General features: G+C 69.7%; 103 protein-coding genes and 1 pseudogene (1 of these 104 only partly in view). 41 read left to right on the top strand and 63 right to left on the bottom strand.

The window, feature by feature from the left end:
• From JIN95_RS00515 to JIN95_RS00505, 3 genes are all read right to left on the bottom strand, one after another.
• Nucleotides 1–642, bottom strand: the 5' portion of a protein-coding gene (locus JIN95_RS00515; RefSeq protein WP_095635478.1) for an NCS2 family permease. 738 nt of this gene lie to the left of the window's left edge; the window shows 642 of its 1,380 coding nt (coding positions 1–642); it begins with the start codon at nt 640–642; its stop codon lies off the left edge, out of view.
• 126 nt (nt 643–768) lie between these two features.
• Nucleotides 769–1,482 carry a phosphoribosyltransferase family protein gene (locus JIN95_RS00510; RefSeq protein ID WP_200530218.1) on the bottom strand — a complete coding sequence of 238 codons (714 nt, stop codon included), beginning with the start codon at nt 1,480–1,482 and terminating at the stop codon, nt 769–771.
• Between the two features lie 102 nt (nt 1,483–1,584).
• The gene (locus JIN95_RS00505; RefSeq protein WP_095635480.1) at nt 1,585–2,040 is read right to left on the bottom strand and encodes a hypothetical protein; all 456 of its coding nucleotides are present in this window, start codon (nt 2,038–2,040) and stop codon (nt 1,585–1,587) included.
• 152 nt (nt 2,041–2,192) lie between these two features.
• Between JIN95_RS00505 and JIN95_RS00500 the strand changes: the two genes are divergently transcribed.
• The 5 genes from JIN95_RS00500 (at nt 2,193) to JIN95_RS00480 (ending at nt 8,598) form a co-directional block, all read left to right on the top strand.
• Nucleotides 2,193–3,851, top strand: coding sequence for an ABC transporter substrate-binding protein (locus tag JIN95_RS00500; protein WP_095635481.1), 1,659 nt, complete (start codon nt 2,193–2,195; stop codon nt 3,849–3,851).
• Between the two features lie 6 nt (nt 3,852–3,857).
• The gene (locus JIN95_RS00495; protein WP_095635482.1) at nt 3,858–4,877 is read left to right on the top strand and encodes an ABC transporter permease; all 1,020 of its coding nucleotides are present in this window, start codon (nt 3,858–3,860) and stop codon (nt 4,875–4,877) included.
• A 118-nt stretch (nt 4,878–4,995) separates the two neighbouring features.
• A complete protein-coding gene (locus tag JIN95_RS00490; RefSeq protein ID WP_095635483.1) occupies nt 4,996–6,015 on the top strand; it encodes an ABC transporter permease in 1,020 nt (339 codons plus the stop codon).
• A complete protein-coding gene (locus tag JIN95_RS00485; RefSeq protein ID WP_200530217.1) occupies nt 6,012–7,274 on the top strand; it encodes an ABC transporter ATP-binding protein in 1,263 nt (420 codons plus the stop codon). The genes JIN95_RS00490 and JIN95_RS00485 overlap by 4 nt, the downstream gene beginning before the upstream one ends.
• Nucleotides 7,267–8,598 carry an ABC transporter ATP-binding protein gene (locus JIN95_RS00480; protein ID WP_200530216.1) on the top strand — a complete coding sequence of 444 codons (1,332 nt, stop codon included), beginning with the start codon at nt 7,267–7,269 and terminating at the stop codon, nt 8,596–8,598. Before JIN95_RS00485 ends, JIN95_RS00480 begins: the two co-directional genes overlap by 8 nt.
• A gap of 9 nt (nt 8,599–8,607) precedes the next feature.
• Here the strand turns inward: JIN95_RS00480 and JIN95_RS00475 are convergent, their stop codons facing one another.
• The 5 genes from JIN95_RS00475 to JIN95_RS00455 form a co-directional block, all read right to left on the bottom strand.
• On the bottom strand, nt 8,608–8,961 hold the full coding sequence (locus tag JIN95_RS00475; protein WP_095635485.1) for a hypothetical protein: 354 nt from the start codon (nt 8,959–8,961) through the stop codon (nt 8,608–8,610).
• A gap of 3 nt (nt 8,962–8,964) precedes the next feature.
• Complete coding sequence (locus tag JIN95_RS00470; protein WP_200530215.1) at nt 8,965–9,894, bottom strand: ABC transporter permease; 930 nt, start codon at nt 9,892–9,894, stop codon at nt 8,965–8,967.
• On the bottom strand, nt 9,891–10,910 hold the full coding sequence (locus JIN95_RS00465) for an ABC transporter permease (protein WP_095635487.1): 1,020 nt from the start codon (nt 10,908–10,910) through the stop codon (nt 9,891–9,893). The genes JIN95_RS00470 and JIN95_RS00465 overlap by 4 nt, the downstream gene beginning before the upstream one ends.
• Nucleotides 10,911–10,934: 24 nt before the next feature.
• Complete coding sequence (locus JIN95_RS00460) at nt 10,935–12,665, bottom strand: ABC transporter substrate-binding protein (RefSeq protein WP_095635488.1); 1,731 nt, start codon at nt 12,663–12,665, stop codon at nt 10,935–10,937.
• A 223-nt stretch (nt 12,666–12,888) separates the two neighbouring features.
• Nucleotides 12,889–15,600, bottom strand: coding sequence for an ABC transporter ATP-binding protein (locus tag JIN95_RS00455; RefSeq protein ID WP_200530214.1), 2,712 nt, complete (start codon nt 15,598–15,600; stop codon nt 12,889–12,891).
• Between the two features lie 107 nt (nt 15,601–15,707).
• Between JIN95_RS00455 and JIN95_RS00450 the strand changes: the two genes are divergently transcribed.
• Nucleotides 15,708–16,208 (top strand): hypothetical protein, encoded by a 501-nt coding sequence (locus tag JIN95_RS00450; protein WP_200530213.1) that lies wholly within the window; start codon nt 15,708–15,710, stop codon nt 16,206–16,208.
• Between the two features lie 15 nt (nt 16,209–16,223).
• On the opposite strand, the gene JIN95_RS00445 is transcribed toward JIN95_RS00450, so the two are convergent.
• Nucleotides 16,224–17,066, bottom strand: a complete 843-nt coding sequence (locus tag JIN95_RS00445) for a polyprenyl synthetase family protein (RefSeq protein WP_095635491.1) — start codon at nt 17,064–17,066, stop codon at nt 16,224–16,226.
• Nucleotides 17,067–17,124: 58 nt separating this feature from the next.
• Nucleotides 17,125–17,793, bottom strand: a complete 669-nt coding sequence (npdG, locus tag JIN95_RS00440; RefSeq protein WP_200530212.1) for an NADPH-dependent F420 reductase — start codon at nt 17,791–17,793, stop codon at nt 17,125–17,127.
• 101 nt (nt 17,794–17,894) lie between these two features.
• Here npdG and JIN95_RS00435 point away from each other — a divergent pair, with 101 nt between their 5' ends.
• Entirely contained in the window at nt 17,895–18,200 is a 306-nt protein-coding gene (locus JIN95_RS00435; protein ID WP_095635493.1) for a MazG-like family protein, read from the top strand.
• 73 nt (nt 18,201–18,273) lie between these two features.
• Here JIN95_RS00435 and JIN95_RS00430 read toward each other — a convergent pair whose 3' ends face one another.
• The 11 genes from JIN95_RS00430 to JIN95_RS00380 all read right to left on the bottom strand — a co-directional run bounded on the left by JIN95_RS00430 (nt 18,274) and on the right by JIN95_RS00380 (nt 28,437).
• A complete protein-coding gene (locus tag JIN95_RS00430; protein WP_095635494.1) occupies nt 18,274–18,462 on the bottom strand; it encodes a hypothetical protein in 189 nt (62 codons plus the stop codon).
• Between the two features lie 52 nt (nt 18,463–18,514).
• Nucleotides 18,515–20,122 carry a cobyric acid synthase gene (locus JIN95_RS00425; RefSeq protein ID WP_200530211.1) on the bottom strand — a complete coding sequence of 536 codons (1,608 nt, stop codon included), beginning with the start codon at nt 20,120–20,122 and terminating at the stop codon, nt 18,515–18,517.
• 4 nt (nt 20,123–20,126) lie between these two features.
• Nucleotides 20,127–20,885, bottom strand: coding sequence for a cob(I)yrinic acid a,c-diamide adenosyltransferase (locus tag JIN95_RS00420; protein WP_200530210.1), 759 nt, complete (start codon nt 20,883–20,885; stop codon nt 20,127–20,129).
• Nucleotides 20,882–21,643, bottom strand: coding sequence for an adenosylcobinamide amidohydrolase (locus JIN95_RS00415; protein ID WP_200530209.1), 762 nt, complete (start codon nt 21,641–21,643; stop codon nt 20,882–20,884). Before JIN95_RS00415 ends, JIN95_RS00420 begins: the two co-directional genes overlap by 4 nt.
• Nucleotides 21,636–22,679 (bottom strand): aminotransferase class I/II-fold pyridoxal phosphate-dependent enzyme, encoded by a 1,044-nt coding sequence (locus tag JIN95_RS00410; protein WP_200530208.1) that lies wholly within the window; start codon nt 22,677–22,679, stop codon nt 21,636–21,638. The genes JIN95_RS00415 and JIN95_RS00410 overlap by 8 nt, the downstream gene beginning before the upstream one ends.
• Nucleotides 22,676–23,347: an NTP transferase domain-containing protein gene (locus tag JIN95_RS00405; protein ID WP_200532089.1), complete on the bottom strand. Its 672-nt coding sequence runs from the start codon at nt 23,345–23,347 to the stop codon at nt 22,676–22,678. Before JIN95_RS00405 ends, JIN95_RS00410 begins: the two co-directional genes overlap by 4 nt.
• Nucleotides 23,347–24,132 (bottom strand): adenosylcobinamide-GDP ribazoletransferase, encoded by a 786-nt coding sequence (cobS, locus tag JIN95_RS00400; RefSeq protein WP_095635499.1) that lies wholly within the window; start codon nt 24,130–24,132, stop codon nt 23,347–23,349. The genes JIN95_RS00405 and cobS overlap by 1 nt, the downstream gene beginning before the upstream one ends.
• Nucleotides 24,123–25,190 (bottom strand): CobD/CbiB family cobalamin biosynthesis protein, encoded by a 1,068-nt coding sequence (locus JIN95_RS00395; RefSeq protein WP_200530207.1) that lies wholly within the window; start codon nt 25,188–25,190, stop codon nt 24,123–24,125. The genes cobS and JIN95_RS00395 overlap by 10 nt, the downstream gene beginning before the upstream one ends.
• A 5-nt stretch (nt 25,191–25,195) precedes the next feature.
• Complete coding sequence (locus JIN95_RS00390) at nt 25,196–26,512, bottom strand: cobyrinic acid a,c-diamide synthase (protein ID WP_200530206.1); 1,317 nt, start codon at nt 26,510–26,512, stop codon at nt 25,196–25,198.
• The gene (locus JIN95_RS00385; protein ID WP_200530205.1) at nt 26,509–27,588 is read right to left on the bottom strand and encodes a nicotinate-nucleotide--dimethylbenzimidazole phosphoribosyltransferase; all 1,080 of its coding nucleotides are present in this window, start codon (nt 27,586–27,588) and stop codon (nt 26,509–26,511) included. The genes JIN95_RS00390 and JIN95_RS00385 overlap by 4 nt, the downstream gene beginning before the upstream one ends.
• 201 nt (nt 27,589–27,789) lie before the next feature.
• Entirely contained in the window at nt 27,790–28,437 is a 648-nt protein-coding gene (locus JIN95_RS00380) for a riboflavin synthase (protein ID WP_200530204.1), read from the bottom strand.
• Between the two features lie 129 nt (nt 28,438–28,566).
• Here JIN95_RS00380 and JIN95_RS00375 point away from each other — a divergent pair, with 129 nt between their 5' ends.
• Nucleotides 28,567–28,896 (top strand): hypothetical protein, encoded by a 330-nt coding sequence (locus tag JIN95_RS00375; RefSeq protein ID WP_200530203.1) that lies wholly within the window; start codon nt 28,567–28,569, stop codon nt 28,894–28,896.
• A 30-nt stretch (nt 28,897–28,926) separates the two neighbouring features.
• Here JIN95_RS00375 and JIN95_RS00370 read toward each other — a convergent pair whose 3' ends face one another.
• From JIN95_RS00370 to JIN95_RS00355, 4 genes are all read right to left on the bottom strand, one after another.
• Nucleotides 28,927–30,411 (bottom strand): M24 family metallopeptidase, encoded by a 1,485-nt coding sequence (locus tag JIN95_RS00370; RefSeq protein WP_200530202.1) that lies wholly within the window; start codon nt 30,409–30,411, stop codon nt 28,927–28,929.
• Nucleotides 30,408–32,252, bottom strand: a complete 1,845-nt coding sequence (locus JIN95_RS00365) for an ATP-dependent helicase (RefSeq protein ID WP_095635506.1) — start codon at nt 32,250–32,252, stop codon at nt 30,408–30,410. Before JIN95_RS00365 ends, JIN95_RS00370 begins: the two co-directional genes overlap by 4 nt.
• A gap of 129 nt (nt 32,253–32,381) precedes the next feature.
• Nucleotides 32,382–32,540: a hypothetical protein gene (locus tag JIN95_RS00360; RefSeq protein WP_008002314.1), complete on the bottom strand. Its 159-nt coding sequence runs from the start codon at nt 32,538–32,540 to the stop codon at nt 32,382–32,384.
• An 88-nt stretch (nt 32,541–32,628) separates the two neighbouring features.
• Nucleotides 32,629–32,811, bottom strand: coding sequence for an HVO_0416 family zinc finger protein (locus JIN95_RS00355; RefSeq protein WP_095635507.1), 183 nt, complete (start codon nt 32,809–32,811; stop codon nt 32,629–32,631).
• 207 nt (nt 32,812–33,018) lie between these two features.
• Between JIN95_RS00355 and JIN95_RS00350 the strand changes: the two genes are divergently transcribed.
• A complete protein-coding gene (locus tag JIN95_RS00350; protein ID WP_200530201.1) occupies nt 33,019–33,468 on the top strand; it encodes an acyl-CoA thioesterase in 450 nt (149 codons plus the stop codon).
• A gap of 29 nt (nt 33,469–33,497) precedes the next feature.
• Here JIN95_RS00350 and JIN95_RS00345 read toward each other — a convergent pair whose 3' ends face one another.
• Entirely contained in the window at nt 33,498–34,361 is an 864-nt protein-coding gene (locus JIN95_RS00345; RefSeq protein WP_200530200.1) for an ABC transporter permease, read from the bottom strand.
• Nucleotides 34,358–35,452, bottom strand: coding sequence for an ABC transporter ATP-binding protein (locus tag JIN95_RS00340; RefSeq protein ID WP_200530199.1), 1,095 nt, complete (start codon nt 35,450–35,452; stop codon nt 34,358–34,360). Before JIN95_RS00340 ends, JIN95_RS00345 begins: the two co-directional genes overlap by 4 nt.
• 231 nt (nt 35,453–35,683) lie before the next feature.
• Here JIN95_RS00340 and JIN95_RS00335 point away from each other — a divergent pair, with 231 nt between their 5' ends.
• Nucleotides 35,684–37,450: an L-lactate permease gene (locus JIN95_RS00335; protein WP_095635511.1), complete on the top strand. Its 1,767-nt coding sequence runs from the start codon at nt 35,684–35,686 to the stop codon at nt 37,448–37,450.
• A gap of 141 nt (nt 37,451–37,591) precedes the next feature.
• Here JIN95_RS00335 and JIN95_RS16370 read toward each other — a convergent pair whose 3' ends face one another.
• The gene (locus JIN95_RS16370; protein ID WP_255521201.1) at nt 37,592–37,714 is read right to left on the bottom strand and encodes a hypothetical protein; all 123 of its coding nucleotides are present in this window, start codon (nt 37,712–37,714) and stop codon (nt 37,592–37,594) included.
• Nucleotides 37,715–37,925: 211 nt separating this feature from the next.
• Complete coding sequence (locus tag JIN95_RS00330) at nt 37,926–41,027, bottom strand: FAD-binding and (Fe-S)-binding domain-containing protein (protein WP_200530198.1); 3,102 nt, start codon at nt 41,025–41,027, stop codon at nt 37,926–37,928.
• Between the two features lie 107 nt (nt 41,028–41,134).
• On the opposite strand from JIN95_RS00330, the gene JIN95_RS00325 reads away from it, so the two are divergent.
• Entirely contained in the window at nt 41,135–41,503 is a 369-nt protein-coding gene (locus JIN95_RS00325; protein ID WP_200530197.1) for a VOC family protein, read from the top strand.
• A 535-nt stretch (nt 41,504–42,038) separates the two neighbouring features.
• Here JIN95_RS00325 and JIN95_RS00320 read toward each other — a convergent pair.
• The 5 genes from JIN95_RS00320 to JIN95_RS00300 all read right to left on the bottom strand — a co-directional run bounded on the left by JIN95_RS00320 (nt 42,039) and on the right by JIN95_RS00300 (nt 49,228).
• Nucleotides 42,039–42,950, bottom strand: coding sequence for a CoA ester lyase (locus JIN95_RS00320; RefSeq protein WP_095635514.1), 912 nt, complete (start codon nt 42,948–42,950; stop codon nt 42,039–42,041).
• A 114-nt stretch (nt 42,951–43,064) separates the two neighbouring features.
• Nucleotides 43,065–44,480 carry a PGF-pre-PGF domain-containing protein gene (locus tag JIN95_RS00315; RefSeq protein WP_200530196.1) on the bottom strand — a complete coding sequence of 472 codons (1,416 nt, stop codon included), beginning with the start codon at nt 44,478–44,480 and terminating at the stop codon, nt 43,065–43,067.
• 3 nt (nt 44,481–44,483) lie between these two features.
• Nucleotides 44,484–47,663: a surface glycoprotein gene (locus JIN95_RS00310; protein WP_200530195.1), complete on the bottom strand. Its 3,180-nt coding sequence runs from the start codon at nt 47,661–47,663 to the stop codon at nt 44,484–44,486.
• 272 nt (nt 47,664–47,935) lie between these two features.
• Nucleotides 47,936–48,112 (bottom strand): hypothetical protein, encoded by a 177-nt coding sequence (locus JIN95_RS00305; protein ID WP_200530194.1) that lies wholly within the window; start codon nt 48,110–48,112, stop codon nt 47,936–47,938.
• Between the two features lie 75 nt (nt 48,113–48,187).
• Complete coding sequence (locus JIN95_RS00300; protein ID WP_200530193.1) at nt 48,188–49,228, bottom strand: zinc-dependent alcohol dehydrogenase family protein; 1,041 nt, start codon at nt 49,226–49,228, stop codon at nt 48,188–48,190.
• A gap of 277 nt (nt 49,229–49,505) precedes the next feature.
• Between JIN95_RS00300 and JIN95_RS00295 the strand changes: the two genes are divergently transcribed.
• Nucleotides 49,506–50,609, top strand: coding sequence for a mechanosensitive ion channel family protein (locus JIN95_RS00295; RefSeq protein ID WP_200530192.1), 1,104 nt, complete (start codon nt 49,506–49,508; stop codon nt 50,607–50,609).
• An 83-nt stretch (nt 50,610–50,692) separates the two neighbouring features.
• On the opposite strand, the gene JIN95_RS00290 is transcribed toward JIN95_RS00295, so the two are convergent.
• Nucleotides 50,693–51,679, bottom strand: a complete 987-nt coding sequence (locus JIN95_RS00290; protein ID WP_200530191.1) for a bile acid:sodium symporter family protein — start codon at nt 51,677–51,679, stop codon at nt 50,693–50,695.
• Between the two features lie 65 nt (nt 51,680–51,744).
• Nucleotides 51,745–52,905, bottom strand: coding sequence for a HAMP domain-containing sensor histidine kinase (locus JIN95_RS00285; protein ID WP_200530190.1), 1,161 nt, complete (start codon nt 52,903–52,905; stop codon nt 51,745–51,747).
• Nucleotides 52,906–53,310: 405 nt separating this feature from the next.
• Between JIN95_RS00285 and JIN95_RS00280 the strand changes: the two genes are divergently transcribed.
• Nucleotides 53,311–54,576, top strand: coding sequence for a dicarboxylate/amino acid:cation symporter (locus JIN95_RS00280; RefSeq protein ID WP_200530189.1), 1,266 nt, complete (start codon nt 53,311–53,313; stop codon nt 54,574–54,576).
• Between the two features lie 212 nt (nt 54,577–54,788).
• Nucleotides 54,789–56,507 carry an ATPase, T2SS/T4P/T4SS family gene (locus tag JIN95_RS00275; RefSeq protein ID WP_321169247.1) on the top strand — a complete coding sequence of 573 codons (1,719 nt, stop codon included), beginning with the start codon at nt 54,789–54,791 and terminating at the stop codon, nt 56,505–56,507.
• Nucleotides 56,508–56,738: 231 nt separating this feature from the next.
• Here JIN95_RS00275 and JIN95_RS00270 read toward each other — a convergent pair whose 3' ends face one another.
• The 11 genes from JIN95_RS00270 to JIN95_RS00220 form a co-directional block, all read right to left on the bottom strand.
• Nucleotides 56,739–57,350, bottom strand: a complete 612-nt coding sequence (locus JIN95_RS00270) for a hypothetical protein (protein ID WP_200530188.1) — start codon at nt 57,348–57,350, stop codon at nt 56,739–56,741.
• A gap of 46 nt (nt 57,351–57,396) precedes the next feature.
• A complete protein-coding gene (locus JIN95_RS00265; RefSeq protein ID WP_200530187.1) occupies nt 57,397–58,047 on the bottom strand; it encodes a hypothetical protein in 651 nt (216 codons plus the stop codon).
• A gap of 55 nt (nt 58,048–58,102) precedes the next feature.
• Nucleotides 58,103–59,578 carry a hypothetical protein gene (locus JIN95_RS00260; protein ID WP_200530186.1) on the bottom strand — a complete coding sequence of 492 codons (1,476 nt, stop codon included), beginning with the start codon at nt 59,576–59,578 and terminating at the stop codon, nt 58,103–58,105.
• A 142-nt stretch (nt 59,579–59,720) separates the two neighbouring features.
• Nucleotides 59,721–60,014, bottom strand: a complete 294-nt coding sequence (locus JIN95_RS00255) for a hypothetical protein (protein WP_200530185.1) — start codon at nt 60,012–60,014, stop codon at nt 59,721–59,723.
• A 3-nt stretch (nt 60,015–60,017) separates the two neighbouring features.
• Nucleotides 60,018–61,442 (bottom strand): hypothetical protein, encoded by a 1,425-nt coding sequence (locus JIN95_RS00250; RefSeq protein ID WP_200530184.1) that lies wholly within the window; start codon nt 61,440–61,442, stop codon nt 60,018–60,020.
• On the bottom strand, nt 61,439–61,744 hold the full coding sequence (locus JIN95_RS00245; protein WP_200530183.1) for a hypothetical protein: 306 nt from the start codon (nt 61,742–61,744) through the stop codon (nt 61,439–61,441). The genes JIN95_RS00250 and JIN95_RS00245 overlap by 4 nt, the downstream gene beginning before the upstream one ends.
• Nucleotides 61,744–62,037: a hypothetical protein gene (locus JIN95_RS00240; RefSeq protein ID WP_234699142.1), complete on the bottom strand. Its 294-nt coding sequence runs from the start codon at nt 62,035–62,037 to the stop codon at nt 61,744–61,746. Before JIN95_RS00240 ends, JIN95_RS00245 begins: the two co-directional genes overlap by 1 nt.
• Nucleotides 62,034–62,471: a hypothetical protein gene (locus JIN95_RS00235; protein ID WP_200530182.1), complete on the bottom strand. Its 438-nt coding sequence runs from the start codon at nt 62,469–62,471 to the stop codon at nt 62,034–62,036. The genes JIN95_RS00240 and JIN95_RS00235 overlap by 4 nt, the downstream gene beginning before the upstream one ends.
• A gap of 83 nt (nt 62,472–62,554) precedes the next feature.
• The gene (locus JIN95_RS00230; protein WP_200530181.1) at nt 62,555–62,929 is read right to left on the bottom strand and encodes a hypothetical protein; all 375 of its coding nucleotides are present in this window, start codon (nt 62,927–62,929) and stop codon (nt 62,555–62,557) included.
• A gap of 415 nt (nt 62,930–63,344) precedes the next feature.
• Complete coding sequence (locus tag JIN95_RS00225; RefSeq protein WP_200530180.1) at nt 63,345–65,867, bottom strand: phage/plasmid primase, P4 family; 2,523 nt, start codon at nt 65,865–65,867, stop codon at nt 63,345–63,347.
• Nucleotides 65,860–66,018: a hypothetical protein gene (locus JIN95_RS00220; protein ID WP_200530179.1), complete on the bottom strand. Its 159-nt coding sequence runs from the start codon at nt 66,016–66,018 to the stop codon at nt 65,860–65,862. The genes JIN95_RS00225 and JIN95_RS00220 overlap by 8 nt, the downstream gene beginning before the upstream one ends.
• A gap of 451 nt (nt 66,019–66,469) precedes the next feature.
• Between JIN95_RS00220 and JIN95_RS00215 the strand changes: the two genes are divergently transcribed.
• Nucleotides 66,470–67,252: a hypothetical protein gene (locus JIN95_RS00215; RefSeq protein WP_200530178.1), complete on the top strand. Its 783-nt coding sequence runs from the start codon at nt 66,470–66,472 to the stop codon at nt 67,250–67,252.
• A gap of 13 nt (nt 67,253–67,265) precedes the next feature.
• Here the strand turns inward: JIN95_RS00215 and JIN95_RS00210 are convergent, their stop codons facing one another.
• From JIN95_RS00210 to JIN95_RS00200, 3 genes are read right to left on the bottom strand one after another with little or no spacing between them, the layout of a single operon-like run.
• A complete protein-coding gene (locus JIN95_RS00210; RefSeq protein ID WP_200530177.1) occupies nt 67,266–68,360 on the bottom strand; it encodes a tyrosine-type recombinase/integrase in 1,095 nt (364 codons plus the stop codon).
• Nucleotides 68,353–68,802: a hypothetical protein gene (locus JIN95_RS00205; protein WP_200530176.1), complete on the bottom strand. Its 450-nt coding sequence runs from the start codon at nt 68,800–68,802 to the stop codon at nt 68,353–68,355. Before JIN95_RS00205 ends, JIN95_RS00210 begins: the two co-directional genes overlap by 8 nt.
• Entirely contained in the window at nt 68,802–69,239 is a 438-nt protein-coding gene (locus JIN95_RS00200; RefSeq protein WP_200530175.1) for a hypothetical protein, read from the bottom strand. Before JIN95_RS00200 ends, JIN95_RS00205 begins: the two co-directional genes overlap by 1 nt.
• Nucleotides 69,240–69,288: 49 nt before the next feature.
• On the opposite strand from JIN95_RS00200, the pseudogene JIN95_RS00195 reads away from it, so the two are divergent.
• The 3 genes and pseudogenes from JIN95_RS00195 to JIN95_RS00185 form a co-directional block, all read left to right on the top strand.
• Nucleotides 69,289–69,876 (top strand): annotated as a pseudogene (locus JIN95_RS00195) (secretion system protein); the annotation flags it as partial.
• Nucleotides 69,873–71,834 (top strand): type II secretion system F family protein, encoded by a 1,962-nt coding sequence (locus JIN95_RS00190; RefSeq protein WP_200530174.1) that lies wholly within the window; start codon nt 69,873–69,875, stop codon nt 71,832–71,834. The pseudogene JIN95_RS00195 and the gene JIN95_RS00190, both read left to right, overlap by 4 nt.
• A 72-nt stretch (nt 71,835–71,906) precedes the next feature.
• Nucleotides 71,907–72,137, top strand: coding sequence for a hypothetical protein (locus tag JIN95_RS00185; protein ID WP_095635521.1), 231 nt, complete (start codon nt 71,907–71,909; stop codon nt 72,135–72,137).
• A 69-nt stretch (nt 72,138–72,206) separates the two neighbouring features.
• Here the strand turns inward: JIN95_RS00185 and JIN95_RS00180 are convergent, their stop codons facing one another.
• Nucleotides 72,207–72,905: a phosphoglycerol geranylgeranyltransferase gene (locus JIN95_RS00180; protein WP_095635522.1), complete on the bottom strand. Its 699-nt coding sequence runs from the start codon at nt 72,903–72,905 to the stop codon at nt 72,207–72,209.
• A 102-nt stretch (nt 72,906–73,007) separates the two neighbouring features.
• Nucleotides 73,008–74,087: a tubulin/FtsZ family protein gene (locus JIN95_RS00175; RefSeq protein ID WP_200530173.1), complete on the bottom strand. Its 1,080-nt coding sequence runs from the start codon at nt 74,085–74,087 to the stop codon at nt 73,008–73,010.
• A 76-nt stretch (nt 74,088–74,163) separates the two neighbouring features.
• Between JIN95_RS00175 and JIN95_RS00170 the strand changes: the two genes are divergently transcribed.
• The 12 genes from JIN95_RS00170 to JIN95_RS00115 all read left to right on the top strand — a co-directional run bounded on the left by JIN95_RS00170 (nt 74,164) and on the right by JIN95_RS00115 (nt 87,324).
• Complete coding sequence (locus JIN95_RS00170) at nt 74,164–75,027, top strand: hypothetical protein (protein ID WP_200530172.1); 864 nt, start codon at nt 74,164–74,166, stop codon at nt 75,025–75,027.
• A gap of 27 nt (nt 75,028–75,054) precedes the next feature.
• The gene (locus JIN95_RS00165) at nt 75,055–75,525 is read left to right on the top strand and encodes a hypothetical protein (protein WP_200530171.1); all 471 of its coding nucleotides are present in this window, start codon (nt 75,055–75,057) and stop codon (nt 75,523–75,525) included.
• A gap of 33 nt (nt 75,526–75,558) precedes the next feature.
• The gene (locus JIN95_RS00160; protein ID WP_200530170.1) at nt 75,559–77,529 is read left to right on the top strand and encodes an ATPase, T2SS/T4P/T4SS family; all 1,971 of its coding nucleotides are present in this window, start codon (nt 75,559–75,561) and stop codon (nt 77,527–77,529) included.
• Nucleotides 77,526–79,343: a type II secretion system protein gene (locus JIN95_RS00155; RefSeq protein WP_200530169.1), complete on the top strand. Its 1,818-nt coding sequence runs from the start codon at nt 77,526–77,528 to the stop codon at nt 79,341–79,343. The genes JIN95_RS00160 and JIN95_RS00155 overlap by 4 nt, the downstream gene beginning before the upstream one ends.
• Before the next feature lie 70 nt (nt 79,344–79,413).
• Nucleotides 79,414–79,902, top strand: a complete 489-nt coding sequence (locus tag JIN95_RS00150; protein WP_095635528.1) for a hypothetical protein — start codon at nt 79,414–79,416, stop codon at nt 79,900–79,902.
• The gene (locus tag JIN95_RS00145; RefSeq protein ID WP_200530168.1) at nt 79,883–80,317 is read left to right on the top strand and encodes a hypothetical protein; all 435 of its coding nucleotides are present in this window, start codon (nt 79,883–79,885) and stop codon (nt 80,315–80,317) included. The genes JIN95_RS00150 and JIN95_RS00145 overlap by 20 nt, the downstream gene beginning before the upstream one ends.
• Nucleotides 80,314–81,042 (top strand): hypothetical protein, encoded by a 729-nt coding sequence (locus JIN95_RS00140; RefSeq protein ID WP_200530167.1) that lies wholly within the window; start codon nt 80,314–80,316, stop codon nt 81,040–81,042. The genes JIN95_RS00145 and JIN95_RS00140 overlap by 4 nt, the downstream gene beginning before the upstream one ends.
• Complete coding sequence (locus tag JIN95_RS00135) at nt 81,036–84,392, top strand: hypothetical protein (protein ID WP_200530166.1); 3,357 nt, start codon at nt 81,036–81,038, stop codon at nt 84,390–84,392. The genes JIN95_RS00140 and JIN95_RS00135 overlap by 7 nt, the downstream gene beginning before the upstream one ends.
• Nucleotides 84,393–84,434: 42 nt before the next feature.
• Nucleotides 84,435–84,884, top strand: coding sequence for a DUF5791 family protein (locus JIN95_RS00130; protein WP_095635532.1), 450 nt, complete (start codon nt 84,435–84,437; stop codon nt 84,882–84,884).
• Nucleotides 84,881–85,798, top strand: a complete 918-nt coding sequence (locus tag JIN95_RS00125; protein ID WP_200530165.1) for an NAD-dependent epimerase/dehydratase family protein — start codon at nt 84,881–84,883, stop codon at nt 85,796–85,798. Before JIN95_RS00130 ends, JIN95_RS00125 begins: the two co-directional genes overlap by 4 nt.
• A gap of 105 nt (nt 85,799–85,903) precedes the next feature.
• Nucleotides 85,904–87,079 (top strand): DHHA1 domain-containing protein, encoded by a 1,176-nt coding sequence (locus JIN95_RS00120; RefSeq protein ID WP_200530164.1) that lies wholly within the window; start codon nt 85,904–85,906, stop codon nt 87,077–87,079.
• 98 nt (nt 87,080–87,177) lie between these two features.
• A complete protein-coding gene (locus tag JIN95_RS00115; protein ID WP_198951480.1) occupies nt 87,178–87,324 on the top strand; it encodes a hypothetical protein in 147 nt (48 codons plus the stop codon).
• A 90-nt stretch (nt 87,325–87,414) separates the two neighbouring features.
• On the opposite strand, the gene JIN95_RS00110 is transcribed toward JIN95_RS00115, so the two are convergent.
• On the bottom strand, nt 87,415–88,632 hold the full coding sequence (locus tag JIN95_RS00110) for a proteasome-activating nucleotidase (protein WP_095635535.1): 1,218 nt from the start codon (nt 88,630–88,632) through the stop codon (nt 87,415–87,417).
• A gap of 140 nt (nt 88,633–88,772) precedes the next feature.
• Here JIN95_RS00110 and JIN95_RS00105 point away from each other — a divergent pair, with 140 nt between their 5' ends.
• From JIN95_RS00105 to rad50, 4 genes are all read left to right on the top strand, one after another.
• Nucleotides 88,773–89,036: a helix-turn-helix domain-containing protein gene (locus JIN95_RS00105; RefSeq protein ID WP_200530163.1), complete on the top strand. Its 264-nt coding sequence runs from the start codon at nt 88,773–88,775 to the stop codon at nt 89,034–89,036.
• An 86-nt stretch (nt 89,037–89,122) separates the two neighbouring features.
• The gene (locus tag JIN95_RS00100; protein ID WP_200530162.1) at nt 89,123–89,452 is read left to right on the top strand and encodes a hypothetical protein; all 330 of its coding nucleotides are present in this window, start codon (nt 89,123–89,125) and stop codon (nt 89,450–89,452) included.
• Nucleotides 89,453–89,518: 66 nt separating this feature from the next.
• Nucleotides 89,519–90,853, top strand: coding sequence for a DNA double-strand break repair protein Mre11 (gene mre11, locus JIN95_RS00095; protein WP_200530161.1), 1,335 nt, complete (start codon nt 89,519–89,521; stop codon nt 90,851–90,853).
• A complete protein-coding gene (gene rad50, locus JIN95_RS00090) occupies nt 90,850–93,543 on the top strand; it encodes a DNA double-strand break repair ATPase Rad50 (protein ID WP_200530160.1) in 2,694 nt (897 codons plus the stop codon). Before mre11 ends, rad50 begins: the two co-directional genes overlap by 4 nt.
• A 241-nt stretch (nt 93,544–93,784) precedes the next feature.
• Here the strand turns inward: rad50 and JIN95_RS00085 are convergent, their stop codons facing one another.
• From JIN95_RS00085 to JIN95_RS00075, 3 genes are all read right to left on the bottom strand, one after another.
• Nucleotides 93,785–94,225, bottom strand: a complete 441-nt coding sequence (locus JIN95_RS00085) for a hypothetical protein (RefSeq protein ID WP_095635540.1) — start codon at nt 94,223–94,225, stop codon at nt 93,785–93,787.
• 27 nt (nt 94,226–94,252) lie between these two features.
• Nucleotides 94,253–94,711, bottom strand: a complete 459-nt coding sequence (locus JIN95_RS00080) for a hypothetical protein (RefSeq protein WP_095635541.1) — start codon at nt 94,709–94,711, stop codon at nt 94,253–94,255.
• 101 nt (nt 94,712–94,812) lie between these two features.
• Nucleotides 94,813–94,986, bottom strand: a complete 174-nt coding sequence (locus JIN95_RS00075; protein WP_198951481.1) for a hypothetical protein — start codon at nt 94,984–94,986, stop codon at nt 94,813–94,815.
• 101 nt (nt 94,987–95,087) lie between these two features.
• On the opposite strand from JIN95_RS00075, the gene JIN95_RS00070 reads away from it, so the two are divergent.
• The 4 genes from JIN95_RS00070 to sufD all read left to right on the top strand — a co-directional run bounded on the left by JIN95_RS00070 (nt 95,088) and on the right by sufD (nt 101,655).
• Nucleotides 95,088–97,886 carry a DNA-directed DNA polymerase gene (locus tag JIN95_RS00070; protein WP_200530159.1) on the top strand — a complete coding sequence of 933 codons (2,799 nt, stop codon included), beginning with the start codon at nt 95,088–95,090 and terminating at the stop codon, nt 97,884–97,886.
• Nucleotides 97,887–98,032: 146 nt separating this feature from the next.
• Nucleotides 98,033–98,956, top strand: coding sequence for an ABC transporter ATP-binding protein (locus JIN95_RS00065; RefSeq protein ID WP_095635543.1), 924 nt, complete (start codon nt 98,033–98,035; stop codon nt 98,954–98,956).
• A 52-nt stretch (nt 98,957–99,008) separates the two neighbouring features.
• Nucleotides 99,009–100,439, top strand: a complete 1,431-nt coding sequence (sufB, locus tag JIN95_RS00060; RefSeq protein WP_095635544.1) for a Fe-S cluster assembly protein SufB — start codon at nt 99,009–99,011, stop codon at nt 100,437–100,439.
• A gap of 1 nt (nt 100,440) precedes the next feature.
• Nucleotides 100,441–101,655: a Fe-S cluster assembly protein SufD gene (gene sufD / locus JIN95_RS00055; protein WP_200530158.1), complete on the top strand. Its 1,215-nt coding sequence runs from the start codon at nt 100,441–100,443 to the stop codon at nt 101,653–101,655.
• 134 nt (nt 101,656–101,789) lie between these two features.
• Here the strand turns inward: sufD and JIN95_RS00050 are convergent, their stop codons facing one another.
• A complete protein-coding gene (locus JIN95_RS00050; RefSeq protein WP_200530157.1) occupies nt 101,790–102,278 on the bottom strand; it encodes a hypothetical protein in 489 nt (162 codons plus the stop codon).
• Between the two features lie 291 nt (nt 102,279–102,569).
• Here JIN95_RS00050 and JIN95_RS00045 point away from each other — a divergent pair, with 291 nt between their 5' ends.
• Complete coding sequence (locus JIN95_RS00045; protein WP_095635721.1) at nt 102,570–103,055, top strand: rubrerythrin; 486 nt, start codon at nt 102,570–102,572, stop codon at nt 103,053–103,055.
• A 43-nt stretch (nt 103,056–103,098) separates the two neighbouring features.
• A complete protein-coding gene (locus JIN95_RS00040; RefSeq protein WP_095635547.1) occupies nt 103,099–103,539 on the top strand; it encodes a metal-dependent transcriptional regulator in 441 nt (146 codons plus the stop codon).
• A gap of 40 nt (nt 103,540–103,579) precedes the next feature.
• Here JIN95_RS00040 and prf1 read toward each other — a convergent pair whose 3' ends face one another.
• The 6 genes from prf1 to JIN95_RS00010 all read right to left on the bottom strand — a co-directional run bounded on the left by prf1 (nt 103,580) and on the right by JIN95_RS00010 (nt 113,134).
• Entirely contained in the window at nt 103,580–104,830 is a 1,251-nt protein-coding gene (gene prf1, locus JIN95_RS00035; RefSeq protein ID WP_095635548.1) for a peptide chain release factor aRF-1, read from the bottom strand.
• Between the two features lie 504 nt (nt 104,831–105,334).
• Nucleotides 105,335–107,116: an arginine--tRNA ligase gene (gene argS / locus JIN95_RS00030; protein ID WP_200530156.1), complete on the bottom strand. Its 1,782-nt coding sequence runs from the start codon at nt 107,114–107,116 to the stop codon at nt 105,335–105,337.
• Nucleotides 107,117–107,193: 77 nt separating this feature from the next.
• Entirely contained in the window at nt 107,194–109,509 is a 2,316-nt protein-coding gene (locus tag JIN95_RS00025) for a glycosyltransferase family 39 protein (protein ID WP_200530155.1), read from the bottom strand.
• 21 nt (nt 109,510–109,530) lie between these two features.
• Entirely contained in the window at nt 109,531–110,685 is a 1,155-nt protein-coding gene (locus JIN95_RS00020) for an extracellular solute-binding protein (protein WP_200530154.1), read from the bottom strand.
• A gap of 39 nt (nt 110,686–110,724) precedes the next feature.
• Nucleotides 110,725–111,906, bottom strand: a complete 1,182-nt coding sequence (locus JIN95_RS00015; protein WP_095635552.1) for an alpha-1 4-glucan-protein synthase — start codon at nt 111,904–111,906, stop codon at nt 110,725–110,727.
• 22 nt (nt 111,907–111,928) lie between these two features.
• Nucleotides 111,929–113,134 (bottom strand): lysylphosphatidylglycerol synthase transmembrane domain-containing protein, encoded by a 1,206-nt coding sequence (locus tag JIN95_RS00010; protein ID WP_200530153.1) that lies wholly within the window; start codon nt 113,132–113,134, stop codon nt 111,929–111,931.
• A 187-nt stretch (nt 113,135–113,321) separates the two neighbouring features.
• Between JIN95_RS00010 and JIN95_RS00005 the strand changes: the two genes are divergently transcribed.
• The coding region (locus JIN95_RS00005; RefSeq protein ID WP_200532087.1) for a hypothetical protein at nt 113,322–113,556 on the top strand (235 nt) is incomplete at its 3' end.

The raw sequence follows: 113,556 nt of genomic DNA, 5'->3' as shown, positions 1-113,556 counted from the left end.
GGTCACGATGCCGATCACGATCGAGCCCGTGATCCCGCGGGCCCAGAGGCCGAAGGTGAACGCGAGCCCGAGCAGGCCTAAGATCGCCCACGGGTTCCCGAAGACCCCGCCGAGCGTGACGAGCGTCGCCTCGTCGGGGACGACGATCTGGAGCTCCTGGAAGCCGATGAACAGCAGGAACAGCCCGATACCCGCTCCGACCGAGCGCTTCACCGGCTCGGGGAACAGCCGGATGACGTACTCGCGCGCGCCGACCGCGGTGAGGATCATGAACAGGACCCCTTCGACGAACACCGCGGCCAGCGCCGTCTGCCACGGGATTCCGAGCCCCAGCACGACCGTGTACGCGAAGAAGGCGTTGAGGCCGAGCCCCGGCGCGAGCCCGAACGGCCGGTTGGCGTACAGCGCCATCACCGCCGTCGCGATCGCCGCCGAGAGGATCGTGGCGATGGCGATCATCTGGAAGACCTCGTTCGGTCCGTACCCCTCGATCTGGATCGCTTCGGAGAGGATCGCGGGGTTCACCACGATGATGTACGACATCGCGAGGAACGTCGTGAGCCCCGCGACCAGCTCCGTCCGAGCGTCGGAGTCGTGCCCCTCCAAGTCGAACCGCGCAGCGAGCGTGTCTGTAAGCCCCATTGAACGGGTGAGTGTACCCCGGGATCGGGTGATAAGCTTTGCTGAACGCCAGCGTCTAGTGTACAAGATGCTGCATAAAAATCCGCCTCTAACCGTTGGATCTCCGAGGGAAATGCGCGAACGTGATTACTCGAACGTCGTCAGCGCGCCAACTGGGGCGTCGGTGATCGCCCGCGCGCGGTCCATCCCCTCGTCGCCGACGGCGATGAGCGTGAACACGCCGGTGACGTCGGCGTCGGCCTGCAGGGCGATGTCCAAGAGGAGCTCCTGGGTCTCCCCCGACCGGATCAGGTCGTCGACGACGAGGACCGTGTCGCCCGCGTCGATCGCGCTCGCCGGGAGGTAGTAGGTGAGCTCGATGCCGGAGGCGAGCCGCTGGCGTGACTCGATGAACTCCTCGACGGCGGTCTCCTTCGACTTCTTGGCGTACGCTAAGCGGGCGTCGAAGAAGGAGGCCATCGCCGCGCCGAGGGTGATCCCGTCGGTGGCGGCGGTGAGCACCACGTCGGGCGACTCGAACTCGAACGTCTCCGCGGCGACGGGCGCGACCAGGTCGAGGAACGACTGGTCGAAGACGACGCCGGAGTTGTCGACGTACCCCTCGTCGTCGAACTCGACGCGGGCGAGCAGCTCGTCCGCGAGCGCCTCACGGCCGACCGCCTCGACGACCTCGCTCGCGCGGTCGGTGCCGGGGAGCACGTGGCCGTTGACGTACCGGTTCAGGTCGCCCGCGGGCAGCCCCGTCACGTCGGACAGCTCCTCGTAGGTGCGCGTCTCCTTCAACATCCGCAACACGGCGACCGCCTGCAGCTGGAGGGCGGCCTTCTCTGCTCGGTTCATGCAGATGATCGTGATCGCACAAGTATGAATACGTCGAAGTCGTCGGGGGAGCCGATCGCCACGAACGTGGGTCCCACGGGAGGACGGGCGGCGCGGCCGGCGTTACTCCGGCGGATCCCGGAAGAAAATCTCCGGGTCGTCGACGGCGAACTCGACGCGGTCGCGGTCGTCGAGCGGGCGGAGTCGGATCGTCACGCGGCCCGCGTCGGCCGCGGCCGCTTCGAGCGCCTCCCCGTCCGAGTCGAGAACGAACGTCGGGACGCAGACGGCGATCTCGTCCGTCGCGTTCTCCGCGACCACCAGCCGGTAGATCGCCGTCTCGCCCGGCGCCGCGTACACGCGGACGGACTCGATCGTCGCCCCGGAGAGCAGGTCGTTGGCCTCGTCGAACTCCGATCCGGGCAACAGGACGTGGAGCCGCGCCTCGTCGACGATCGGGTTCACGTCGCCGGGGTGGAGCGCGAGCGCCTCCCACCCGCGGTCGCGGTACTCCGCCGCGGTCGCCTCGGTGTCGTCGAACACGCGCTGCCACCGCTCGCCGAGGTCGGCTCTGCTCATAGGGGGGAGCGACGCCGCGGGAAGGTAAACCTTCTCGCCTCTCCGTCGCGGATCGCCCGAGGCGAAAATCGGCCGCGAGCGCCGGTTTGACGCCGTCGACACTGTGCTATGTGACCACAGATCTTATAACCTCCGGTAGTATTGAACCGCCTATGCCACGCGATGACTCGGACGTGAACCGCCGGACGTACCTCAAGTACGTCGGAGGCACTGCGGCCGCCGTCGGGCTGGCCGGCTGTTCGGACGACGGCGGCGACGGAGGGGACGGAAGCGACGGGAGCGACGGCGACGACGGGTCGGACGGGATGGACGGCTCCGACGGGGAGGACGGAGACGACGAAGAGCAGCTCCCGGAGCCGGAGACCCGCGAGGAACACCTCCAGCGCGCGAACCTGCGGCTCAACGAGCGCGCCCCGTGGATCTTCCTCAACCGGCAGTACAGCGTGTACGGCATCGCGAGCCGGCTCGACTGGGACGCCCGCCGGGACGAGCGGATCGAGGCGCAGGCCATCTCGGTGACGGAGGGCGAGCCGTCTGTCACGATCACCCAGTCGTCGATGGACTCGGGGCTCGACCCCCACGACCACCGCGAGACGCCGACCGACAACATCGTGGTGCAGGCCCACGACGGCGTGCTCGGCCGCAACGCCGACGGCGACATCATCGATGCGCTCGCGACCGACTACGAGCGGCTCGAAGACGGGCGGGTCCGGTTCGAGATCCGCGACGGCGTCACCTTCCACAACGGCGACGAGCTCCAGCCCGCGGACGTCGCCTACAGCGTCAACCGCGTCGTCGACCCCGAGGTCGGGATCGAGAGCCCGCAGAGCGACCAGCTCGCCGGCGTCACGGGTGCCGAGGTCGTCGACGGCGGGGTCGAGGTGACCTCCGACGGGATCAACCCGATCGTGTTCTCGCTTTTCGCCTCGTACTGTAAGGTCGTCCAGCAGGACTGGATCGAGTCGCGCGAGTCCTCGGAGATCAACTCCGACATGAACGGGACCGGTCCGTTCCAGGTCGTCGAGTACGAGCAGGACGTGGAGATCGTCTACGAGCCCTACGAGGACTACTGGGGCGACGCGCCGGAGATCGATGAGCTGACGATCCGCGCCGCCAGCGAGTCGAGCACGCGGGTCTCGGAGCTGCTCGCCGGCGAGACGGACCTGGTCGTCAACGTGCCGCCGCAGGAAGTGAGCCGCGTCCGCGACGAGGACAGCACGGAGGTCGCGGCGGTGCCGAGCACCCGCGTCATCTTCAACGCCATGCGCTACGACGTGGAGCCGTTCTCCAGCCCGGAGTTCCGGCGGGCGCTGAACTACGCGATCGACCTGGACAGCATCATCGAGAACATCTTACAGGGGTTCGCCGACCCGACCGGCCAGCCCACCCTCGAGGGGTTCGTCGGCTACAACGAGGAGGTCGACCCGTACCCGCAGGACGTCGAGCAGGCCGAACAGCTCGTCGAGGACTCCGGCCACGCCGGCGCCGAGATCACCCTCGAAACGCCCGTGGGACGGTACCTCCGCGACGTGGAGATCGCGCAGGCGGTCGCCAGCCAGATCGACGAGCTCTCGAACGTCTCCTGCGAGGTCGAGCAGCGCGACTTCGGCTCGCTCGCGGGCGAGGTGACGAGCGGCAACATCGAGGACATGCCGCACTTCTACCTGCTCGGCTGGGGGAACACCACGTTCGACGCCAGCCAGACGATCATCCCGCTTCTCACCTCCGACGGGGCGCTCTCCAGCTACCGGGAAGACGAGGAAGTCGACGAGCTCATGGCGGACTCCCAGAGCCTGCCGGGCGGAAACTGAGGCCCGATGGCGCTGGGACGGTTCCTCCTGAAACGCGGGATCCAGGGCGTGCTGGTCGTGTGGGGGGTCGTGACCGCGGTGTTCCTGCTGCGGTTCATCACCCCCGGCGACCCGGTGACGTTCGTCGCGCCGCTGGACGCGAGCCCGGAGCTTCGCGCGCGGATAGCCGCGGAGCTGGGGCTCGATCAGCCGCTGTACGTCCAGTACGTCGACTACGTCGGCGGACTCCTGCAGGGGGACATGGGGTACTCGTACCTCCGCGGGACGGAGGCGAGCACCATCGTGTTCGCCCGCGTGCCCGCCACCGTCGAGCTCGCGGTCGCGGCGACGGTCGTCGCCGTCGTCATCGCGATCCCGCTCGGCGTCATCAGCGCGACGCGCCGGCGCGAGCCGGCGGACTACGGGGCCACCCTGTTCTCGCTGGTCGGCATCTCGACGCCGAACTTCTGGCTCGGGATCATGCTCATCCTGGTGTTGTCCGTGGAGTTCGGGCTGTTCCCGACCAGCCGGCGGCCGATCGGCTTCTTCGAGGCGTTCGCGTTCCTCGTCACGGTCGAGAACGGGCTCGCCGCGCCGATGGACGTCGGCGCCTTCCTCGACGGGCTGGGGACGTGGCTGTGGCACATCGCGCTGCCGGCGGTGACGCTCGGTACGTACTTCACCGCGCTCATCACTCGGCTCACCCGCAGCGGGATGATCGAGGAGCTCGGACAGCCGTACGTCCGGGCGGCGCGCGCGAAGGGACTCCCAGAGTCGCTGATCCAGTACAAACATGCGCTTCAGAACACCCTCATCCCGATCGTCACCGTGCTGGGGCTCCAGCTCGGGACCCTGATCGGCGGCGCGGTGATCACCGAGGCCGTGTTCTCGTGGCCCGGGCTCGGCACGCTCGTGATCGACTCGATCAACGTCCGCGACTGGCCGCTGATCCAGGGGTCGCTGATCGTGATCGGGACCGGCTTCGTGCTGATCAACATCTTCGTCGACGCGCTCTACGCGTACCTCAATCCGCGGGTGGTCCACTGATGACGAACCGATGTCTCCCCGTTCTCTCGGGCGGTGTCGAGCGTCGCACGGGCGACTCCCGAACGACCGAGGCGTCGCGCGGGGTCCCTCCCGTTACGATTCCGGGGGTGATCCTCGGGTGATCTCTCCGCGGACGCTCCGGAACCTCCGGAGCGAGCTCTCGCGGAGCCTCCTCGCGAAGCTCGGGATCGCGATCCTCGCGGTGATCCTCTTTACCGCGCTGTTCGCCCCGCTTCTGGCGCCGCACGACCCGACGGACCAGAACCTCGACAACGCGAACGTCCCGCCGCTCGGGTTCACGGCGACCGAGAACCAGACGACCTCGCAGATGGTCGACGGCGAGGTGCAGATCGTCGAGGAGGAGGTCGTCGTCAACACCACGGCCGAACACCCGCTGGGCACGGACTCGCTCGGCCGCGACGTGCTCTCCCGCACGATGTTCGGCGCGCGCACGTCGCTTCTGGTCGGCCTGCTCGGGACCTCGATCGCCGTCGTGCTCGGCGTCACCGTCGGGATCACCGCCGGCTACTACGGCGGTCGGATCGACGACGCGCTGATGCGCTTCGCCGACGTCATGCTCGCGTTCCCGTCGCTCGTGCTGGCGATCGCGCTGATCGGGCTGTGGGGGCAGGCGTCGTGGCGCATCCCCGATCCGCTGGTCGCCCTCGGGATCGCCTCCTCGGAAATGCCGGAACACGTCGTGTTACCGGGGACCGTGATCGTCGTCGTCGCGCTCGTGAACTGGGTGTGGTTCGCCCGCGTCGCGCGGGGGGAGGCGCTCTCCGTCCGCGATCAGGAGTACGTGAAGGCGGCGCGATCGATGGGCGGAAGCGATCTCCACGTGATACTCAAACACGTGCTCCCGAACAGCCTGACGCCGATCTTAGTGCTCGCGACGATCCAGATCGCCGCGATCATCCTGTTAGAGTCCTCGCTGTCGTTCCTCGGCTTCTCGGGGGCGCAGCTCTCGTGGGGCTTCGACATCGCGCAGGGCCGGCAGTACCTCTCGTCGTCGTGGTGGATCGCGACCGTCCCCGGACTGGCCATCGTCGCCGCCGTCATCGGGATCAACCTGATCGGCGACTGGCTCCGCGACGCCCTCGATCCGGGCATCGAGGGGCAGGGGGGTGCGCCGTGACCGACCTGCTGCGCGTCCGGGACCTCTCGACGCGCTTCTTCACCGAGGAGGGCCAGATCAACGCGGTCGAGAACGTCTCCTTCACGGTGGAGGCCGGCTCCGTCCTCGGCGTCGTCGGCGAGTCCGGCAGCGGGAAGTCCGTCACCGGGCTCTCGCTCATCGACCTCGTCGAGTCGCCGGGGCGGATTACGAGCGGCGAGATCTGGTACAACAACGCCGACCTCGCGGAGCGGGTCTCCGGCGACCGGCCCGAGGCGGTCGACGGCGACTTCGTCGACCTCCGCCGGCTCTCCGAGGCGGAGCGCCGGTCGCTCCGCGGCTCCGCGTTCAGCATGATCTTCCAAGACCCGATGAGCAGCTTCAACCCCTCGATCACCGTCGGCGAGCAGATCGCCGAGGCGGCCGAGGTGCAGCGCCGCGCGAGCGCGAACCCCCGCTCGACCCGATCGCGGACGCAGGGGTACGGGCTGGGGAAGCTGCTCCTCGACGGCGTCCTCCCCGACCGCTCGTACACCTCCGCGGAGAGCTGGGACCGCGCGGTCGAGCTGCTCGAGCGCGTCGGCATCCCCGACCCCGCCGAGCGCGCCGAGGAGTACCCGCACCAGTTCTCCGGCGGGATGCTCCAGCGCGCGATGATCGCGCAGGCGCTCGCCGGCGACCCGGACCTGCTCGTCGCGGACGAGCCGACGACCGCCCTGGACGTGACCATCCAGGCGCAGATCCTCGACCTCCTCGCCGACCTCCAGGAGACCATGGAGATGAGCGTCGTGCTCATCACCCACAACCTCGGTGTCATCGCCCGCGTCGCCGACCGGGTGAGCGTCATGTACGCCGGCGAGGTGGTCGAGCGCGGCACCCTCGAAGACGTGTTCGACGACCCGGTCCACCCGTACACGAAGGGGCTGTTGGGCTCGGTGCCGGACATCGACCGCCCGGGCGAGCGGCTCGAACCCATCGCGGGCAACGTGCCGGACCTCGTCGACGCGAACATGCCCGACCGCTGTTACTTCGCCGACCGCTGTCCGAAAGCCATGACCGACTGTCTCACCCGACCGCCGGAGTACGACGTGAGCGAGGGGCACCGCGCCCGCTGCGTCCTCGCCGAACGCGAGTACAGCGAGGCCGACGCGGTCCCGGAGGGGAGACTCTCGGGCCCGACGGACGACGCGGGGACGCCCGGGGGCGGGTCGGTCGGCCCCGGCGAGTCGGGTGCCTCCGACCGGTCCAGCGAGACCGACGCGGAGGTGAGCGATGACTGACCCGCTCGTGACCGTCGACGGCCTCGAGAAGTACTACTACGAGAACAACACCCTGCTCGACCGGCTGACCGGCGCGGAGCGGGAGGCGGTGCGCGCGGTCGACGGCGTCTCCTTCGAGGTCCGCGAGGGCGAGACGCTCGGCGTCGTCGGCGAGTCCGGCTGCGGGAAGTCGACGCTCGCGGAGACGCTGATGCGCCTCCGCGAGCCCACCGGCGGCTCCGTGACGTTCGACGGCGACCCCGTCTACGAGCTCTCCGGCGACGACATGGACGCGTTCAGGCGGCGGGCGCAGGTGATGTTCCAGGACCCGTTCTCCAGTCTGGACCCGCGGATGACCGCCGGCGAGATCATCACGGAACCGCTCGCGATCCACGGCGTGGGAACCGGCGCGGAGCGGCGCGAGCGCGCCGAGACCCTCCTAGAGGAGGTGGGGCTCTCCGCCGACCAGATCGACCGGTACCCCCACGAGTTCTCCGGCGGCCAGCGCCAGCGCATCGGGTTCGCCCGCGCGCTCGCCATCGATCCGGAGTTCGTCGTCCTCGACGAACCGGTGAGCGCGCTCGACGTGAGCGTGCAGGCGCAGGTGCTGAACCTGCTCGCCGACATGCAGGCGGAACGCGACCTGACGTACCTGTTCATCGCGCACGACCTGTCGGTGGTGCGGCACATCAGCGACCGGGTCGCCGTGATGTACCTCGGCGAAATCGTCGAGATCGGCCCCACCGAGGAGATCTTCGAGGACCCGCAACACCCGTACACGAAGGCGCTTCTGGAGTCCGTCCCGCGGGCGGACACCGACGAGCGGGACCGCGTCGTCGAGACGATCCGCGGCGACGTGCCCTCGCCGCGGGACCCCCCCTCGGGCTGCTCGTTCCGGACGCGGTGTCCGGAGCTTATCCAGCCGCCGTGGCTGGACGCGCCGCAGGCGGCGTTCCGCGAGATCAGCGAGTTCAGGACCCGGATCGAGAACGGCGACATCGACGTGGACACGCGGTGGGAGCAGGTGGGCGACCCCGACCGCGAGGACCGGGCGGCGTTCGTCGACTCCCTGTACGCCGAGGCGTTCGACGAGGACCTCCCCGACGACGACGAGGGGACGGTCCGCGAGGCGATCCGCGCGCTCGCCGACGGTGACCGCGAGGCCGCCGCGGCGACGCTGCGAGAGCGCTATCGGTCGCCCTGCGAGGCGGTCGATCCCGCGTTACCGGCTGGGGAACACCCCTCCGCGTGCCTGTTGAACGAGCAGCCGGACGACGTGGAGGCGGCCCGCGAGGAGTGGGAGGCCGACCGCGACGCTCCGGGGGTCGGCGCGTCGTCGCGGTAACGGGACCGATCAGCCGACCGCGGTTCCGACGATCGGCGCGACGAGCATCATCCCGGCGCCGAACCCGCCGATCCGCGCCATCGCGCGTCGCGACCGGCGCTCGGTCCAGCCCGAGTCCGCGTCGAGATGCTCCTGAGCCGCTTCGATCGCTCGACCGGAGGCGACGGAGCCGGCCCAGCCGAGGAGCGCGAGCCCGAACCAGAGACCGCCGAACGCGAACGCCGTCTCGGCGGCGGAGAGCGGAGCGAATCCCCCGACTGCGACCAGCCCGATCACGAGGACCGGCGTCGCGACGGCGCCGACGGCGGCGCCGCCGGCGACGAGCCGCCCGCGATCGCGGACGGCCGACGGCACCGGCGACATCGGTCAGTCGACCGCTTCCCGCATGCGGGGGTCGAGCGCGTCCCGCATCCCGTCGCCGAGCAGGTTGAACCCGAGGACGGTCAACGCGAGGAACAGGCCGGGGAAGAACGACCACCACCAGACGCCGGTGAGCAGTCCCTGGCTCACGCCGTTCGAGAGCATGAGCCCCCACGAGGGCGTACCGGCCGAGGCGCCGAAGCCGAGGAACGACAGGGCGGCAAGGTCGATGATCGCCAGCCCGAAGTTCAGCGTCGACTGGACGGTGATCGGCGCGAGGCAGTTCGGGAGCACGTGCCTGACGAGCACCCGCGGGTCCGTGGCGCCGAGCGCGACGGTCGCGTCGATGTACTCGTTCTCCAGCACGGTGAGCGCGGCCCCCCGGACGACGCGGGCGAACCGCGGCGTGTACACGAGCGTGAGGGCCGCGACCGCCCGCCACAGCCCGAGCTCGTCCGGGAAGATGGAGACGAGCGCGAGCGCCAACAGCAGCGAGGGGAACGCCAACAGCACGTCCATCGTCCGCATGATCACGTTGTCGGTGATGTCGCCGTAGTAGGCGGCGACGATGCCGAGGCCGACCCCGAGCACCGTCGACGCGCCGACGGTCACCGTCCCGAACAGCATCGCGTACCACGCGCCGTACGCGACCCGCGGGAGCAGGGCCCGCGCCTGCCCGTCGGTCCCGAACGGGTACTCCAGGCTCGGCGCGGCGCGGTTCGGGTTCGTGCCGAGCTGCGAGCGGGAGATGACCTCCAGATCGAGCGTCAGCCGGGCGAACACCGCGATCACGATCATCGCCAGGATGATCGCGAGCCCGGCCAGCGCGAGGCGGTTCGACAGCAGCTGTGAGAGGAACGGCGAGGCGCGGACGCGGTCGACGAGCCCCCGGCTCGCCGTCTCCGCCTCTCCGTCGGTGAGTGTTTCGGTGCTCATTGTTGGATCCTCGGATCGAGGTACGAGTAGGTCACGTCGACGACGAGGTTCACCAAGGTGAACAGGAACGCGAACGTCAGGACGGTTCCCTGAACGATCGGGTAGTCGCCGACCTCGATCGCCTCGACGAGGAGGGTACCGATGCCACCGATCGCGAACACGGTCTCGGTCAGCACCGCCCCGCCGAGGAGCCCGCCGAACTGGATCCCGATGATCGTGACGACCGGGATCAGCGCGTTACGGAACCCGTGTTTCAGCACGGTGATCTTCGCGCCCTGCCCCTTCGCGCGGGCGGTGCGCATGTAGTCCTGCCTGACGACCTCCAGCATCGACGAGCGCATCATCCGCGAGATGAGCGCCATCGAGTACACGCCGATCACGAGCGACGGCAGAAGCATGTGCCTGACCGCCGAGCGGAACATCTCCCAGTCGCCGGCGATCAGCGTGTCGATCGTCACCATCCCGGTGACCCGGATCGCGGCGACGTTGTAGGTCGACGAGATCCGGCCGCTGGTCGGGAGGATCCCGAGCACCTGCGCGAAAAGCAGGATCAGCAGCGGACCGCTCCAGAAGATCGGGACGCTGATTCCGGTGAGCGCGCCGACGCGGGTGGCGTGGTCGGTGATCGTGTCCTGTTTCACCGCGCTCAACACGCCTAGCGGGATGCCGAACAGGATCCCGAACAGCTGGCCGTACAGGGCCAGTTCGAGCGTGACGGGCAGGGTGTCCGCGAGCACCTCCCGGACGGAGGTGTTCCGGTTGATGACGTACGACTCCCCGAAGTCGAACTGCGCGACGTTGCCGAGGAAGTCGATGTACTGGACCCAGATCGGGTCGTTGAGCCCGAGGTCGGCGCGGATGCGCTCGACGAACTCCTGGCTCGCGCGCTCCCCGGCGATCGTGAGCGCCGGGTCGCCCGGCGAGAGGTGGAGGATCGAGAAGACCAGCGTCGCCACTCCGATGAGCACCGGGACGAGCAACAGCAGCCGCTTGAGTACGAATCGCTTTGGAAACATCGAGGGGGTGAAGTGGCCGGTCGGCTACTCCAGCGAGACCAGGTTCAGGTACGGACCGCTGATCGCGGCGATCTGGAACCCGCTGACCCTGTTCGCGACGCCGCGGAGCTCCTCAGCGTAGTCCATGTACACCCACGGCGCCTCGTCGTGGGCGACTTCCATCGCGTCGTTGTACAGGTCGACGCGGTCGCTCTCGTCGGTCGTCTGCTGGGCCTCCTCGACCAGGTCCATGTACTCTCGGTTCGCCCACGCCGAGCGGTTGCTCGTGTTGTACCCCTCGGCGTCGAAGCTCACCCAGTCCTCTCCCTCGGTGAGCTCGCTCTCCTCGACCTGCGGGTGGAGGAGGACGTACGCGAAGTTGTCCGGGTCCGCGTTGTCGGTGTACCACCCGAGGAAACACGCGTCGTGACGGCCCTGCGCGGTGTACTCGAGGTACGGCGAGAACGACTGCTGGTTGATCTCCACGTCAATACCGATCTCACCGAGGTTGGACGCGACGGTCTCGGCGGTCTGGATCGGCGAGGGGTTGTATCCGCGGGGGTTCTGGAACGTCGCCAGCTCGAAGGAGAACCCGTCGCCGTAGCCGGCCTCCTCGAGCAGGCTCTGGGCCTGCTCGGGGTCGTACTCGTACGGGTCGAGGTCGTCGTTGTGCCCCAGCACGTTCGGCGGCAGCGGCTGGCTGGCCTCCGTCGCGAATCCGGAGTAGATCTCGTTGACGATCGCCTCGGTGTTGATCGCGTGGCTGATCGCCTGCCGGACGCGGCGGTCCTGGAACTCCTCGACCGCCGCGATGTTGAACGCCATGTAGCCGATGTTGATCCCCTCGGTGCGGACCAGTTCGGCGTTGTCGTAGCCGTCGACCTGCTGAGAGGACTGCGCGCCGAGCCCGTCGATGATGTCGAGCTCCCCGCTTCCGAGCGACTGCGCCCGGGTGGAGTTCTCGCCGACCGTGACGAACACGACCTCGTCGACGTTCGGGCCCTCGCCCCAGTAGTCGTCGTACGCGGCGAGCCGGACCTGCTCGTTGGAGTCGTCGAGCGTGTCGAGCTCGAACGGCCCCGTCCCGACCGCGTTCTCGGAGAGGTCGGTGCCGTACTCCTCGATGGCGGCCTCGGAGTGGACCGCGGCCGCGAACATCGCCAGGTTCCGCAGGAACGGCGCGTACGTCTGGGTGAGCTGGATCGTCAGCTCGTAGTCGCCGTCGACCTGGATCTCGTCGATCCAGCTGCCGAGCGTGAAGGGGCCGTACGCGGAGACGTAGTCGTCGCCGGCGTAGTACTCGTACTCAGAGTCGACGAAGCGGCGGTACGTCGCCACGAAGTCCTGTGCGGTGAACTCCTCGCCGTTGTGGAAGGTGACCCCCTCCTTCAGCGTAAGCGACGCCGTCTGGCCGTCGAGCGAGTAGTCGGACGCGAGCCCGTCGGTGAGCGTCGATTCGCCCGGCTCGAAGTTGATGAGCGTGTCGTAGATCTGCTCGGTGACCTTGGCGACCTCGCCGCTCGTGCTGTTCTGGAAGTCCAGCGTCGGCGAGTGGCTCCCCCGGCCGTACCGAAGCAGGCTCGTTTCGTCGCCGCCGTCGGAGCCGTCCGACCCGTCGGAGCCGTCCGATCCATCGGACCCGTCGGAGCCGTCCGACCCGTCCGAACCGTCAGAATCGCCGTTTCCGGAACACCCGGCGAGACCGACCGTAACCGCGGCGCCACCGGCGGCACCGAGGAACTTACGCCGTGAAACGTTCGTGTCGCGGGATGACATAGATCGAATCTGAACACTTGCCAGTATAAACCTACCGAACGAACCGGCAGGAATATTCCGATTCGAACTATATCTGACCTTACGGTTTCGATCCGGGTTACCCGCGAGCCGTCCGGCTCGTCAGTCTCGTCGTCGCCTCATTCGCCATCTCGCCACGTCGCGCCGCCGAGCAGCGCTGGAACGGATCGATCGAGAGCGTGACAGATCTGTCCGGCGGTAAAATTTACTCGATCAGGTGGCACGCGGCCGGGTGATCGCCGTCGGGGAGCTCGGGGTCCCTTCGCTCGCAGACGCTCGCGAACGTCTCTTCGAGGACGTCCGCCGCCGCCTCCCACTCGCCGGCGATCACCAGCCCGATGGATCGGTCGACCACTTCCGCGGCGCGTCCGTCCGGGAACCGGTCGAACTGCGCGTCGCGGACCGCGTCGACCGCGCCCGGCGGAACCGAGTCGTCTCCGGACGAGGGGGCCGACGCGGTGCCGCCGTCGGCCGCGACTCGCTCGGCCGACTCGCCGGCTCCGTCGAGGATCGTCTCGACATCGATCGCCCGTCGTTCGACGCGCTGTCGGTAGTCCATCACCTCGCGGTACGTCTCCTGTTCGATGTCGAGGTCGTCGGGGGGGATCACCGACGGACACCGGGTCCGGAAGTGACACCCCGAGGGCGGGTCGATCGGCGACGGGACGTCCCCTTCGAGGATGACGCGGTCGTCGGTATCCGCCGTCGGATCCGGCTCGGGGATCGCGGAGAGCAACGCCTTCGTGTACGGGTGTTGCGGGTCCGCGAACAGCTCGTCGGTGGTCGCGACCTCGACGATTTCGCCGAGGTACATCACGGCGACCCGGTCGCTGATGTGCCGCACCACCGACAGGTCGTGCGCGATGAACAGGTACGTCAGGTCGAACCGGTCCTGGAGGTCCTCCATCAGGTTGAGGATCTGCGCCTGCACGCTCACGTCGAGCGCGGAGACCGGCTCGTCGGCGACGATGAACTCCGGATCGACCGCGAGCGCGCGAGCGATGCCGACCCGCTGGCGCTGACCGCCCGAGAGTTCGTGGGGATACCGGTCGTGCTGTCCCACTTCGAGCCCGACGGCCTCCAGCAGCTGGTGAACGCGGCGACGCCGTCGGAGCCGATCGGTGTCACCGGGGGAGACGGTGACGGAGACCCGCTCCACGTCGCCGGCGTCGGTGCGCTCGACCGTTCCCTCGACGCCGAGGTGTTCGCGCACGTCGACGTCGACCTCGCCGTCGGCGACCGTCACGTCGACGTGCGCGGTCGCCACGCCGTCGCCGGAGCCGACGACCGCGTCGATCTCGTCGTCGACCGTCACGTCGACGCGATCGCGAGCGATTCCCGAAACGGTCACCTCGGCCTCGGTCGCCACCGCCGGATCGCTCTCGGGCAGGTCGTGGATCGACAGGGGCTCGCGGATCGTCTGCCCGACCGTCTGGCGCGGGTCGAGCGACGAGAGCGGGTCCTGGAAGATCATCTGGAGGTCCTTCCGCCGCTCTCGTAGCGCCGACCCGTCGAGGTCGGTGAGGTCGGTCCCGGCGAACACCACTCGGCCGTCGGTCGGTTCGGTGAGGTGTAACAGCGCCCGGCCGGCCGTCGACTTCCCGCAGCCGGACTCGCCGACGAGCCCCAGCGTCTCGCCGCGGTTGATCGTGAAGTCGATCCCGTCGACCGCCTTCACGCTGCGGTCGTCGGCGCCGAGCACCCTGTCGAGCACGCCGTCGGCCTGGTCGTAGTACTTCCGGAGCCCGTCGACCTCGACCAGCGGTTCGCCGATCGACCGGTCGCGCCCCGGAGCGACCGCGTCGTCGCCGTACTCGTCGGTGTCGAACGACTCCATGATGCACTTCGACCGGTGATCCACACCCTCGCCGCCGTGCTGGAGGAACGGGATCTCGCCGCTCGTACACTCCTCGGTCGCCCACGGGCACCGCGGCGCGAAGTGACATCCCGTCGGCATGTCGATGAGGTCAGGGACGTTCCCCTCGATCGGGGTGAGCCGCTCCTTCTCCTCGGTCGGGAGCGACTCCAAGAGGGTGTAGGTGTACGGGTGCGAGGGGTTCCCGAAGATCTCCTCGACGGGACCCTCCTCGACGATCTCGCCCGCGTACATCACGGCGACGCGGTCGCACGTCTCGGCCACGACGCCAAGGTCGTGGGTGATCATCAGCACCGACATCCCCAGGTCGGCCTGCAGGTCGTCTATCAGGTCGAGGATCTGCGCCTGGATGGTCACGTCGAGCGCGGTCGTCGGCTCGTCCGCGACGAGCAGTCCCGGCTGACAGGCCAGCGCGATCGCGATGAGGACCCGCTGGCGCATGCCGCCGGAGAACTCGTGCGGGTACTCGTCGACTCGCGCTCCCGGCTCCGGGATGCCGACGTCTTCGAGCACCTCGATGGTCTCTTCGCGCACTTCTTCGTCCACGTCGCGGCTGATCTTCGGGAGGATCTCGCGGACGGCGCTGAACCACGAGTCCTTTCGACGCCCGCCGTACTGGTGGAGTCTGAGGCTCTCGGCAACCTGCTCGCCGACGGTCACCGAGGGGTTCAGCGACGTCATCGGGTCCTGGAAGATCATGCTTATCTCCCGACCACGGATGAGCCGGAGCGCCTCTTCCGGGGCGTCGGTGAGGTCGATCGTGTCGCCGTCGACGAACTCCGCGGCGTCGAACCGATCGCGGAGCTCGTCGGCGAGACGGGCGTCGGTCAGCTCGACCGTTCCACCGGCGATCTCGCCGGGATCGTCGACGAGTCCCATGGTCGACAGCGCCGTGACGCTTTTTCCGGACCCGGACTCGCCGACGAGTCCGACGGTCTCTCCCTCGCGGATCTCGAGGTCGATCCCGTCGACCGCCTTCACCTGCCCGCGCTCAGTCGAGAACTGGGTGTGGAGGTCAGAGAGTGAGAGTAACGGAGGCATGTGGCGATTTTCTGACCGTCTATGGATATACTTTTGCCTTCGGTCGTCGACCGATCGCCGGCCGTCAGGAGGGAACCTTTACCCGCCGTCGACCGCCTACGCCGTGCATGGACGTCGAAGAGCATCCGCTCGCGGACGACGACGACGCGTGGACGACGGTCATCGAGGAGTGCCGCGCGACCGCCGAGGAGTACCGGGAACGGGGGTGGACGGCGTTCGCTCCGATCCCCGGCGACGTGGTTCCGCTCCCCGCGCCGGGCGACTCCGCCGACGAGAAGGTGGGCCTCGACGTGTTGCTGTCGGGCGAGGAGTTCGACCGCCTCGCGGAGCTGGTAGAGGCCGACGAGTTCGACGAGTTCGAGGCGTTCCGGGCCCACGAGAACGGAATCGTCTATCTGACGCTGGTGTTCCGGGCGACGGCGAGCCAGACCGCGCTCTGTCTCCCGCTGTACTACCGGGTCGTCGAGGCGGACCGCATGCTCGATCGCGTCCGGGCCGGCGACGCGATGACCACGTACGTCCACCCCCTCTCCGGCGACGAGCGGCTCGAGTTCGACCACGAGGATCCCACCCCGCTGTTCCCGCCGCAGGACACCGGGGACGCCTAGCTGGCCGTCGCTCTCCTACCGCTCGCGGACGACCACGAACTCCGCCAGGTCGCGGAGGTACTCGATCGCCTCCGTCTCCGGCGGGTCGGCGTCGTCGAGCGCGGCCAAGGCGAGCTCGGACTGCTCGCGGGCGCGCTCGTCGATCTCCTCGGGCGACAGCGACGTGACCTGCAGGACCGAGGGCCGGTCCATCTCCGCGTCCTGCCCGGTCGGCTTGCCCAGGTCGTCGGCGTCGGCGGTCGCGTCGAGCACGTCGTCGCGCATCTGGAAGGCGACGCCGACGCGCTCGGCGTACTCGCCGAACGACTCGACCGCGTCGGGGTCGGCGCCGCCGGCGATCGCCCCCAGCTCGGCGGCCGCCCGGAACAGCGCGCCGGTCTTCCGGCGGGCGAGTTCCATGTACTCGGCCTCGGTGGTGGGACGGGCGGCCAGCTCGGTGGCCTCGCCCTCTCCGAGCTCGACCAGCGCCTCGGCGACGGTCCGCATCGCGCGCGGCTCGGCGGAGAAAAGCGCGAACGCCTCGCCGAGGAGCCCGTCGCTGGCGATGATCGCCGGCCCGTAGCCGTACTCAGCCCACGCCGAGGGCGTGCCGCGGCGGACCTCGGAGCGGTCGATGATGTCGTCGATCACGAGCGACGCGTTGTGGACGAACTCGACCCCGGCCGCGAAGTCGACGGCGGCGTCGGGGTCGCCGTCGAACGCCTCGCAGGCGAGGATCGTCACGGCGGGGCGGACTCGCTTGCCGCCGGCGAGGACGACGTGGCCGACCTCCGCGGACAGCTCGTCGGGTTCGACCTCGTCGATGACGGCCTCCAGCCGGTCCTCGACCAGCGCGACCCGGCGCTCCAGGTACTCCATCTATTACCCGGAGGGACCCGCCGCGCAAAGGCCTAACGGAACGTCGACCGGCCTCGGATCACTGAAACTCGATCCCGAGGTCGTGAAGCCCGTCGTTGTGCTCCGCGACGTTGATCAGAAGCGGCGTGAGCGCCTCGATCTCGGGGGCGTTGGCGACGCCGCCGGCGTCGAGCGCGCGCAGCCCCTCGATCCCCTCGGCGATGTCGGCCACGGTCGCCTTCGCGTCCTCGTCGTCGCCGATCACGAGCGTGTCGATCCCGAGGTCGGCGTCGAGGTTCGCGAGGCGGGCGGCCGCGAGGTTGTGGAACGCGCCGACGACGGCGACCCCCTCGGGCGCGGCGTCCGCCGCGATCCGCGTCACCGAGCCGGCGCCGGGCCTGTGGTAGTGGAACCCCTCGTCGTCGCGTTTCATCCCGGTGGCCGGCGAGACGAGCACGTCGCCGGGGTCGAGCTCGTCCGCGATCGCCTCGACGGTGTCGCCGATATGGTACGGCGGGACCGCGAGCACGACCACGTCGGCCTCGGCGGCGACGACCTCGTTCTCGGCGCCCTCGACCGCGGCGTCGAGGCCGCGGCTGTCGAGCTCGGTGGTGTACTCCTCGGCCTTGGTCTCCGCCTTCTCCGCGTCGCGCGACCCGATCGCGACCGCGTGGGGGGTGTCGGCCGCGAGCCGGAGCGCGAGCCCCTGCCCGATGTCGCCCGTGCCGCCGAGTATCGCGATTTGCATACGGTCAGTCGGGTCGCTCGCGACTTCAGGGTTGCGTGACCGGCCGTCCTCGCCACCGCCTGAGCGGTACGCTCTTGCGGGAGCGCGCAGAGGCGACGCCCATGGACGAGCAGGACCGCGTGGCCGCGTTCGTCGACGAGCACGACCTCGACGCCGACCTCCCGTACCGCGTCCTCGACCTGGAGAGCGAGGTCGGGGAGATCGCCAAGGAGGTGACGGCGTCCACCGACTACGGCGCCGCGCCCGCGGAGGTCTCGATCGCGCCCGACGAGATCGGCGACGCCCTCTTCGCGCTGCTCGCGCTCGCGGACGCGACGGGCGTCGACGCCGGCGACGCGCTCGACGAGTCGCTGGCGAAGTACCGGTCTCGGATCGACGAGTCGGGCGACGCGGGCTCCGGACGCTGACCGGACCGAGCGTCCTGCGCTCCCGTCTCAGTGACCGATCTCCCGTCTCAGTGGCCGAACCCCCGTACCGCGATCACTCCGCCGCCTCCTCGCGCCGATCGAGCGCGCCGTTGATCGCCAGCGGCACGACGACCCCGCCGCCGAGAAGCAGCGCGAGGGGCGCCCACTCGGGAGACGACGCGTTCAGCGACTCGAGGAGGAGGGCGGCGGCGAGCGTGAGGGCGATACACGTCCCGATGACGGCGTTCTCGCGGGAGACCATGCGCGGTCCGTCGGTCGCGTCGACCAAATCGGTTCCGCCCGATCGGCCGTGATCAGCCGCGGTCGCCGAGCGCGAGGGCGTCGATGCCGAGCGCGTCGAGCTCGACGTTGTCGGCGACGAGGTCCGCGGCCCGGTCGTACGGGGAGCGGTCGTCCGCCTCCGCGGTCGCGTCTCCGTCCCCAGCGCGCGATCCGGCCGCGGGGCGCGATTTCCCCGCGGCCGCGAACGCCCGTTCGACGAACGCCTCCCGGACCGTCTCGTTCTCGAAGATCCCGTGGAGGTAAGTCCCCAAGGCTCGGTCGGTCGCCGCGCTCTCCGGGCCCACCGGTCGGGCGACCGACTCCGCCGGCGACGACCGGCCCATGTGGATCTCGTAGCCGGTCGCGGTCCCGGTCGCTCCCGCCAAGGGACCGATTCCGTCGACCGATCGTGTCACGCGCTCGACGCGCTTGTCGGGCGAGAAGTGGGTTTCGACCGGGAGCACGCCGACGCCTTCGACGGTTGAGCGCGATCCGGTCCCCTCGATGTCGGCGCCCGTAATCTGCTTGCCGAGGATCTGGTAGCCGCCGCAGATCCCGACGATCGGTCCCTCGAAGCGTCTGATCGCCTCGTCGAGTCCCGCTTCGCGCAGCGCGAGCAGGTCGTCGACAGTGTTCTTCGAGCCGGGAAGCACGACCGCGTCGGCGTCGGCGAGGGGGTCGCGGGCGGAGGCGTCGAGCGGGACGTACGCCACCCGGACGCCCGGCTCGCGTGCGAGCGGTTCCAGATCGGTGAAGTTCGAGATCCGCGGGAGCCGCGGGACCGCGATCCGGACCACCTCCGCGTCGGGGACCCCGTCGTCCGCGCCCAGGGCGGCTCTGCTCCCCTCGCCGCCCCCGCCGCCGGCGTCTCCCGCGTCCGGCAGCGAGAGGCTGTCCTCCGCCGGCAGACCGGGGTCGTCGTGGGGGACGACGCCGACGATCGGGACGCCAGTCCGGTCCTCGATCTCCGCGATGCCCGGTTCGAGGAGGGACGGGTCGCCGCGGAACTTCGTGATGACCGCGCCGGCGACGCGCTCGCGCACGTCGTCGGGGAGGAGTTCGAGGGTCCCGTAGAGGCTCGCGAAGGCGCCGCCGCGCTCGATGTCCACCGCGATCAGGATCCGGGCGTCGGCGAAGCGGGCGCACTCCACGTTGGCGAGGTCGCGGTCGTGGAGGTTGATCTCGGCGATGCTCCCCGCGCCCTCGGCGACGATCACGTCGTGGTCGGCCGCGAGGCGGCGGTGGGCCGCGACCGCCGCGTCCCGGGCGGTCTCCCAGTGCGACTCGTAGTACTCGCCGGCAGCAAAGTGGCCAACCGCCTCGCCGTCGATCACCAGTTGGCTCTCGCCGTCGCCGCGCGGCTTGAGGAGGACGGGGTTCATGTCGGTCGTCGCCGGGACGCGGGCCGCCCGCGCCTGCACGTGCTGGGAGACGCCGATCTCGCCCCACTCGCCGTCGGGCGCCAAGGCGACCCGGGCGTTGTTGCTCATGTTCTGGGCCTTATACGGCGCCACCGAGACGCCCCGGCACGCGAGGAGCCGGCAGAGCCCGGCCGCGAGCGTGCTCTTGCCGGCGTGGCTCGCGGTGCCGGCGATCAGGACGGTCTCCGCCGTCTCGCCGGTGTCCGTCGTCTCGCTCACGGCCTCAGTACTCCGTCCCCCGCCGGGCGCGGTGGCCCGCGTCGAACGGGTGCGCCACCTTCCGGACGTTGGTGATCAGGTCGGCGACACCCTCCAGGTACGCCGGCTCGGCGTGGCTCCCGGTGAGGACGAGTTCGAGGTTCTCGGGCTTCGACTCCGCGAGCGCGACGACGTCGTCCGGGTCGACGAGCCCGCGGTCGGCGGCGTACAGCACCTCGTCGAGTACCAGCATGTGGACGCCCTCGTCGGGGTCGCCGTTGAGCGGGAGGGGCTCGGTCAGGTCCGCGTCGCCGGCGCCGGCGACGAGTTCCTCCGCGCGCTCGAACGCCGCGCTCGCCTTCGCCGCGTGCTCGTCGTCGCCGGAGCCGTCGAGGAGGCCGTGCCAGCCGTAGTGGCCGGCGTTCTCGTAGGAGAACCCCGGCATGGCGGCGATCGCGTTGTACTCCCCCCTGACGCCCTCGACGCTGTCGGCGCCGCCCTTCATGAACTGGAGCATGTGGACGCGGTAGCCGTGGCCCGCGGCCCGGAATCCCATCCCCATCGCCGCCGTGGTCTTCCCCTTACCGTCGCCCCACCACGCCTGCACGAGCCCGAACTCCTCGGGCGCGGCGGGCTCGATGGGCTCCGGTTCGGGGGCGGCGCCGCCGCCGGGAGTGCGCGCCCGGTTCGCCGCCGACTCGTCGCCCTCGGCCGATGTCGCCGTGGTCTCGTCGCTCGATGCCGCCGCGTCGCCGTCGATGGTGTCTGTGTCGTCAGTCGTCATGGTTCGAAGACCTCCGCCCGGTCGTCGGCGACGACGCCGTGCTCGGCGTCGGCCGGCGGACCGGGGTAGTCGCCGTCCGGGTACCGCGACCGCAGGCTCGCGCGGACCGCGTCCCGGACGCAGACGCGAGCCGCCGCGCCGACCGGGGTGGCGCTGCCCGAGAACGCCGCCGGATCTCCGGTCGGGTCGTCGCCGACGACCACCGCGTCGCTGGTGGTCCCCGGCACGCCCGCCGTCGCGAGCAGCGTCGCCGCCTTCGCCTCCGCCGCGACCGCGACGAGATTCTCGGCCGCGCCGTCCGCGAGCCGGCGCGTCGTGCCGACGATCAGGTTGACCGTGCCGGGGCGGTCGGGGCGCGCCGTCGGTTCCGCGGGGGGCGCCTCGCCGGACCCGTCCGCGTCGCGCTCGGCGTCGTCGGGGGCGGCCGCCGTCGCTCCCGCCGGGTCCATCGGGAGCATCGCCGGGTTCGACAGGCCGGCGGTCGCGTACGCGACGACCGGCCCGCGACGCGCGCCGCGGGCGTGATCCATCGAGACGCCGGTAAAGAGGGTCGGCGGCTCGCCTTCGGTTCCGAACTCTGCCCGAGACAGCCGCTCGTCGCGGTACGCGCCGAGGTCGGTCCGGTCGAACCCCTCCGGCACCGAGACGTTGTAAGCGGCCGCCGACCGCGATCGACCCCCGTTCCAGCCGGTCGAGAGCCAGCGCGTCCCGGGCCGGCGCAGGCGGAGCACGCCCTCGCGGACGGTCGCGTCAAACACGCGAATCCGCCTCCGGTTCCCCGTTCACGCCCAGCGCCGCCAGCAGCCGATCGTTCTCGGCGGGCCGGCGCACGGCCACCCGGACGTGCGAGTCGAGCCCGCGGAAGGTGGTCGCGTCCCGGACCGCCACGCCGCGGTCGCGGGCGTCGGCGACGACCCGGTCGACGGACCGGCCGCTCCCCGCCACGTCGAGGAGCAGGAACGGCGCCTCGGAGGGCGTCACGTCGTAGCGCTCCGCGAGCGCCGCCGCCATCCGCGAGCGCTCCGCCCGGACGCGGTCGCGGGTCTCCCGGACGAACGCGTCCCGTCGCATGCAGTGCGCGCCGGTCGAGAGCGCCGGGACGCTCACGTTCCACGGGCGCCGGGCGCGCGCTAACGCCGCGCCCAGCTCCCCCGTCGCGACCGCGAACCCCGTCCGGATCCCGGGGAGCCCGAACAGCTTCGTCAGCGACCGGGCGACGACGACGCCCGCGGTCCCCGCGAGCGAGGGGCGGTCGGTGAACCCGCGGAACGCCTCGTCAATGAGGAGGACGGTGTCGGCCGCGCGGCACCGCGCCGCGAACCGCTCCAGCTCCCCGATCTCGTAGTCGGTTCCCGTCGGGTTGTTCGGGGCGCAGACGACCGCGAGCGCGTGGTCTTCCGGGTCGGCGTCGAGGATATCGTCGGCCGAGGCGAAGGCGGGGTCGCCGCCTTCGAGGCGGACCTCGCGGGCGTACTCGCCGAAGCTCGGCGCCGGGAGCAGGGCGGTGTCGCCCGGATCGACCGCGAGCCCGATCGCGGCCCGGATCGCGGCGAGCCCGCCGGGCGAGGGAACGACCGCGTCCGGGTCGCAGTCGACGTACGCGGCGGCGGCCTCGCGGAACGACTCCGGGGGCTCCGCGGGGTACGACCGCGCGGCCGCGAACGCCTCGCGGTACGCCTCCTCGACCCCCGGTGGGACCTCGGGGTTGGTGTTCGCCGAGAAGTCAAGCAGGTCGGGGTCGTCGCTGCTTCCGTGCGGTTCGCGGTCGAGGCCGAGCGCGCTGTCGAGGTTCATGGGTCGGTGGGGTGTCGGTCCGGTCCGTCGTCCGTCAGCAGCCGTTCTGCCGTCCGCACGTCCGACGGGTAGTTGACGTTGACGGCGAGCCGGGCGTCGTCGGTGAGGTGGACCGCGCCCGCGTCGCGGTCCGCCGACGCTTCGCCTTCGTCGTCGCCCTCCGCGTCACTCTCGTCTCGCGCCCCGCCGCCGACGACGTTGATTCCGGCCGGGACGACCTCTCGCCCGTCGATCTCGGTCGTCGCGTCCGCGCTGACGCCCAGGTCGCGCTTCCGGGCCGCCGGCACGCAGACGGTGAGCGAGTCGCCGTCGGCGGCGCGGGCCGCGTCGAGGACCGCGTTCACCGCCGCGGCGTCGAGCAGCGGGAGGTCGGCGGCGACGGTCAACAGGGGGTCTCCGCCCGCGTCGACCGCCTCCATCGCGTGCCGCAGGTCGGCGACGTACCCGTTCCCGGGCGCGTCGACGACCGACAGGGACGGGACGTCGCTCGCGCGCTCGGCGAGGCGCTCTCGCGTCCGCGTCGCGTGCGGGGAGACGACCGCGTGAGTCGCCTCGATCCGGCTCGCGGCGAGCGCGTCGAGCACGCGGTCGACCATCGGGCGCCCCGCGACCTCGCGGAGCGGCTTCTCCGCCTCGCCGCCGAGGCGGGTCCCCCGGCCGCCGCACATCAGAAGCGCGTCCACGCGATCACCCCCGCGTGCAGCGCGGCGACCCGTGCGACCTCGGTCGTCGCCCCGAGCACGTCGCCCGAGACGCCGCCGAGCCGCCGGCGGGACCACAGCCGGATCACCGGCGCCGTCGCCAGCGCGGCGAGCACGGCTGCGAGAGCCGGCAGGAGCCGCGGCCACGCGAACAGCGCGGCGGGCGCCGCCAGCGCGAGGACCGGGAGCGCGGCCCGAGCCGACGACTCGCCGGTCAGGGCGGAGCCGAGCCCCTCGTGGGGCGCGTCGCCGACGCAGACCAGCGTCGCGGTCGCGGCCTTCGCGCCGACCTCCGCGGCGACGACGAGGCCGAGCGCGGCGAGGGGGACGCCGCCGCGCGCGGTCGCCCCGACCTCGACCAGTCCGAGCGCGGCGGTCGCCAGCCCGAGGACGACCAGCGCGAGCGCGACCGTCCCGCCGACGCCGAGCTGGGAGTCCTTCAACACGCGCCGGCGCTCCTCGCGGTCCCCGTGGACGACGGCCGCGTCGCCGAGGTCGGCCACGCCGTCGAGGTGACCGATCCCGGTGACGGCGTAGACGGCGAGCACGAACGCGAGCGCGACCGTGGGAGCGGGGACGGACGCGGGCGGCGAGGCGAGCAGCAGCGGCAGGGCGACGAGCCCGCCGACGAGATACCCGACGACCGGGAACGCCCACGGCGAGCGCGCGAACGCGTCCCACGCCGCCTCGTCGCGGCCGACCGGGATCCGGGTGAGGAAGCCGACAGCCCCCCGGAGCGCGGTCAGGGCCATCCGACCACCCCTGATGGGGACAGGATCCATCCAACCGCCGCCAACCACCCCGCCGCGAGCGCGACCGCGACCGCGCCGGCGACGCCGACGAGCCGGACCGCCCGCTCCGCGTCGGCGACGCTCGGCGGGCTCGCGTCCGGGTTGAGGACGTAGTGGCCGGGCTTCTCCAGCCGGGCGTCGAGCGCGGCCGCCGCGGTCGCCATCGGCCACCCGGAGTTCGGCGACGACGGCTCCTCCGCCCACGAGGTCCCTCGGCGGAGCGCGTCGAGAGAGCCGGCCGCGAGCGCCAGACACCCGGCGGTCGCGCGGGCCGGGAGGAACATGATCGCGTCGTCGAGGCGCGCGCTCGCCCAGCCGACCGGCTTCGAGCGGTAGCCGAGCATCGAGTCGAGGGTGTTGACGGCCTTCACCCAGACCGCGCCGGCGGTCCCCGCGGCGAGCGGGAGGGCGGATCCAGAGGGCGCCACGGGGGCGGCGGACCCCGCCATCGCCCCCGCCGCGAGTCCGACCGCCGCTCCGAGCGCGAATCCGCCCAGGGGCGCGACGAAGCCGTCGGCGAGGTTCTCGGCGGCGCTCTCGACGGCCGCGCTCCGGATGTCCGCCGGCGAGAGGTCGGTCGCGTCCCGGCCCGCGAGCGCCCGGAGCGACTCCCGGGCCGCGTCGGGAGCGGTCTCGGTCAGCTCGACGACCTCCGCGGTCGTCTCAAGCAGCATCCGGAGGCTGACGCTCGCGAAGAGGAGCGCACCGGCGACGAGGACGGGGGAGACGGGGAACCCCCCCGCGGCGGGGAGACCGCCCGCGGCCGCGACGGTCACGCCCGCGACCGCCGCGGCGGCGAGGGGGAGCCCGACCGCGACTGCGAGTCCGACGAGTCGGGGACGCGACCACGTCCGGTCGAAGCGACCCACGACCGACCCGAACAGCGCGACGGGGTGGAGCCGCGTCGGCGGCTCCGCGAGCGCGAGGTCGAGCGCGACCGCGATCGCCAGCGCGGCGAGGGACAGGAGCGCGGGGCCGAGAGGAGTTGCGGAGCCGAGGAGCGGGAGCGCGGTCGCCATCGCGGTCACAGCCCGTCGAGGAACGCGTCGAACGCCCCGCTCTCCGGGTGGACGTGACAGTACGTTCCGAGCGTTCGGTGTTCGGTCAGTCCGTCGTGTTCCCCGTCGATCCCGGTCCCGCGCTCCACGTCGAAGGCGAACCGGGCGTCGCTCGCGGCGTCGGCCTCCGAGTAGTGGAACTCGTGGCCCCGCAGGGTCGCGCCCGCGGAGGCCGTCGGCGCGTCCCGCCCCGCCCGCAGCTCGACGTGGTCGAGCGCCTGATACCGGTCGCGCATGGCCACGTCCGCCGGGAGGACGCCCGCCATCGCGTGCGTCTCGCCCGCGACGGTCGTCAGCGACTCGGCGAGCGCCATCAGCCCGCCGCACTCGCCGAGCACGGGGGTCCCCTCGGCGGCCGCGCTCGCGATCTCGTCGAGCGCCGGGCTTTCGGCCAGCTCCGCGGCGTGCAGTTCCGGATAGCCGCCGGGGAGGTAGACGCCGTCGCAGGGCGGGAGGGGGTCGCCCGCGACCGGGGCGAACGTCTCGACCGTCGCCCGCTCGCGCAGGCGTTCGATCGTCGCCGGGTACGCGAACCGGAAGGCGTCGTCGCGGGCGACCGCGACGCGGGGGCGGGCGGCGGGCGCCTTGGCCGTGCTCCGCGCGCCGTTCGGCTCCGCCCCGCCCGCCGGCTCCCGGGCGAGATCGACGAGCCGGTCGGTCCGGAGCCCCTCCGCGGCCGCGTCGAGCGCGTCGTCGGGCAGGGGCGACTCGTCGCCCATCTGGAGCCCGAGGTGGCGGTCGGGGACCGTCAGGTCGTCGTTCGGCGGGATCCGACCGAAATACGCGAGGTCGTCCGGGAGCGCGTCGCGGATCCCCTCGGCGTGTCGCCCGCCGTGCGCGCGCTGGGCGATCACCCCGGCCACGTCGATGTCCCGGCCGATCCGGTCGGCGTAGGTCCGGAAACCGAGCGCGGTCGCCGCGACGCTCTCCATGCCGGCGCTCGCGTCGACCACGAGGACGACCGGGAGGTCGAGCGCCTCGGCGACCGCGGCGGTGCTCGACCCGTCGCCGTCGTACAGCCCCATCACGCCCTCGACGACGCAGACGTCGCCCTCGCCGCGGGCGTAGTTCCGGCGGAGGCCGCCCTCGCCCTGCAGCCACAGGTCGAGCGTGCGCGACGGGCGCCCCGCCACGCGCTCGTGGTGGCTCGGGTCGATGAAGTCGGGGCCGGCCTTCGCCGGCTGCACCGCGTGCCCGGCGGCTTCCAGCGCCCGGATCGTCGCGAGCGTCGCGACCGTCTTGCCGACGCCGGAGGCGGTGCCGCCGAGGACGAGGCCCCTCATCGGGGGTCACCTCCCGCCGCGCTCCCCGCCTCCCGCTCGGCCAGCAGGCGGTCGGTGAGCGCGGTCACGCGCTCGCGCACGTCGCTCGCGGGGACGCCGGCGCGCTCTGAGAGCGCCAGCGCGCCCCCCATCCCGACGCCCTCCTTCGCCTCACCGCGGGCGTACGCCGCCGTCGCCGGGTGGTCGCCCTCGCCGAACGCCGGGTCGGTCGCGGCCAGCCGCAGGTCGAGGTCGTCCGCGAGCGCCGCCACGTCCGCGGAGGGGTCGTCGGCGACGAACGAGGTGGTCGCGAGCGGGAGGCGGCGCTCGACGCCCGCGTGTCGCGCGAGCGCGGCGACCGCCGCCAGCTGGGTCCCGCCCGCGAGCGTGACCGGCACGCCGCGCTCGACCGCCCCGACCGCGAGGCCGGCGGCCGCGGCGAGCACGGGGTCGCCCATCAGCCGGAGCGCGTCGAGGGGGTCGCCCGCGGCGTCGCCCGCGGCGATCCCGCTTTCGGCCAGCCCCTCCTCGACGACCGCGCGCTTGGTCTCGAGGGGGTTCGCCGCCAGCGATGAGGAGACCGCCGGGCGCTCCCCGAGCGCGGTGAGCACGCCGAGCGCGGTCGTCGTGCCGCCGGGGATCGTCTCGGCGACGAGGAGCTCGGGGTCGGCGTCGCTCGCCTCGGCGGTCGCTCGTCGTTCCGCGACCACCTCCGGCACCAGCCCGCGCGCCGCCTCGAAGACGGCCGCGGCGTCCGGAACCGGCTCCGCGTTCCGCACGTCGCCGCCGGGCGCGGCGCCCGCGTCGAGCACGGGTGCCTCGGTCGGCGCCGTCGGGACCGCGAGCCCGGCGTCGACCCCGACGAAGTCGAACCCGACGACCTCCCGCACGGCGCGGGTGACGACCGCCGGCGTCGGGCAACCCGAGGGACTCACCGGGACGACCGAACTCGGGGCCGGTCGCCCGTCGGCGACGATCTCGAGGTCCGCGCTGGGCGTGTGTCTCCGCAGTTCGGGGTCGGCGCCCGCGGCGCTAATTCCGTCGATCGCGGCGGTCGCGGTCGTCCCCGCGACGACCGCGAGGATCGCGTCCGTCACGCGACACCACCGCCCCGTCGCCTCAGTCGGTCGGCGGTCCCGTCCGACCGATCGCGTCCGTCGTCCGCCCTATCGATGACAACCACTAGCGGTTGATTAGCACAACCGGACTTTAACTGATCGGGATGCCGGACTCGCGGCGAGGTGGCTCACGATCTTCGGCGCGGCGCGTCTCGTCGTCCTCTCCGACCGAGACGGCGCCTAGACGTACCCGTCGACCATGTTCTCGACGTACTTCGCGATCACGTCCACTTCGAGGTGCACGGGGTCGCCGACCGACTTCTGCGAGAGCGTCGTCAGCCGGTAGGTCGTCGGGATGACGGCCACGTCGAACTCTCCGTCCCGCTTCTCGGCGACCGTCAGCGAGATGCCGTCGAGCGTCACGGACCCCTTGTCGACGAGGTAGTCGGCGTGGCCCTCGGGGATAGAGAAGCTGAACCGCCAGTCCTCGCCGACGCGCTCGATCGCGGTCACCTCTGCGACCGTGTCGACGTGACCCTGCACGACGTGGCCGTCGAACCGGCCGTCGGCGGGCATCGCGCGCTCGACGTTGACCGCGTCGCCCTCGCGGACGTCGCCGAGGTAGGTCTTCGCGACGGTCTCGCTCGCGAGGAACACCTCGAACCAGTCGGCGTCGTTCGAGGCGCCGTCACCCTCCTCGCCGTCACCCTCGCCGCCGTGGCCGTACTCCTCGACCGTGAGACAGACGCCGCTGACGCTGATCGACTGGCCGTGGTGGAGGTCGTCGAACCCCTCGACCCCGTCGACGGCGATCCGGAGCCGGAGGCCGTCGTCGGTCGCGGTCCGCTCGCGGACGGTTCCGGTGTCCTCGACGATGCCGGTGAACATACCGGATCTGGGCGCGCGCGACACATTATCGGTTCGGTGTTCGGTCGGAGCGATCGCCGCCGACCGCGACGCGGACGCGCTCCGCCGACGCCGCGCCCCTTTTGACCCCCGGGAGCCAATCCGGTCGCAATGAGGCTCGGACTGACCGACATGATCGGGCTGGCGGCGTCGCTGATCTTCGCCATCCCGCTCGCGAACTACGCGGTCATCCGGCTGTTCGCCGGCGAGGTGGCGCTCGGTGTCGGCCTGCTCGTCGTCGCCGCCGCGATGGTCGTGCTCCCGCAGTACTTCCTCGACCCGGGGCGGATCGTCCGGGGGCTGCTCGCGGGGCTCCTCCCCCGACAGCTCCGCGGGCTCGCCGGTCTCGATCCCGCGGACGAGAGCCCGTCCGACGCGGACTCGATCGACGGAGAGCAGACCGAGGCGACGCCCGAGGACGCGACCGCGGTCGAGAAGTGAGGGTTCCGCCGGAGGCGCGAGCGCCGTCTTTCACTCGCGCGCGGCCGGCGCGATCCCGAACGGATACTCGGCCAGCACCTCGTACCCGTCCTCGGTGACGGCGACGAGGTCCTCCAGCCGGACGCCGCCGATCTCGGGGTCGTACACGCCCGGCTCGACCGTCACGACGTGGCCCGGCCGCAGTTCGCCGGCCCCCGACAGCGACGGCGACTCGTGGAGGCTCACGCCCACGCCGTGGCCGGTGCCGTGGGTGAAGCCGACCTCGCCCTCCCCCGCGTTCGGGTCGAACCCGTACGCGCCCAACTCGGCGGCGGCCTCGCCGTGGACCGTCTTGGCCGGCACGCCCGGCTCGATCTCGTCGAGCGCGACCTCGCGGGCCGACTCGACCGCGAGGTGAGCCCGCCGCTCCCAACCGCCGTCGCCGTCGACGACGAACGTCCGGGTGAGGTCGCCGCGGTAGCCGTCGGGCCCGCGCGGCGAGACGTCGATCAGCACGGTCTCGCCCGGCCGGATCGGGTCGTCGCCGACGTAGTGGAGGTCGGCCGCCGACGGCCCGGCGCCGATCGCGGTGTCGCCGGCGTCCCGGACGCCGCGGGCGGCGAGCGCCGCGTTCACGGCCCGGCGCAGGCGCTCGGTCGTCAGGGGCGCACCCTCCCAGCGGAGGGGCGGTCTGCGGTCCGCGTCGGGAGCGGTGTCGGCGTCCCGGTCCGCGTCGGGATCGGCGTCCGCGTCGGGATCGGCGTCCGCGTCGGGATCGGCGTCCGCGTCCCCCTCGACGACCGCGCTCTCGGCCAGCACGGTCTCGGCGCGGGCCATCCCGGCGACCGCCCCGCGCTGGACGCGCCGGAGGCGCTCGATCTCGGGGTCAGTCTTCCGCGCTCTGGCGGTCTCGACCGCGTCGGTCGACGCGAGCGCGTTGCCGGCGCGTTCGAGGTACACCGCCGCGTCGTGGGGGATCGACGGGGGAACGAGGAGGGTGGGATCGTCGTCTCGCTCGGTGGCGGCGGCTCGGCCGTCCCCGTCGCGCTCCCCACCTCGGAGCAGGTCATCGACGACCGCCGCGGCGCGCTCGCCCGCGTGGTCGCCGACGCGCTCCGTCCGCACCTCGCGGACGACGCCGTCGTGGAACACGGCGCCGTCGGCGCCCTCACCGCCGTTTCGAGTGCGCGCGCCGGCGACGAACTCCCGGTGGGCCTGCTCGCGGAACAGGGCGGGGGCACAGAGCGCGGCGCGGCCGGCGGCGTGGGCGTCGCGGTCGCCGCTCTCGGCGTCTCGGTCGTCACTCTCGGCGTCGCGGTCGTCATCCGGAACGATCACCAGCGCGTACGCCCGGTCCGGTCCGGAAAAACGCGTGAGGTACCGAAGGTCGTCGTCGAACCGGTCGCCGACCGCGACGAAGGCGGCGGCGTCCGCGGCCGCGACCGCCTCGGCGATCGGGGCGAGGTCGGTGCGGAGCGGGGAGAGTCGGTCGGAGTCGGACGAGCCCCCGCCCGCGTCGTCGCTCCCGTCGCTCACGGCTCGGGCTCGGGGACGGCCAGCTCCGCCTGCACCTCCTCGACGAGCTCCTGCGGGGGCTCGTCGCGGAGCTCGTTGAACAGGAGGACGCTGATCGGGAGCGTCGGGGCGCCGCTGATCAGGCTCTCCATGATCACGAGCCGCTCGCGGGCGCGGGACATCCCGACGTAGAACACGCGGCGCTCGTTGTCCGTGAGGACGGGGACCGGGCTCGTCGTCTTCGTGAACTCCTCGACGCCGTCCACGTCGGTCGGGTCGTCGATGGAGGCCGCCATCTGCTCGACCACCTTCTCGGTGAGGTCGGTCGCGACGAACACGTGGTCGGCCTCGCGGCCCTTCGCGGAGTGGATGGTGCCGACGCGGACGCGGGTCGGGTCCATCCCCTCGTAGTCGCCGCCGAAGTACGCGCCCATCGACTTCCGCTGGAAGCTCGTCACCTTCCGGACCATGTCGTCGGCGCTCGACGCGTCCGGCATGAAGGGGATGAACTCGTCGAGCTCGTCGACGGTCACCTCGATCTGGGCGACGTCGTCGGCGTCGGCCGCCTCCTCGCGGTCGTCGAGGAAGTCGTAGAACTCGTCGCGCTCGTGGGTGCCGAACGCCGAGTCCTGCAGCATGTCGGCGAGGCGCCGGGCCTCGAGCCCGTTCACGGGGTCGCCGGCGTCGGCCTTCTCGATGGCGCTGACGTAGTCTTGCACGCGGTCGGTCCACATCCGACCGTCGGTCAGCATGGTGAAGGGGATCCCGTGGTCGATGAACTCGTCGATGAAGTCGAACATCTGGTAGCGCGCCCGGAACAGGCACATCACGCTGCCTTCGTCGTCCTCGACGGTGTACCGGACGTTCCGGACGAGCTCGAGCATCGACGGCGACTCGATCGCCTCGACGGTGCCGCCCTCCTTGCGGGGGTGGAGGTCCTTCTCCTGCCGCTTGTCGATGTGGCGGATCTCGGCGTTGACGACGTTGAGGATCTCGGAGGGGAGCCGGTAGGAGTTCGGGAGCACCACGTCCTCGTCGACGTCGGTGTCCAAGAGGAGGTCGGGGTCGGCGCCCTGCCACGCGTAGACGACCTGGTCGTCGTCGCCGGCGATGAGCACCTTCCGCATGTGGGGTTCCCACTCCTCGAAGACGTTGTACTGCAGCGTCGTGATGTCCTGGAACTCGTCGATGATCAGGTACTCGACGTTCGGGACGAGCGAGCGCTGGGCGACGCGTTCGAGCATGTCCGCGAAGCCGACCAGGTCGTGGTCGCCCTTGTAGCCGCGCCACGCGCGGATCGTCTCGGGGATGTCGATCCGGTCGTCGTCGGAAGGCCAGGTTGGCGTGTACTTGTTCCCCTGCTGGGCGTTGGGGTCCTCCTCGGGCGGGAGCCGGACCTCCTCGACGTTCCACTGGAAGGGCACGTCGTACCAGTCGGCCACGTCGCGCTCGGTGCGCTGGAGCCACTGCGAGGTGGCGATGATCTTGTTGCCGATGGTCGTCGACCGCGCGGTCCGGCGGCCGGCGCCGCCATGCTGGTCCTCGAACTCGATGCCGTACTCCTCGCAGAACGCCTCCTTGTCGTCCTCGCCGACCACGTCGCCGCGTGAGAGGTCGAGCAGCTCGTACGCCTTCGCGTGCATGGTACAGACGTTCCCCTGGAGGGTGCGGGGGGAGATGTCGAGGCGCTCGGCGAGGCGCTCGCGGATCTCGGCGGCGGCCGCGCGCGTGTACGAGACGACGAGCACGTCGCGGACGTCGGCGTCCTCGTCCTCGAGGATCCCCTCGACGCGGTCCAGAAGCGCCGTGGTCTTCCCGCTGCCCGGACCGCCGAACAGTCGCGTCACCGTGGGATCGGTCATTGTCTACTCCAGAGTCCGACTCTCCTTAAACGCCGTGGCTCGGCCCGTTCCGGAGGGAACGCCGCGTCGGGCCGTCTCGCCGTCTTCCGTCGGGGGGTCGACATGGGCTCAGTCGGGTCGCCGGCGCGCTCAGTTGCTCCGCGTCGCCCGCGCCTCTCGCACGTCGGCGCCGTCGCGGACGAGGTCCTCGCAGGCGGGGCAGACTCTGGGCCGATCGACCTCGTTCGGCGTGAACACCCGAACGTAGTCGGTCGTGACGAACGAACCGCAGTTCTGGCAGGTCGGCATACTCGCCACTATCGATTGATACCACATAATACTGCCGCCGACTATCGTCGAAAGAAAACCGCTAACCGGTCGTGCGACGCCGTCGGCGTCAGGTCGGACGCCAGTCGCACACGTCGCACTGCGCGGTTCCCTCGGGGTGTAGCGCACCGCACTCCGGACACTGAAGCTTGTTATAGGATCGCTCCCAGCGTACGATCTCCGTCTCGTGGCCGCGATCGGACAGGAACTCGTCGAACACGTCGTCGTCCGCGCTGGGTGCACTACTAGACATGCATGCTAGTGAATGCCACGCGAGTATAAATATCTTGTTGTGGCTCTATCAATCTGCGAAAACGGCAACGAACGATCGACGATCGACGACAGAACTGTGCAAAAGCTATCCCGCGAACCGACACCCACCTGCGGCGGCGGCCCCGTCTCCGCGGCGGCGACGTCCTTCTGCGACGCCCCTTTCACGTCCGGGCGTGTGGGGGCCGGCATGCCGACCGTCAGCGACACCTACATCGAGAACCGCCAGCGGGTCCAGCCGACCCACACCAACAACTACGAGTCGGCCCACGGGGGAAACGTCGTCAAGTGGATGGACGAGATTGGCGCGATGTCGGCGATGCGCGCCGCCGGCGAGACCTGCGTCACGGCCAAGATCAACGGGCTCGACTTCAAGCGGCCGGTCCCGCAGGGCGACACCTGCATCGTCGAGTCGTACGTGTACGCGGTCGGGCGGACGAGCCTCCGCGCGCGGATCCGCGCGTTCCGCGAGTCCCCCCGGACCGGCGAGCGCGAGCTGACGACGGAGTCGTACTTCGTGTTCGTCGCGGTCGACGCCGACGGGGACCCGACGCCGGTCCCGGAGCTGACGGTGGAGGGCGAGCGCTGCCGGGAGCTACGCGACGCCGCGCTCGCGGCCGAGCCGGACGGGGACCGCTGAGCGGTCGGACGTCGAGCCACCGCCCCGCCTCAGTAGTCCCCGAGCACCCCGAGCCGCCGCGCCCGTCGCGTGGCGTAGTGGAAGACGACGTAGCCGCCGAGGAGGTAGCCGACGGCGACCCCGACGAGGAGCGCGAGGTCGGCGAGCCCGAACTCCCACAGCCGAACGCCGTCGACCATCGCGCGCTGGAGCATGGCGCTGCCGTGCGCCAGCGGGAGGACCCGCGTCCACGGCGCGTCGAGGACGGGCGCGGAGATCAGCGCGACGAACCCGAACTGCAGCAAGTTCAGCCAGTTGCCGATCCGCTTGTACAGCACCGTCACGCCGCCGGCGGCGAACCCCAGCCCCAGCACCGACGTGATCGCGAGCCCCGCGACGGGGACGACCGTGATCGGGTCGAGGCTGAGCCGGGTCCCGGTGAGCAGCAGCATGGCCGCGAGCACGACCGCCGAGGTGAGGAACGTCCGGACCACCTTCGCGACCCCCTTCAGCAGGGCGACCGGCGCGAACCCGAACGGGGTGGTGATGTGTCGCTCTAAGGTCCCCCACTGGACCTCGCTGCCGATGTCGTTCGACACGGAGGAGTACGCGCCGACCGACAGCGTCCACAGGAAGTAGCCGACGATGATCCCGGACAGCGAGTCCGTCAGCGCCTGCCCGGCCAGCAGCCGCCCGCCGTAGAAGAGGACGCCGAAGAAGAACAGCGCGACGACGATCCCCCCGATCGCGTTCGCCGGGTACCGGACGAAGATCAGGTACTCACGGTAGAGGACGGCCCGCGCGAGGTGGGAGTACGTGGCCGGCCGCGGGTCGTCGACGGGGTCGGCGGGGTCGGCGGGAGCCGAAGACCGGGCGCGCTCGGACCCGGACGCGGCCGAGCCGTCGCGGCTCACGGCGACCGCCCCCGCGGCTCCGCGCCCGGCTCCGTCCCGGTGAGATCGACGAACACGTCCTCCAGCTCGGGACGAACGGTCTCGATCGCCTCCACCGTGACCCCCGCCTCGCGGAGCGCGTCCATCAGCTCGTACAGGGCGTCGCCCGCGGCGGCGACCTCGACGGCCGTCGAGCCGGGTCGGTCTCGTCCGCCCTCACCGAGACCGGTCTCGACGCCCCGCACGTCGAACCGCTCGTGGAGGCTCGCCGCGAGGGCGTCGTCGATGTCGGCGCTGACGACGCGGACGACGTCGCGGTCGGTCCCCGTGAGGAGCGCCGCGACGGTGTCGTCGGCGACGATCCGTCCGTTCGCCATCATCACCACCCGGTCGCAGACGTCCTCGATGACGCCCATGTCGTGGCTGCTGAGGACGATGGTGAGTCCTTCCTCGCGGGCGAGTCGCCGGAGCTCCCGTCGGAGCGTCCGCGAGCTCTCGACGTCGAGCCCGAGCGTCGGCTCGTCGAGGAAGACGAGCTCCGCGCCGCCCGCGAGCACGCTCGCCAGCGACACCTTCTGTTTCATCCCCCGCGAGAGCTCTCGGACCGGCGTGTCGGCCTTCTCGGTCAGCTCGAGCCGGTCGAGCAGCCGGTCGTGCCGGGCCCGGACCGAGTCCGGGTCGACGCCGGCGATCGTCGCGAAGTACCGCAGGTTCTCGCGGACGGTGAGCCGCCAGTAGTCGTTGCGGGCGCCCTCCAACATCGCGTCGACGTTCGCGTAGGCGGCCCGGCGCCCGTCGCCGACGTCGGCGCCGAACACCCGGACCGAGCCGGCGTCGGGCAAGACGATCCCGAGCGCGCACTTGATCAGGGTCGTCTTGCCGGCCCCGTTCGGGCCGAGCAGGCCGACGATCGAGCCGCGCTCGACGGTCAGGCTGACGTCGTCGACGGCGAGGACCGAGTCGTCGCCGTCGCCGAACCGCTTCGAGACGCCCTCGATCGCCAGCGCCGGCGGGGAGGCGTCCGCCTGCTCGTTGTTGGACCGGGAATCGTCGAACCGGGACTCGTCGCGCCCGCGGGGACCACCGCGTTCGCTCGCCGCGCTGCGTGCCATCACGGGACGGTACGTGCCGAGCGGGGATATATCCGCGCTCGGGAAGGTCCCGGGGCGGGACGGTCTCGGACGCGCGGACGGGTCCGGAGAATCGATCGCAGACGGAGACGATATGAAACTTACATTTTATAACCAATGACCGTGATGTACCTCGCGTCGCATGTGGGTGGTAACCTGTCACATGAGTCGGGGACGGAATCGAGTAGTCAATCATAACGAGGGGGAGGAACGATGACGACCGGGATCGACGTGGCGGTGGCCGCGGTCCCGCTGCTTCTCGCCGGCGTGCTGCTGGTCGGGTTCCTCTGGCCGGCGACGCGAGCGATGCCGCTGGCGTGGGTCGCCGCGCTGGTGATCGGGTACACCGCGTGGAGCATGCCGGTGAACTGGCTGGCCGCGGCGTCCGCGGTCGGCGTGATGACGGCGATCGAGATCCTCTGGATCGTCTTCGGTGCGCTCGTCCTCCTGTACACCCTGATGGAGGCCGGCGCGTTCGACCGGATCAACCGCGGGTTCGCGACGGTCAGCGACGACCGGCGCGTACAGATCGTGTTGATCGCCTTCTTCATGGCGACGTTCATCGAGGGGGCCGCCGGCTTCGGGACGCCCGCCGCCGTCGTGGCGCCGCTGCTCTTGGGGCTCGGCTTCCCGGCGCTCGCGGCGGTCGTCGCGGCGATCATCGGACACATTATCGCGGTCACGTACGGCGCGGTGGGGACGCCGATCGTGGTCGGGATCCAGAGCCCGTTGGAGGACGTCGCGTTCACCCGCGACGCGATCGAGGCCGGCGGCATGACCGTCCAGGACTTCTCGGTCGAGGTGGCGGCGTGGGCCGCGACGTATCACGCGTTGGTCGGGTTCGTGATGCCGCTGTTCGCGGTCGGCATGGTCGTGTACTTCTTCGGCGACCCCGACGAGCGCTCGCTGGCGCCGGCCTGGGAGGTCGCGCCGCTGTGTATCGCCTCGGGGATCGCGTTCGCGGTCCCGTACTGGGTCTCGGCGTGGTACCTCACGGCCGAGTTCCCGGCGCTCATCGGCTCGATGGTCGGCGGCGCGATCATCCTGAGCATCCTGCGTGCGGGGTACCTCCTGCCCGACGAGGAGTGGGACTTCCCCGAGCGCGACCGCTGGGAGGACCACTGGGTCGGCTCGATCGAGCCCGGGCAGTCGAACGGGTCGAACGCCGGCGGCGCGGAGAGCCGCGGCGGCGTCTCGCCGGAGACCGAGTCGACCGACCTCAGCGGCGGCGAGGAGATGTCGCTCCTGAAGGCGTGGTCGCCGTACGTCCTGCTCGTGGTCCTGCTGGTCGTGACCCGCGCGGTCGGACCGATCTCCGATTTCATCAACCGCGACATCTTCATCGTCAGCTGGAGCGACATCCTCGGGACCACGCTCGGCGGGAGCGTCGCGTGGATGAACGTGCCGGGCTTCTGGCTGCTCGTGAGCGCCGTGCTCGCGATCCCGATCTTCGGGATGTCCGGAAAAGAGGTCGGTGACGCCTGGAAGGAGGCCGGCCGGAAGATCGTCTCGCCGTTCATCGCCCTCGTCTTCGTCATCGCCATGGTGCAGGTGATGCTCCAGTCCGGCGCGCATCCGGGCGCGCCCGAGGTCGGCAGCATGATCGTCCTGCTCGCGCAGACGACCGCCGACATCCTCGGCGTCGCCTACCCCGCGTTCGCCTCGCTGATCGGCGCGCTGGGCGCCGCGATGGCCGGTTCGAACACCGTCTCGAACATCACCTTCGGCGCGTTCCAGTTCGAGGCGGCGACGCAGCTCGGGCTCCCGCGGACGATCATCGTCGGCGCGCAGGCCGTCGGCGGCGCCATCGGGAACCTGGTCGCGATCCACAACCTCGTCGCCGCGCTGGCGACGGTGGGCCTCCTCGGACAGGAGGGGCGGGTGATGCGGCTCAACCTCATCCCGCTGCTGTACTACGCGACCGGCGTGGGACTGCTCTGCCTGCTTTTCAGCTACGTGCTGTTCCCCGGCGTGTTCTGAGCGCGGGAGCCGCACCGCTGCGCGGTCTCTTTATAAGCGTCGACGGCGACCGGCGAGCGGTGCGGCCGGTGGTCGGGGAACGGTGCGGTCGGCGGTGGGCGAGCGAATCGAATCGGCTACCGGTTCAAAAGTGAGCGTCGCTCAGGCGCGCAGCCACGCCAGCAGGCGCGCGGCCGGGCTGGTCGTCGCCTCGAGGTCTTCGGGGCGCGGGGTGTCTTTCAGTCGCGCGGCGTCGTTTTCGAGGATCGTTTTGCTCTCTGCCATAACAATGACTGATCGTGGCCATACGCGGATAAGCAGCTCGGAATCGTACCGTATCGTGGAGAATAGTTCATTATGCATCAATTATCTGTCCGCGACTTTCGTGAAGGTTCAGACGCGGCTCCGTCTCCTTCGAGCGATCAGCGCGATCGGCCCGAAAACGCTCCGCGGGCGGTGACGGCGTCGTTCGCGTTGCGAGCGCCCGGGGGTCGGTTCAGTCGTCGGCGGCCGCCGGTCCGGTCGCCTCGGCGGCGCCCGCGTCGGCGACGGCGTCGGGGTCGGGGCCGGTCACGGCGCGGGCGACCTTCTCGATCGGGTGCGGGGGGTTCTCCGCGTCGGCGTCGCGGTCGCCGAGCTGAGAGCGGCAGGACGCGCCGGGCGCGGTGACGGTCTCCCCGTCGCTCTCGTCGACCTGATCGAAGAGGATCCGGCCGATCGCCTTCGAGAGGTCGTAGTGCTCCGACTCGTAGCCGAACGAGCCCGCCATCCCGCAACACGACGAGTCCAGCGGGTCCACGTCGTAGCCGGCGCGCCGGAGCACGCCGACCGCGTGGTGGTCCTTGTTCGTCGCCTTCTGGTTGCAGTGGCCGTGGTAGGTGAGCGACTCCGCAGGCGCGTCGAACGCCAGCCGCTCGTCGACGCGGCCGGCGTCGAGGTACTCCAACACGCCGTACGCCGCCGCCGACACCGCCTCGACCTCCTCGCCGTCCAGCAGGTCGAGGTACTCGTCCTGGAACATCACCGCGTCCGACGGCTCGACGAAGACCACGGACTGGCCCTCGCGGACGCGCGGGGCGAGCCGCTCGACGTTGGTCGCCGCGCGCTCACGAGCGTCGTCCAGAAAGCCCGTCGAGAACGCCGCGCGGCCCGACGGTGCGAGGTCACCGGGAACCTCCACGCGGACGTTCGCGGCCTCCAACACCTCGACCGCTGCTTTGCCGGCCTCCGGGTAGCTGTAGTTGGTGTAGGTGTCGGGGAACAGCGCGACCGTGTCGACCGCCTCCCCGGGGGCGACCGTCGACCCGCCGCGGGCCTCGAACCACTCCTCGAAGCTCTCCGAGCGGAACGTCGGCAGCTCCCGGTCGGGCGCGATCCCCGCGACCGCGTCCATCACCTTCCGGGCGCCCGGGATCTTCGTCGCCGCGTTCGACACCGGCGCGAACGCGCTCCCGAGCGCCGAGAACCGGTCGATGTCGCGGAAGATCCGCTCGCGGAGTCCCGCGCCCTCCTTCTCGTGGTGCTCGTGTTTCACCTCGGCCTTCAGCTTCGCGAGGTCGACGCCGGTCGGACAGTCGCTCTGACACCCCTTACAGCCCACGCAGAGCCCGAGCACCTCCTCCTGGAAGCGGTCGGAGTGGATCTCGTCGTCGTCGAGCTCGCCGCTGATCGCGGCGCGGAGCATGTTCGCCCGGCCGCGCGTCGCCTGGATCTCCTCCTCCGAGGCGCGGTAGGTCGGACACATCACGCCCGAGTCGGTCTCTCGGCAGGTGCCACAGCCGTTACAGAGTTCGACGAGGTGTGAGAACCCGCCCTCATCTTCGAAGTCGAGTTCGGTCTGGGGTTCGATCGACTGGTAGGTGGGGCCGTAGCGGAGGTTTTCGCGCATGTCCGTGTCCGCGGCCGTGTCCGGGTACCCCCGCTCGGCCGCGGTGTCGCCGTCGACGTACACCACCTTCCCCGGGTTCATCCGCCACTCGGGGTCGAACGTCGACTTCAGCTCTTGGAACGCGCCCCAGAGCGCCTCGCCGTACATCTTCGGGTTGAACTCGGTGCGCGCGAGGCCGTCGCCGTGCTCGCCCGAGAACGCGCCGTGGTGCTCGATCACGAGGTCGGTGACGTCGTCGGCGATCGAGTGCATCTTCTCGACGCCCTCCCCCTCTTTGAGCGACAGAATGGGACGGATGTGGAGCGTTCCCGAGCCGGCGTGCGCGAAGTACGCCGCGGAGGTGTCGTGGGCGTCCAACACGTCCTCGAACTGGCCGACGTACTCGGCGAGCTCCTCGGGCGGGACGGTGGCGTCCTCGATGAACGGGTACGGTTTCGGGTCGCCCCGCATGCTCATCAGGAGGGGAATGGCCGCCTTCCGGAGGTTCCAGAGGTCGGCCTGGGCCTCCGGGGTGTACGCCTCCAACACGTCGAAAGCGTCGCCCTCGTCGACGAAGTGGGCGTTCGTGTCGGCGATCGCGGCCTCGAAGTCGTCGACGAGCTCCGAGTCCCACTCCAGCATGAGCGCCGCCGTGGCCCGGTCCGGGATCGGCTCGGCGTACTGGGCGAACTCCTGGGAGTTCGCGGCGAGCGCGAACACCTCGTCGTCCATCAGCTCGACCGCGCTCACCGGGAACTCCAGGGCCTCCGGGACGGCCTTCATCGCGTCGACCAGCGAGTCGAACGTGTACAGCGCGAGCGCCGTCTCCTCGGGGCGGGTGACGAGCGACACCTCCGCCTCGACGATCGTGCCGAGCGTGCCCTCGGCGCCGACGAACAGCTTCGAGAGGTTGATCACCTCCTCGCCGTCGTCGTTCTCGTAGATCACCTTGTGGAGGTTATAGCCCGACACGGAGCGCTTGAGGTTCGGGTACTTCTCGTCGATCTCGGCCTGGTTCTCCTCGACCAGCTTCCGGGCGGTCTCGTAGAGCGCGGCCTCCCGGTCGTCTCTGGAGACGATCTCCTCGTACTCCGGCGAGTCGAGGACGACCTCCCGAGTGTGGATCAGCGAGCCGTCTGCGAGGACGACTTTGAGTTCCTCGGTGTAGGCGTCGGTGATCCCGTACCGCACCGAGTGCGCGCCCGTGGAGTTGTTGCCGATGCCGCCGACGACGGTGGCCCGCGCGGAGGAGGCGGGGTCGGGCGCGAACTTGAGCCCGTCCTCGGCCAACCGGTCGTCGAGGTGGTCCTGAACGACGCCGGGCTGGACCACCGCCCGGCGATCGTCGGGCCGGACCTCGACGATCTCGTCCATGTACGTCGAGAAGTCGAGGACGACACAGCCCGGGCCGACGCTCTGCCCGGCCAGTGAGGAGCCGGTTCCGCGGGGGATGACGGGTACTTCGTGCTCGGCCGCGACCTCCATCGTGGCCTGCACGTCTTCGACCGACCGCGGGATCACGACCCCGGCCGGCCGCGCCTGATAGATGCTCCCGTCGGTGGCGTACAGCACCTGCGCGTACTCGTCGAACTGCACGTCGCCGGCGACGCGATCACGGAGGTCCTCCGCCAGCGCCCGGTAGGCGGGCACGTCCGGCCGGTCGTGGCCCAGCGCGGCCGCCGACGTGTCCGGGTCGGGCGTGTCACTTCCCTGCGTGGGCTCTGTTGCCATGACTTTACTCCGGGTCGAAAAGCGAATAAAACCTTTGTTAATGACAGTTCTCGGGCCGGTCGTCGCCGCTCGCCGGGATTTATTGGGTCCGGGTGAGACTTCGGCGCATGGAGATACTCCACACGTGTCTCAACGTCGAGGACGCCGACCGCACCGCAGACTGGTACGTCGAGCAGCTGGGGTTCGAGCGCTCGTGGGAGTTCACGACCGCCGACGGCGACACGCGCAACGTGTACGTCGCCGACGACGCCGGCGTCGAGTTCCAGCTGTCCGACACGGACGGCGAGGTGCCGAGCGCCGACGGCGACCGCTACGACCACGTCGCCGTCGGCGTCGACGACGTCGACGAGACGTTCGAGGCGATCGACCACCACGGCGTCGTCAAAGAGCCGGGCGATCAGCCCGAGGCCGGCGCGCGCACCGCGTTCGTGAAGGACCCCGACGGGCACGCCGTCGAGCTGATCGAGCCCTTATAAGCGGAACTGACGGGCGATCTCGGGAGTACGTGAATCACTGTTGTGAGTCGGTTGTTTATAAGTGGGGTTGTGGTGTTACTGCCGGCTGTTTATAAGTGATCGACGACGCTACGGTGAGGGTCTACAAAGCCCCAGTCGCTGAGGCGGGCGCACGCTCGCTGCGGTCCTCAGTCGCTCACTCCGTTCGCTCCTTGCGGTCCTTGAGTCGCCTGCGCCCGCCTCAGCGACTGCCCCTTTGAGTCCCACCCGACCACAGACCGCAGCCTCACGCCTCCCCAGCCTCGTCGCTGGCGGCGACAGCCGCCAGCGACTCCCTCGCGCGTGCTGCTCGGCCGCAAAGCGGCCTCGCAGGCACGCGCCACCGCACCGTTTTTATAAGCGATCATCGCCGTCGCTCTTGGGTGTTTAAATACCGGATCACCGCCACCGATCTGCGAGACTCACTCCCGCTATCAGTCAGAACACGGCGGTTCCGCGACGTTAAAAATCGGATGTCTGAGGAACGCGGGTCGAACGCGATCGCGCGATCGGCCGACTACAGGATGCCGGCGGCCTCAGCGGTCTCGACGATGTCCTGGGCCATCTTGTTGGTGGCCTCGTCGACCATCTGGCCGTCGACGCTCACGGCGCCCTTGCCCTCCTCCATCGCCTCGGCGTAGGCGTCGACGATGCGCTTGGCGCGTTCGGCGGTCTCCGGGTCGGGGGCGAAGACCTCGTTGCCGATCTCGATCTGCGAGGGGTGGATCGCCCACTTGCCGTCGCAGCCGATCATGTTGGCGTTCTCGGCGGACTCGCGGAACCCTTCGGGGTCCTCGATGTCGGCGTAGGGGCCGTCGAGACACGGGAGCCCGGCCGACTTCGCCGCGGAGTTACACTCTGAGAGGGCGTGGTGCCAGTAGTGGCCCGGGTACTCGGGGAACTGGCCGATGTCGAGGCCGGGCGTGCCCATCGCCGCGGAGTAGTCGCCCGGACCGAAAATGATCGACGAGAGCCGGTCGGAGGCGTGCGCGATGTCGTGGACGTTGTGGATCCCCTCGCCGTCCTCGATCTGGGGTTCGAGGCCGATGGCGCCGACCTCCAACCCGTTGTTCTCCTCGACCTGCGCGAGCAGGTTCTCGACCGTGTGCACGTCGCTGGCGGACTTGACCTTCGGAACGATGATGTCGTCGATGAACTCGCCGGCCTCGCCGACGACCGTGATCAGGTCGTCGTACCACCACTTCGTGTCGATCCCGTTCATCCGGAAGCTGAGGACCTTGTCGCTCCAGTCCTCCTCGCGAGCGGCCTTGATCAGGGGTTCGCGCGCGTCCGGCTTCGCGTTCGGCGCCACCGAGTCCTCCAAGTCGAGGAACACCTCGTCGGCGTCGCTGTCGGCCGCCGAGTGCATCATCTTCTCGTCGCTCGCCGGCGTCGCCAACTGCGTCCGTCGCAGTGTAACGTCTGACATGTACGAGTCTATCATGCTTATCCCTGAAGATAAAGATACCTTACGCGGGGGTATTTTCTCTGAGTCGGAATCGAGTAAACGCGAACCGAGAGCGGGCGCGTTTCGCCCCCGCGTTCAGCGGTCCACGCGCCGGACCGCGGCCACGACGAGCAGCGCGAGCAGGAGGGCCCCGACCACTGCGCCGATCGTCGTCGGCGAGGCGAGGCCGGGCTCTTCGACCGCGCCCGATCCGGCGTCGGTCGATTCGACCACGATCGTCGCTCTCGCGGTGTCGGTCTCGCCGGCGTCGTTCGTCACGACGAGCTCGACGGGGTACTCGCCCGGCTCCGCGAACGTCGCCTCGGCGGTGATCCCGGCGTCGGCCTCGCCGTCGATCACCCAGTCGTAGGCGACGATCTCGCCGTACTCGTCGGTCGACTGCGCGCCGAAGAGCGAGACGGTCTCGCCGGTCGTGACGGAGTCCGAGCCGACCGTGATCGCCGCGTCGGGCTCGCTGACGGCGGAGACCGAGAAGACGGAGAAACCCGGCGTCTCGGCCGCCAGTACGACCGCCTCGCCGTCGTCCTCGACGACCGACGTCTCCAGCGCCTGCCACTCGCCGTCGGCGTGCCGGAAGAGCCGGAGGTCCTCGGCGTCGGCGTCGGACGCGGCGAGGCGGTCGGCGCCGATCCGCGTGCGGACCGTCGCCGACGTGTCCCGGGCCGCCTCAGGGACCGAGATCTCGACCACCGAAACGCCGGCTCCCGGCGGCCGACCGGTCGCCTCGGGCGCCCCGTCGAGTTCGACGACTCCCACGTCGCCCTCGACGACGCCGTCGAACTCGATCCCGTCGACCGCGGTCTCCCCAGTGAACGCGACGCCGCTCGACGCGCCGTCCGGGTTTGCCTCGACGCTCGCGACCTCGCCGCCGGCCGCGGTCGCGCCCGCCGGCACGTCGACCACGTCCTCGACGGCCGGGCCGTCGCCGGGCCCGTCGTCGGAGCCGCCCGTACCGCCCGCGCCGCCGACTCCGCCGACGGGACCGGAGCCGCCGTCCCCGCCGTCGCTCGGGCCGGCGTTCGAGCCGTCGTCGCCGTCGCCCGGATCGATGCCGTCGCCGCCGTCGCCGCCGTCAGCACCGTCACCGCCGTCGCCCGGGTCCGACGGCGCCTCCTCGAGCTCGAGGGCGACCTCCTCGTTCGCGCCGGACTCCCACGCGGCGGAGCCGGCGTCGGTCCCCTCGACGCGGAAGGTCACGTCGCCGTCGACCGGGCCCTCGACGGTGAGCTTCTCGTCGAACGCGCCCGGACCGCCGAACGAGCCGTCGGCGTCGGTCTCGATGCTGTCGCGGACCTCGCCGTCGACGACCGCCTCGACGGTGACGCCGTCGACCGGCTCGCCGCCGGTCACCGTCACCTGTCCGTAGTAGGACGCGGGCGTGGACGGCGGGCCGTCCTGCGCGGCCGCGCCGTTGACGACCCCGCCGACGGCGACGAGCGTCGCCACCAACACGATCAGCGCGGTCATCCCGAGCGCGTGTCTGACGTTCATCGTTCAGTTCCCCGTCAGGGTGTCCTCCTCGTCCTCCTGGGTCGGTCCGACCGGAACGGTCGCGCCGAGCTCGCCGTCGGCGGTGGCGAACACCCAGTACCCCTTGAACGGGCTGACCACGTCGGGGTTCGACACGTCGCCCGAGGCGTCGAGCCCGTACGGCGTCGTCTCGGCGTTCGGCCCGGTGACGAGGTCCACGACGCTCGTCACGTCCGCGGTCGCCGAGGCGAACGCGTCCTCCGAGGGCGCGTCCCCGGACGGCGCACCGACGAAGTTCCAGCCCGCCTCGAGTTCGGCGGTCGTCATCGACGGGGGCGTGTCGGCGTCGGCGCCCGCGTACTCGAACGCGATCCGCAGGTCGTCTTCGCCCTCGTCGACGGAGACCGCGAACGCGTCGAGCGCGCCGATCTCCTCGTCGGCGACGTCGTCCCCGGACCGCCACTGGGAACCGTCGTACGCGTAGACGGTCCCGTTGAACTCGCCGAAGACCTCGTCGACGGTCCCGTCGACGGGCGACGGGAAGGCGACGGTGTGGGTGTCGCCGTCGGCGGGCACGACGAGGTCGTGGCCGAACTGCGTCGTCTCGCTAAGCGAGTCGGCATCGACCTCGTCGGGTTCGACCGTCAGGAAGGGGTCGTAGGTGACGTTACCCGCGACGGTGGGCGTGTCGTCACCGAAGTAGTTGAACGTGGCATCGAGGTTTTCAGAAGCTCCATTTACTATGTCGACGGGAGCTAAGAACGAGTTCCGAGAGACAGAGAGGCTGTCCGCATCCACCCGATCGCTACTAACAGTGAAGCCGGTGGCCGGCGCACCGTCGGCGGAGAGGCTCTCAAACGTGTTCCGCTGGACAACAACGTTTTCGGGGTTCGCATCTGAGTTACTGTCCGTTCCACTCACCGCTGCTGCGAGGAGATATCCATCCGAGGAGAGATCACGCAGGGTGTTGCCTTCGACTATCGCATCGCCGATCTGTCCTTGGACGTGGATCCCGTAGAGATTCCCGTAATCAGTTCCGAATTCACCGTCCAGAGCCTGCGAGCTTCCCAGGTACGTGATGTCCTCAACGCTGTTGTTGCGTATCGCGACATCAGTCAGTTCCGTGTTCGCCTCGTACACTTGGATTCCCTGAACAGAATTCGCCGAAATGTCGGTTATATTGACCTCGAAATCGGCCACGCGAGTGTTCTGAACGGTGGTGTTCGATTCAGAGACGGTTACTGCGGCAGCGGGTGTCTCTTCGAACGTCTCCGTGTTCGGCGAGACCTGTACTCCACTGACAGTCGTATTCGGTGCGCCGACATCGATTTGACCGGCGATAACCGCCTCGTCGGTACGGGAGCTACTGATTCCGTCGTGGTCGGCGTTGGGGCCTTCGATAGTCAGCCCTTCGGTGTCGATGGCGACCGACTCGTTGTACGTGCCGGGGAGGAGTGTAAGGACACTGTCGGTCGAAGCCGCGTTCTGTGCGTCCTGAACGCTATTGAAGACAATATTTCGGGTGTCCCCGTCTACGTTAGCGCCTTCGACGGGCGTACCCCGATCCAGCGTATTGCTGTCCACAAAGCCGGTCAGATCGACTGTAGCGGTCTTGTCTTCGAACAGGAGTTCCGTGTCGCTCAGGCTGTTCTCTTCGAAGGTTACGTCGCTCGCGTCTCCCGACTCCAGACCGAGTCCGACGCCGGACGTGTCTGATTCGGGATTCGACAGTACGGAGGAAACATCGTTGTCGACGACGCTAACCTCGGTCGGCGTTTCGCCGTGGTTGCCGGTCCCGCGGACAGTTACTCCAAACGCCCACGTCGTCTCTCTTTGGCCGATATTACGCACAGTGTTGTTGTTGATCTCTGCGCCCTCAACGTTGCCTTGGACGGAGATGCCGGCGACACCGCCAGCGGTCGACCGTCCGGACACCCCGTCAACGAGGTTTTCAGAAACCGTGACGTTACTGACAGAGTCATCAGCCTCTCCGCCGAAGAGATTGATCCCGTCCACTCCTATCCATTCAGGGATTCCGTCCTCGCTGAAGTCGCGAACGACGTTGTTCCGGATCACGACATCGTCAGCGGTGCCGCTCACTCGGAGAGCTTCTGCGTTGTTATTGGTAGTCGCGTTTGGCGGCGACACTTCGAACCCGTCGAAGACGACACCGTCAGCGGAGACGACGACCTGACCGTTGATTGTCGCTTCCTCGTCTCTGTCGTCGGCGTCACCGGCGATTCCCGCGTTCGGACCTTCGATCGAAAGCCCCCCGACACCGACAGTCACGTTTTCGGCGTACGTGCCGGGAGCAACTGTGACAGTCGCCTCGGATTGGGAATCGTCCACAGTGGCCTGAACCGAGGCATAGATGATGTCATTGGTGCTCTGAGCATCGGTGGAGAAAGCGGCGTTGTCGAACGTGTTTTCGGTGAAGACAGATTCACCGTCGACCTCATTCGAGTTGTCGAGGTACTGTACGGTGTTGTTCTGGAAATCGTTGTTTGTGATATCGAAGTTTCCGGAGAAGCCATCGTCGGTCGTAGCGGCGAACAGTCCGTGTTCGAAGCCTTCGATCGAATTACCAGTCACCGTCGCACCGTCAAGCTGTCCCCCGTCGTTTGGGTCTATGAGACCGATACCGACGCTTGTGATGTCGTCGTTGTCGCCCCCGACGAAGGAGATATCATTATCCGTGAGTTCGACACCAGATCCTCCTGAAGCTTGGAATCCACCTACCTTGATTGCTTGCGCGTAACGGTTATCACCGTCATACACATCGTTCGTGTCGAGTTCGACGGTGAATCCGCTGATTGTGACATCGTCGGCCTGCACGTCGAACGTCGGATAGCCGGGATTTACCCCCGGCGCTTCTTCGTCCGGCTGTTCGTACCGGACCGTGACATCGCCGTCCGCGACGATGCTCACGTCATCAAGAGCGGTTCCGGAGGCGTTCGTGTCGACGATGATCCGGTTATCGGGAGAGGTGATCACCTGATCGGCTTGTACCTGTATCGTATCACCGGGAGCGGCCGCGTCGAGTGCGGCAGGGATAGACGCGTATTCACCGTCGCCCGGATTATCCGTGACGACGATAACGTCTTCCTGCGCCGCCGCACCCCCTACAAACCCGGCCCCCATGGCGACCACGGACAGTACCATGATCGCGGCGAGGGTGACCGCACGAACCTGTGAGCGTGTCATCTATCGATCACCGTCTGCCGTTCCGTCTTGCGTGAAACTGCTGTTAGCATAAGCATAATCGCGGAACTCCGTCGTGGAGATGTTCTCACGAAGGGGCGGCAGAGGGGTAGTATTTCTCCGCCAGAACCGTCGTTGCGGAATTCTAAAACATCTTCAGGAACACCCTGAAACGGGAGATAAGCCGCTCTGCCACGGGGTTCCGGTTCTGGACGCACGGCGATGTCGACCGCGAAAAATCGTCGGGGTTCGAGGCGGAGTCGGCCCCGGCCGCGTCAGTCGTCGGCCGGGGTCCGCGGTTCAGCCGGGGGTTCGCGCTCCTCGGGCTCGCCCGCCGGATCGTCGACGGCCTCGGCGTCGGGGACCTCGTCAAGCCGTTCGTCCGCCTCCTCGGACCGGTGGCGCTCTCGGATCGCCTCGATCGAACGCGCCTCGATATTGTGGTGGCACATGACAACAGGTAGCACGGATTGTCGGCTGATAAGTATTGCGCCGATACCGGTGAGAAGACGGCTGCAGAGACAGTTCTACGGCTTCACAAGCACCTTGATCGCTTCCCGTTCGTCCATCATGCGGTACCCCTCGGCGACCTCGTCGAGCCCGACCGTCTCGGTGAAGATCGGCGCGGGATCGAGCGTGCCCTGGAGCACGTCGTCCATCAGCTCCTCGGCGTAGGCGCGGACGGGGGCGACGCCGCCGGCGAGGGTGACGTTGTCGCCGAACATGCCGAACACGTCGAGCCCCTCGTCGTCGACGCCGTAGGGAACGCCGACGTAGCCGACTGTGCCGCCGGGACGGACGGCGTCGATCGCGGTGTTCATCGCGCTCGCGGCGCCGACGCACTCCATCACGTGGTTCGGCCCGCCGTTGGTGAGCTCGCGGATCCGCTCGACCGCGGCCTCGCCGCGCTCCGAGACGGTCTCGGTGGCGCCGAACTCCGCGGCGAGGTCGAGCCGGTCCTCGTGGTGGCCCACCGCGACGATCCGCTCGGCGCCGAGCCGGCGGGCCGCGAGGACGCCGCAGAGGCCGACCGCGCCGTCGCCGATCACCGCGACCGTCGAGCCGGCCTCGACGCCCGCGCTCACGGCCGCGTGGTGGCCGGTGCCCATCACGTCGGTCAGCGGGAGCAGCGACCGGAGCGCGTCCTCGTCGTCGGCGAACCGGTCGGGGACCCGGACGAGGGTCCCGTCGGCGTGGGTCGACCGGACGTACTCGCCCTGGCCGCCGCCGTTGTCACCGCCCCACGAGTCGCCGTTCTCGCAGGAGGTGTGGAGCCCCTTCCGACAGAACTCGCACTCGCCACAGGAGATGGCGAAGGGGGCGAGCACGCGGTCGCCGGGGTCGACGGAGGTCACGTCGTCACCGACCTCCTCGACGATCCCCATGGGTTCGTGACCGACCGGGGATCCCTCCTCGCGGTCGCTGTCGCCGCGGTAGAACCAGAGGTCGGAGCCGCAGATCGCGGTGTGGGTCACGCGGACGATCGCGTCGGTCGGGGCCTCGATCTCGGGGCGTGGTCGCTCTTCGACGCCGATGTCGCCGGGGCCGTTGAAAATGGCTGCGCGCATACGATCGCTACCGACGGGCGGGACAAAAGGACGGGGGTCGCGGCGGGGTCGTGCGGGAACGCGGTAGGGCCGTGCGGGAACGCGGTCCGATCGGTTCGGGTTCCCGCGATCGGATCGAGGGCGCGTCACGCCCGGGCCCGCGTCCCCACGCAGCTACGACAGTCGGACGCGTCCGGTGCGTTCACCCCGCGACGGGACCTGATACCGGGCTCGGAGCCGCGCTCCGACGGCGCGGTCCGACACCAGAGTTATGTCGTCTGACCAATAGGTGGAGTGTATGCTGGGAGGATCGGTGTTGTCGGAACCGTACCTGGGGAGTACGATCCCCCAATATCTCCTGTTTTTCGCGATCCTCGGGGCGGGGGCGCTGCTGGGTCGGTCGCTGGGGTTCGTCTACCGCCGCCGGCTGAAGGCGAAGACCGAGGCGACCGAGACCGAGATCGACGACATCATCGCCCACGCGCTCGGGCGGCCGGTCGTCCTCCTGGGAGTGGTGCTGGCCGCCGCGGTCGGCCGAGAGGTGTTGACGCCGGTCGAACCGCTCCGGTCGGTGGTGAACGCGTCGGTCGAGATTCCCGCCATCGCGGCCATGGCCTGGGTCGCCGTCCGGCTCACCGACGGCCTCATCGAGACGTACATGGTGGAGTACGCCGAGCGGACCGAGTCCAAGCTCGACGACGAGCTCGTGCCCATCGTCAGCCGGGTCACCAACATCGCCATCGTCTCCATCGCCCTCGTGGTCATGCTGGACACGATCGGCTACGACGTGACGACCGTCATCGCCTCCATCGGCGTCGGCGGCGTGGCGCTCGCGTTCGCCTCCCGGAAGACCGCCGCGGACATCTTCGGCGGGGCGCACATCCTCACCACCAAGCCGTTCCTCGTCGACGACACCGTCGCCGTCGGCGACGTCGAGGGGACCGTCGAGGAGATCGGCCTCCGGTCGACCCAGATACGCGACTTCGACGGGCGGATCGTCACGGTCCCGAACGCCACCATCGCCGACGCCGAGGTGACGAACATCTCCTCGGAGCCGACCCGGCGGACCGTGACGTATCTCCGCCTGACCTACGAGACGACCCCCGAGGAGATGGACGCGGCCCTCGATCTGATCACCGAGACGATAAACGCCGTCGACGGCGTCGACACCGAGCAGACCGGCGCCTGGTTCTGGGGGTACGAGGACGCCGCGCTGCGCGTTCGGGTCGAATACCACATCGCGGACCGCGAGCGCTGGAAGGAGGTACGGGACGCCGTCAACCGCGACCTCCAGGCGGCGCTCGACGAGGCGGGCGTCGAGATGGGGCTGCCGACCAGGGCCGTTCGGTTCGAGGGCGACGAGGGAGGCCCCCTCGACGTGGGCGTCGGATCAGACGGGTGAGCGTCTCGCCGCGAGTCCCGAACCGGACGGCTGAGCCTCTCGACGTGGGTCCCGGCCTGGGCTCGCGCGGCGGGAGACGCGACTCAGTCGGCGCCGACCGCCGGCTCGTACTCGGAGACCGGCTCGCCGTCGATCCGGGTGAAGAGGGTCGCCAGCGCCGGCCCCGAGACGTTGTGCCAGACGCTGAACAGCGCGGGGATCAGCGCCGCGATGGGGTCGAAGAAGGCCGTGGCGAGCGCGACGGCGAGCCCGCTGTTCTGGAGGCCGACCTCGAAGGCGCACGCCCGCGCCCGGTCCTCGGCCATCCCGGTCAGCTTCCCGACCCCGTAGCCGGCGCCGAGGCCAAGCCCGTTGTGCAGCACGACGGCGACGACGACCAGCGCGCCGGCGGTGAGGATGTTCTCGACGTTGAGGCCGACGACCGCGGCCACGATGGCGACGATGGCGACGACGCTGACCGCGGGGAACACCGAGAGCCCGACCTTCGCCACGGTCGGCGCGTAGCGGTCGAGCAGGAGCCGGAGCGCGAGCCCTGCCACGACTGGCACTAAGACGACCCAGACGATCGTCTCGGAGAGCTGCGCGAAGGTGACGGAGATCTGCTCGCCCGCCAGGGCGACGATCCACGCCGGCATCACGAGCGGGGCGGCGATCGTGGTGACGGTCGTGATCGTCACCGACAGCGCCACGTCGCCGCGGCCGAGGTACGTCATCACGTTCGAGGCGGTGCCGCCCGGCGCCGCACCGACGAGGATCAGCCCGATGCCGACCTCCCACGGGAGCCCGAGCGCGACGACGAGCGCGTACGCGAGCGTCGGCATCACGAGCCACTGCGCCGCCGCGCCGATGGCGACGTCGCGCGGGCGCTCGACGATCCGCTTGAAGTCGTCGGGCGTGAGCGTCAGCCCCATCCCGAGCATGATGATCCCGAGGAGGGGCGTGATGTACTCGGCGATGGGCGTGAACGCCGTCGGCGCGTACAGCGCGGCCCCCGAGGCGACGAGGACCCAGAGGACGAAGTACTTGCTCGTGACCTGTCCAACCCGTTCGATCCGGTCCAGCATGCTCATCTCGTCCGCGTTCGCCCGAGCCGTTGAAAGGGCCTGTAGTTCGGGCAACGTTCTCCGTCTGTCTCTCAGCGGGGATCGTCGCCTTCGGTGTCGCCGTCGCCTTCGGTGTCGCCGTCGGCTTCCGCAAGCGCGTCGCCCTCGGGCACGCCTTCCGTCCCCTCGACGCGCTCGAACCGGATCCGGACCACCTGCCCCGCTCCGGTCGACTCGAACGCGAGGTCGGCGTCGGACCGGTCGACGACCCACTGCACGAGCCACAGGCCCAGCCCGTCCGTGTGGCGCATCGACGTCTCGTAGCCGCGGCGGATCGTCTCGACCGTCTCATCGGGGATCCCCGGGCCGTCGTCGACGACGCGGAGCGCGGCGCCGCCACCGACGCGGCGGACCGAGACCGAGACCCGCCGCGCGTCGCCCTCGTTGTGCACCACGGCGTTCTCGATCACCTCCGAGACGACGACCTCGGTGAGGGGATGCGCCCGGACCCGACAGACCTCCGCGGCGGGCGCGTCGAACGCCGCGTCCGGGTGTTCGGCACGCAGTCGCTCGATCACGCCGTCGACGACCTCGACCAGGTCCACGACCGCCTCGACCCCCTCGTCGGCGCCGTCGTCGCCGATCACCGCGCCGATGTGACGGGCGTGGTCGCTCACGGACAGCAGCCGGTCGACGTTCTCTTCGACGACGGCGGCGTTCTCGTCGCCGCCGTCGGCGCGCTCGCGGAGCATCTCGACCCGTCCGCTGACGACCGTCATCGCGTTCCGGATGTTGTGTCGGAGCACGCGGTTCAACACGGTGAGCTGGGCGTTCGAGCGTTCGAGCTGGTCCTGCGTGCGCTGCTGTCGCGCGTCGGTCAGCCCGAACGCGAGCCCGAACACCGACCCGACCGACGCCGCGCCGGCGATGGCGACGAGCAGCCCCTCCGGCGGCGGCCCCTGACTCGTCTCGTAGGCGACGAAAAGCAGCGCGACCGCGGCGAGCGTCAGCGCGCCGAGCGCGCTCCAACCGGTGATACGGAGAGTGTACGTCGGCGAGAGGGGAGACCGGGCGACCGGCACCGTCGCGGCGACGACGAGCGCGCTACACGCGATCGGGACGAGCGCCCCGCTCACGATCGCGACCGGGTCGCTCATCGCCGACAGCGAGGTCAGGTGGTGTCCGAGGGGAACGAGGCCGACGGCCGCGAGCAGCCCCAGCTCGGCGGCGGTCCGGATCCGTGTCGTCCGCATCTGTTGGTCGGTCTCCGTCGCCGGGATTTAACGGTTCGCGGCTCGGTATCAGAACGGAGAACTCCGCGGCGACGGGGGGGCTGATCGGAGCCGAGCGTCACGAGCGGGAGCCGAGCATCACCGGAGCGGGAGCCGCGTCTCGACGAAGCGGGACGCGGCCGGAGTCGCCCTTGCCGGTATCGGCGACACGCCGTCGCTTCGCCGATCCGCCCTCGAAGCGCGGCCGACGGCTCGCTCGCTCCGCCGCTACCGCGGTCGCTCGCGCCGCTGTCGGAGCGCTGGCCGCCGACAGTCCGATTCGCGTCGACGGGCGGAAGACGGGTTTGGGGCGACCGCCGCGTCACAGATCGCTTCAACTGTGGTCCGTAACGGAGGCGTTTCCCCCGCGGATTCACACCCGTCGATATGGCCAGCCTCATCGGATCACTGTGGCGTCGGTATCGGTCGGTACCGCTCATCTACCGCATCGCGGTCGCGTTCCTCCTTGGATCACTCGCCGGTGCGGTCTTCGGGGAACGGATGGCGGTCGTCGAGCCGTTCGGCGACCTCTTCTTGCGGCTGCTCAACATGCTCGTCGTCCCGATCATCGTCTTCACGCTTTTGACCGGGATCAGACAGCTCTCGCCGGCGAAGCTCGGGAAGATCGGCGGCGCGACCGTCGGGCTCTACGCCGCGACGACGACGATCGCCGGCGTGATCGGGCTCGCGGTCGCGAACCTGCTCCAGCCCGGGCGCGGCGTGGAGTTCACGGGCGGCGAGGCGCAGTCGCAGGCGCCGCCGTCGCTGACCGAGGTCGTCCTCGGGATCGTTCCGAGCAACCCGGTGGCCGCGATGGCCGACGGGAACCTGCTCGCGACCGTCTTCTTCGTGATCGTGTTCGGCATCGCGCTCACCTACGTCCGGGCGCAACAGCCGGAGCTCGGAGAGCGGGTCGACGGCATCTTCGCGGCGTTCGAGACGGGCGCCGAGGCGATGTTCGTCGTCGTCCGCGGCGTGTTGGAGTACGGGGTCGTCGGCGTGTTCGCGCTCATGGCGGTCGGCATCGGCACCGAGGGCGTCGGCGTGTTCTCCTCGCTCGGCGCGCTCGTGCTGGCGGTCGCCGTCGCGGTCGTCGTCCACATCGCGTTCACCTACCTGTTCGTGCTCATGCGCGTCGTGGTCGGCGTCTCCCCGATCGCGTTCCTCAAGGGGGCGAAGGACGCGATGCTCACCGCGTTCGCGACGCGCTCCTCCAGCGGGACGCTCCCCGTGACGATGACGAACGCCGAGGAGGACCTCCGGATCGAAGAGCGGGTGTACTCGTTCGCGCTCCCCGTCGGCGCCACCGCCAACATGGACGGCGCCGCGATCCGACAGGCGATCACCGTGATGTTCGCGGCCAACGCCGTGGGCCAGCCCCTCGCGATCACCGAGCAGCTCCTCGTGCTGGTCGTCGCCGTGCTGATCAGCATCGGGACCGCCGGCGTCCCCGGCGCCGGACTCGTGATGCTGACCGTCGTGTTGAGTCAGGTCGGCCTCCCGCTCGCGGTCGTCGGCTTCGTCGCCGGCGTCGACCCCATCCTCGGGCGCATCGCGACGATGAACAACGTCACCGGCGACCTGGCGGTCGCGACCGTGGTCGGCAAGTGGAACGACGCCGTGGACTTCGACGGCGGCGCGTGGGCCAAGTAGGGCGATCGGTGGCAGGGTCGTCGGATTCCGGCTGACCGTCACGGACGACGCGGCACCGGCTCTTTTGGCGAATGTTTTCGAACGCTGAAATTATGCAATACTGACAGAAAAGAACCCTTAAACCGGCCCGTCGATCACCCGCCGGATCGCACGATGACACGCAGCCGTGACGCCGACGCCGCGACGAACCGACCGACGCGGAGCGCAGAGCCGTGAGCGACGGGCCGACGCTCCGGATCGTCGACGACGCGGACGACGAGCCGGGCGGCGCGGTCCCCGCACCGGTACCCCCGGACGACCCCGAGGCGTGGTACGCGCCGGACGTGCGCGCGCAGTACGAGTCGGAGCCGGGAGTCGTCGCGACCGTCCGCGAGCGCGACGGCGGCCGGTTCGGGTACGACGCCCGCGAGCCCGCTCTGTCGGCGGCCGACGAGCGCGCGCTCGACCGCGTCCGCGACCACTTCTCCGGGGTGCGCCACCGCCGCCCGCTCACGCGCGTCGGGGTGAACGAGCGGGCCGAGGCGGGGTTCGAGCCGAAGTACGAGCGCGCGCTCGACCGGCTGCTGGACGCGAGCGCGGCGGCGCGCCGCCGGATCGGCTACCACGCGCTGCGCGACCTCCGGCTGCTCGGCGACGTGACGCCGCTCGCCTTGGACGACCGGATCGAGGTGGCCGACGTGGGCGACGAGCGCGAGCTGGTCGTCCACACCGAGACGTTCGCGCCCGTGGAGACCGGGCTCGACGCCGACGCGGAGTACGTCGAGCGCGTCGCCGCCGAGCGGCTCGCCCGGTACGCGGTCGGCTTCGCCGGGCTCTCCGTCGAGGTCGTCGTCGCCCGCGAGCGGCTGCTCGGCTCCGACGCGTTCGAGACGAAGTACGCCGTCCGCGAGCCCGACCTCCTCCCGGGCGACGAGGCGCTGATCGAGGAGTGCAAACAGCGCATCTGGGAGACGACCGTCAACGGCGTGGTCGACGACCGGGAGGCGTTCGTCGCCGAGCACGCCCGGCGGTTCCTCTCGCGGCGGCTCACCGCGCGCAACACCCGCGCGTGGCTCGGCGCGGCGGCCCACCGCGCCCGCTCCGCGCTGGCCGACCGCGGGCTCGCGGTCCCGCCGGTCGACTCGCGGTACGCCCACGACCGGCTCGACGACCTGGCATACTACGTGCTCCGCGACTTCGTCGGCGAGGGGATCTTGACCGTGCCGATCCGCGACCCGAACCTGGAGGACGTGGAGGCGAACCGCGTCGGCGAGCGCGTGAAGGTGGTCCCGCGGACCTCGGTCCTGCGGGGAGCCGAGGAGGGGAGCGCCGAGCAGACGGGCCGGCGCGTCCCGACCAACCTCGCGTTCGACGACGAGACCGCGTTCGTCAACGTCGTCACCGGGCTGGCCGCCCGCGACGGCACCGAGCTCAACGCGTCGACGCCGTCCGCGAAGGTGAACCTCGACATCGACGGGGTCGACGAGACGATACGGTGTGCGGTGGCGCTCCCCGTCATCTCGGAGGGCGGGCCGCACGTCTCGATCCGGAAGCAGAGCGCGGACACGCTGACCCCCGTCGACCTGGTCGATCGCGGAACGCTCTCCGCGGATCTGGTCACCCTGCTGTGGCTGCTGTACGAGCACCGCGGGGTCGTCCTCTTCGCCGGGCCGACCGGCGTGGGGAAGACGACCCTGCTCAACGCCCACACCCCCTTCATCCCGTTCGACGACCGGCCGGTGTCGATCGACGAGGGGTCCCGCGAGGTCCGGCTCCCGCACGAGACCGGGGTGTCGCTCACGACGCGCGACCACGAGGACGCGTACAAGTCGGTGAGCATGTCGGAGCTGATGGCCGAGGCCAACTACCTGAACCCCGACGTCGAGGTGATCGCCGAGATCAACACGCCCGCGAGCTTCGAGACGTTCGCGGAGACGCTGAACACGGGCTAAAGAGCGAATATGCTAATACGAAACGCCGGCCGACCGCGCTCCCCGAAAGCACGGTGCGACTTGTAGCCGATGTAGCCGACCCCAACCGGAAACCTTCTTTCCTACACTATCCACAGGCACACCGCTTCTACTCCACGCTTTCACGACTTTTCTTCACCCATAGGCTACATAGGCTACAATCCGTTTCACGGCTTGTCGAAACGCTACCGCGCGCCGGTGTGGGATCGGTGTCTACTGAACCTGTGACTGTAAGACGGCCTTACACTTGTGGTGAGGGACCCAGTGGTCCATCCGCTCGGGGGTTCCGCCCTCATCGGCGTATTCCTCCGCTTTCTCTCGAAGTAGTTCCTGTAGTTCGCCCAAAGAAACCGGATCGTCGCGGTCCGTGGTCGCCTCTTCAACGTCGGCACAGATCGGCGAGCACGGTTCATCACCGACGGTCCATTTGTACGACATCGGTATGTCTATGCCCCGCTTTCCACGCACGTCGTCGCACTTTTGGACCGAAGAGCGTTCGGTCCATAGTATTTCTCCCGCGCGCTCATGGTCTAACCCCGTCCGTTCCTCGATCCGGGAGCGTGCGTCGTGCTTTCGCAGATCGTATGATTCGACGTATTCCTTCACCGTCTCGGCGATGAACCGCGCGTCGTCTGTGTTCACGTCGTCGTAATGCGTATCGATGATTTCCGCCCGACGGTCGACGTTCACCTTCCCCTCAAGAAGTTCGGGATCGAGGAGTATGTCCGATTCCTCCGGGTTCTCGATGTGGTCTTTTGCCGTCTCGCCCGGCGGATCGTTGTCGTCGTCGCCTCCACTCCCGAAGAGCCGATCGAAAATACCCATGTGGCGAGATTTTCCCACGACCGGTTAAATCCCGGTCACGAATCCGTCATACTTCGGGGAAGGTGATTTCCAAGTCCTCGTTCCATGAAGCATCCACCTGAATATCTTCTAACGGCTGTATGGAGAGGGTGAACGACGTTGCCTCACTATCGGCAACTAATACGATCCACTCGTTGAACTCGCCACCCGCCGGCACCTCTGTGCTCAAGCGTGAGCCGTCAATAAGAACGGACCATTCCGCTTCATTTCCAGCGTCGTCGGTTGCGATCACAGTACCGCCTGCGAAGGAGTATGGCTCACTTCCTGTGTTCTCGATGTGTGTTTGTAACAGTAGGAACACCTCACCCGACTGGGGTTCCCAAAACTGTTCCCCGTCGACCAATTCAGTAAACGCACCGCCATAGAACTCGGCGGTGAGTGTCGTCGACTGGTTATCCACATCGGTGTTCTCAACCTCGAATGTAGGCTGAGGATCGGCCGGAGTTCCAAAAGACGCCAATCCGGACGGTTCCTCTTCGGATTCCGTACCGTCGTCTGAACCGTCCGCACCGCCCGTGCCGTTCGTTCCTTGTCCTTCACCATTCGCGCCCGAGTCGCTTGTGTCCGATTCGGTTCCGTTGGAACCGTCGCCGCCACACCCCGCGATCGATGTGACCAGTGACGCCCCCACTACCGCAGAGTATTCGCGGCGGTTCATGGTTCATCAATCACCGCAATTGACAAAAGGGTGTGGCTGCGTCTCCCGTCGGACCTTACACGGTACCGAAGATATCCGACGGGTCCGGGATCGACGTGTCGGTCCGGCGGTCGGTGTGTATGGCGTAGCGGCTGGCGTCGAGACAGTGGTCCTCCGCGGCACTGGTCCCGACGTGTTCGGCCTTGTACCCGAGGAACTCCCGGATGAGGTTTTCACACTGGTCGGAGATTAACAGCCCCGGCTCCCCGTCCTTCACTTCGAGGCGTTCACGCACGTCGGCGATCCCGGCGTCGATCGACTTCTCGGCACGGACCGCGTCGAACTCCCGCGGGTCGTACTCGGGGACCGCCTCATCGCCGGTGTCGAACGTGTCGATATCGCTCGGTTCGTGTTCCGCGTAGATCGTCCCGCCCGGCTTGTCGTGCGCGGCGAGCCACCGGAGCACCTCCCGGACGTGAGTGTCCGTTCGGTAGAACTCATCGAGCACGACCAGCTGGCCCGTGTGTGTCTTCCCGATCTCGATGAGCACGCGCGGGTCGCCCCACCCGGCGTCGTATCCGTAGATCCGCCAGTCGTTCGTGTCGTCGACGGCGTCGACGGCGTCGGCGTGCGTGACCACGTGGGTATCACGGGAGAATCCCGAGTAGACCAGCCCCGACGCGGCAGCGAACCCACCGTGAAGCGCCTGTTCCTCACGGCCGGTGCCGGCATACTGCCGCTCGAAGCGGTCCTTCGTGGCGTCGTCGAGATACGGATTCTCAAGCGTGGAGGCACGGACCACCTCGATACCGAGGCCGATCGGGTCGCCGTCGGCACCCTCCCGCTTTTCGAGGATTTCCCACGCGGCGTTATACCCGTTTCCGGTGAGCGTCCACATCATCGTTTTCGGACCAGCGACGCCGCGGAGCCGCGAGCCGATCATTTCCAGTAGGTCGTGGAGGTCTTCGCCGTAGTGTGACGGCTCATCGAGCCACACTGCGCCGTACTCGTCGCCGGCGTACCGGTTCCACTTGTCGGCCGACCCGAGCTTAATCACGGTGTCGTTGACCAGCGTGAGCCGGTGTTCCGCGCGGTTGTAGTCGGCGACGATCGGCGACGTTTCCGGTCCGTTGTAGCTCGATGTGACCACGCCCGTGCGCTCGCCCGGCAGTTGCTCGAAGAGGATCCGGAACGTGGTATCACGCGCCTTCGCGAAGTCGATCCCGAGCGCCAAGAAGCGACTGCCGGGGTGTGTGATCGCGTTGGCGATGAGCCACCGCGCGCCGGCGACGGACTTCCCCGTCCCGTACCCGGCGAGGAACGCCACGATATCGTGGTCCGGCTCATCGAGCGCGTCGAGTGTCTCCCGCTGAGCCGCCCATACGTCGTAGGTGAGCGTGTTCGTCTCCGGGACCCACGTCATACCGTCCGGGCGGTGCTCCGGGTCGGCAGCGCCCCACAGGACCGTGACGCCGTCGGCCTGTGCCTGTGCGTCGGCCCGCTGGTCACGCAACCCCTCGATCTCTTTCTGTAATTGGTGTGGTGTGGTCATGTGTTTCGTTCGCGTATCTCCGCGCCGTTTCTGATGAGGTCACAATTCGGGCACGTCCGGGGTTCGTCGACGCCGCGCGGGGTGAGCACGCGGGCGTACCGCTTCGAGACGTGGCCGCCACAGTTTTGACACGTCGGCATGGTCACGCCCCCGTGTCGAGTCGGTCCGCGTCGTCGACGGCGGGGCGGCCGCGGGCGAGGTACACGATCGCGACGACGATCGCGACGACGGGGACACACGCCGCGGCGATCCACGGCCACGTGACCCGTCGGTCGGGACGGAAGTAGCCCGCCGCGATCCCGCTCGGCGTGAGCACCCACGCGAGCATGACGATCGTCCCCCACACCAGATCGGTACTCCACAGCGTCGGGATCGCCAAGAGCCACAGCCCGAGGCCGGCCACGACCAGCGCCTCACCGCGGGTGGGTCGCGCCATGTGTTAGGCCCCCCTGTCGGAGAGTTCTTTCTCGAACTCCCGAGCGATGTTCTGGCCGTCGATCCGACTGTCGCCCGACCCCTGAACCATGATGTTCACGGTGTCGACCGTGACGGTGTCGCCGCCGGTCGGCTGGGGACCGCGCTCGCGCACCTGTGCCGCCGGCATGATACGCTCGCCGGCGTGGAGCATCGCCAACCCGTCGCTCGCGATCCGGCCGCCTGTGTCGAGCTGTGGAAGTGAGAGGTACCCACCGCCGACGGTTCGCGATCCACCGCCGAGGATGTCCGGGATGTTGATGGACACACTCGGGATCGAAATCACCGACGGGATGAGGTCGTTAAATCGGTCTTTGAACGCTCTCGCCACGCGTGAGGCCATGCTACGGAACGCGTCGGCGAGTTCGCCGGCGCGCTCACTCACCCCACGTGCGAGGCCGCTAACCCACGCTCGCCCCTTCGCTGCCATTTCACGGGCGAGGCTCAAGAGTTCCAACACGCGGGTGGTCATGTCTGTGATCCGTTGGACAACCGCGTCCCGGATCTGGATGGCGACTTTCACCGACCGCTTTCGCCACGCGAGTAACCGCTCGATGACGCCGGCGACCATCTGCCGGATGAACAGCAAGACTTTCTGTCGTGTCTGTGCGCCGGCGAGCCACAGGTCACGAAGCCCCAACCGTGCGAGTTCAAGCGCGCCGCCGAAATCGCCGGTAAGCAGCCGCCCGGCCGCGCCGACGAGTCGCCGGAACCCGGAGACAACGTCGCTCAAGTCGATCACCGCATCTATCACTTCCAGCGTTTTCGTCCGGATTCCACGGAAGTCGGTGATGAACGCGACTGCGAGCGCACCCACAGCCACGATCAACGCGGCGATCGCAGCGACGGTCGACACGGCGACGCCAGTGATCGCCCCGATCGCGACGGCTGCCGTTTTGGCCGCGGCGACGGCACCCGACAACGCGCTCCCGACGGCGACGGCAGACTTAATGAACGCGGCGATCACGGGGAGGAGGCCGACGATCGCCCCGCCGACAAGCACGATCGCACTTATCGGTCGGCGTATCGATTCATCGAGGCTACGGAACCGATTCACGAGGTCCAATGCTACCGACGCCAAGTTCGTCCCACCCGGGAGAACGTCGGACACGATTGTGTGGGCGAGGAGCGTGAACGACGCCCGTATGCCCGACAGGGCCGCCCTGAACGACGGTGCCGCCGAGAGGATCCCACCCACGGCCGCGAGCGTGGCGACCGACACCGCGTTTATCGCCTGTTTATTCCTGCTCATCCATCTTTGTACTTTTCCAGATTCGCGCTCGGCGGTGCGGCCCGTGCGCTTGATAGACTCCCTCACGCGACGATCCTTTTTCGCCACACTCCGGGCACCTGATTCCTTGTACTCGAAGATCAGCTCGCGGACACTCACGGCATGAACACCTCATCCAGATCGATGTGGCTCATGTCCGGGTCCGGATCGTCGAACGCGATTCCCACATCCTGTAGTACCTCCCGCACGTCGACCGGGTCCTCCGGGTGGGTGTGGAAGTGGTTCATCACCGTGACGATCGTGTCGTCGTCATGGTCGCCGTCGCGCTCGTCGATCGTTTCGAGCACGAACGCAAACTTCCGCTGTTCACGCTCCGGGAGCCGACGGTTGTACCACGCCGACACCTGTTCGTCACTCATCCGGTTTTCCGCCGGCGGGAAGGGGTAGGTCGGTTCGACCATTAGCGACCCCCCTCCGCGTCGGTGTCCGCTTTCAGCGCCTCGATCTCTTCGGCCAGCTCTTCGAGGTCGCGGTCGTTGGCCACCTGCCGCCGGATGTTCACGGTGTACGCGAGCGCCCGAATCCACTTGATCCGGACTTTCTCATTCTCGGCGTCGCGGACCCGACCGTCCTCGATCTTCCGGCGCGCCTCTTCGATCGCCACATCGAGGTCCGCGAGCATCTGATCGTAATCGCTCACGACCGCGTCGGCGTCGGCGTCGTCGGCCACGGGCGGCGACGTATCCGCGCTCATGCCGTCTCACCCGCGAGCGTCCGGAGGTGGTACCCGTCTAACGTGAGGTCCGGTGCGTCCCCCGGCAGTTGGCGGTACTTCTCGGCGATTTCCAGCGCCTCCCGCTTCTCGTCGTCGCTCGGGCGGTACGCGTCCCGCCCGCCGTGTTTGACACGGTTGGCGAAGTCGCTCACCGACTCATGGCCGCCCGTGACCGCCCGCGACGCGAGGTAAGACGACGGCCCGTCCCAATCGCTCATCGAGGGCTTGTCCGTCGCGTCGTTGTACTTCTCGACCACAGCCCGCCGGAACCGTCCCCGCTTGAAGCCGACCGGCGCGTCCGCGTTGATGACCGCACGGAACAGCCCCGCGTCGGCGTCGACGGTCACGTCCGCGATCTCATACGCCACGCCGCGCCCTTCGATGACCGCCCGCACGGCGTGTTTCCGTGCCAAGTCCGCGAGCCTCTCGGGATCGTCACGCGGGTGGTCTAACGGTCGGCCGAACTCTACAGTCACTTCGTATCGGTGAGTGTACATTACTGGAAACCTCGAAACTGGTCGCTGGTCGGTTGCGTGTCGGTACTGTCGTCGACGGCGTCGGTGCCGGTGTCGTCGCTGGCGATGTGGTCTTCGAGTAGCTCGATCCGGTCGTTCATCACGTCGAACCGCTCTTTGACCACATCGAGCGATTCAACCACCTGTTCGGTCGCTTCGGTGAACGTGAACTCGGAGTCCTCACTGTCGCCGCCGGCCGCCTTCGCGGCGTCGTCGACGAGTCGCTTTTTGACGGCGTCGGCGAGCGCGTCGAGCTGTTCGTCGGTGAAGTCCGCCGGCAGCGCGTCGTCGGCGTCGCCAGCACGCTCAGCGTTCTCCACACTCTCCGCGTCGGTGTCGGCGTCGCTGCCGCTCATGCCGGGACAACCCCCGGGGTTTCGGTGCGCTTCGCCCGGAATCGGGCGGTTCGGTGCGTCGTTCGTTGGTTTGGTGTCTTCATTATCGTCGTCTTATCTGCCAGTTAGTCGGTGATCGATACGTCCGGAATCGCCACGGCAGGGGGAGGGATTCCACGCGCCACGGACGGGAGAACGGCACCGGCCGCACGGCGACCGCCGGGAGAATGTAGCCTATGTAGCCGACCCTGATCGGAAACCTTCTTTTCTACAGTATACACACGGCACTGCCGCTCACTCTCTCCTTTAGCACGACTTTCCGATCCCCATAGGCTACATAGGCTACAACGAAACGGAAGTGTGGAATCCGGGGAGTAGCGCGGCTGACTGTGGCGGACGGATGTAGCCGGGGGTGTGACCGATGTAGCCGACCCGATCATTGTCCGAAGGAATCGAGGCCGGTGCCCATCGTCCCATCATCGTCGTCGGTGTCGTCGCCGTCGTCGTCGGCGAGCACCGCGTCGAGATCGGGGGCGTCGTCGGTCAACCCGAACGCCTTGTACCCACCGCGCGGCGACCGGTGCCGTTTCGTCCGGACGCTGGTCTTGTACCCGAGATCCACGTCCGACGCCTTCGCGGTGTTCGTGAAGTCACGCTGTCCCGTGGCGTCCTTCCCCTCCCGCCGGCACCACTCCTTGTAGACTTCCCACGCTTCGCCGGTGGTGACGTTGGTCGCGCTCGGGTCCGTCTCGACACACTGCGAAAGGAACTCATCGGCACTGTCGCCCCAGCTCTGCCAGAGCCGCCGGGTTTCGTCGGGCGTCGTCTCGATGTTGGTGAACGCCCCCTGTTCCATGAGGCGGCCCCAACCTTCGATCGCCCAGTTGAGCACACCGGAGAGGTGCGCATCGGAGGTGAGCGTCCCCTCAAGCGTCGGGTCCCGGTCCCGCGGCGGGAAGTAGTTCGGGAACTGAACGATAACCCACCGCCGCCAGAACGCGGTGTCGTTATCGCTCACGATGTTACTCACATCGGGCACCTGATTACACGCGTAGAGGTGCTTAGCGGCCGGCTCGAACGTGAAGGCGTCTTCATATAGGTGCCGACCGGTCACGCGATCGTCGCCGACCAGCCGCTTGAACGTCGCCAGCCCGCGCGACGACAGCGACCCTTCGGAGAGGTCGGCGTCGATGTTCGCGAGCTTCCCGTAGAGGTCGGCGACGGCGTTGTCCTTGTCGAACTTGTGAACGGGTTTCGTCTCGGTGTTCTCCGGTCCGAGTAACTGCCGAACGACGTTCAGGAACGTACTCTTCCCGTTGGCACCGGACCCCACAAGTAGCAGCGCGCGGTTGAACGGCATTTCCCCGCGGTGGAGCGTGTACCCGACGTATTCCTGTACGGCGTCGATCTTCTCCGATTCGACCACGTCGCCGACGAACTCCCGCCACGGCGCACTGGTCGCGTCCGGGTCGTACTCCACGGGGAGTTTCGCGAGCGCGTAGTCCTCCGGCTCAAGCGGTCGGAGCGCGTCCCCGTCGCCGTCGCCGGCCGCCGCCCGGAGGTCGACGTATCCGTTCTCGACGGCGACCGCGCCCGGCTCAAGTCCGAGCGTGTCGTCGTCGATCTCGGCGTAGGGATCGGCACGCACCTGTGCCTTGAGTTCGTTCAGGAGGTTCGCACCGTAGTTCTCCGGATTGACCGCCTTCCGCGCGGCGAACTGTAACGTCCGCTCGCCGTTCGAATCCCACACGCCGCTTTCATACGCCCACAGCGCGCCCGTGTCACGGTGCGCGCGGACGTGGTACTCATCGGACCGCTTGATGAGCCGCCACGTCGCGGCCGCTTTCTGCTTGTCGTTCAGGTCGGAGATATGCTCGCCTTCGGAGGGGCTGATCCCCGCTTCGGCACAGAAGTTATCCGGCGTAACGACGGCCGCCCCGTCGTCGTCGACAGGGTCGCCTTTCTCGTCGGTCAACCCCTTGGGTTCGGGTGGGGAAGACCCGCCTTCTCCGGGTTCGTACTGGTCCGAAACGGACGTGATCGCCGTGTCGATCGTCAGCTCGCCGTAGGTCTTGGCCCCGCGGTCCTCGTCCCATTTCTCACGGTGGAGGCCCGACTGTCGGAACAGCCGATCCATCCGGTTCCGGTCGCCGCCGGTCCAGAACGCCAAGTAGTTACACAGCGCTTGGTCCGCCTCACTGTGGCTCGGGTAGCCCGCGGTGTTTCCGTTCCACAGCTGTGCGAACTTGTCGCCGTTCTCGGCGTTCTTGGCCGTCTCGATGAGGTCGGCGTCGTCGATATCTTGGATTTCCGACGGCGTCGACGACGCGCCCGCGCCGTCACCACTGTCGCCGGCGTCGTCGCCCGCGACGTACTCCGCGTGGAGGTCCTTCACCACGTCCGGCGCGGGGGTGACGTTGCCGGGCGTCGTCCCCACATGGTCGCCCGTGACGGTGAAAAACCGCGTCTGGTCGTACATCTCGATGTGCGACGATCCGGTGTCCATGTCGCCGCGGCTCCCGTCGTCGGGAATCACCCCCTGAGTGAACACGTGGTAGCCGGTGCCGGAGGGGCTGACTTCGGTCCATGAATCCAGCCGCTCGATAATCGAGCGCGCCTCATCGGTCGGCTCGCCGGTGTCCGGGTCCCGACAGTCGTCGAGGTCGACCCCCACGATCATATCGGACTTGTCGAACACAAAGCCGAGTCCCGCGGTGTCGCTCGCGCTCCGGCGGTGGTACTCGGCGGCTTGTGCGAAACTGGTCCATGTGTCGGGATCGGTCGTTTTCGCGAATCCACCCGTCTGTGGATCGACCGGGACTTTCGTCCATTCGTCGCGATCGTCCTTCCAGTCGAACCGCCAGCAGATCCACTGGTCACGCGGCGTGAGCGCGTCCGGGATCGCACCGGGGGAGAATCCGACCGTCTCCGGCTCCGGCGGCGAGTCCGCGCTACTCATCGGCCACCTCGCGGAGTTCGACGCCGTCGGTGGTCACGTCGTACTGAACGCGATCCGTGGTCGACGGGTCGATCCCGAGCGTTTCGAGGTCCGATCCGGAGAGGAAGATCCCCGCGCCGGAGTCGCCGACGTGCGCCTCCCGGTCGCTCATCGGGCCACCTCATCGAGCGTGACGCCGTCGGTCGCGTCGGACCGGTCGCCGCCCGCGTCCGCCGGCTCGATGCTGGTCCGGCATCCACACGCGGCGCAAACGCCGCGCCAACCGGTCGAGAGGTCGGGGAAACGGTTTTTACGCTGTGGGACGAACTCACGCACGGACGTGAACACCCCCCGTGGGTGCGTCGTCGTCCTCGTCGTCTTCATCAAGGATTCCGCGGCCGCGTCCTCGCGCGGCCGTGCTGTTCCGACGCATCGTTAGGCGTCGCCCTCGTATGCGTCGACCATCTTGCGAACAACGCGGTCGTAACTTTCTCCGCCTCGCTTGAGCGATTTCACCAAGTCACGGGTTTCTGGCGTGACCGGTATCGTCGTGTATTCTGTCGCGCTCATAACTCCAATAAGGGTAACAACCTATAAGTCGCTCCGACCGTAACACATTATCTATGAAGATACCTCATGCGGAACTGGTCGACGGCGATCGGAGCGCGTCAATCCTCACGAACACGCAGCGTGACTTCTTGACCGGCGAAAAATCGCCGGCGCACGAACGGCAGTTTCGGAACCGTATGCGCGACAGAATCCGCGATGGGTTGATCGACGGTGTGTACTTCCAGCACATCGGGGAGAACGGGCGAAAGAACATCTTTGAACCACTGAACGACGGCCACGGGGACCAGCAGTCGCTTATTGAGGCACACACGCAGCGTGGCGAGAGAGACAACTGGGACGGCCTTCGTGAATTAGACCCTGAGAAACTCCGACTCACTCAAGAAATCCAGATGGGTGCTCAGTCGTGGCTCGGGTTCTTGTACGCCGCGATCACCGACGCAAGCCCCGTTATCACACAGACAGACGCCGCAACCCTACCGACCGAAGAGGATATCGAACGCGCGGAGGAAAGTTACGGGGAGGGGGTTGTGAAGGAATACTTCCCGGAGGAATACACCAACCCACAGCCGAGGATCCACTTCCACTTTGAAACGATGCTCCGGGAGGCCGTGGAACAAGTCGCAGAACAGCGCGGTGAGCGCGTCACCAACTTCGAGCTAACAATCGAGACAGAACCGGTGGAAACTCCGAGCGACGATCCCGATATCGACGAACTTGAACGGCGATATGAGAACGGCGATCGTTCTCTTACGATGGACCAACTTCACACGCTGCGAAGGAACACCGATATTACTGGAGAGGATCTTCAGAATTGGCTTCAGGAAACGATGGAATGAGCGACGACGGCCCTCACACGTTCAGCTTGTAAATCTCTTCTCGGTAGATATTCTCGATATCCTCAAAGTATGTGTGGATGTACTCGTCGATCGCGCCGCGGTCCTCGATCGTCGACGATCCCGCGGTGTCGCCGCGCATATACTTGATCTTCTCGCGGTTCAGGTCCTTCTCCACGCGCCAGAAAGTCGTGAAGTAGTGTCGCCCGAAGTGCGAAGTCACGGCACGGTGTTCGTCCGTCTCGGCGTACTTCGGGTGGAACGCCGCCTTCCAGACTTTATTGATATCGTTCTTCCGGAGCTGTGTGCGGGCGTTCTTGGAGAGGAACAGCCACGGCTCGCCGGTGTCCGGACGGATCAACAAGTACCGGACCAGCGCCGCCCGGAGTTCGTCGTCGAGCGGGAGCAACCGCGGCCGGCGCGACTTGTTACCGTCGCGATCGTGGGGGATATAGATCGCGTTCTCCCGCCCCTGTAGTTTGGTGGAACTCCCGAGTTCGTCGTAGTGGTCCTGTAGGTCCGGGTGCTTGATGTGGAGTTCGCTCAGTTTGATGTTACAGACTTCCGTCGCTCGCAGCCCGAGCTTCAACTGAATAAGCACAAGTGCGCGGTCCCGGATGTGGGTGATATCACGGAGTTCGTCCCGGAGTTCAGCCACGGTCAACCGCGGGGGTTCCTTCGGCTTCTCCCCTTGGAGGTTCACCGCGTCTTTCGCCAAGTCGAACGGGTTGTAATCGGTCGGGTGGGGAAAGGCGGCGTCGTCTTGCCAATACTTGTACGCGTTGTTCAGGTACATGAGCCGGTTTTTGATCGTCGACGCCGCGTTCTCACGCTCCGCACTCAGGTACTCGATGAACCCCTTCACGTGGTCCTCGTTCGGACACGCCGGGTGTCGATCCACCCGACTCATGTAGGTACGCCACTCCCGAAACGATCGGTGGTACTCCCCGATCGTGGCGTCGGCGAGGTCCTTGGTCGCGAGCCGTTCGTCCGCGTACACGCCGAACGGATCGATATCGGTCGTCTCGAAGGTGTCGGCGAACTCCGCGAGCGGATCGAGGTTTCGGTTGAACGCCTGTGCGAGTTCCTGCCGTGCGTCGGTGTCAGTCATTTGCTTTCTCGATTTTCCGGGTCCAGATCGTGTACGCGCTACTCTCGGTGTCGGCCGCGGCCATGTGGAACGGGTTGTAACTGTGCCGGTGCTCGGTATGCCACATGAGCCACGCGTAGAACCCCTCGATAACGTTCCAGTGTTGGTACGCCCGATCGCGGGAGAACTGGTCTAACAGCCAGCCCGACCACGTCTCCACGTCGCTCGGGCGCGCGAGCGCGTGGTGCCGCCCGCGGTCGGTAGTGTGGTCTTTCCAGCGACGGGCGAACCGCGCCCACTCTTCACCCATCCGGTCGCCCAATTCGACCGTCGCGCGGTACTCTCCCCACACGTCGCGGTCGGTGTACGCGCTCGAAAAGCGTTCTAAGCGACGCCGCTCGGGAACGTCCGACAGGTCCTTGAACACACCAAGCCGGTCGTGGGGCGTCCGTGCGCTCGCCATTAGCTATCCTCCACGGGGTAGCACGCTTCACCGTCGACGGTCACGGCGACGCCTTCGAGCGCGTCGAGGTGCGCGTCCAAGCGCTCGGGGATCGTGTCGGCTAACTCTTGGCCGATCTCCCCGATCGTCGCGCCGGGGTTGTCCTCCACGTACTGTTTGATCTTCTCGCGCTCACTCCGGTGGAGTTGCGTTTCGAGTTCCTCCACGCGGGCGCGGGTGTGTTCCAGCTCGGCTTTCAGGTCGTTCCGTTGCTCCCGGAGTTCCTGAGCCGATTCGTCCGGTTCGATCGAGGCGTCGAACTTCTTCCGCCCCGCTTCAACCATCGCCTGTATCCATTCGGACACAGACATGTCCATGTCGGCGGCGTCGGCCTTCCACTGTTCGTACTGGTCGACAGTGGGGTAGGTCATAGCCGCCTGTGTTTCGGTGTCGCCCATTTCCCTACGCACACGTTCTCATGTAGGTACTAATAGATTAGTGCTTTACACGGGCCACGGCGTGATCGGGACCACCCACGCCGAGGACGTGGAGGCGCTCGTCAACCGCGTGATCGAGCGGGGGCTCCCCGCGTACCTCCTCCGCGAGGTCGACCTGGTCGTCTTCCCGCGGCAGGTCGACGGCGAGCGCTACGTCTCGCGGGCGGCCGAGCTGCTCTCCGAGGCGGAGTACGAGGCCCTCGACCCGGAGGCGAAACGCAGCCCGACGGGGAACCCCAAACACGGCGGCGCCGGCGTCGTCGACAAGGGATCAGAGGCGGTGTACTACAACACCGTCGCGTGGCGGGACGCCGACGGCGAGTTCCGGTTCCCGGGCGCTCCCGGGAGCGACGCGCCGGCCGTGGCCGGTGACGGGCGCCGCCTCCACGCGCTCGCCCGCGTCGCGGACAACACCGACCGCGACGTCGACGCCGTCGAGGCCGAGTTCGCGTCCAAGCGCCGATACGTCGAGTACCTCGTCCGCGAGGGAGTCGACGACTTCGACGCGCTGTTCGAGTTCCTCGCGGACCTCCGGACCGACGAGGCGGCGACCGTCGAGCGCGCCGCCCGCACGGCGGACGGGGAGGGGCGGCCGTGAGCGGAGACGCCCGGACGGGGGGCGACGCGCCCGGCGGCCGCCGCGCCCTCGACGCGGCCGAGGCCGACGGGTTCACGCGGGCCGGCGGCTCTTCGGTGGTCGACCGCGTGCTGTACGCCCTGTTCGCGCGCCACGCCGGCGACCGCCGGCACGACGCCGACCGGAAGCGGTACCGCGGCACCGCGCTCGACACAGGATTCGAGACGCACCTGTCGCGGGTGTACGGGCTCTCGTGGGTCGTCTGCGTCGCCGTCATCGTCCCCGCGCTGCTCGTTGCCGCCTCGGTCCTTCCGGGACTCCTCGCGGCGGCCGACGCCCGAATCGGCGCGCGCTCGCCGGTCCCGATCGCGTCGCTGTCGGCCGACCGCGTCGCGGTCGTCGTCGCCGGGGTCACCGGATTCCTCGCGAAGCGCGCGACGGTGCGGCTCGGGGGGCTCCATCTCCGCTGGCTCACGGCGACGCGGCGGACCGACATCGAGCGCACCCTCCCGCCCGCGGTCCGCTACCTCGAACTGCTCGCGGCCGGGAGCGACGGCCCCCGCGAGATGGTCGAGAAGGCCGCCGCGAACGACGCGTACGGCGGCACCGCCGCCTCGCTGCGGAAGGCGATAAACGCGGCGCAACTCGCCGGGAGCCTCGACGAGGGGCTGCGCCGGGTCGCCCGCGACACGCCCTCGCGGGAGCTGCTCGCGCCGTTCCTGCTGAAGTTCCGCAAGCACGCGGCGACCGGCGACGCGGCGCTCGCGGAGTACCTCCGGACCGAGCGCCGCATGTTGGCCCACCGGCAGGACCGGGCTCGGAAGCGCGCGAGACGGTTCTTGGAGCTGCTCACGGAACTGTTCGTCGCCGTGCTGGTGTTGCCGGCGCTGCTCGTCATCGCGGCGACCGCGCTCACGGTCGTCGTCCCCGAGCTCCTCCCGCCGGTCGACACCCCGGTCGGCGTGGTGCCGACGCGGGCGGTCGTGCTCTACGGCGCCGTCGCCTTCCTCGTCGCCATCGGCCTCGCCGGCGCCGTCGCGGTCGGCACGCTCCGGCCGCCGAGCCAGCGCGCGAGCTACGACCTGCCGGCGACGCCCCGCGGAATCGTCGCCTCCACCGGGCGCAACCCGGCGAGCGCCGCGGTCGTCTGCGCGCCCCCAGCGGCGGCGCTCGCCGCCGGGCTCGCGCTCGCGGGGTACACCCTCGTCAACGTGGGGCTCCTCTCGTACGCGGCGTTCGCGGTGCCCGTCGGCGCCGTCGCGGGGAGGCGCACGCGGATCGACGACGCGAAGGACCGCGAGCTGGCCGACTTCGTCCACGCCGTCTCGGGCCACGTCGCGCAGGGGCGGCCCTTCCCCGCGGCGGTCGAGGCGGTCGCGCGCGACGCGGACCTCGGCGTCCTCGACGACGACGTGGCCGACCTCGCGTTCGCGCTCCGGTCGACGACGGCGGCGGAGCGGTCCGGCGGAGAGACCGAGGGCGCGGCGGACGTTCGCGCCGCCGCGATCGACCGGTTCGTCGACCGGGTCGGGACCCCGCTGGCAGAAGGGACGCTCGGGCTCGTCACCGACGCGCTCAACGCCGGGAACGACGCCGACGCCGTCTTCGAGACGCTCCGGATCGAGGTGGGGCGGCTCTACAGCGAGCAGCGCGCGCTCCGCTCGTCGATGCACCCGTACGTCGCGGTCGGCTGGGCGGCGGCCGCGCTGGTCGCGGCGGTCGTCGCCGTCGTCAACACGCAGGTGATCGACGCCGCGCGGCTCGCCTCCCTCGCGGGCGCCACCGACCTCGTGACCGAGCCGGAGACCGTGCTCCCCGACCTCGAACGGTTCCGGCTGTACGCCGTCACGCAGGCGACGATGCTCGCGTCGGGGTGGTTCGCCGGCACCGCCTCCCGGGGGCGCTACGCCGCGCTGTTCCACTCCGGGCTGCTCGTGGCGATCTGCTACGCGGTGTTTACCGTCGGCGGGCTGGCGTAGGGGGAGCCTTCAACGCCGGTCCGGAACCCCCGAACAGCAATCCTTATCAGATTCTCGGCGAAACCGTCGTCCATGGCTGGTCGGTACGGCAACCTAGACTACCCGACGATCACGAAACGCGGCGTCCTGCTCGGACTCGGGCTGTTCCTGATCGGGGCCGTCGGCGAGGCGTACATCCACATGACGGGCGCGCAAGTGCCCGGCTGGGAGGAGCAGCTCCTCCTCGATCTGGAGTTCCTCGGCACCGCGATCGCGCTCGTCACGCCGTTCGTCTTCGGGGTCTTCCTCCCGCTCACCGAGTAGGCGAGAGCGGAGAGAATTACGAGACAGAGAGAAGCGGCCGCAAGCGGTCGGTCGGCCGCGTTCCGCGAATCAGGCGTCCTTCGCGCCCTTCACCGTCTCGCGGACCGCGTCGACGCCCTCGTCGTGGAGCAGGTCGCCGACGACGATCACGTCGCTGTGCGCGGCCATCTCGTTGGCCGACTCGTAGCCGTGGATCCCGCCGCCGTAGAAGAGGGTGGCCTCGTCGAGCGCGTCGTGGGCGGCGGCGACCTTCTCCGTGTCGCCGAAGGTGCCGGAGTACTCGACGTAGACGATCTCCTGACCGAACATGCGCTCCGCCACCTTCGCGTAGGCCCCCACGTCGTCGGCGCTGAGGTCGCAGTCGGCCTCGGTCAGCTGGGCGACCGACGCATCGGGGTTCATCACGATGTACGCCTCGGTGTGCGTCCGGCCCCAGTCGAGGTCGTCGATGCGGACCCACTCCTTGTGCGCGCCGGTGATCCAGAACGGGCCGCCGGCGTTGAACACGGTCGGGATCAGGTAGCCGTCGAGGGCGGGCGAGTCGATGACGACGCCCGGGTTCGACGGCTCCTGGTAGAGCGGCACGTCGTACTCGGCGGCGGCGTCGACGACGCGGGTCATCTTCTCCGCGGTGACGTCGAGGGTCCCGCCGATCTCGATCGCGTCGGTTCCGGTCCGGCAGACGTCCTCGAAGGTGTCGTCCCCGTACAGCTCCTTGTCGGGGTCGACCTTCAGGACGTGGTCCCAGTCGTCCCACGGGTTGTTCATCGGAAGCGACTCCACCGGCGGGAACCAAAAAGGTGCGGAACCTGTCTCGCCGGCGCCCGGGCCGCGGAGACGGCGCCTACAGCAGGTCGTCGGTCTCGGCGCCTACAGCAGGTCGTCGATCTCGTCGTTCTGGAACGCGTCGGCGGGGTCGGGCTGCTCCTCCGGTTCGTCCCGGACCGCCTGCCGCGCGCGTTCGAGGAACTCCTCGACGCGGCGCGAGCGCTCGACGCCGCCGAGGAGGACGAGCGCCGCGACCCGCTCGGAGTCCAGCGGGAAGTCCCCGCCGCGCACCTGCATCGAGCCGGTCTCCTCCTGCAGCCACTCGCGCGCCTTCTCCGCGCCCTTCCGGGAGATCCGGTCGGGGTCGCCCGCGATGGCGACGAGGGCCGCGTCCGCCTCGGTCGCGTTCGGGAGCGACATCCCAGTCATCACCGCGCTCCGAACCGTGCTCATCACGGTCGTGACGTTCTCCTCGGGGTCTTCCGCGGCGGGCGCGGACGCGAACCCGACCGCGGCCATCCCGCCGGCGCGCAGCGTGTTGATCACCTCGCTCGTGTCGACGACCGACTCGGCGACCCCCTCCACCGACTCGCCGGCCGCGAGCAGGAGGCCGACCCGCTTGGCCATCGAGGCGTTGATCGCCGCGTAGCCGCCCTCGACCGACTCGCCGGAGGAGCGCCACGCGTCGTTATCGAGCAGGACCGTCGCGTCGGCCTCGCGGACGAGCGTCTTCAGCGAGCGGCCGGCGTTCACCTGATACATCGCCCCCTCGTCGCGGCCGGGGAGGACCCCGAGCGCGTACACGGGCACGTCGTACACGCGGCTCAGCTCGCGGACGAGGATCGGCGCCCCGCCGGAGCCGGTGCCGCCGCCGAGCCCCGCGACCACGAAGATCGCCTCCGCGTCGGCGGTTATCTTCGACGCGAGCGCGTCCAACACCTCGACGGCGTCCTCTTCCATCACCTCGGCGCCGAGCTCGTTGTCGCCGCCGACGCCGTGGCCGTTCACCCGAGACTGTCCGACGAGGACCGTGTCGAGCGGGAGGGGCTCTAAGTCCGCCGACGCGGTGTTCACCGCGAGCGCGTCGAGCACCGCACCGTAGCCGGCGTCGGCGTCGAACTCGGCGAGCGCGGTCGTGAGCTTCCCGCCCGCCTGTCCGACGCCGAGGAGGACCGCTTTCATGATCGTTAGATAACCGATCCGGTGGTAATACCTTTTCCCCCGAGGTTTAAGTGCGGAACCGGGGGCACTCGGCCGCGTGACCGACGACACTCGCGACCGCGACCGACCGTTCGCCGGCGGCGGGGAGCCGATCGAGAGGACGAGCGACGGCAGCCCGGGAGAGGCATCCCCGTTCGGGCGGGCCGGCCGCTCGCCAGCCGGAACCGCCGGAACGACCGAACCGACGGGGTCGGGGACGGGGCGTTCGACCGTAACCGATCGGAACGGAACGTCGACCGAAGACGCGAACGCCGAGCCGGACGCCGAACGGAGGACCTCCTCGAACACCGAACGAAGCGGCGAACGGGGGCCCGCTCCGAACGTCGGCCAGAGCGACGACCGAGTCGAAGCGCGACTCCGCGCGGTCGAGCGGGCGCTGACCGGAACCGACGACGCCGTCGCCGACCTCGGCGACGAAGCGAGCGCGAGCGCGGAGCGCGAGGCGCTGTCGACGCGGCTCGACGACCTCGAAGCGCGGGTCGAGGAGCTGGAGGCGGCGACCCAGGCGATCAGGGGGTACGTCGGATCGATCCGGTCGGTGAACGAGGCGGTCGAGCGCCGCGCCGACCTCGCGCTCGCGAAGGCGACCGAGAACGCCGACGCGACCGGGAACGGTGGGACGACGGCAAGGAACGGCGAGCCGAAAGCGAGAGACGGCGGGTCCGCGGGCGAAGATCCGGTTGGCGGCGCGACCGCCGGCGGTTCGCCCGACGCCGGCGTGCCGAGCGAGGCCGACCTCGACGCCGCGGTTCCGGCGGATCGGCGCCGAGGGAACGGCGCGGAGCCGCCGTCCGGATCGGCGGTCGACCATTCTGAGAGGGACGGTTCGAGAGCGGACGGCGAGAACGCCGACGGCTCGTGGCGCGCCGGCGCGCTGGATCGGCTCCGTGACTCGCTGTAACCGACGCCGTGTCACGGGGGACGAGGCGTGATCCGCGTCGTCCTCACGGTCCTCGTCGCCGTCGCGCTCCTCGCGGCCTCGATGCCGGCGCTGGAGGACGCCCGCGCCGCGACGACCGACGAGCGGCTCGGGACCGAGTCCGAGCGCGTCGAGCGCGCGATCGGCGGGCTCGCAGCCGGGTCGATGAGCGTGTCGGACCCCTCGCTCGCCGCGCGAACGACCGTGACGATCCACGCGCCGAGCGGGGTCACGGCCGCGCGGATCGACCGGCTCGCGCTCGTCGAGCCGGAACGCTCCGAAAACGCGTCCGGCGCCGCGCTCCGGTACCGAATCGCCGGCGGCCGCGACCGAACCGTCCCGATCGCTCCCGGGGCGACGGCCGCGACCGTCGAGGTCGTCGACGGGCCGATCGAGCTCCGGACGCGCGGCGAGAGCCGTCTGGAGCTCCGTCTCGTCGACGACGGCGGCCCGACCGTCGAGGTCTCGCGGGTCGGGTGAGGGTTTATATGCGATACCGCGGCCACGCCCGCCATGAGCTTCGATCTCCCCTCGCTGTCGTCGCTCGGGGCCGACGACGCGGCGCTGCGCTCGCTCCCGTGGGTCGACGGCGACGCCGGCGACTGCCGGTGTGACCCGTCGTTCAGAGAGCCGGTCGGCACCGGCGTCGACGACCGCGTGGTCCTCGCGGTCGACGCCGGCGACTGCCCCGGGCGCGGGGACCTCGCTGCGAGTCCCCCCTGTCTCGCGACGGTCGTGGAGGCGCTGACGGAGCGCGACGCCGACGTGGTCCGGACCCGCCACGCGGGCCGAGAGCGGACCTACGCCGGGCGGGCCGCCGCGTGTCTGATAGCCGCCGGGCGGTTCCGCGAACAGGTCGAGTTCCACGAGACGCGACTCGCGGACCGCGTGACCCGAGAGCCGATCGCGGCGGCGCGAGAGGCCGGCGGCCGCGAGGGACCGCCGAAGCGGATCGCCGTGGAGACCGGGCTGTCCGAGGCCGTCGCGAACGCGGGAGAGACCGGCGAGGTGCTCCGAGCGCACGCCGGGCCGACGATCGCGGCCACGCGCGTCGCGTCGTCACCGCCGCCGGGCGCGGCCCTCGTCGACCGGTGGGAGGTCGACACCGGCGCGACGGTGCGGCTGTACGAGGGGGCGGGACCGCTGCGGACGTACCACCTCACGCCTCCGTCGACGCGGCTCGACGACGAGGCCGTCGAGCGGCTCGCCGCGGCCAAAGACCGGCTGCTCGACGATCCGACCGGCGGGGACAGGGCGCCGGGGCGGGCGGTGCGATCGGTGGCCGCGGCGGGCGACCCCGTCTCGACGCTGGTCGACGTGCTCCGCCGACACACCCGCGGGTACGGCGCGCTCGAACACGTGTTCGCGGACGACCGCGTGAGCGACGCGACGCTGTCGGCGCCCGTGGCGGAGAACCCGCTCCGGGTCGTCGTCGACGGGGAGCGCTGTCGCACGAACGTCAGGCTGCCGCCCGAAGGCGCGGCCACGCTCGCGTCGCGGCTCCGACGGACGAGCGGACGGGGATTCTCCCGCGCGAGCCCGACGCTCGACGCGACGATCGAGGCCGAAGCCGGTCGCGTTCGGGTCGCCGCGACGACCGCCCCCGCCAGCGACGGCCTCTCCTTTACGTTCCGCCGCGGCGATCCGGACGCGTGGACCCTCGCGCGGCTCGCGGACGTCGGGACGATCACGCCGGCGGCCGCCGGGCTCCTCTCGGTGGCCGTCGAGCGGGGCGTGACCGGGCTCGTCGCCGGCGGCCGCGGCGCGGGGAAGACGACGGCGCTCGGCTCGCTCCTCTGGGAGCTACCGGCCGAGACGCGCTCGATCCTGATCGAGGACACGCCGGAGCTGCCGGCCGAGGCGGTGACCGAAGCCGGGCGAGACGTCCAGCGGCTCCGCGTGGGCGACGGCGCGGAGCCGTCGCCGAGCGAGGCGGTCCGGACCGCGCTCCGGCTCGGCGGCGGCGCGATCGTCGTCGGGGAGGTCCGCGGCGAGGAGGCGGCGGCGCTGTACGAGGCGATGCGCGTCGGCGCGGCGGGCGAGGCAGTCCTCGGGACGATCCACGGCGAGGACCCCGACGCGGTCCGGGAGCGTGTCGTCAGCGATCTCGGCGTCTCTCCGTCCTCGTTCGCCGCGACGGACCTGATCGCCGTGCTCGACGAGCACCGCGTCGAGACGATCGCCGAGGTCGTCGGGCACGACGGCGGGTCCTCGTTCGAGCCGCTGTTCGAGCGGACCGGGTCCGGGTTGGTCCCCACGGGGCGGATCGACCGCGGCGAGAGTCGGCTCGTCGAGTCGCTCGCGGAGACCGGTGAGGCGTACGCGTCCGTCCGCGAAGCCATCGATCGGCGCGGGAGGCGAATTGCTGCGGCCGCGAGATCCGGTCGAATCTCGCCGGAGCGCTACGTCGACTGCGACGGCGGCGATTCGCAGACGAGCGACGGTCGACTGGGGAACGACGGCTTCGGCGGTGCCGACCGATGACGGGTCCGGACGGGGATGTCGGCGGGACGCCGCGAGGCGGCACCGCGGACGATGAAGGGTCGGACGAGCTCCGGCGCGCGATCGCGTTCCTCGGCTGGGACGCGACGGCCTCTCGTGTTATCGAAGCGGGATACCGGGTCGGCGTGGGCGTCGGCCTCGCCTGCGCCGTCGTCGCCGCGTTCGTCGCCGGACCCGTTCCAGGGGTGCTGTTCGGACTGGCCGGCGGGCTGGGCGCCACGCACGCCGCCCATCGGGGACCGGTGTGGCTCGCCTCGCTCCGGCGGACTCGGGCCCTCGGGGCCGCGCCCGGACTCGTCGGCCGGCTGGTGTTGCGGATGCGGTTGGACCCCTCGACGGAACGGGCCGTCCGGTTCGCCGCGCGGACCGGCGACGGGCCCCTCGCCGACGGCCTCGCGCGGCGCGAGCGGGCGAACGCCGACGGGCCGACCAGCGGCCTCCGGGAGTTCGCCCGCGAGTGGCGGCCGTGGTTCCCGGCGATCGACCGGGCGGCGGCGCTCGTCCGAACGGCGGCGTCGGCGCCGCCGGAACGCCGGGGACGGTGTCTGGACCGCGCGCTCGATGCGACGATCGCCGGAACGACCGACCGGCTCGCCGCCTTCGTCGGCGAGGTCCGCGGTCCCGTCTCGGCGCTGTACGCCTTCGGGGTACTGCTTCCGCTCGCGCTCATCGCCCTCCTGCCGGCGGCCGCCGCGGCCGGTGTCCCGATCGGTCCCGGCGTCGTCGCGGCGCTGTACCTCGGGGTGCTCCCGGCGGGGTTGCTCGCGGCGTCGGCGTGGCTGCTCTCCCGCCGTCCGGTCGCGTTCGCGCCGCCGAACATCGACGGAGACCACCCGAATGTTCCGGAGCGGAGAGTTCACGCCGCAGGCGCCGGACTGGGGACCGGGGCCGTCGCCGCCGCCGTCGCGGCGCGGTTCGTCGCCGGGTGGGCCGCGCCGGTCGCGGGAATCGGAGTCGGCGCCGGCGTCGCGCTGCTCGTCGCCGTCCGACACCGCAGAGCCGTGCTGTCGAACGTCCGCGACGTCGAGCGCACCCTTCCCGATGCGATGACGGTGATCGGCGGCGACGTGGCCGAGGGCGTCGCCGTCGAGACGGCGATCGCGAACGCCGGCGAGCGGCTCGACGGCGCCACCGGGGAGCTGTTCGAACTCGCCGGGCGCCGGAGCGACACGCTCCGCGTCGGCGTCCGCGAGGCGTTCCTCGGGCGTGGCGGTCCGGCGGTTCCGGTGCCGTCGCCGCGGGTGCGAGGCGCCGTCGCGCTGCTCTCCGTCGCCGCGCGAGAGGGGCGGCCGGCGGGCGACGTGCTGCTCGAGCTCGCCGACCAGCTGGAGGACCTCCGCGAGCTCGAGGGCGACGCGCGGCGACAGCTCGCGACCGTGACGGGGACGCTGACGAACACCGCGGCGGTGTTCGCGCCGCTCGTCGGCGGGGCGACGGTCGCGCTCGCCACCGGCATCGACGCGGTCGACGCCGGGGGGCTCGGCGCCGGAGCGACCGCCGGTGCGGACGCGCTCGGCGTCGGCGGTGTCGGCGACACCGGCGCTTCCAGCGCCGGGACCGCCGGAACAGCCACGGAATCGTCATCGGGATCGGCCGGCGGAGCGCTCTCGATACCGGTGCTCGGCCGGATCGTCGGCGCGTACGTGCTGATCCTCGCGGCGCTGCTCACCGCGTTGGCGACCGGCCTCGAACGCGGGTTCGACCGGACGCTCGTCGCCTATCGGGTCGGGATCGCGCTCCCCACTGCGACCGCGACCTACCTCGTCGCGTTCCTCGGTGCGGGAGCGCTGCTGTAGCGAGGCGAGGGGGATCTCCGACCGTCTCTCGGGGCGATCCTTTAAGTGCGAAGCCGCGGCCAGCCGCCCCGTGTTCGAGACCCACCTCGACGCCACGTACGCGTGGCTCGGCCTGGCGCTGGTGAGCGTCGCGACCGTCGGCGTCGCCGCCGCGCTCCCGGCCTCTCCACCGCCGGACGCGAGCGGCGTCGCCCACACGATCGACTCGGTCGCCGACGGCGAGCATCCCGCGACGGCGGAGCACGGACTGGCCGCGGACCGCATTCGCCTCACGAGCCGATCGGTCGCGCTCGACGGCGGCGGCGGAACCGCGCGGGCGGCGCTCCGAGCGCCGCGGATAACTCCCGTGCCGACCCCTCGGGGCGGGACCGCCGACGCCGGCGGGCTCCGCCGAGTGCTCGGCGGGGTTCCGGCGGACGCGGCGTTCGACGATCCCGAGACGTTCGAAGCCGCCGCCGAGCGCGCCCGGTCGGGAGACCGCGAGTGGCGCCCGGCGCCGGATCGGCTGACGGTGAGACGCGTTCACTACGGAGGGGTCCATGTCACGCTCGTCGGGTGAGGAGTTCCTCCGCGGCGAGGGGAGCGAGAGCCGCGCGGCGGTCGAGCCGATCGCCGCCCTCGTCGCCGTGCTCGCCGTCGGCGCGGCGCTCGGGCTGTACGCGGCCGCGCTCGACGACGCGGCGCCGGACCGGGAGCGCCCGATCGCCGAAGCGACGCTCGATCGGGTCGAGCCGGCGGTGACGACGGGCGGCGTCGTCGATCCGGAGCGGCTGGGAAGCCTCGACGCGCCCCGGTCCGGCGCGACCGTCGCGATCGAGGCCGACGGCGAGCGGTGGGCGGTCCGGTCCGGCGACGGCGCGCCGGAGGCGGCGAGCGCCCGAGACGCGGTCGCGGTCGCCGAGCGCCCGGTGACGGTCAAGGTCGGGCCGGGACGGAACGTCCGCGGAACGCTTCGGGCGGTGGTGGCCCGGTGACTAGCACCGTGCTCGACGTGACGGTGCTGCTCCTCTGCGTCTCAGCGAGCGTCGTCGCGCTCGGTGCGGCCGGTGACGACCGCGCGGCGGCGGGAACCGAGGCCGCCGAGGTCGCCGATCTGGTCGCGACGGAGACGGTGACGGTGACGTACGCGTCGACCGAGGCGCCGAACGGGACCCGGACGGTCCACGCGACCCGCGCCGAGCTGTTGGGACTGGTAGCGGCCGGAGGCGGACGGGACGGTGAGGGACACGCCGCGAGAGCAGCGTTCGAGTCCGAAACGCTGGCGGCCGTCGAACGCGGTATCGGACCGCGGACGCGGATCGACGCGGAGGTCCGGGAGCCGAATCGGGACGCGAATGAGAGCGGCGGCGGAGCGGAGGAACTCCCGTCGGACGCCGCGGCCGGAGCGCCGCGCCGGAATCCGAACGAATCCGCGCTGCCGGCCGGACCCGGAGCGTGGGAGGTCGGTTCGGACGGAATCGGTCGAGATCCGGCCGGAGCGGCCGGCACTGGCGTTCCGTGGCGGCTCGGTCGGGAGGACGACGGCGACGAGAGCTCCGAAGCGGAGGGGCGGGGGACCGGGGCCGAGCCCCCGGAGCCGATCGCCGTCGGGAGCGAGCCGCCGCGGGGCGCCGACGTCACCGTCGCCGTGATCACGCATCCGGGGCCGAACGGCTCGGATTCGACCGGAACGGTCAGGATCGTGGTCAGGAGGTGGTGAGCGTGCGAGACCGGTCGCCGACCGGAGCCGCGCCAGACTGCGGATCGCGGTGTCGATCCTTCACCGTCGACGAGCGCGCTCGGGTCCCGTTCGCGCTGATCGGCGTGCTCCTGCTGGTGACGAGTTCGACGTACGCCGCGGGGATCGCCGATCAGGGGCTCGTCGGCGAAGACCGGAGCGTGGAGCGCGCCGTCGAGCGGGTTGACGCCGATTCGACCGCCGCGCTCAGGGCCGCGGCGCGTCGGGCGGCGCACGACGCCGCCGCGGAGCCGGTGACGCGGGCACCGACCGAGACGGCCAGCGATCCGGGAGGCGGACACGCCGCGACCGCGGTCAGAGACGAGTCCGCCTTCGAAGACGCGTTCCGGATCCGACTCGCCATCGCCGGCGCCGAAGCGCTGTCGGCCGTCGACGCCGATGTCGGCGGCGTGACGGCGACGGCGTCGCTCCCGGCGGTGGACGACCCGAGCGAGCTGGCGGCGGCGCGCGACCGGGTCCGCGTCGAGCCCGCCGCGAACGGAACGGCGACGCGCGTGACGTTCGAGGGGGTGGACACGACCGCGACGCGGAACGGACGCACGGTCGTGGAGCGAACGGAGGACCGGACGGTGGTGGTGGCCGTGCCGACGCTCGCGGCGCACGAGCGGACGGAGCGGTTCGAGGACCGGCTCGGTCGGGGACCGACCGAGGGACCGGGGCTGGGCCGCCAGCTCACCGCGAGCCTCTACCCGATGACGTGGGCACGGGGGTACGCCCAGTACGCCGGCGCACCGGTCGAGAACGTCCTCGCGAACCGCCACGTGGAGCTGTCGACCAACGCGGGGATCGTCCGGACGCAGCGGGACGTGTTCGGCGCGAGCGACCCGAACGCGCGCGGCGGAGTGGCACGCGCGACGGCGCGGACCGGAGCCACGGACCTGCTCGAACCGACCGGTGTCGACGAGGGGTCGTGGACGAAGGCCGTGCTCGACGCGCCGACGCCGGGGGAGACGGACGGCCCGGACGAAAGGGATGGTCCGGACGAAAGGGATGGTCCGGACGAAAGGGATGGTCCGGACGAAAGAGACAGTCCGGACGAAAGAAACGGTCCGGGCGGCCGACCGAGCGAGGACGCCGCGTTCCGAGACGAGGGCCCGACGGAGGAGCAAACGCCGGTCCCGATCGGCCGTGCGGCCGACGAGGGAGCGACGCGCGTCTACGACGATCTGGACGCGATCCTCGAGGACGCGTACCGAGTCGAGGCGAGCGTCGAGACCTCGACGACGCGGATCCACGACGGCGGGCGCCCGACGCCCCCGACGCCCGCTCCTTCGGAGTTCACCACCACCGGCGACTGGGAGCGCGTCGACCTGACGCGGACGGAGCGGTCACCGGTCGTCAGCGGGTCCGGCGTGCCTGAGGGCGTTCCGTCCGGGACGGTCGATCCCGGTGAGCGCGTCTCGTTCGGCGGCGCGACACGCGAGGCGACCGTCGAGCGCGTCGCGGTCGCGGAGTGGGAGCGGGTGTTCGTCGAGCGGGGGCCGAACGGGAGCGTCGTCGACGAACGGGTCCTCCGGACGACCACGCGCGACGCAGTGACCGACCGCTACCGGGTGCGGCTGTCGGTGTCGGGGGAGCACGCGCCGACCGACGAGGCGCCCGACCGAGCCGCCGCGACGTTCGGCGCGGGCGACGCGGCCGACGGCCCCGACCTGCGCGACGCGCCGCCGGCCGCTCGGAGCGATCTGGGCGTCGACACCGAGGGCGGCGTCGACCGGATCGCCGCGGACGCGGTCGGCGGCGGCGACGTTCGCGAGTCGACGACCGTCGTGGGGTCCCGCTCGTCCGGCGATCGAGACGCCGTCGCGGCCGACGTGGCCGCGCTCGCGAGCGACGTGCGCGACATCGAGACCGAGGCGTCGATGGAGGATGCCGCAGTCGGCGAGGCGGAACCGTACGTCGACCTCGCGGACGCGATCCGCGATCGGCGCGCGGAACTCGTCGACGCACCGCGGACGTACGACGGTGCCGTCGATCGGGCCGGCACCGCCGCCCGTGCCGCGTACCTCGACGCCGTGATCGACGAACTCGAAGGGGCCGCAGACGACCGTGAGCGCGCGACCGACGGATTCCTCGACCGCGTGAACGGCGCGTTCGACGGGCCAGACGTGGGCGACGCGCTCGCCAGTCGCGAGGCCGCTCGCGACTCCGGGACGTACGCGGTCGGCGAGGACGGCCCCGGCGGCGAAGTGACGTTCGCGCCGAACGGCTCCCCGGGGTACCTCCCGCGGACGACCGTCGACGGCGAGACCGTCGACGGGGTGGACGGAACGACGACCCGCCCGCTCGCGGTCCGGAACGTGAACTACGTCACCGTGCCGTACGGCGAGGTGTCCAGCGGCGTCGTCGATCGGATCCTCGGCACCGAAGACACGGTGCGGGTCGGCACCGCCGGTCGGTCGCTCCTGGTGGCGAACGACGCGCTGGGGGCCGGCGACGATCCGGACCTGCGGGCGGACCGAGACGCGCTCGCCCGACAGGTGAGTGGATCGCTGGACGAGGTCGACCGGGAGCTCCGATCGACGCTCCGCGTCCGGACTTCGCTGTCGCGCGACGAGCGACGCAGGGCGCTCGACGAGGCCGCCGCGAGCTACGGCTCGACCGGCGAACGCGCGGTCGCCGTCGGGAACGGGTCCTATCCCGATCGAGTCGCCGCCGAGGCCGCGGCCGTCGGGTCGCTGTCGCGGGCGACCGAGGAGGCGCTCGCCGCGAACCTGCGCGTCGCGACCCGGTCGGCGGCCGGGCGGGACGCGGTACGGGTTCCGACCCGGTTCGTCGACGAGACGACGAGCGGCGCGCGAGTGCTGCTCAGAGACCGGATGGAGAAGGCGATCGAGAGGGAGGCGGCGCGGGCGGGCGAGAAGGCCGCCGGGAGAGCGAGCGAGAAGGCGGTCGAGGAGCTGGGCGAGAAGTGGTCGCTGAAGCCCGCCCGGACGGTCGGCGCGGGGCTCCCGGTCGCGCCCGTGCCGGGGTACTGGGTGACGACGGTGAACGCCTGGCGCGTGCAGGTCCGGGGGGAGTATCCGCGGTTCGCGCTACGGGCCGACATCGGCGCGCCCGGAGAGCGCTTCGCGTACGTCCGGAGCGAGGGCGACGTGACCGTCGGCGTCGGCGGGGAGACGGTGCGGCTGGGCGAGACCGAACCGGTGGCGTTCGAGACCGAGACGGTGGTCGCCGTCGCGGTCCCGGCCGGACCGCCCGGCGTCGGCGACGTGGACGGGACCCGCGACGAGCGGTCCGGCGGCTGGCCGTGCCCCGGTGCGATGGGGGAAGCGACCGCGGGCGGCGAGGGCGAGTGTCGAGAATCGTGACCCGACCGCAGCCGTTTTGAGACGCCGCGACCGAGGGCGACCATGTTTCACGAGGTCGTCGCCGACGGCGCGACGGGAGCCGAACGCGACGCGGACGAGGTGACCGCGGCGGCGCTGCTGGCGTCGTTCGACGCGCTGGTGAGCGAGGCGCTCGCCGAGGTCGGACGAGATCGGATCACCGAGGAGACCGGGGTCGACGGCGCCGTCCTCGACGCCGTCGCCGACGGCAACGCAGCGGGGATCCGGCTCGAGGACGGGGCCGCGATCGTCGCCGTCCCGACCGACCGCGGCGGCGACGCCGTCGTCGCCGAGGTCCGCGACCACCTGCTGATGGGGATGGCGACCGCGGTGCTCGACGTCGACGCGATCGCCGCCGCGATCGACGCGGACCTCACGGGACAGGAGGTCCAGCAGGCCCTGGAGGGGCGCGCGCCGATGACGCTCGGCCAGCTCGCGGAGATCATGGCGGTCATCGAGCGGCGGAAACCATGAGGGTCGTCGTCGTCGGCTGCGGTTACGTCGGCCTCGAACTCGCCCGCCAGCTCGCCGAGCGCGGCCACGACGTGACGGGAGTGCGGCGGTCCGACGCGGGACTGGACGCGATCGAGTCGGTCGGGGAAGGGATCTCTGACGGCAAGGTGGACGCGGTCCGCGCGGACGCGACGGAGCCGGCGTCGCTCGACGCGCTCCCCGACGCGGACGCGGTCGTGTTCGCGGCCAGCTCCGGCGGCCGCGGCGCCGCGGCCGCCCGCGAGGTGTACGTCGACGGGCTCCGGAACGTGATCGAGGCGTACGGCTCGCGGACGGCGACGCCGGACAGGCTCGTCTACACCTCGTCGACGGGCGTGTACGGCGACCACGACGGCGCGTGGGTCGACGAGGAGACGCCGATCGAGCCCACGACCGAGAAGACCCGCGTCCTCGCCGAGGCGGAGCGGACCGCGCTGGAGACGGCGGCGGAGTTCGGGATCGACGGGACGGTCGCGCGCTTCGCAGGGCTGTACGGCCCGGATCGCTACCGACTCGACCGCTACCTGGCGGGCCCGGTCACGGCCGGCTATCTCAACATGGTCCACCGCGACGACGCCGCCGGGGCGGTGCGGTACCTCCTCGAAGCCGACCGCGCCCGCAGCGAGGCCGTTCTCGTCGTTGACGACGAGCCGGTCGATAAGCACGCGTTCGCCGACTGGCTGGCCGACGCATGCGGCGTGCCGCGTCCGGAGAAGCGGTCGAAGGCCGACCGGATCGCGGCCGGCGACCTCTCCGCGGCGGCCGAACGCCGGATCCGGACCAGCAAGCGCTGCTCGAATGACCGCCTGCGGACGCTCGGCTACGCGTTCGCCTACCCGACCTTCCGCGAGGGATACGGCGACGCGGTGCGGGCGTTTCGGGCGGCGAGCGAGTGAGGTCATCGCCGGCCGCGATCGGTCGGGGGCCGTCCGACGCGTCGTTGTCGCCGGGACGGAACGGTAACGAACCTTGATGTACCGGGAGCGAGTCGACCGGCACGTATGTGGTCCCTGAGCGTGGCCGACGACCGGCTCTCGCAGGCCGAGGCGCTGGCCCGGGAGAATCCGGAGCTCGCCGTCGTGGCCGCGATCGTCGCGCTGGTCGCGGCCGTCGGCGCGTACGTGCTGTTCCGCGCGCGCAGGACGCCCGGCGTCAGGTTCCGACGGCTGCTGGCCGACCGCGACGAGATCGCGGTGTTGATGCACCCGAACCCGGACCCGGACGCGATGTCGGCGGCGCTCGGCGTCGCCTCGCTCGCGGAGCAGCTCGACGTCGAGGCGACGGTCCAGTACCCGGGGCAGATCCGCCACCAGGAGAACCGGGCGTTCCGCACGGTGCTCGACCTGGAGCTGGACCCGATCGAACACGTGACGGATCTGGCCGCCGAGTCGGTCGTGCTCGTCGACCACAACGAGCCGCGGGGGTTCGCCGGCGCCGACGGCGTGCTCCCGCTTGCGGTCATCGACCACCACCCCGGCGACGGCGCCGGGGAGGCGTTCACCGACGTGCGGACCGACTACGGCGCGACCGCCTCGGTGGTCGCGGAGTACTTCCAGCAGAACGACGCCACGCCGGTCCCACCGGACAAGCACGCGAGCGAGACGGACAGCGACCTCACGCTTCCGACCGACACGGCGACCGGGCTCTTGTACGGGATCCTCACCGACACCAAACACCTCACCGTCGGCGCGAGCGAACCCGACTTCGCGGCCGCGGCGTACGTCTACCCCGGCGTCGACCAGGACCGGCTCGACCGGATCGCCAACCCCGCGGTCGACGCGGAGGTGTTGGAGGTGAAGGCGCGGGCCATCGCCGGCCGTCGGGTCGAGGGGTCGTTCGCGGTGGCCGACGTGGGCGGCGTGAACAACGTCGACGCGATCCCCCAAGCGGCCGACGAGCTGATCCAGCTGGAGGGGGTCAGCGCCGTCGTGGTGATCGGGGAGCGCGACGGGACGATCCACCTCTCCGGTCGGTCGCGGGACGACCGCGTCCACATGGGCAACGCCATCGACGCCGTCCTCTCCGACCGCGACAACGGCAACGGCGGCGGCCACTCGCGCATGGGGGGCGGGACGATCGGTCCGACGATCGACCCGACCGGCGAGGAGGGACCGGAGAGCGTGGACCGCGACGCGCTCGCCGACGACCTGTTCCGCGCGATGGCGGGCGACGTGTGACCGGCGGGCGACGTGTAACCGGCGGGCAGCCGATCGGACGGGAGCGATCCGACGGATCGGCCACCGAAAGTTAAGTCGACGGCGGCGAAGCCACGGGTATGAGCCCCGACATCCCGCTCCGGAACCTACCCACCGACGACGGCTGGCGCGCGCTCGCCGGCGTCGGCGTCGGCTACGCGATCGCGACCGGACTGATCTTCGCACTGCTCTTCGTCGCGCCGTACCTGGTGCTGCGAGCGCTGTAGTGACTGGCGATTAGCGACGAGTTCGAACGACCGGCGAGCGCGCAGAAAATCAAAACCCGGTAACTCGGAGGTCGGCGACGACGGGCCGCGTCAGGCGAACGCCAGCGAGTCGTCGGCGCCGGACTCGTCATCCGTCTGGAGCTTCTCGTGGGCGCCGAGGAAGTCGTCGAGGGTGACCTCGGTGCGGTCGTCGCGGATCGCGAACATCCCGGCCTCCGTGCAGATGGCCTTGATGTCGGCGCCGGAGGCGTCCGGGGTCATCTCGGCGAGCTCGGTGAAGTCGATGTCGCTCGCGAGGTTCATCTTCCGGGTGTGGATCTGGAAGATGATCTCGCGGCCCTCGGTGTTCGGCTTGGGCACCTCGATGAGGCGGTCGAAGCGGCCCGGGCGGAGGATGGCGGGATCGAGCATGTCGAAGCGGTTGGTCGCGGCGATGATCCGGACCTCGCCGCGCTCGTCGAAGCCGTCCATCTCGGAGAGCAGCTGCATCATCGTCCGCTGGACCTCGGCGTCGCCCGAGGTCTTCGAGTCCGTCCGCTTCGAGGCGATCGCGTCGATCTCGTCGATGAAGAGGACCGCGGGCTGGTTCTCGCGCGCGACCTCGAACAGGTCCCGGACCAGCTTTGCGCCCTCGCCGATGAACTTGTGGACGAGCTCGGAGCCGGCCATCTTGATGAAGGTGGCGTCCGTCTCGTTGGCGACCGCCTTCGCGAGCATCGTCTTCCCGGTGCCCGGCGGCCCGTACAGCAGGACGCCGCTCGGCGGCTGGATGCCCACGTCCTCGAACATGTCGGGGTGTTCGAGCGGCATCTCGACGGTCTCGCGGACCTCCTGCATCTGGTCTTCGAGCCCGCCGATGTCGGCGTACGTGACGTCGGGGGAGTGCTCGACCTGCATCACGCGGGCGCGCACGTCCGTCTCCTTCTCCAGCTTCTTGACGACGGACAGCGAGTTGTTCACCGCGACCCGGTCGTCCGGGTCGAGCTTCTCGCGCATCTCGGCGGTGATCTCCGTGAGCGCCTCCTGGTTGTTCCCGTGCTGTTTGATGACGGCGCCGTCGGGCGTGATCTCCTGGACCGTCGCCACGAACAGCGGGGACTGCTTCAGCTTCTTGTTCTCGTGGGTGAGCCGTTCGAGCTTCTGCTGGTACTTGTTGTTCTCGGCGTTCGCGTCGAGGAGCTTGTCGCGCATCTCCTCGTTTTGGGACTCGAGCTCGTCGAGCTCTTCCTGGAGAGACTCGATCTTCTCCTGTCTCGACGCCGACCCCTCGTCGTAGGGCAGCTCGACGTCGTCGACGGTGTCTGTCATTGTGCGTAATAAAGCGTCTCGCGGGTAAGAGGTTTCGGGTGGGGGAGAGATACCGGGGTGCATGCGTCTACTTGATGCCTAGTAGTAATAAAACAGGATAGTAAATATTATCTAACGGCATGAATAAGGAGGAACCACGCATGAGTGCCACCGACGCCGTCACCGCCGACGAGGACATCATGGATCGCTGGAGCGCCGTCCGAGACCTGCCGCCGAGCGCGAAGCTCGTCGCGAAGGTCCTCGACTACAACGACACGCTCACGCAGAGCGAGCTGGCCGAGGAGACCCTGCTCCCGCCCCGGACCGTCCGGTACGCGCTCTCGCGGCTGGAGGAAGAGGACGTCGTCGACTCCCGGTTCTCCTTCGCCGACGCTCGGAAGCGGCTGTACACCCTCTCGGTGTAGACTCCGGGCCGAAGCCGTCACGTCCCCCTCGTTTCTCTCCCTCCGCGGAGCCACCGCTTATCAGCGATAGCGACCCCAGCCCGCCCATGGTCTCGACCGTCGCCGTCAAGCGGGCGCTCTCCGCGCTGGCGAGCCGCACCGACACCGCGACCCGACCGTCCGTCGCCGTGATCGACGAGGCGGACGCCGCGCGCGCCGACCTCCGGCGGGCCGCGGCGTTCGTCGACGCCGACGGCCTCGACCGACTGGACGACGCGATCGCCGCCGCCGAGCGCGACGGCGACGAGGCCATCGCTGAGCGCGGGCGGGAGGCGCGCGCGGCGTTCCGACGGTTCCGCGAGGCGGCCGCCGACGGCGGCTCGGGCGAGGGTGGCGACGGGCGAGCCGACGGCGTCGCTGGCGACACCACCGAGTAACCCGCCGGACCACTTCCGCCCCGCCCCCGGAACCCCTAAACCCGATACCGGCCAAGACCCGGCCAGATGACACGGGTGATCCACACCGGCGACACCCACGTGGGGTACGCGCAGTACCACTCGCCGGTCCGACGGCAGGACTTCCTCGACGCGTTCGCGGCCGTGATCGACGACGCGATCGACGGGGAGGTCGACGCGGTGGTCCACGCCGGCGACCTCTTCCACGACCGGCGGCCGGAACTCGACGACCTGATGGGAACGATCTCGGTCCTCCGCCGGCTCGACGACGCCGGGATCCCCTTCCTCGCCGTGGTCGGGAACCACGAGTCGACCCGGGGCGGCCAGTGGCTCGACCTGTTCGAGCGGCTCGGGCTCGCGACGCGGCTCGACGACGAGCCAACCGTCGTCGGCGACACCTCCTTCTACGGGCTCGATCACGTGCCCGTCTCGCGCCGCGACGACCTCGACTACGCGTTCGCCGAGCACGACGCGGAGTACGCCGCGCTCGTCGCGCACGGCCTCTTCGAGCCGTTCGGCTACGCGGACTGGGACACGGAGGAGGTGCTCGCGGAGAGCGACGTGGCGTTCGACGCGATGCTCCTCGGCGACAACCACACCCCGGACTCCGCCGAGGTCGCGGGCACGTGGGTCACGTACCCGGGCTCGACCGAGCGCGCGAGCGCGAGCGAGCGCGAGGGGCGCGGGTACAACCTCGTCACCTTCGACGCCGACGCCGCCGGCGGCGACGACCGCGTGGAGATCCGGCGACGCGCGCTCGACACCCGCCCGTTCGTCTTCGTTGAGGCCGACCTCCGCGAGGGCGAGGGCGCGGCGCGGGTGCGCGAGGCGGTCCGCCAGCACGACCTCGACGACGCCGTCGTCCTCGTCGACGTGACCGGCGAGGGCGATCCCGTCACGCCGGCCGCGATCGAGGAGTTCGCGACCGACCAGGGGGCCCTGATCGCCCGCGTGACCGACCGCCGCGAGGTGGAGACGGACGCCGAGGTCGACGTGAGCTTCGCGGACCCCGAGGACGCGGTCCGGGAGCGCGTCGAGGAGATGGGGCTCACGGAGGCCGCGCTCGACGTCGAGGAGGCGGTTCGCGCCGACACGATCCCCGACACGAACGTCAGGGAGACCGTGAAGCGCCGGATCGAGGAGCGGGTGGACGACCTCGACGACCTCGGCGCGTTCGACCCGGGCGAGGCCGGAGGCGCGGCCGGCGGCGACGACGCGGGTGACCGGGAAGCCGAGGAGACCGAGTCCGAAGCCGACGACGACAGCGAATCCGAGGGCGCAGACGACGAGGCGGCAGACGGCGAAGCGACTGGTGACGGGACCGGCGACGAAACGACCGACGACGAGACCGACGGACAGGTCTCCATGGAGGACTACCTGTGAACTTCGACCGCATCCGGCTCACGAACTTCAAGCCGTACGGCGACGCCGACCTCCGACTGACCGAGGGCGTCACGGTCATCCACGGGCTCAACGGCAGCGGGAAGTCCTCGCTGTTGGAGGCCTGCTTCTTCGCGCTCTACGGGTCGAAGGCGCTCGACGGCACCCTCGGAGACGTGATCACGAACGGCGAGGAGGAGACCGAAGTCGACCTGTGGTTCACCCACGACGGCGTCTCCTACCACGTCGAGCGACGGCTCAAGGAGTACGACGGGCGGATCGACCACCAGTGCACGCTCGAGGCGACGGACGGCAGCGACGTGACCCGCGACGGCGCCCGGGCGGTGCGGGAGTTCGTCACCGAGCTCCTCCGGATGGACGCCGAGGCGTTCGTCAACTGCGCGTACGTCCGGCAGGGGGAGGTGAACAAGCTGATCAACGCCACGCCGCGCGAGCGACAGGACACGATCGACGACCTGCTCCAGCTCGGGAAGCTCGAGGAGTACCGCGAGCGCGCCGGCGACGCGCGGCTCGGCGTCGAGGACGTGCTGGAGAACCGCCGCGGGCGGTTCGACCAGCTCGATGACCAGATCGCGGAGAAGGAGGAAAAGGACCTCCACGACCGGCTCAACGCGCTGGAAAGCGACCTCTCGGAGGTCGAAGACGAGATCGACCGCTACGAGGCGCAGCGGGAGCAGGCGAAGGAGACCCGCCAGGCCGCCGCGGAGACGCTGACGACCCACGCGGAGAAACGCGAGCGGCTGGAGTCGGTCGAGTCGGAGATCGACGAGATCGAGGAAGCGATCCGCGGGACCGAGCGCGAGCGCGACGACCACCGCGACGCGATCCGGGAGGCCCGCGAGCGGATCGCGGAGATAGAGTCCCGAATCGACGAGCGGCTCGACGACGCCGGACTCGACGCGGCGAGCGACGAGGCCATCGCGACCCGGCGCGCCGAGCTTGACGACCGGGAGAGCGAGATCCGCGAGGAGCTCGACGACGAGCGGGTGAGCGCCGAGGCGTTCCGCAACCAGGCGACGAACCTCGCCGGGAAGGCCGACGACCGGATCGAGCGCGCCGCGGAGGTCGAGGCGGAGGCCGACGACCTCGCCGACGAGGCCGAGGCGGCCGAAGACGGGGCCGAAGAGCGCGAGTCCTCGATCGAGGAGCTCCGCGAGGAGGCCGAGGGCCTGCGCGAGCGGTTCGCGGCCGCGGACGCCGATGTCGACCGCGACGGCGCGGCGGACGAGCGAGAGGCGCTCCGCGAGCGGCGCGGCAAGGTCCGCGAGCGGATCGCGGAGCTGTCCGCGGAGCTGAAGAACGCCCGCGAGCGCGTCGAGGAGGCCGAGGAGCTGCTCGCGGCGGGGAAGTGTCCCGAGTGCGGCCAGCCGGTCGAGGACTCCCCGCACGCGAGCGGGATCGACGAGGACCGCGAGCGCGTCGCCGAGCTGGAGACGGAGCTGGCGGACGCCCGGGAGCGCGAGAGCGACCTCGACGACCGGATCGCGGAGCTGGACGAGCTCGCGAGCGCGGCGGACCGGCTCGACGAGATCGACGAGCGGATCGAGGCCCTCGAAGAGCGGGCCGAAGAGCAGCGCACGGAGGCGGAGCGGAAGCGGGAGGCGGCGGCGGAGAAGCGCGAGCGGGCCGCCGATCTCCGCGAGGAGGCCGAGGAGACGCGCGAGGTCGCCGCCCAGAAGCGCGAGGAGGCCGAGGCGGCCGCAGCGCGCGTGGAGGAGCTGGAAGACGCGCTCGCGAGGGTCGAGGACGCGCGGGAGGCGGTGACCGCGATCGAGGAGCGACTATCGGCGATCGCGGACGCGGAAGACGAGATCGAACGGCGCCGCGAGAAGCGGGAGAATCTGGCGGAGGTGAACGACGAGCGGCGCGACCGGCTGGCCGACAAGCGCGAGCGGCGCGACGATCTCGCCGACGCCGTCGACGAGGACGCGGTCGAGGAGGCGAGGGCGAAGAAGGAGCGGGCCGAGGAGTATCTCGAGAAAGTCGAGGATGAGCTCGACCGGCTCGGGGAGCGGCAGACGGAGCTCCAGAACGCGATCGGCGGAGTCAACGGCGAGATCCGGGAGTTAGAGAACCTCCGCGAAGAGCGAGACGAGCTGGCCGATACGGTCGCGGCGCTCGAAGACCTCCACGAGGAGACGAGCGAGCTGGAGGCGATGTACGGCGATCTCCGGGCGGAGCTCCGCCAGCGCAACGTCGCCGAGCTGGAGCGCACCCTCAACGAGACGTTCGAGCTCGTCTACGGCAACGATGCCTACTCGCACATCGAGCTCGACGGCGAGTACGTCCTCACCGTCTACCAGAAGGACGGCGAGCCGCTCGACCCCGAGCAGCTCTCCGGCGGCGAGCGCGCCCTGTTCAACCTCTCGCTGCGGTGTGCGATCTACCGGCTGCTCTCCGAGGGGATCGAGGGCGCGGCGCCGACCCCGCCGCTCATCCTCGACGAGCCGACCGTCTTCCTCGACTCGGGCCACGTCTCCCGGCTCGTCCGGCTCGTCGAGGAGATGCGCGGGTTCGGCGTGCGCCAGATCCTCATCGTCAGCCACGACGACGAGCTGGTGGGCGCGGCCGACGAGCTGGTGACCGTCGAGAAGGACCCGCGCTCGAACCGGTCGACGGTGCGTCGGGAGGACGCCGCCGCGCTCGACGTCGCTGAACTCGCCGACGACTGATCGGGCGACCGCTTCACCGGCGCCATTTGTGGACCCGACAGTCCGCGTCGGCGCGCCCGCGAGGTCGCCGGCGGCTCTGCCGCCGGCTGCCAGAGAATCTCCGATTCTCGCTGGAGTCGGTCGCCTGGAGCAACGCGGAAGGCGACCGACGAGGATGGGGAGGCGCGAGGCACACGCTCGGTAGATTGGGGGTGTGAGATGCGAAGGGCCGCGAAGACTGCGGAGCGCGCTTACTGCCCAATTACTCGCCGTCTGTAGTCCCGGCACGCAACAGCTCCATCGCGTCGACCGCGACCGGAGTCGCCTCGTAGCCGCGCCGCCCCGCGACATCGACCTCGTCGATCAGGCCGGCGGCCCGGAACTCGGTGATCGCGCCGTGGATGTCGGACTCGCACATGTCGGTCGCGTCGAGGAGGTCGATCGCGGCGATCGGCCCCTCGTCGACGACCACGGCGAGGAGGCCGAGCGACCGGTCGTCGCGGACCGCGCCGAGGGTCCGGCGGACCGGCGCCGGAACCCCCGAGGCCGCGGTCGCGAGCGGCGACTCGCCGTCGACGACCGAGAGCTCCTCGTTGTCGACGTACCGCTCCTCGCCGGTGGCCGGATCGCGCACCCGACTCGACTCCGCGGAGCGTTTCACGAGGAGGTACGTCTCGCCGGCCGCGTCACGAACCGTCTGCATGGATCGGAGAGAGCGGTCGCGGGGCCATTACGCTTCCGGGGGCTCGGCGTCGGACTCGGGGTCGGCGTCGGACTCAGGGTCGTCGGGTCCGGCTTCGGCGGCGGAGGACGATTCGTCCCCGTCGTCGTCGGAATCCGACTCCTCGTCGTCCCGCGATCGCTCCCACGACCGATACGTCTGGTAGGTCCGGACACCCGCGAGGAGGCCGGCGACGAACAGGGCCGGACCGAGTCGCGACCGGCCTTCGAAGAACCACAGCATCGGGCCGAGCGCGACGAGGAGCACGGCGGCGTTGGCGTAGATGACCGCGACGACGAACGCGCGGAGCGTCCCCGAGTCGACGTCGCTCGCGCCCTCGAAGTCGCCGTCGTCGTCGAACCGCTTCACCGAGGGCGCCTTCGGGATGTCGGGCGTCATCTCCCGCTCGGCGTCGGAGCTCTCGCCGACGGAGATCTCGCCCTCGTCGTCCTCGTCGAGGCTGAACACGCCCGCACGTACGAGGGGGCGGGGCAAAGGGGTTCCGTCCCGCCCGATCCGCGAGCGGCGGCTACGGAGCTGCGGGAAACGGAACGGAAGGAACCGCCGCCTCAGAGCGCGTCGGCGAGCCGCACCGTTCGGCTCGCCTCGACCCACGCGAGGGGGTTCGCGGCGTCGAAAAGCACCACGTTCCCGTCGTCTTCGTACACCTCCACCTCGGCGTCGACCTCGTCGCGATCGGCCGGGCGAGCCACCTGGGGTTCGGAACGTGGGTCCGAAGGCATGGACCGTGGTAAGTCATCACACATTATATGCCTTTCCGTGGCGGGAGACCTCGCCGCACCCGAAAGCCGAGTTTTTTAGCCGGGTGCGCCGAAGCACTGGTATGACTCAGTCGGGGCTGTCTGACTTCTCGTCGTCCGGAGAGTCGGGCGACGGGGCGGAGGACGGCACGGAAGCCGAACGGGAGGAGCTGGCCGCACAGGAGGCGGCCGTCGTCGCCGGCGGCGGGCGCGGCCACGTCAGCGACGTGGTCGACGTCGACGAGGCGAAGTTCCCGGAGTCGACCGGGACCGTCGAGCTGATGATCACCCAGATCGACTACGCCGTCGAGGGGTACGGGAACGACGAGTACCCGGTCGTGCACGTGTTCGGCCGGCGGCCGGCGGAGAACGCCGAGGGGGCCGACCACGACACCGTCGAACACCTCCGCGTGCTCGGCGTCGAGCCGTACTTCTACGTCCCCACGGCCGACCTCGACCGCGACCCGGTCGAGGAGTACGACGTGGTGATCGGCACCCGCGAGGAGAACGCCGAGGGCGAGCCGTACGAGAGCATCCGCGGCGAGCCGCTCACCCGGATCGTCACCCGAACCCCCCGCGACGTGGGGAGCATCCGCGACGACTTCGCGACGACGTTCGAGGCGGACATCCTGTTCCCGAACCGCTTTCTGATCGACAACGGGCTCAACGGGGGCATCCGCGTGGAGGAGCGCCGGCTCGACGACGGGGACGGGACGATCCAGGTCCACGAGGGGATGCTCGAACCCGCCGCGGTCGACGCCGAGATGCGGGTGAACACCTTCGACATCGAGGTCGACGACCGACGCGGCTTCCCCGAGGACGGCGAGGAGCCGATCATCTGTCTCACCAGCCACGACTCCTACGACGACGAGTACGTCGTCTGGCTGTACGACGCGCCGGAGGCCGAGATTCCGCCGCCCGAGGACCTCCCGGACTACGAGGGGATCGTCGACGAGGGCGCCGATCTCGACTTCGAGGTCCGGACCTTCGACGAGGAGGCCGCGATGCTCGACGCGTTCGTCGCGTACCTCGACGAGACCGACCCGGACCTGCTGACCGGGTGGAACTTCGAGGACTTCGACGCGCCGTACGTCCTCGACCGACTGGAGGTGCTCGACGACGGGAGCCAGTACGACCTCTCCGTCGACCGGCTCTCCCGGATCGGCGAGGTGTGGCGCTCCGGCTGGGGCGGCCCGGACATCAAGGGCCGGGTCGTCTTCGACCTGCTGTACGCCTACAAGCGCACGATGTTCACGGAGCTGGAGTCGTACCGGCTCGACGCCGTCGGCGAGCGCGAGCTGGGCGTCGGCAAGGAGCGTTACACGGGCGACATCGGCGACCTCTGGGAGCAAGACCCCGAGCGGCTGCTGGAGTACAGCATCCGCGACGTGGAACTGTGCGTCGAGATCGACCGCGCGCAGGACGTGATCGCCTTCTGGGACGACGCCCGGAAGATCGTCGGCTGCAAGCTGGAGGACGCGACGACGCCGGGCGACGCGGTCGACATGTACGTGCTCCACATGGCGTACGGCAACTTCGCGCTCCCCTCGAAGGGCCAACAGGAGGCCGAGGAGTTCGAGGGCGGCGCGGTGTTCGACCCGATCTCCGGCGTCCGCGAGATGGTGAGCGTGCTCGACCTGAAGAGCCTCTACCCCATGTCGATGGTGACGATCAACGCCTCGCCGGAGACGAAGGTCGACCCCGAGGAGTACGACGGCGAGACGTACCGGACCCCGACGGGCGTCCACTTCCGGAAGGAGCCCGACGGGATCATCCGGGAGATGGTGAACGAGCTGCTCGACGAGCGCGAGGAGAAGAAGGCGCTCCGAAACGAGCACGATCCGGGGACGGAAGCGTACGAACAGTACGACCGGCAGCAGGGAGCTGTCAAGGTTCTGATGAACAGTTTGTACGGCGTGTTCGGGTGGGATCGATTCCGCCTGTACGACCGCGAAATGAGCGCGGGCGTCACCTCCACCAACCGCGAGGTGATCGCGTTCACCGCGGACGTGACCGACGAACTTGACAGGGAAGTTACATATGGAGATACTGACAGCGTCATGCTCTCTCTCGGTGATTTGTCGAAAGAAGAGGCCATCGACACCTCCTTCGAGATAGAGGACCACATCAACGACCGCTACGACGACTTCGCGCGCGAGGAGCTGAACGCCGAGGATCACCGCTTCCAGATCGAGTTCGAGAAGCTCTACCGGCGCTTCTTCCAGGCGGGCAAGAAGAAGCGGTACGCGGGCCACATCGTCTGGAAAGAGGGGAAAGACGTCGACGACATCGACATCACCGGGTTCGAGTACAAGCGGTCGGACATCGCCGGGATCACCAAGGAGGTCCAGCAGAACGTCATCGAGACGATCGTCACGGGCGACGACATCGACGAGGACCTCGAGGAGGTGAAGTCGTACCTGGTGGACGTGATCGCGCGGGTGCTCGACGGCGACGTGGACGTCGAGGAGATCGGCATTCCCGGCGGGATCGGCAAGAAGCTCGACGCCTACGAGACGCCGACCGCACAGGTGCGCGGCGCGAAGTACGCCAACCTCATGCTCGGGACCAACTTCGGCAGCGGGTCGAAGCCGAAGCGGCTCTACATCGAGAAGGTCCACCCCGACTTCTGGACGCGGATGGAAGCGGAGGAGGGGCTCGACCCGCAGCGCGACCACCTGTACGGGGAGTTCAAACGCGATCCGGACGTGATCTGCTTCGAGTACGCCGATCAGGTCCCCGACGAGTTCGAGGTCGACTGGGAGAAGATGTTGGACAAGACGCTTCAGGGACCGATCGAGCGCGTCATCGAGGCGCTCGGGATGTCGTGGGAGGAAGTGAAGACGGGCCAAGAGCAGACCGGACTCGGATCGTTCATGTGAGCCGGAACGGCGGCGGGCCCGAGTTCTTGAAACCGCTTTTCGATCGTTGAGAAAATTTCTTTTCGATTTCGGGATATTCTACGGGAGATGCGTAACCATTAACCCGCCGAGAGACCAGTGTACGGACACGAGGCACGAGAATACATATGGCAACTCTCGAAATCAACGATCTCCACGCGCGGGTAGCTGAAGAGGACGGCGAACGCATTCTTCGCGGGGTCGACCTGACCGTCGAGTCCGGAGAGATCCACGCGCTGATGGGTCCGAACGGCTCCGGGAAGTCGACGCTCGCGAAGGTCATCGCCGGCCACCCCGCCTACGAGGTCACCGGCGGCGAGGTCCTCCTGCACCTGGACGAAGAGGACGTCGCCGACATCGACGCCGAACTCGACGACGAGGACTACCACTGGGAGCTGTTGGAGCTCGAACCCAACGAGCGCGCCGCGCTCGGGATCTTCCTCGGGTTCCAGTACCCGGCGGAGATCGAGGGTGTCACCATGACGAACTTCCTCCGACAGGCGCTCAACGCCAAGGCGGACGAGCGCGAGGAGCTGTTCGAGGAGGAGGACGAAGACGAGGAGGCTGAGGCCGACGCGGACGACGAAGGCTACGAGACCTCCCCGATGGAGGGTCCCGCGGACGACGGCGAGATCGGCGTCGCCGAGTTCCAGGAGATCCTCTCGGAGAAGATGGAGCTGCTCGACATGGACGAGAAGTTCATGCAGCGGTACCTCAACGCCGGCTTCTCCGGCGGCGAGAAGAAGCAGAACGAGGTCCTGCAGGCGGCGATGCTCGAGCCCGGGATCGCGGTGCTCGACGAGATCGACTCCGGGCTGGACATCGACCGGCTCCAGGACGTCTCGAAGGGGATCAACGCGCTCCGCGACGAGCAGGGCACGGGCGTCCTCCAGATCACCCACTACCAGCGGATTCTCGACTACGTCGAGCCCGACCACGTCCACGTCATGCTAGACGGCGAGGTCGTCAAAAGCGGCGGCGCGGAGCTCGCCGAGAAGCTCGAGGACAAGGGGTACGACTGGGTCCGCGAGGACGCATTCGAGACCGCGTAACCGAATCCGGGCACGCGATACACGTAAACACGAGAATCCGTAACAAGATACTATGAGCTCACAACAGGACGAACTGAAGGAGACAGACACCGAGGCCCGCTTCGAGTTCAAGAAGGAGGAGAAGTCCGCCTTCCAGACCGACAAGGGCCTCACCGAGGAGACGGTCCGCGTCATCTCGGAGGACAAGGACGAACCGGAGTGGATGCTGGAGCGGCGCCTGCGCGCGCTCGAGCAGTTCCAGGAGATGCCGATGCCGACCGACTGGCCCGGACAGCCGGACCTGAGCGAGGTCGACGTCGACGAGATCATCCCGTACATCCGGCCGGACGTCGACGTCCGCGCCGGCGTGGACGACTGGACCGAACTTCCGGACGAGATCAAAGACACCTTCGACAAGCTGGGCATCCCGGAGGCCGAGAAGAACGCGCTCTCCGGCGTCGGCGCGCAGTACGAGTCGGAGGTTGTCTACCAGAACATGCAGGAGCGGTGGGAGGAGAAGGGCGTCATCTTCTGCAACATGGACGAGGCCGTCCAGGAGCACGAAGAGCTCGTCCGCGAGCACTTCATGACGAAGTGCGTTCCCCCGAGCGACAACAAGTTCGCGGCGCTCCACGGCGCCATCTGGTCCGGCGGCTCGTTCGTCTACGTGCCGGAGAACACCACCGTCGACATGCCGGTGCAGGCGTACTTCCGGATGAACAGCGAGGGGATGGGCCAGTTCGAGCACACGCTCATCATCGCCGAGGAGGGCTCCGAGGTCCACTACATCGAGGGCTGTTCCGCCCCGAAGTACTCGGCCTTCAACCTCCACTCCGGCGGCGTCGAAGTGTTCGTCGGCGAGGACGCCCACGTCCAGTACTCCACGGTGCAGAACTGGTCGAAGAACACCTACAACCTGAACACGAAGCGCGCCATCGCCGAGAAGGGCGGGCGCATGGAGTGGATCTCCGGGTCGATGGGGTCGAAGGCGACGATGCTGTACCCCTCGACGATCCTGAAGGGCCGCGGCGCCTCCGACAACCACATCACCATCGCCTTCGCGGGCGAGGGGCAGGACATCGACACCGGCGCGAAGGTGTACCACAACGCGCCCGAGACCAAGTCGACCATCGAGTCGAAGTCGATCTCGAAGGACGGCGGCCGCACGAACTACCGCGGGCTCGTCCACATCGCCGACGGCGCCGAGAACTCCTCGACCGCCGTCGAGTGCGACGCGCTGATGTTCGACAACGAGTCGACCTCCGACACCATGCCGTACATGGAGATCAACGAGTCGAAGGTCGACGTCGCCCACGAGGCGACCGTCGGGAAGATCGGCGACGAGGACATCTTCTACCTGCAGTCGCGCGGTCTCGACGACGACGACGCCAAGCAGATGATCGTTTCGGGCTTCATCGAGCCCATCACGGAGGAGCTGCCCATCGAGTACGCCGTCGAGCTCAACCGGCTCGTCGAGCTCGAGATGGAGGGCTCGCTCGGATAACATGAGCACGCAAGCAATCGAGAGCCTCTCTGAGGACACGGTACGACGCATCGCCGACGAACGCGACGAGCCCGAGTGGCTCCTCGAGACCCGTCTGAACGCGCTGTCGGCGCTGGAGACGGCCGACCTCCCCGACGTGATCCAGACGCCCGGGCGTCGCTGGACCGACCTGGAAGCGCTCGACTTCGAGTCGCTGGTCGATCCGCTGAACCAGTCGGACGCCACGGAACGGTCGGTCGGCGACGACGAGGTCGTCGTCCTCCCCTTCACCGAGGCGTTCGAGGAGTACGGCGACGTCATCGAGGCGAACTTCGGCTCGGTACTCGACCCCGAAGAGAACTACCTCACCGCGCTGTCGGTCGCGCTGTTCACGACCGGCACGTTCGTCTACGTCCCCGAGGGCGTCGACGTCGAGGACGTGACGGTGCGCGCGGAGATGAACTCCCGTTCGCTGTTCAGCCAGACGCTCGTCGTCGCCGAGGAGTCGTCGTCGGTGACGATCCTCGAGTCGATCGAGTCGGGTGACAGCGAGGCCGGCGACGACCGGTACTTCTCGAACCTCGTCGAGATCGCGGCGGGCGAGAACGCGAGCGTCCAGTTCGGCTCGCTCCAGAACCTCGACGACGACACGTACACCTACTCGCTGAAGCGCGCCGACGTGGGCACCTACGGCACCGTCGACTGGATCGAGAGCAACTTCGGGTCGAAGCTGACGCGCTCTGACGTCGAGTCGGAGCTGAACGGCGACGGCGCCGAGAGCCAGATCGTCGGGACGTTCTTCGGCACGGAGGACCAGCACTTCGACATCAACGCCCGCGTCTGGCACCAGGCCGAGCACACGACCGCCGACCTGGTCACGCGCGGCGTGCTCGACGACGTGGCCCGCTCCGTCTACGAGGGGGTTCAGGACGTCGGCAACGACGCGTGGAACACCTCCAGCTACCAGCGCGAGAACACGCTGATGCTGTCGGACGACGCCGAGGCGGACGCGTCGCCGAAGCTGATCATCCACAACCACGACACCGAGGCGTCGCACTCCGCGACGGTCGGGCAGGTCGACGCCGAGGACCTGTTCTACCTCGAAAGCCGCTCGATCGACTCCCGCACGGCGCGGAACATGCTCGTCGAGGGCTTCTTCGTGCCCGTCCTCGAAGAGATCGCCGTCGACGAGTTCCGCGACGACGTCGAGGAGCTCGTCTTCGAGCGCCTGCAGTAACGGCCGCGTTCGGTTCCCGTTTTTTGACGCAGCGCAACCGAGAGCGCCGGCTGCGGCTACAGACGAGTCTCCGACGGCTCGTCGATCAGTGAGGGTTCGAAGAAAAGGGCCCGTCCGGCGGCTACGGGGAAGGGTTACGCGTCGGCGTCTTCGTCGTCGGCATCTTCCTCTTCGTCGTCAGCGTCTTCCTCTTCGTCGTCCGCATCTTCATCCTCGTCGTCAGCGTCTTCCTCTTCGTCGTCAGCGTCAGCCCCCTCGTCCTCGTCGTCAGCGTCCGCATCGGACGCGACGTCGCTCACGGCGTCACCGAGGTCGTCGAGCTCGCCGTTGAGGTAGGCGCTGATCTGCTCGTGGATCTGACTGACGTGATCGGGCGCCTGATCCGGCAGGGCGGACGGCGGGCCGCGGTCGCCGGACGCCTCACTGGCCGCGCCGTCGTCGTCCTCGGCGTCGTCGCCGTCGGCCGCGTCGTCCGCGGGCGCGTCGGACGGAGCGTTCTCGTCGGCCGCCGTCGCGTTGTCGTTCGCCTGTGCGTCTGCGGGGGCGGCGGCGCCGACCGCCGCCACGCCACCGATCAGGACGGTCACGGCGAGCGCGACCGTCGCGAGTGTTTTCGCGTTCATCGCGTCTTCCCGTATCGACCGCCGGGAAATAAGGGGTGGAAGCGCTCAACCCGATTTTATCCGAATTCGTCGGCGTCGTTCCGCGTTTATTCCGATTTAACGCGGGATAATTCGGGATAACGGGTCTCTCGGCCGCGAACCGATCCGGACGGCGGGTTCGGTGCGCCGACCGCCCACTGCCCCCGCCAGCGCGCGGAGACGGACCGAACCGTGAGAGGGAACACCTTAAGTCGGAGAGGCTCGGAACTGTTGACGTATGCGACGCGTATCGGTCCGTCTCGGGTGGTCGTCGTGAGCGTAAGCCAGCGGGTCGCCTCGGACGACCAGCTCGCGCGGCTGCTCCAGATCGGAATCGTGCTCGAAGAGGTCGTCGAGGCGCGGACCCACCGGCACTACCAGCAGCTGGACGCCGAGCTCGACGAGGAGGTCGAACAGCTGCTCGCGGACGCCGCCGAGGAATCGGCGGCCCACCGCGAACGGTTAGAGACGCTGATCGAGGACCTCGGCGTCGACAGCGTTCCGTTCGGCGAGATCGAGTCGCTCGTCGACGCCCGGTACGGTCGGACCCGGCCGGAGGACTTCGACGACGTGCTGTACGACCAGCTGTGTAACGAGGAGACGGCCTACAAGTTCTACGACGACCTCATCGGGGCGATCGAGGACTCGGACGTCGAGTTCTCGATCGACCGCGAGGAACTGGTCGCGACCTTGACGGCGATCCGCGACGAGGAGGCCGAGGGGGTGCGCGAAGTGACCGAGGTCATGGAACGACGATGAACCGAACTGAGGAGCAGCCGACGAGTCCCGACGGAGGGGAGCCGTGAACACCGCAGACCAGTACCTCAAGACGATATACGTCGTACAGGACCAGGAGGACGGCCCCGCCTCGACTGGATCGATAGCCGACGCCCTCGGCGTCAGCCCGGCGAGCGCGAACGAAATGATCGGGAAGCTCGAGGAGCGCGGGCTCGCGGAACACGAGAAGTACAAGGGCGTCACGCTCACGGACGACGGGATCGTGCGTGCGCGAGACGCGCTCCAGACCTACTGTATCATCGAGCGCTTCCTCGCGAACGTGCTCGCCGTCGAGGACTTCCAAGCGGAGGCCCGCGAGCTGGAGGCGGTCATCGACGACACCGTCGCCGAGCGGCTCGACACGATCATCGACCGGGAGCCGGAGTGTCCGGACTGTTTCGACCCAGAGACCGACGCCTGTTCGTGTCTGGAGATCGCGGCGGCACCGGTCGAACCGGAGCAGTAGAACCGGAGCAGTAGCGGAAATACGCCCGTAGAAGCCGTTTCTAGACGCCCGTCGAGTACCGCAGAATGCCGGCGATACCGCCGAACGCGTCGAGCAGCTGCTCGCCCTTCTCGAAGTCGGTGGAGATGAACTTGGTGTCGGTGCCGCGCTGCTCGGCGATCGCCATCAGGTGTTCGATCACGTCCTCGCGCTCGTCGACTTCCGCCTCCTCACCGCACTCCGAGCACTCGTGGTCCGGGGTCGAGTGTCGCGAGTCGATCACCTCGTACTCCTCGTGGCCGTTCGGACACTCGTAGACGACCACGTCGGAGCGGAGGTCCTCGGAGATGAGCAGGCGGTCGACCGAGCCCATGATGAGGTTCCGGCGGGTCTGATCGAAGCCGTAGGTGGCCTCGTCGCCGGTGTTGAGGTTCTCGAAGAACGTCTCCATGTGGCGTTTGTCCTCGACGATCTCCTGGTCGGCGAGCGCCTCGCTGGCGTTGTCGACCAGATCCTTCAGTCCGGACTCGTCGGTGTACGCCACGTCGAACTTCCCGAGCACCTTATCCTGCAGCTCGTGGTGCAGGTAGTCGCCGTCGAGGAACTCGTCTTTGGTCGGGGAGGGGCCGCCGACGAGGATGCCGTCGAGCTCGTGGCGCTTGTCGACGAACAGGTCGTTGGCCATCCCCGCGACCTCCTGGTAGAAGTTGTCGATCGCTTCCAGCCGCAGGCGGGCGAACCGCTGTGCGGACTGACCCCCCTTCCGCTGTTTGCCGGGGACGAGCGAGGAGGCGGACTTGACGGCCTCGACCCGCTTGCCCTTCAGCCAGCCGACGTTCGCCTCGCGGCGGTCGAGGACGATGAGCCCGAACAGTCCGGAATCCTCCAGCATGTGTTCGAGCGGCTCGGTGAGGAACTCGGAGTCGCAGTGGTACCGGAACGACTCGACGGGCTGGGGCGGCGACTCCAGCGTCCGGGTGACCATGTCGGTCTGGCCGCCGCCGGCGTCGATCGCCCCCGAGAAGATCACCATCCCGTTCTCCGGCGGGAAGGTGTCGTAGTAGCGGAGGCGGTCCTTGATCGAGGTGAGCGCGTCCTGAACGGCCGTCCGCGTCTGCTTGGACTTGATGTTGGACGCCTCGCTGTGTTCCTGCGTGACGTGGGCGACCACGTCGGAGATCTGCCGATCCTCGGGGATGTAGATGGTGACGAGCTGCGTGCCGGAGCCCTCGAAGTCGCGGAGCTCCTCGATGACCTTGCGGAACTCGTACTTCCGCCGGTCCTTGCTCGTCTCTTGGGCGTCGCTACTCATTACCCAAACTACGGCGGCGTGCGTGTAAGTAAGCTTTGACCTTCCCGCCGGCGCGGCGGTACCGCGTCGCATGGACCGTCGATCGCGGGATCTTTTATAAATGATCTGCGGTGGCGCGCGCCCGTGAGCGGGCCTTCGGCCCGCGAGCGGCGACGCGCGAGGGAGTCGGTCGTCCGGAGCAACGCGGAGGGCGACCGACGAGGCTGGGGAGGCGTGAGGTGTGGTGCGGTGCCGTGCGGGTGGGACTCAAAGGGGCAGCCGGCGAGGCGGGCACAGGCGACGCAAGCACTGGAAGGAGCGCACCGCGAGCGACTGAAGCGCGTGGTTCGAGAGAGCGAAGCTCTCTCGTCATCACGAAAGGGGCGGAGCGCCTTTCGAACGACAGCGAGCGTGTGCCCGCCTCGCCGGCTGGGGCTTTGGAAGTGGTCACCGCTGATCTGTCAAAATGCTTATAAGTGAGTCGACGACCCCTCAACCGGAAAGCGACGAGTCGCCGCCCCGCTCCTACATCGACTCCGGCGCCTCGACCCCGAGCACGTCGAGGGCGTTCGCCATCGTGTGCTTCGCGGCCGCGACGACCGCGACGCGGGCGGCCCGCAGCTCCGCGTTCTCGGCGGACACCACCGGACACTCCCGGTAGAAGGCGTTGTAGGCGTCGGCGAACTCGCGGGTGAACGTGGCGATTGTGTGCGGCTCCAGGTCGTCGGCTGCCGACTCGATCGCGGCCGGGAACCGGGCGACCTCGCGGAGGAGGTCGCGGGCCTCCGCGGTCTCCAGCGCCGAGGCGTCGACATCGAGCGGGTCGCCCGGTTCGGGAACCGCGATCCCGGCGTCGGCCGCCTCGTCTAAGATCCCGCAACAGCGTGCGTGGACGTACTGGACGAACGGGGCCGACTGCCCCTCGAAGTCGAGCGCGTCCTCCCACTCGAAGGTGATCGCCTTCGCGGGCTGTTTCGAGACGATGTCGTACCGGACCGCGCCGATCCCGACCTGATGGGCGATGCGGTCCACGTCCTCCTCGGACAGGTCGTCGTCGCGGATCCGGTCGTCCATCCGGCTTTCGACGGCCTCGCGGGCGCGGTCGATCGCCTCGTCGAGCAAGTCGTCGAGCATCACGCCGGTCCCCCGCCGCGTGGACATCTTCCCCTCGGGGAGATTCACGTACGAGTAGATGACGTGACCGAGCCGGTCGGTGTCGTTGCCGAGGAGTTCGAGGGTCGCGTCGAGCTGGTCGGCCTGCAGCTTGTGGTCCTCGCCGAGCACGGTGACGGCGCGGTCGTAGTTGTCGAACTTCCACTCGTGGTGTGCCAGGTCGCGGGTGGTGTAGAGGCTCGTGTCGTCGGAGCGGAGGAAGACGAGGTTCTTGTCGATCCCCCAGTCGTCGAGCTCCAGCTGCCAGGCGTCCTCCTCGTAGACGGCGTGGTCAGTCTCCTTCAGGCGGGCCGCGATCTCGTCGGTCAAGCCGTCGCGCATGAACCGCGTCTCCTTGACGAACTCGTCGAACTCCGCGGGCAGGCGGGCGAGACAGTCTTTCATCCCGCCGAGCACCGTATCGACGACCTCGCCGACGCGCTCGTACGTCTCCTCGTCGCCCGCTTCGAGGCCCTGGAGGATCGCGGCGATTTCGTCTTCCGCGGCCTCGACCGCGTCGGGGTCAGCATCCTCCAAGAAGGCGTTCCCCTTGCGGTAGTAGCGCACCAGGTCGTACTCGGCGCGGTCGCGGGCAGGCTCGGCGTCGAGGTCAGACTCGTCGAACCGCTCGTACGCCCACGTGAACACCGCCATCTGCCGGCCGGCGTCGTTGACGTAGTAGTGGCGGTCGACGTCGTAGCCGGCGTATTCCATGAGGTTCGCGACCGCGTCGCCGACGATCGGGTTGCGCGCGCGGCCGACGTGGACCGGACCGGTCGGGTTCGCGCTCGTGTGCTCGACGACGACGGAGGTGTCCCGGTCGGGGAGCGCCCCGTAGTCAGCGTCGGGGGCGGCCGCGTCGAGCGTGTCGGCGAGGTATCGGTCGTTCGCGTGGAAGTTGACGTACGGGCCCGCGGTGTCGACATCGGCGACGTAGGCCGTGTCCGTCACGTCGACCGCCTCGGCGACATCCGCCGCGACGTTCGGGGGCGCGTCGCCGACCTCGCCCGCGAGCCGGAAGGCGACGCTGGAGGCGAGCGTCGCGTCCATGTCGTCGGGCGGGCGTTCGATGCCGAGGTCGTCGGTCGGGAGGTCCAGGGCGTCGAGCGCGTCGCCGAGCGCGGCCTCGACCTCCGACCGGAACTGCCGGAACATACCGTCCGTTCGTGGGTCGGCCTAAAAGGCCCTTCCGAAGCGGCGCCGGGGCGAAACGGTTTCTCCGAGACAGCGGGTCACCGGTCCGCGCTCGCCTCGGCGTCCGTCTCGAAGGCGACCCACTCGGCGTGAGCGTCGGGGTCGTCGGGGAGGTACGTCCCCTCGGTGCCACACTCGGTGACCAGTCGGCAGACGGAGCGCTCCGGCGGCCAGACGACCTCGACGCCCGCGGCGTCTCCGATCTCCGCGTCGCCGTCACCGCCGGCTTCCGCGGCCCGGACCGTCGCCTCCTGCCGATAGGTGAACGTCGAGCCGGTGGGATCGACGAGCGTCACCGTCACGATCGCCTCGTCGCCCGCGGGGTCGAACGGGACGGTCGCGTTCGGCGCGCCCGCCAGCCGGACGCCGTCGGGACCGATCGACCAGTCAACCGAGAGCGAGCCCGCCGGATCGTCGACGACGTAGCGCGCGAAGTCGTCTCCCGTAGTCGACCCGCCGGTCCCCGTACTCTCCCCGTCAGCGCCGCGCACGGTCTCAACCCGGACGTGTGCGGTCTCGACCCGGTCGGGGACGCCGACGTTGGTCGTCGCCTCGATACGCGCCCCCTCGCGAACGTCGAGCGGTTCGAGCTTCGGGGCGACGTGGCGGGTCGGATCCGGCGTCCATTCTCCCTGATACGCGTACCGGTAGAGGTCGCGGTCGGGATACGCGTCGATCACCGCGAAGTCCTCGGCCGGGTCGCGGTCGAGCGCGTACACCACCTCGCCGTCGAGGCCGGGATCGTTCCGGAGCGACTGGAACGGGTGGTTCTGCCACTCGCCGTACGGCGTCGGAATGAAGACGAGGTCCTCGTCGAACTCGGTCGCCTCGATCGGCTCGTAGGCCGTCTCGTACTTGTCGGCGAGCGGCGCGTTCCGCTCGATCGGCGTCGAGACGGCCGCGGCGCCCGCGACGCCGGCAGTGACCAGTGCGAGGGCGACCGCGACCGCGACGACCGCGCGAGCGGACCGCGGCGAGAGCGCGTCGGCAAGCCGCCGGCGGACCGCAGGGAGCGCTCGCCACGCGGCCGCGACCGCGACGCCGCCGAACACCGACAGCGGGACGAGCAGGTCGAAGTGGTAGAACGGGCCGAACTGCGAGACGAACCCGTCGGTCGGGTCGGAGAGCGTCGCGAGCGCGTTGTGCGTCCCCCAGAAGAACAGGTTCCCGACGGCGACGGAGACCGCGACGCCGCCGACGAGGAGCCCGGCGGTGCGCTCGAACCGGGGATCACCGGGCGCCGCCGAGTCGACCGCGTCGCTCCCACCGGCGCCCCGGACGCCGCCGACCGCGCGCCGTCCCGACAGCCAGCGCCGCGCGGCTAGCGCGCCCCCCGCGAGCGCGAGCGCGGACCCGATCGGACCGCCCGCCACCCACCGCGTCAGGAGGAACCACAGCGCGTAGCCGTTCGAGCGCGCCGCGAGCTCGGGGGTGTAGTCGGCCGAATGGCCGAGGAGCCGACGCTCGCCGAAGCCGGGGCCGTCCATCGGCGCGAACGCCTCGTACGGGAACGTGAGGGGCGACCCGGTCATCCGGAGGTTGTACGCGAGCGTGACCCCGACGAACAGGGTTCCGAGCAGCGCCGTGAGCCCGTGACGGCGCACGGCGCCGGGGAGCGGAAGTGGCAGAACGCCGGCGTCTCGGACCGCGACACCGACCCGGACCAGCGCGTGGCAGATGAACGGCGCGGCAAACAGCACCGCCGTGAACGGCCGCGCAAAGAACGCCACTCCGATCGCGGTCCCGGCGACGCCGGCCGCCGCGATCGACTCGTCCCGCACGCTCCGGAGGTACGCGACCGCGAAACAGAGGTTGAAGAACGTCGTGGGCGCGTACGGGAGGAAGACCGCGGAGGAGGCCACCGCCATCGGCGAGGCCGCGAACAGGACGGCGGCCGCGAGGCCGACGCGGCGGTCGAAAACCGTCGCGCCGAGCAGGTACACGAGCGCCGCGTTGCCGGCGGCGACCGCCGCGAGCGTCACCCGCGGCTCGCCGAACAGCGCCATCGAGACCGCGTACATCGCCGCGGGAACGGGGCTGTACTTCGGGTAGAGCCGGCCGCCGTCCTCGACGAAGAACCACGGGTGGAAGGCGTCCGCGAGCGCGCCGGCGTGCAGCTCCAGCTGCCCGGAGCGCAGCATCGCGGCCTGCATGAGGTACACCCCCTCGTCGTGGTTGGTCGAGTGGTACGCGAAGACGGTCGCGGCGACGGCGAAGACGAGGACGCCGGACGCCGCGGCGACGACGCCGGCCACGAGCGTGAGACGGTCCGCGCGGGCGACCCGAGCGCGGCCGCGGCTCGCGAGTCGGCGCGCGAGCGAGCGCGGAGAAGAGGGGTCCGGACGGGGCGACACGGGAGTCAGTGAGAGGTGGCCTCAGACCTCGACGCCGGCGTCGCGCATGAGGTCGATCGTCGTTTCGAGGTCGGACAGCTCCGCCAGGTCGATGTCGGGGACGTCGAGCTCGTCGATCGTCGGCAGGTCGCCGACCGGCTCGACGCCGGGGATGAGCGGGTACTCGAACGTCGACCGGGCGAAGTAGTCCTGCGCCTCGGCCGACAGGAGGTGGCGGACGAAGTTCCCGGCGAGCGTCGCGTCGCTCGCGGTGTCGACGACCGCGGCGCCGGCGACGTTGAACACCGCGCCGGCGTCGCCGCTGGTGAACGCGGTGTCGATCGACGCGTCGGGGTTGCCGTCGAGGACGCGCTGGATGTAGTAGTGGTTCGTGAACGCCGCGTCGATCTCGCCGTCGGCGATCCCCTGACAGGCGGCGAACTCGTTGTTGTACGGGGTGATGCCCGACTCGACGACGGCCTCGAGCCACTCGCGGGTGGCCTCCTCGCCCTCGATGAGCCGCATCGCGGTGACGAACGCCTGACAGGATCCGTAGGAGGGCGCCCAGCCGAGGTCGCCGTCGAACTCCTCGGGGTACGCCATGATGTCGTCGGGGAGCTCGTCGTCGGAGAACGCCTCCGTGTTGTACGGAACGGTGCGCGCGCGCCCTGAGGTGCCGATCCACTGGTCCGTCCGGAACTCCTCACGGACCAGCTCGGCGACGTCGTCGGGGACCGCCTGCGTGCGTCCCTCGTCGGCGAGCGCGCCCAGCGCGCCGGCGTTGACGGAGTAGAACACATCGGCGGGCGACCCCTCGCCCTCGTTGGCGATCTGGTTCACGAGGTCGGTGGCGCCGCCGTACCGGACCGTGAGGTCGAAGTCGTCGTACTGGTCCTCGATGTACCCGACGAGCTCGCCGACGAGGAACTCGCCGCGACCGGAGTAGACGGTGAGTTCGCCCTCCAGGTCGGGCATCTCGGCCATCGGGGTGCCGCCGGGGGCGTCGCGCCCCTCGCGTCCGGAGCCGATCTGTCCGACCGACTCGCCGTCTTCCCCGTCGCCGTCTTCGCCGTCTTCCCCGTCGCCGCCGTCCTCCTCGTCGTCGCCCATACACCCGGCGAGGCCGACGACGCCGACGCCGCCGGCCGCGGCGAGGAACCGTCGTCGGTCGACGCCGTCTCGTGCGTGTCTCGTCATGTGTTTTAGGCTAACCTAAATGCTTTTAGTCGTGTCGGTTCAGTCGTCCGCGACCGCCGGCGTCCGGGCGAGCGCGTCGAGGCAGTCGAGCCAGTCGCGCATGTACTCGCCGCAGTGGTTGAGGAACGCGCCGTTGTTCCACTCGTCGAAGTCGCCCTCGGCGAGCGCGTCGGCCATCGCCGCGAACACCGCCTCGAAGGAGTCCGCGTCCTCGCCCGCACCGTCGACGACCTCCCAGACGTGTTCGTTCAGCTCCAGCCCCGCCACCTCGTTCGCGAGGTCGTCGAACGTCGAGCGCGGCGCCTTGTTGTGCTCGCACAGCGGGCCGCCGTTGTAGATCCGCTTTCCCAGCACGTCGGCGGCGCGTTTTAAGAACAGCCCCGACCAGATGTCGTCGAACCGGCCCACGTCCCACTCGTTGTCGTCCATCGGGAGCTGGTAGAACGCCGGGATCACCTCGCGGCGGAACGCGAGGTTCATCGAGCAGACGGTGAGGTAGTTGCCGCGCGCGGCGACGAAGTCCTCGCCGAAGTCGTCGGCGGTCGTCCGCGTCTGCGCCTGCCCCTCTAAGTCGCCGTCCATCAGGATACGGACCGCGTCGAGGTCGGGCACGTTCGTCCACAGGCCCTGCGAGGCGACGACCTCGCCGGACGCGACGTCGACCGCGTCGGTCTCGACGGTCTCGTCCATCGCCGAGTACGGGTAGCCCCGCGGGTAGAGCCCGTGCTCGTCGGCGTTCTGGTAGAGGACGTTGACCCAGTCCTCGTCGGAGCTGACGCGCTCGATCTCGCCGCCGAACGCGAGGTTCTCCATGTGACGGCCGAAGTAGTCCGCGTCGTCGTGCGGGAGCGTGTCGTCGTCGATGAAGATCCCGTACTCGAAGGCGTCGTCGGCCCACATGTAGAGGAGCCCGAAGCTCGTCTCGGCGTGGCTCGCGGCCGGGACGACGTGTCCGTACTCCGCGACCCCGTTGGCCTCGTACCACTCCTCACGGCGGCTGCCGTCGAACACCTCGCCCGACACGTCGAGGTCGTCGAGCATGGCGCGCATCTCGTCGACGTCACAGAAGTCCTCGGTGACCAGGACGAAGTGGAGCCGGGAGACGTCGAACCCGTGTTCCCGGGCGTTCGCAACGTACTCGCGGAGACACTCGTACTCGCGGATCGTAGGGACGATAACGCATATGTCCCCGCTCGCGGCGGCTGAGCGGCGTTCTTCCATACCTAGAAGTTTTTAGGCTTGCCTAAAAGTTTGACGGTCCGGAATTCGACGGCTCCCGCTCGCCGTCGGCGGCCTCGTCGGAGGGCGCCGACGAATCGTCGACGACGCTCCCCCCGTCCGTCTGCACCGACGGGGCCGGCTCCCCGTCTGCCGCGGGACCCGCCCTCGGCGAGAGGCCGAGCGCGAGCGCCGCGACGCCGCCCCCGGCGAGGGTGACGGCGTTCTTCAGGGCGTGGTCGAGGATCGCGGCCGCGAGCGCCGTCTCGACCGGCATCCCCGTCGCGCTCACGACGAGCCCGGTGAACGCCGCCTCGTACAGCCCGATTCCCCCCTGCGAGAGCGGGAGCACCTTCGCGAGGTTGCCGACGCTGACCGCGAGCGTCCCGACGACGAGCAGCGTCGGCGTCGGGACGAGCCCGCCGACGCCGCCCGTGAGCGCTTCGAGCACGAGGACGGCCGTGAGAACGTCCAGCGCCCAGACGACGAGGCTCCAGAGGAACACCCCGCCGAGACGCCGGGGATCGGCGGCGACGACCCGAACCGAGGCGCCGAACCGAACGACCGCGTCGACGAGCCGGGAGAGGCGCGGCCGCGCGACCCGAGCGCGGAGCGCGGGCCCGAATCGGCGGTCACTCCGGGCGACCGCAACGGCCGCGATCGAGAGGGCCACGGCGACGGCGGCGAGGCCGGCCGCGGCCGCGAGGGCGGTCGACGGCGCGACGGCGCCGACCGACTCGCCGGATCCGGGCGATCGACCGGTCAAGAGTAGAACGCCGAGCGCGGCGCCGCCGAGGACGCCGATGGCCACGAGGTCGAACGCGCGCTCGACCGCGAGCGACGCGACCCCGGTCGGGTACGGAACGTCCCGGCGCTCCTTGAGCAGGTACGCGCGGACCCCGTCGCCGGCCCGCGCCGGAACGATCAGGTTCGCGGTCTGGCTCGCGAACACCGCCGCCGTGAGGAAGCCGACCCGACAGCGCCGCCCCATCGCCGCGAGCACGTCGGCGTACCGGCGCCCGCGGACCGGCCACGAGAGGGCGTAGACGGCGAGGGCGGCGCCGAGGAGCGCCGGGTCCGCCGCCGTCACCGCGCCGACGACCGCGTCGGCGTCGAGGGTGCGGACCGTGACGGCGACGCCGACTGCGAGGACGAGCACCGTCCCGAGGACCGTGAGTCGCTCCCGCGAGAGGTGCCCCCGGAGCCGGTCTCGAACGCGGCCGTCAGTCATCGGTTCGGCGGCGTTCGAGGGGTCGTTCGGCGCGCATACGTTGATTTAGGTTAGCCTAAATTACTTAACGCTGACGGTCCTGCCCGCCTCGGGCGCCCCCTGGCACCGCCGGAACTCGTTTGTGCGTGGCGGCCGGAAGCGGCACGTGACCGACGCCGATATCGACGCCGACGGCGAGCGCGTCCGGATGTGGCTCGTCGAGCGCACCTACTCCGACGACGAGCAGAACATGGTGATCCTCACGTACGCGACGCCGGACGGCGAACGGTACTTCCGCAAGGAGCGGGCGCTCACCTCCTTCACCGACGTGCGCGACACGACCGCCGCCGTCGACGCCGACCCCGAGAACGTCGGCGCGGTCGACGACCCGGCCGACCGGGAGCGATACGCGGCCGAGGTCGAGCGGATGGCCCGGGCCCACG

The organism is Halorubrum sp. LN27, from assembly GCF_016635065.1.
GTDB lineage: Archaea > Halobacteriota > Halobacteria > Halobacteriales > Haloferacaceae > Halorubrum > Halorubrum salipaludis.
The sequence above is the reverse complement of the archived record's forward strand: the minus strand, read 5'-3'. Positions and strand labels throughout refer to the sequence as shown.

Excerpts from the sequence above, each read along its gene's own strand:
- JIN95_RS00510 (WP_200530218.1), bottom strand. The coding sequence starts at position 1,482 with ATGAACCGAGCAGAGAAGGCCGCCCTCCAGCTGCAGGCGGTCGCCGTG.
- JIN95_RS00505 (WP_095635480.1), bottom strand. The coding sequence starts at position 2,040 with ATGAGCAGAGCCGACCTCGGCGAGCGGTGGCAGCGCGTGTTCGACGAC.
- JIN95_RS00500 (WP_095635481.1), top strand. The coding sequence starts at position 2,193 with ATGCCACGCGATGACTCGGACGTGAACCGCCGGACGTACCTCAAGTAC.
- JIN95_RS00495 (WP_095635482.1), top strand. The coding sequence starts at position 3,858 with ATGGCGCTGGGACGGTTCCTCCTGAAACGCGGGATCCAGGGCGTGCTG.
- JIN95_RS00480 (WP_200530216.1), top strand. The coding sequence starts at position 7,267 with ATGACTGACCCGCTCGTGACCGTCGACGGCCTCGAGAAGTACTACTAC.
- JIN95_RS00475 (WP_095635485.1), bottom strand. The coding sequence starts at position 8,961 with ATGTCGCCGGTGCCGTCGGCCGTCCGCGATCGCGGGCGGCTCGTCGCC.
- JIN95_RS00470 (WP_200530215.1), bottom strand. The coding sequence starts at position 9,894 with ATGAGCACCGAAACACTCACCGACGGAGAGGCGGAGACGGCGAGCCGG.
- JIN95_RS00465 (WP_095635487.1), bottom strand. The coding sequence starts at position 10,910 with ATGTTTCCAAAGCGATTCGTACTCAAGCGGCTGCTGTTGCTCGTCCCG.
- JIN95_RS00460 (WP_095635488.1), bottom strand. The coding sequence starts at position 12,665 with ATGTCATCCCGCGACACGAACGTTTCACGGCGTAAGTTCCTCGGTGCC.
- JIN95_RS00455 (WP_200530214.1), bottom strand. The coding sequence starts at position 15,600 with ATGCCTCCGTTACTCTCACTCTCTGACCTCCACACCCAGTTCTCGACT.
- JIN95_RS00450 (WP_200530213.1), top strand. The coding sequence starts at position 15,708 with ATGGACGTCGAAGAGCATCCGCTCGCGGACGACGACGACGCGTGGACG.
- JIN95_RS00445 (WP_095635491.1), bottom strand. The coding sequence starts at position 17,066 with ATGGAGTACCTGGAGCGCCGGGTCGCGCTGGTCGAGGACCGGCTGGAG.
- npdG (WP_200530212.1), bottom strand. The coding sequence starts at position 17,793 with ATGCAAATCGCGATACTCGGCGGCACGGGCGACATCGGGCAGGGGCTC.
- JIN95_RS00435 (WP_095635493.1), top strand. The coding sequence starts at position 17,895 with ATGGACGAGCAGGACCGCGTGGCCGCGTTCGTCGACGAGCACGACCTC.
- JIN95_RS00430 (WP_095635494.1), bottom strand. The coding sequence starts at position 18,462 with ATGGTCTCCCGCGAGAACGCCGTCATCGGGACGTGTATCGCCCTCACG.
- JIN95_RS00420 (WP_200530210.1), bottom strand. The coding sequence starts at position 20,885 with ATGACGACTGACGACACAGACACCATCGACGGCGACGCGGCGGCATCG.
- JIN95_RS00410 (WP_200530208.1), bottom strand. The coding sequence starts at position 22,679 with ATGAACCTCGACAGCGCGCTCGGCCTCGACCGCGAACCGCACGGAAGC.
- JIN95_RS00405 (WP_200532089.1), bottom strand. The coding sequence starts at position 23,347 with ATGTGCGGCGGCCGGGGGACCCGCCTCGGCGGCGAGGCGGAGAAGCCG.
- cobS (WP_095635499.1), bottom strand. The coding sequence starts at position 24,132 with ATGGCCCTGACCGCGCTCCGGGGGGCTGTCGGCTTCCTCACCCGGATC.
- JIN95_RS00395 (WP_200530207.1), bottom strand. The coding sequence starts at position 25,190 with ATGGCGACCGCGCTCCCGCTCCTCGGCTCCGCAACTCCTCTCGGCCCC.
- JIN95_RS00390 (WP_200530206.1), bottom strand. The coding sequence starts at position 26,512 with ATGAGGGGCCTCGTCCTCGGCGGCACCGCCTCCGGCGTCGGCAAGACG.
- JIN95_RS00380 (WP_200530204.1), bottom strand. The coding sequence starts at position 28,437 with ATGTTCACCGGCATCGTCGAGGACACCGGAACCGTCCGCGAGCGGACC.
- JIN95_RS00375 (WP_200530203.1), top strand. The coding sequence starts at position 28,567 with ATGAGGCTCGGACTGACCGACATGATCGGGCTGGCGGCGTCGCTGATC.
- JIN95_RS00365 (WP_095635506.1), bottom strand. The coding sequence starts at position 32,252 with ATGACCGATCCCACGGTGACGCGACTGTTCGGCGGTCCGGGCAGCGGG.
- JIN95_RS00360 (WP_008002314.1), bottom strand. The coding sequence starts at position 32,540 with ATGCCGACCTGCCAGAACTGCGGTTCGTTCGTCACGACCGACTACGTT.
- JIN95_RS00355 (WP_095635507.1), bottom strand. The coding sequence starts at position 32,811 with ATGTCTAGTAGTGCACCCAGCGCGGACGACGACGTGTTCGACGAGTTC.
- JIN95_RS00350 (WP_200530201.1), top strand. The coding sequence starts at position 33,019 with ATGCCGACCGTCAGCGACACCTACATCGAGAACCGCCAGCGGGTCCAG.
- JIN95_RS00340 (WP_200530199.1), bottom strand. The coding sequence starts at position 35,452 with ATGGCACGCAGCGCGGCGAGCGAACGCGGTGGTCCCCGCGGGCGCGAC.
- JIN95_RS00335 (WP_095635511.1), top strand. The coding sequence starts at position 35,684 with ATGACGACCGGGATCGACGTGGCGGTGGCCGCGGTCCCGCTGCTTCTC.
- JIN95_RS16370 (WP_255521201.1), bottom strand. The coding sequence starts at position 37,714 with ATGGCAGAGAGCAAAACGATCCTCGAAAACGACGCCGCGCGACTGAAA.
- JIN95_RS00330 (WP_200530198.1), bottom strand. The coding sequence starts at position 41,027 with ATGGCAACAGAGCCCACGCAGGGAAGTGACACGCCCGACCCGGACACG.
- JIN95_RS00325 (WP_200530197.1), top strand. The coding sequence starts at position 41,135 with ATGGAGATACTCCACACGTGTCTCAACGTCGAGGACGCCGACCGCACC.
- JIN95_RS00320 (WP_095635514.1), bottom strand. The coding sequence starts at position 42,950 with ATGTCAGACGTTACACTGCGACGGACGCAGTTGGCGACGCCGGCGAGC.
- JIN95_RS00315 (WP_200530196.1), bottom strand. The coding sequence starts at position 44,480 with ATGAACGTCAGACACGCGCTCGGGATGACCGCGCTGATCGTGTTGGTG.
- JIN95_RS00310 (WP_200530195.1), bottom strand. The coding sequence starts at position 47,663 with ATGACACGCTCACAGGTTCGTGCGGTCACCCTCGCCGCGATCATGGTA.
- JIN95_RS00305 (WP_200530194.1), bottom strand. The coding sequence starts at position 48,112 with ATGTGCCACCACAATATCGAGGCGCGTTCGATCGAGGCGATCCGAGAG.
- JIN95_RS00300 (WP_200530193.1), bottom strand. The coding sequence starts at position 49,228 with ATGCGCGCAGCCATTTTCAACGGCCCCGGCGACATCGGCGTCGAAGAG.
- JIN95_RS00295 (WP_200530192.1), top strand. The coding sequence starts at position 49,506 with ATGCTGGGAGGATCGGTGTTGTCGGAACCGTACCTGGGGAGTACGATC.
- JIN95_RS00290 (WP_200530191.1), bottom strand. The coding sequence starts at position 51,679 with ATGAGCATGCTGGACCGGATCGAACGGGTTGGACAGGTCACGAGCAAG.
- JIN95_RS00285 (WP_200530190.1), bottom strand. The coding sequence starts at position 52,905 with ATGCGGACGACACGGATCCGGACCGCCGCCGAGCTGGGGCTGCTCGCG.
- JIN95_RS00280 (WP_200530189.1), top strand. The coding sequence starts at position 53,311 with ATGGCCAGCCTCATCGGATCACTGTGGCGTCGGTATCGGTCGGTACCG.
- JIN95_RS00270 (WP_200530188.1), bottom strand. The coding sequence starts at position 57,350 with ATGGGTATTTTCGATCGGCTCTTCGGGAGTGGAGGCGACGACGACAAC.
- JIN95_RS00265 (WP_200530187.1), bottom strand. The coding sequence starts at position 58,047 with ATGAACCGCCGCGAATACTCTGCGGTAGTGGGGGCGTCACTGGTCACA.
- JIN95_RS00260 (WP_200530186.1), bottom strand. The coding sequence starts at position 59,578 with ATGACCACACCACACCAATTACAGAAAGAGATCGAGGGGTTGCGTGAC.
- JIN95_RS00255 (WP_200530185.1), bottom strand. The coding sequence starts at position 60,014 with ATGGCGCGACCCACCCGCGGTGAGGCGCTGGTCGTGGCCGGCCTCGGG.
- JIN95_RS00245 (WP_200530183.1), bottom strand. The coding sequence starts at position 61,744 with ATGGTCGAACCGACCTACCCCTTCCCGCCGGCGGAAAACCGGATGAGT.
- JIN95_RS00240 (WP_234699142.1), bottom strand. The coding sequence starts at position 62,037 with ATGAGCGCGGATACGTCGCCGCCCGTGGCCGACGACGCCGACGCCGAC.
- JIN95_RS00230 (WP_200530181.1), bottom strand. The coding sequence starts at position 62,929 with ATGAGCGGCAGCGACGCCGACACCGACGCGGAGAGTGTGGAGAACGCT.
- JIN95_RS00225 (WP_200530180.1), bottom strand. The coding sequence starts at position 65,867 with ATGAGTAGCGCGGACTCGCCGCCGGAGCCGGAGACGGTCGGATTCTCC.
- JIN95_RS00220 (WP_200530179.1), bottom strand. The coding sequence starts at position 66,018 with ATGAGCGACCGGGAGGCGCACGTCGGCGACTCCGGCGCGGGGATCTTC.
- JIN95_RS00215 (WP_200530178.1), top strand. The coding sequence starts at position 66,470 with ATGAAGATACCTCATGCGGAACTGGTCGACGGCGATCGGAGCGCGTCA.
- JIN95_RS00210 (WP_200530177.1), bottom strand. The coding sequence starts at position 68,360 with ATGACTGACACCGACGCACGGCAGGAACTCGCACAGGCGTTCAACCGA.
- JIN95_RS00205 (WP_200530176.1), bottom strand. The coding sequence starts at position 68,802 with ATGGCGAGCGCACGGACGCCCCACGACCGGCTTGGTGTGTTCAAGGAC.
- JIN95_RS00200 (WP_200530175.1), bottom strand. The coding sequence starts at position 69,239 with ATGGGCGACACCGAAACACAGGCGGCTATGACCTACCCCACTGTCGAC.
- JIN95_RS00185 (WP_095635521.1), top strand. The coding sequence starts at position 71,907 with ATGGCTGGTCGGTACGGCAACCTAGACTACCCGACGATCACGAAACGC.
- JIN95_RS00180 (WP_095635522.1), bottom strand. The coding sequence starts at position 72,905 with ATGAACAACCCGTGGGACGACTGGGACCACGTCCTGAAGGTCGACCCC.
- JIN95_RS00175 (WP_200530173.1), bottom strand. The coding sequence starts at position 74,087 with ATGAAAGCGGTCCTCCTCGGCGTCGGACAGGCGGGCGGGAAGCTCACG.
- JIN95_RS00160 (WP_200530170.1), top strand. The coding sequence starts at position 75,559 with ATGAGCTTCGATCTCCCCTCGCTGTCGTCGCTCGGGGCCGACGACGCG.
- JIN95_RS00155 (WP_200530169.1), top strand. The coding sequence starts at position 77,526 with ATGACGGGTCCGGACGGGGATGTCGGCGGGACGCCGCGAGGCGGCACC.
- JIN95_RS00145 (WP_200530168.1), top strand. The coding sequence starts at position 79,883 with ATGTCACGCTCGTCGGGTGAGGAGTTCCTCCGCGGCGAGGGGAGCGAG.
- JIN95_RS00130 (WP_095635532.1), top strand. The coding sequence starts at position 84,435 with ATGTTTCACGAGGTCGTCGCCGACGGCGCGACGGGAGCCGAACGCGAC.
- JIN95_RS00125 (WP_200530165.1), top strand. The coding sequence starts at position 84,881 with ATGAGGGTCGTCGTCGTCGGCTGCGGTTACGTCGGCCTCGAACTCGCC.
- JIN95_RS00120 (WP_200530164.1), top strand. The coding sequence starts at position 85,904 with ATGTGGTCCCTGAGCGTGGCCGACGACCGGCTCTCGCAGGCCGAGGCG.
- JIN95_RS00115 (WP_198951480.1), top strand. The coding sequence starts at position 87,178 with ATGAGCCCCGACATCCCGCTCCGGAACCTACCCACCGACGACGGCTGG.
- JIN95_RS00110 (WP_095635535.1), bottom strand. The coding sequence starts at position 88,632 with ATGACAGACACCGTCGACGACGTCGAGCTGCCCTACGACGAGGGGTCG.
- JIN95_RS00105 (WP_200530163.1), top strand. The coding sequence starts at position 88,773 with ATGAGTGCCACCGACGCCGTCACCGCCGACGAGGACATCATGGATCGC.
- JIN95_RS00100 (WP_200530162.1), top strand. The coding sequence starts at position 89,123 with ATGGTCTCGACCGTCGCCGTCAAGCGGGCGCTCTCCGCGCTGGCGAGC.
- mre11 (WP_200530161.1), top strand. The coding sequence starts at position 89,519 with ATGACACGGGTGATCCACACCGGCGACACCCACGTGGGGTACGCGCAG.
- JIN95_RS00085 (WP_095635540.1), bottom strand. The coding sequence starts at position 94,225 with ATGCAGACGGTTCGTGACGCGGCCGGCGAGACGTACCTCCTCGTGAAA.
- JIN95_RS00075 (WP_198951481.1), bottom strand. The coding sequence starts at position 94,986 with ATGCCTTCGGACCCACGTTCCGAACCCCAGGTGGCTCGCCCGGCCGAT.
- JIN95_RS00070 (WP_200530159.1), top strand. The coding sequence starts at position 95,088 with ATGACTCAGTCGGGGCTGTCTGACTTCTCGTCGTCCGGAGAGTCGGGC.
- JIN95_RS00065 (WP_095635543.1), top strand. The coding sequence starts at position 98,033 with ATGGCAACTCTCGAAATCAACGATCTCCACGCGCGGGTAGCTGAAGAG.
- sufB (WP_095635544.1), top strand. The coding sequence starts at position 99,009 with ATGAGCTCACAACAGGACGAACTGAAGGAGACAGACACCGAGGCCCGC.
- sufD (WP_200530158.1), top strand. The coding sequence starts at position 100,441 with ATGAGCACGCAAGCAATCGAGAGCCTCTCTGAGGACACGGTACGACGC.
- JIN95_RS00050 (WP_200530157.1), bottom strand. The coding sequence starts at position 102,278 with ATGAACGCGAAAACACTCGCGACGGTCGCGCTCGCCGTGACCGTCCTG.
- prf1 (WP_095635548.1), bottom strand. The coding sequence starts at position 104,830 with ATGAGTAGCGACGCCCAAGAGACGAGCAAGGACCGGCGGAAGTACGAG.
- argS (WP_200530156.1), bottom strand. The coding sequence starts at position 107,116 with ATGTTCCGGCAGTTCCGGTCGGAGGTCGAGGCCGCGCTCGGCGACGCG.
- JIN95_RS00020 (WP_200530154.1), bottom strand. The coding sequence starts at position 110,685 with ATGACGAGACACGCACGAGACGGCGTCGACCGACGACGGTTCCTCGCC.
- JIN95_RS00015 (WP_095635552.1), bottom strand. The coding sequence starts at position 111,906 with ATGGAAGAACGCCGCTCAGCCGCCGCGAGCGGGGACATATGCGTTATC.
- JIN95_RS00010 (WP_200530153.1), bottom strand. The coding sequence starts at position 113,134 with ATGACTGACGGCCGCGTTCGAGACCGGCTCCGGGGGCACCTCTCGCGG.